Consider the following 115,343-nt stretch of genomic DNA (forward strand, 5'->3'; position numbering starts at 1 on the left):
ATCTTCGAATACGCGATCTTCGATCAATTTAGCAGCAACTTTCAAGCCTTTTGCGTAAGTATCCATACCAGCGATGTGTGCCAAGAACAGATCTTGTGGCTCGAAGGAAGGACGACGTACTTTAGCGTCGAAGTTAATTCCGCCTTTGCCAAGACCGTCATTCTTCAATACTTCATAAAGAGTAAGTGTTGCATCGTAGATGTTTACTGGGAATTCATCAGTATCCCAACCAAGCAGTGTATCCCCTTGGTTAGCGTCAAGTGATCCAAGCATGCCATTAATACGAGCTACACGAAGTTCATGTTCAAAAGTATGACCTGCAAGCGTAGCGTGGTTAGCTTCAAGGTTCAGCTTGAAGTGCTTGTCGAGGTTGTATTTTTGTAAGAACGAAATTGTTGTTGCTGCATCGAAATCATATTGATGTTTAGTAGGCTCTTTTGGTTTAGGTTCGATCAGGAATTGACCATCAAAACCAATTTCCTTAGCGTAATCTACAGCCATGCTGAACAGACGTGCAATGTTATCTTGTTCAAGACCCATATCTGTATTCAGCAATTCTTCGTAACCTTCACGGCCGCCCCAGAATACATAGTTGCTTGCGCCCAGACGTTTACCAACTTCCAGACCTTTCTTCACTTGTGCTGCTGCATGTGCGAAAACATCAGCGTTAGGTGTAGAACCTGCACCGTGCATATAACGCGGGTTAGTGAACATATTAGCTGTATTCCACAGCAATTTCTTGCCGGAAGTCTTCATGCCTTGTTCAAGGATATCAACAATAGTGTCGATGTTGCTGTAGAACTCACGCAAAGATGCGCCTTCTGGTGCGATATCTACATCATGGAAGCAGAAGTAAGGCAGATCCATCTTGTCCATAAATTCGAATGCTGCTTCAGCGCGAGCTTTAGCTTTATCAAGACCACTCAATTTGTCCCAGCTGCGAATTGCAGTTTCAGCGCCAAACGGATCAGAACCGCCAGCAGTTAATGTATGCCAATAAGCCATTGCAAATTTCAGATGTTCCTCCATAGTTTTGCCGGCTACGACTTCTTTAGGATTGTAGAATTTAAATGCATAAGGGTTGGTGGAACGGCTTCCCTCGTAAGAGATTTTGTTCACTGTCTCAAAATAAGCCATTGTGTAATCCTCCTCATATTGTGCTACGCTAGCAAGCGTTTACAGCATCATCTTAACACATCTTTTTGACTTTGTATATTGGTTAAACAAAGTTTTTTTATAAAATTTCCGCCTCTTTAAGTCTCCCTTGCCTATCCGTTTAATATTCAAAAAATCCAACAAACATAGATTTCCTCTTTTCTGCCGATGTATTGCAATTTCCAGCACATCACTCTAGACTAAGTGGCATACAACAAAAGGGAACTATGCTAAAAAGGATGTGTGATTCGTGAAGGTTACCGGAGATCAGGCGCTGGTCAAAAAAATCAATAAATCGATCGTACTACATACTATTCGAAGGAACTCTCCGCTCTCGCGCGCCAAGGTTTCAGAGATGACCGGACTGAATAAAGCTACCGTATCCAATCTGGTGGCTGAGCTATGCGCTCAAGAATTAGTGACTGAAGTTGGACCAGGTCAATCCAGTGGCGGACGTAAGCCGCTAATGCTGCATTTTAACAGCATGGCTGGCAGTGTAATCGGTATAGAGCTACGGGTGAAGCAACTGACAGCCGTCTTATGTGATTTAAGTGGTGGCATTCTTTTCGAAAGCGATTTCTCCCTGGACAATCATGCTCTGCCTTATGTACTGGAACGGATGAAAAAAACAATTTCAGACTTGATTGATAAAGCACCTGAATCCCCGTACGGTATCGTCGGCATCGGAGTAGGTGTCCCCGGGATGGTGGATGAGAACGGGGTTGTTCTTTTTGCTCCCAACCTTGGCTGGGAAATGGTCGACCTGCGGGGTATTTTGGAGGCGGAATTCGCGGTTCCAGTCACTATTGATAACGAAGCTAACGCAGGTGCACAAGGTGAACTGAACTTTGGGGCGGCAAAAGATGTTAGACATCTGCTCTATATCAGTGCGGGTTCAGGGATCGGATCCGGTATTATTATTGGCGGAGAGCTGTACAAAGGTGCAAGAGGATATGCCGGCGAGACCGGACATATGACGATTGAAGCACAAGGCAAGCCGTGCAGTTGTGGGAGCCGTGGCTGTTGGGAGCTATATGCCTCGGAGAAAACCTATGACCATTCCGAGTTCTCCCTCCCTGCTCATACCACACAAGAACTGGTCCGTTATGCAGCCGCTGGACAAGAAGACGCCTTGCGCCACTTCTCATCTATGGGTGAATATCTCGGCATCGGAGTAACGAATCTAATCAATAGCTTTAATCCAGAGCTGATTGTCATCGGTGGAGCCTTATCCGAAGCAGAAGCCTGGTTAGGGGAGCCCCTTCGCCGGGTTGTAGCCGAGCGTACACTTCCTTATCATAAGCAGCAGCTCGAGATTACCTTCTCCAAGCTGGGCAGCCGAGGCACGATGATAGGCGCGGGGTTCTCTGCAGTTATGCATTTTCTAGGCGATATTCGGGTGACCGTTTAATGTAGTCTAATGGACAACGTTTTGCGGGACAGTTTCACGGGTGAAATTCAAGAGCGGATAGAATTGACGTAAAATTGCCGCATTTAGGTGGATCAAAAGTGCAGTAAAAGCAACTTAAATCCTATATAATAAAGGATAAGTTAGTGTGACATTTATCACTACAACCCCTTTTTTGAAATGGAGAGCGAGTCCATGACCTATGTTGATACGTCTGATATCTCGGCACAGATGTTCATCACTGTGTTGCTTTTTCTGCTCATTATTGCCCCTTTGATCAGTCTCGGTGTGCTCCGTTTTTTTCAAGCCAAAAAGAAATCAGGATTCATTCTGATCGGCAGCGGTGTTGCTGTATACGTCCTATTTCAGATCATTACCTCTTTCACTCAAGCTTAAATTGAACTTTGCGATTTACATCATAAAAAATAGCCTGCGCATATTAGCGTCAGGCTATTTTTGTATACTTAGACCACAAAAAGATCACCTCCAAAATGGAAGCGACCTTTTGCAATTTCCTCACAGAAATATATTTAATTAAACAGTCGCCAATGCTTTGTCGAACTGAGTTTTATTCATCCCCACGATTTTGTGCTCACCAATTACAGTTACAGGAACAGCTCTCATTCCCATATCCCAAACCTGCTGCGCGTAATCATCATTCTGCTCAATATTACGCTCTTCATAGGCTACGCCTTTTTCACTCAAAAAGCTCTTCACCTGACGGCAATGTGGACAATTTGTTGATGTATATACAATTACATTTTCCATCATTAGACCTCCTATGGAAGATTACAGTTATGTTACAGAATAACCGCGCTATGTTCCAGACTTTCAATGTATTTCTCAGCATCCATAGCTGCCATACATCCACTGCCTGCTGCCGTAATTGCTTGTCTATAACGGGTATCCTGCACATCACCACAAGCGAATACGCCTGGGATATTAGTTTCAGAAGTACCTGGGTTAGTCATGATATAACCTTCAGTATTAGTTGTGATTTGTCCACCCAAAAATGCAGTGTTAGGATGGTGGCCAATCGCCACAAACACTCCGCTTGCTTCAATGATTTCTTCTTGTCCGGTCTCATTGTTCAGCACTTTTAGTCCACTCACGCCTTTGTCTCCAGAAGTTACTTCCAGAGGAGTACGATTCAGGCTCCAAGCTACTTTAACATTATCGCGAACGCGATCCTGCATGATCTTGGAAGCACGTAGCTCTTCACGACGGTGTACCAGCGTTACTTTGGAGGCAAAACGAGTCAAGAAACCCGCTTCCTCAAGCGCAGAATCTCCACCGCCAACAACCACGATCTCTTTATTACGGAAGAAGAATCCATCACAGGTAGCACAGGTGCTTACACCGCGTCCCACATTATCCTGCTCGCCTGGGATACCGAGGTATTTTGCCGTAGCGCCAGTCGAAATGATCAGGGTATCCGTCGTAAGAACACCCAATCCTTCAACATTAAGCTTAAAAGGACGCTCTCCAAGTTCTACACTGTTCACCCAACCCGTACGGAATTCCGCACCAAAACGTTCAGCTTGTTTACGCATATTATCCATTAAGTCTGGACCCATAATTCCATCAGGAAATCCCGGGAAATTCTCCACTTCTGTAGTGGTGGTCAATTGTCCGCCAGGTTGAGGTCCTTCGATTACTAGTGGGTTCAAATTGGCACGAGCCAAGTAGATAGCAGCAGTCAACCCCGCCGGTCCGGTTCCAACAATTATTGATTTATACATATCTATATCCTCCTTGAGTTAGACGGCAGTGACGTCGCTTCTTATTTAAAATAATTATAATGTAGTCTTAATTATGCTAACTGAAAGCAAAAATGTCAATAAGCCAGACTCCCTCAGGGAAAAATCATTTGTGAACAATTTAATTTTTGACAATAAATAATACACAGTAACATCACTGAACTCTTACCGCAACAATCGCAGCCCATTAAGAATAACCAATATCGTACTGCCTTCATGACCGATCACGCCAAAAGGAAGGGCGATGCCCTGCACAAAGTTACTGATCATCAGAACCGCGATTACTGTTACAGCAAAAATCATATTTTGCTTCACAATACGCTGTGAGCGCCGTGCCAATGAAATGGTCGAGGCGATCTCTTCAATATTATCATTCATAAGCACTACATCGGCGATCTCAAGCGCTGCACCACTGCCTTTCATGCCCATTCCCATACCAACAGTCGCTGTAGCCAGAGCAGGCGCATCATTCACACCGTCACCCACCATCACAACATTACCGTGCTCTTCACGAAGCGCCTTAATATGCTTTACTTTATCCTCTGGTAAAAGGTCGGCAAATACTAAATCTACTCCGGTTGAAGCCGCAATAACTTTTGCTGTAGCTTCCCGGTCACCCGTAAGCATAGCCACTTTAATCCCCAGCTCCTGCAGCTTCCGCACTGCGGCTTCTGCTTGTGGGCGAACTGTATCCTGCAATGCAATCATACCTGCGATATGCTCACCGTCCAAAATAATGGAGACAGTCTTCCCCTCTTCCGCCAACTGCTGCCGTTTAGTTCTCCAGAATGCAAGCTCAGAACTTATCGCAGACGAAGTCAGCTCATCCAGTAAATTGGACTTTCCAATTTTCCAGAGATGCCCGTCAACTTGACCTTCAATTCCCCAGCCAGTGATGGTTTTACTTTCCTGCACTCCCCACAGCTCCAGATATTCTTCCTCAGCTTTACGCACAATGGCTTCCGCCAATGGATGGCGTGACATATGCTCAATGGATGCGCTAATCGCCAGTAATTCTTCCCGGTTGTAGCCTTCAGCTGCAATAAAGTCTGTCACCTGCGGAGTTCCCTCTGTAAGGGTTCCTGTCTTATCAAAAGCTACAACAGAGGTCCGGGCCATATTTTCGAGGTGGACCCCGCCTTTAAATAAAATCCCTTTTCGTGCACTTTTGGAAATGGCCGACAGCATCGCAGGCATAATCGATGAGACCAACGCACAAGGCGAGGCTACTACAAGAAAAACCATCGCTTTATAAAAGGTTGCGCTCCAGCTCCAGTCCAGCAAAAAGGGTGGAAGGAAAATAAGAGCCACAGTCGAGGCAACGACTACCCGTGCATAGATGGCTTCCAGTCTTTTAATGAATCGCTGTGAGTTTGGAACATCCGACTCTGCTTCTTCTACCATCTTAATGATCTTGGAAAAAAGTGTGTTCTCTGCTGATTTCGTTACTTCAATATAAAGCGGACCTTCTCCATTGACCGTACCTGCGAATACTTCGCTGCCGGCACATTTTTCAACAGGCACTGACTCTCCTGTAATGGAAGCCTGATCTACTGCCGATTCTCCTCTGTACACCTTGCCATCTGCAGGAATAAGATCCCCTGGACGTACAAGCAACAGATCTCCAATTACTAACTGATCAATAGCTACCTCGTTCATGCTTCCTTTTTCAATCCGCATGGCTGTGGCAGGTTTCAAGGCCATAAGTGAGGAAATATCCTTCTTACTCCGTTCCATCGTATAGCTCTCTAAAGCTCCACTAAGCGCAAAAATAAAGATGAGCATAGCACCTTCATTCCAGTACCCAATGGTAGCTGCGCCTAGTGCGGCCGCAATCATCAGCAGGTTCACATCGAGATCACGTTCTTTGACGAGCGTCTCAATGCCTTCTTTGGCTTTGTTCCAGCCACCAATGGTATACGAAATAACATAAAGTACTATAGAGAAAACTTCTGACCAGCTGCCCATAGCCCAAGCAAAAAGCATAAGTACTCCGCTGCCAAGCGCAGCCTGCATCTCGGAGTTGCTGAGCATGGCTCTCAGATCGAACCGGCGTTTTGGAGCGCCTGGTTTCTTCATGCTGCCGGAGATTGAGGTTTGCTGGGGTAAATGTTTTGATGTTGCTTGCATAATAATCACCATCCTGAAAGTTTTGTGTAGGATTACTTCATTGACTTCTCTTCGCAACAAAACTTGCTTCGGGAGCATACGTTTTGTTTTGTCTAAATGATAATGAGAGCCATTCTTAAGACCCCTAAAATGACACATGCTGCCCCGGCTTAGCCGGGACAGCATGAATGATAACTATGAGTAGTGAGAATGATAATCATTGTTGCAACAGTACAACTATATTTCCTTAGTGCAACTTATATTTTAATAATACCACCTTGAACGAAAAAGTAAACCCTACCTTCTAGGCTATTTGTCATAAATTTAAACTAACGTTTTCCTCTCTTAGCTGCGTATTTTATTTAAAAGCTCGGATAGGAATTGCTCTTCGACTGGCGTCGAATAAGCTCCACCTTCAAAAGACTTCATCGCTCCAATTCCAGCTTGGAACACAAACCGTATACGCCCTTTGCGAACCTTTTTATCCGTATACATCTTATCAATCAGCATTCTATTTGTAATGGTTGCTGGTATTTCAGTCGGAAGTCCCGCCTTCTTCAACAAAGCAATCACACGCTGAGTTTGGTCAGCCGTTACATACCCCAACTGCTCTGCCAGCTGCACCTGAACGGCGAGTCCAATCGCAATAGCCTCACCATGTAATAATTCATAACCACTTAATGCCTCTAACGCCCGGCCAGCAGTATGCCCCAGATTTAGAATTTGGCGCAGGTTGCTCTCCAGTTCATCCTTTTCCACCACGCTATACTTGATCTCACAATTATGAAAAGCAATCCGTTCGCAAACCTCTCGATCTAATACAAGTTCGCCTTCTGAGGAGACCACTCGCTCCATATTCTGTTCAAGAAACTCAAAAAAATCAGCATCCGCGATGCAGGCATGTTTGATTGTTTCAGCCAACCCACTACGAAGCTCACGTACCGGAAGCGTTCTCCAAGTGGCTAGGTCAATGTAGACCTTTTTAGGCTGATGAAAAACACCAATTAGATTGGTTGCAACCGGTGTATTCACGCCCGTTTTACCACCAATAGAAGCATCCGCTGCTGCTAAAAGGGTAGTTGCATAGTTCAAACTTGGCACTCCCCGACCAAATGTTCCAGCCAAAAAACCTGCCAAATCCGTTACCGCTCCACCTCCTATGGCAAGGATACAGCAATCTCGTCCGTAAGAACGGCTTAATAGCCGGTCCTCCAGCTGTGCCTTCGTTTCTCGGGTTTTAGACTTCTCTCCAGCAGGGAAAGAAAATAACTCCGCTTGAAAATCATTCTGATGCAGTTGTTCCAGCAAGGCTTGTCCATACAGGGCTTCAACTTTTGAATCTGTAATAATCGCGAATTTGCTTACATTCTCGACAATTCCATGTTTCAAATCCTCGATCAGAGCGCCAAAAAGACCTTCCCCAATCTCAATATCGTAAGAATGATCTACGACCTTTTGCAGGCCAACTCTAAAATTTGTAGACATCTACAGCACCCCTATTCAGCAAGATGCTAATAAAATTCGAGCCTTCACTGTCATTATCCTGTTTATGTAAAATGTAAGGAGAAGCTGGGAACGTATGTGGATGTCCTAAAACTAATGTTGTCTGTAGCTACTGGTGATAGTAGAAAGGATCGGTGCAGATTAGTTTGAGTGCGGGGGTTGAGTACGGAGGTTGAGCGCAAAGTATGAATACGACACGAGTGATGAACGTATGATGCAAGTTGCTCGCGTATGTTGCTACTATCGGACTCAGCTGACCCTAATCGCTGATTTTAAACACATTTGGTATTCTAACGGACTCCATTGCAGCTATTGACCTGAAAAGCACCAAATATGTACCTCTTCCTAACGAATAGTGTCTCTGGTGTCCGAAACCATGCTTAAAAAGCTAAAATCAGGCAAATAGCGTCATCTGGGTCCTTAAGCATCGGGGGGCGGAGGAGTGCGGAGGTTAGTGCCTAGTTTGAGTGTTGATTAGTCTAAGTGCAGAGGTGCACGATTAGTTTAAGTGCGGAGGTTGAGCGCAGGGTATTAGTACGGTGGTTGGGCACAGGGTGGGAGTTCGGAGGTTGAGTTCGGAGGTTGCATCCAAAGCATGAGTGCAGATTAGTTTAAGTACGGAGGTTAGGCACAGGGTGGGAGTACGGAGGTTGAGTGTGTAGGTTGAGCGCAAAGTATGATTACGACACGATTGATGGACGTATGATGCAAGTTGCTCGCGTATGTAGCTACTATCGGACTCAGCTGACCCTAATCGCTGGTTTTAAACACATTTGGTAATCTAACGGACCTCATTGCAGCTATTGACCTGAAAAGCACCAAATATGTACCTCTTCCTAACGAATAGCGTCTCTCGTGTCCGAAACCATGCTAAAAAAGCTAAAATCAGGCAAATAGCGTCATCTGGGTCCTTAAGCATCGGGGGTTGAGGTGTGCGGAGGTTAGTGCCGAGTTTGAGTGCTGATTAGTTTAAGTGCGGAGGTGCACGATTAGTTTAAGTGCGGAGTTGAGTGCAGTGTTTGGGCACATGGTATGAGTACGGCGTTTAAATGCAAGCATGAGTGAAGATTAGTTTAAGCGCTGAGGTTGAGCACAGGTAGGAGCACGGCGTTTAAATACAAAGCATGAGTGCAGATTAGTTTAAGTACGGAGGTTGAGTACAGTATTGAGCACGGAGGTTGAGTGTAGCGATTGAGTAAAGGGATATATGTACGCTGTGGAGCAGGCAGCTAACGACCAAAAAAACAGAGCAACGATTCCCCGATAACCGGATAATCGCTGCTCTGAAGTCTTTTTACGATTCTTATATGAACTGCACCGTATCGTTCATCAGAAAAAGCTTACTGCCTTCCACCGGCGGCAGTATCCAGCGTTTCTCGCTGCCTGGCGATCCAGATCAGGCAGGCCGCTCTCAGCAGCGCTTCGGTCCGCTGACCGGCGCTGCAAAAGATCCCGCTGAGCCCGATCTGATACAGATCGGCCAAAGCCGACGCCGCCGGTGTCCCCGCGGCGAGCACCACCGCCGCCGGCTTCACGCTCGTCACGGCGGCAAAGATCTTCCCCGCCGTCAGGGCGAAGTCCTCCGCGGCGGTCTCTTCCGGCGCGTGTTCGCCCGCCGCGCCGTCCAGCACTAGGAAATCGGCGATACGCGCGATTTCCGCAGCGGCGGCAGGCTCCACATCGGGCGCGATCAGCACCCCGATGCGGCATGCCGCCGCATAAGCGTGGCCGAGTGTCTGATCGGCCACGTCTTCGATGAATTCGCGCTTCGCGGCGAATTCGGCTGCGCTTGCGGTGTAGGCGACCAGCAGGTCCAGGCGGCAATCGCCGCCTTGCCGCTGGCTCTCCGCCACCGCAGCGAACAGCGCTTCGAGCTGCGCGTCCTGAAGCGCGGCAAGCTTGGTGGGCTGCGCCACCGCAAGCGACTCTGGATGCAGCAGGGTGACCGCTGCCCATTCGCCATCCGGCGATTCGAGCAGTTCGGCAGCAGCTGCGCGCAGACGATAAGAGATTCGCTGCAGAATCCGTGCTGCTTGCAGTTCATCCTCGCTAGATAACCAGTTCTCATAAAGACAGAACAGCTCTGGTTCCAGCAGCCATTCCTCACTCCGTATCAAACAAGGGCCCGCTTGAGCAGTCCTTGTTCCTTCCCGTCCAGCAAGACGTTCTTCTCTTCCTTCACGCAGCACTAGGAATGTCGATGGTTCCCCCGGCCGCTTAAAATAAGACCGCTTCAAAGGCTCAATGACATCCCTCTGCTCTACTCCAGCGATAAATTCTGCGGCAGCCGAGGCTACGGACCCAGCTTGGCTCATTTCCATTCCCACAGTCCGATCACCAGCCTTATACATGAACTTGAACGGGCGCTCTTCACTACTCCGCAAACCATCCTGCTGACGTTCACCCTTCATCCTCGCACCCACCCTTTATCTTTGGATTGCTGCCGGTATGCCAAGCTATATAACATAAGCGACCGACATTTCATTACCTCACTTATAAATACGGGAGCCACACCTGAAATATGCAAGCGTTGCCAAATCCGATGAATATTCCAACTTTTTTACGCAACAAAAAAAGCATCACCGCAGAGCGGTAATGCTTTTCGAAATATAAACTTCTATTGTTGACTGGCTGCAATAGCTTGCTCCAGATCATAGATAATATCATCAATGGATTCCGTCCCGATCGACAAACGCAGCAATTCCGGCGTTACTCCGGCTGTGATTTGCTCTTCATCCGACAGTTGTGCATGTGTTGTGCTTGCTGGGTGGATGATCAATGACTTGGAATCACCCACATTCGCTAAATGAGAGAACAGCTTCACATTCTCAATCAATTTACGTCCCGCAGCACTTCCACCTTTAATACCGAAAGTTAGGATCGCTCCTTGGCCTTTAGGCAAATACTTTTGCGCTAATTCATGAGATGGATGCGTAGGAAGTCCCGAATAACTTACCCATTCCACATCGGAGTGTGCCTCCAAATATTGTGCTACCTTCAGCGCATTCTGGCTATGACGTTCCATCCGCAAATGAAGAGTCTCCAGACCTTGCAGCAGCATCCAAGAGTTGAACGGAGAAATTGCCGCCCCTAAATCGCGAAGCAATTGAACGCGGGCTTTAATAATATAAGCAATCGGGCCCACCGCTTCCGTATAAACCACTCCATGATAGCTTGGATCTGGCTCCGTAAGACCTGGGAATTTACCGCTTGCCTTCCAATCAAATTTACCACCGTCAACAATAATCCCACCAATGGATGTACCATGTCCACCGATGAATTTGGTTGCTGAATGGACAACAATGTCCGCGCCATGCTCAATCGGACGCAATAAATATGGACTTGGGAACGTATTGTCTACGATGAGAGGAATCCCATGTTCATGGGCAATCGCTGCAACTGCCGCAATATCCAGAACATTTCCCTGTGGATTGCCGATTGTTTCTGCATACAAAGCTTTGGTCTTATCCGTAATCGCAGCACGGAAGTTCTCAGGATTATCCGAATCTACGAAATGAACCTTAATACCAAGCTTAGGCAGTGTTGTCGAGAAAAGATTATAAGTTCCGCCATACAGGCTTGCAGCAGATACAATTTCATCCCCAGCGCCCGCAATATTTAGAATGGAAAAGGAAATAGCCGCTGCCCCGGAAGCTGTAGCAAGCGCACCTGCCCCACCTTCAAGTGCCGCCACGCGCTGTTCAAATACATCCGTAGTTGGGTTCATCAGCCGAGTATAAATATTACCGAATTCTTTTAGCGCGAACAGATCCGCTGCATGATTAGCATCACGGAACCCGTAGGAAGTGGTCTGATAAAGCGGAACAGCACGTGAGAAAGTAGTTGGATCAATTTCCTGGCCTGCATGGACAGCCAAAGTTTCAAACGACAGCTTGCGATCTTCTGACATAGGTATTTCCTCCCCTATAATTAAGTATAGAAATGATTAACAATTTTGAATTGTACTCATTCTCTCACAAACCACATCATTTGAAAAGAAAAAAATCTCATTATTCCGGTGTGAATTATTGTACTTTGGTCAAATGCTTCTGCTAGTGTCCTCTATCTACTGGATAACGCTTTCAATATAAATTAATAAAAACCTCAACCTTATGTATAAAACACAATTCCTAATCAAACTGATCGGTTAATAGCTTGAATCAGGACAGCGGCGATTGAGCTTGTCCTCCTCACTCGCCGCTTCCGATTCAGCCCCTCGGCTTAGTAATTGCTTTGGCTTGTTTCGCCTTTAGCAATCGCTACACCACCACTAGTTCCAATACGGCTTGCACCTGCTTGTACCATTACATGTGCATCTTCTGCACTACGTACACCACCGGAAGCTTTTACACCGATATTAGGTCCAACTGTAGCACGCATAAGCGCGATATCTTCTTTCGTTGCCCCGCCTGTAGAGAATCCAGTGGATGTTTTTACGTAATCTGCTCCAGCCTCAACAGATAGCTTGCAGGCACGAACTTTTTCTTCTTCCGTTAACAGACAAGCCTCAATGATGACTTTTGTCAGGGCTTTGCCACGAGCTGCATCTACAACGGCTGCAATATCACGTTTAACCAGCTCATCGTTGCCATCTTTTAATGCTCCGATATTGATGACCATGTCCACCTCGCCAGCACCTTTAGCGATAGCATCGGTAGTCTCGAATGCTTTGCTCTCTGTTGTCGATGATCCCAGCGGGAAGCCGATAACTGTACATACTTTAACCTCAGGCGTATCTTTCAGCACTTCATGGGCAGTAGCTACCCAAGCAGGGTTTACGCAGACAGAAGCAAACTTATAAGTTTTAGCTTCCTCCGCCAATTTAATAATGTCTTCTTTCCGTGCATCTGCTTTAAGCAGTGTATGATCAATAATCCCCGATAGTGTAATTTCGCTCATTTTATTATTCCTCCATGATTTGGATAGTAGTTTTTTTCATCTCTGTAATCATACCAATAGAACTCTGCTTTGCAAAGCAAACAGGGTGAGCATGCCTACCTCAAACCTTAATTTGTGCAGATTTTATGGATTTTAAGTAGTTTATCATTCCCTAAATTATCTTTTTAAAAAAATAAAGGTTTAACCCCCTAAACTTTCCCAATTAAAAATACGATAATAGTCTTAGATAAATAGGTTTTTTTATCCTATTCATCAAAATTTTTCTTAGATAATACTTAGGAGGAGATTAATCAAAAATGGGAAACTTCAATTTCGCCACAAATGCTGCAGATCAAAAACTGAATGTACAAGTCGAAGGAACTATGTCGCCAGAAGATGCAGGACGTTTCATTAATGAGTACAACCAAATCATAAGTGCATTCGACCCGAAACAATATGAGATCATCCTAGATTGCAAGACATTGAATGTATCCTCAAAGGACACACTTCCCATGCTTGAGCAATGCTACATACTGTATAAACAATCCGGATTTAAAAAAGTAACCTTTATTATTGCCAAAAGCCCTGTCCTAAAAATGCAGCTAAGCCGAGTGGCACGGGCTACGAAATTAGAAAATTACGAAATTATTGAAGCATAGGAGGCGCCACTTGGGACATATAACGATTCGCCAAGCTGCTTATTACCACCCAGAGCATATCGTAGATAACGAATATTATCTGAAGCATTTTCAGAGTATGGGCAAGGACATCAAACGATTCCTAGAAGTCATGGGTCGCGACCGGAGATACATCGTAAAAGAACAGGGTGAAAATGCCCTGACGATGGGATTAAAGGCTGCCCAAAAAGTGCTTAGCGAAGCGAATTTGCAAGGTGAGGATATGGACATGATCATGTTCGCTTCACAGACGCCAGAGTACACCTATCCTACCAATGCACTTCTACTACACCGTATGCTTCAAGGTAAACAACGGACCATTACGCAGGATTCCAATGCTAACTGCGCAGGAATGGTATCTGCCGTGGAGCAGACAAGTCGTTATATGCAAGCCAATCCCAGCATCAGGTACGCACTCGTCGTAGGAAGCGACTACAGTTCAGTGAACTGCAATACAGATGATGAAATTACTTACCCTAACTTTGGGGACGCCGCAGCAGCAGTGATTCTGGAGCGCAGCAACGAGCATGCAGGCTTCATAGATTCCCTTTATTACACCGATTCTGAGGGCTCCGAGAATATTATGTTCCCGGCCTGCGGCCTGTCGAATATTTATCAAGAGGGTATGACCCCAGAGCAGATTCGGATACGGTGGACCCCTTTTGACGGTACAGTGTGTGTAGACGCAGCTATAGCGGATATGAAAGAGCTTCTCTCACGCAACGGCCTGACTACGGACGATATCTCTGCATTCTGTCTTTCACAATTCTCACTGAAAAATATCGAGCTCATCCAAATCGGACTCGGACTAACCGCAGAGAAGTTCATTTATGTAGGCGACGAGTTCGGCTATACAGCCACAAGCAGTCCTTTTATCGCCTTTCAACGCGGAGTCGAGGACGGACGAATCAAACGTGGCGATTATGTCTTCTTTTGGTCAGTTGGCGCTGGCTGGCAAATTCCTACGATGCTTTATCAATATTAATAGTATAAAAAGCCCTACTTCTATAGAAGTAGGGCTTTCCTATCAGAGGAAATAAATCAGAACCCAATAATGAATTATTTAGTCAGGGATTGAACATCCACAAAAGGTGTGGCTCCCCCTGTTACAGATGGCAGCACGCCGTTCCATTTTTCCAGCGCTTTCTCCTGAACCTCAATTTGCTTCAGCTGCACCAGCTCAGGTGTAACCTCTTGCTTCTTAAGTCTTAAAGATTCAGCCTCTGCTTGCGCCTGGGCGATTTTTTGCTTCGCTTCAATTTCAATCCGCCGGAGATCATTTTCGGCCTTCAATGCCTGCTGCTGGGCGACCTGCTTTGCTTCAATCGACTGGTTAAATGCCTCCGAGAATTTAAAGTTAACGATGTTAATATCGTTGACGATCAGGTCATATTTTGCCAGCCTAGCGGTTAAGTGCTCACTAATCTCACTCGACACTACATCACGACGCGTAATCAAATCCTCTGCTGGATATTTGGCTGTCACTTCTTTAACGATTTCTTGAATGGCCGGATTGATAATTACACTATCAAAATTACCTCCGATATTGTTCATCAGATTAAAGGCGGAAGCCTTATTTACGGAATAGTTCACCGCCACATGTGTGGACACGGGCTGAAGATCCTTTGAAGAGGCTGAAGTATCGGTCTCCGCCTTCGTTACCTGTGTATTGACCTGAATCACCGTTTGGATAAACGGAATTTTAAAATGAATGCCGGGTGACAATGTATTGTCATTTAATTTACCAAAGGTTTTGTACAAACCTACATGCCCATATTCCACTGATACGAAAGAATTCGCGCCAATCAACAATACAATGAGCACCGCTGCAATCCCGCTGACTATTTTTCCCGGGCGCAGCTGTTTCAATTTCGGATTCATTTGCATATTCATCCAATACCCCTCCTAGATTATGGATAATCATTCAAGCTTAACCGTCTATACGGAGGTTTGGGGTAAATGGTCGCAGGAAATATTTCAACAGCAGTGGTCATGGCGTTACCGCTCTGAGATCAGTCCTTCTACGGTCAACCGAAATCTTCTGCTCTGCTTGTCCCCGATATTAGAAGCTTCATATATTCCTTCATCCGTTAGCACCACGGAGTCTGCCTTTAAAGCATCATTAACGTATGTTACCTCAGCGTGATCAATATTCCAGCGATAAATATAGGCACTCATCGGACTTCCATGTGCGGCTACCCCTTCAAAAGATCCATCCTGATCAACATCCAGTTCTTTGGAATGTCCGGTATCTATTTGCAGCAAACCCGAGGGGTTACCGCTCTCGTCGATTAAATAATAGTTACTGAGCGAGTTATTTGCTCCTAGTCCTCCGGTGATTTTCAGCACCTTTTCGCTAAACAACCGCACTACTTCTACCTTGATATCCTCCGGTTGACGATAATTATAAGTTCCTATCGCCCCTAGACTGTATTGTCCTTTGGAAGTAGAAGTTCTGGCATACACATAGTCTTCGTCACTAGCCATCGTATACACACTCACTTTGACTCCTCCGAAATCATCCAGCTTCTTCTCTGCAATCAAAGTAGCGCCTGTGGGTGGAGCACTTAGTTGAGAGACTATGGGCATTGTATCCACCAGCCTCCACTCCAGCTTAATGAGGTTAGCAGCGGTGTCTGTTGGCTTCGGTCTTGAGGTGTGGTAGTAGTCACCCGATTGAAGGGGGGATGGGTCCACCTGATGTTGGCAACCTGCAAGCAGATTCATTAGAAGCAAGGCTGTCAGCGTAATGGATTTATGTAAAGGAAACATCTCTTGATCACTTCCTAGCCTCTTTTTATAATTTAATCTTTCATTAATCATAGATGAAGTTAGGCATTCAAATGTTACTTTTAGGAGGCGGTAGGGTTAATTTATTGTCTTTTGAGGGTATGCATCGATCAAAAAGCTAAATTGGCATACAAAAAACCCGCATGAAATGCGGGTTAAGGTTAGCTATCAAGAATCAAGAGCCTAGCAGTTCACGCGCCAGTAGTCGGTAAACCTCTAGCCGTTTCTCCTGCGAATGTGGGATGCTGCATATCATTGCTTCTTGGAATCCATATTGTGCTTGTTCTTCTTGCAAACGTACGGCGATGTCTTTAACCGCACCAACCAAATGAATCTTGCGCCCTTCCTTGATTGACATCCGGTCAATTTCCGATAACGAAATGTTCTGAGCTTCTTCTGGTGTCAGCACCTGAGTAATCCGGCCCTTACTCATCATCAACCGAAAAATATCCTGCGGTAACGCTTCATACTCAGCTTCTTCCTTCGTTTCTGCTGTGGTCACCATATAGGATACACTGATCTCTGGTTTGTCCATAAAGATAGAAGGCTGGTAGTTATTCCGGTAATGGTCCAAGATCTCATTACTCATCGCACCATTAAAAAATTGTGCGAAGGAGTATCCGACTCCCATTTGTGCAGCTTTTCGCGCACTATTGCCGCTCGAGCCTAACAACCATACTTCAGGGAGCGCCACCTTCGTTGGAGCAGCGAGATTTTTGGCATATAGCTCATCTTCCGGAATCTGATCACTAAGCAGTTGCATGGTAATGCCAAGCTTGTCATACATATTATGCAGCATTAACTCACGGCCTTCAGATAAAGCGTACATGGCGCTTGTATCGCCACCAGGAGCTCGTCCCACACCGAAATCAATTCTCCCCGGGGAAAAAGCACTTAACGTTTTAAATACTTCCGCCAGCTTAAGAGGAGAATAATGCATCATCATTACACCGCCGGTGCCGATTCGAATACGGTTGGTCTTGGCGGCTAAACGGGCAGCCGTTACTTCCGGAGCTGAGCTAGCAAAAGTATTTCCGCCATGGTGCTCTGCCATCCACATTCTGCTATATCCCAGCTCATCTGCTAAAATAGCCAGTTCTTCTGCTTTATTCAGGGCACCTTCCGCTGTGTTACCGCTTGTCACGGGTGCCTGATCCAATACGCTTAATCTCATGCGAATACATCCCTTCTTTGGTTAGATGACCATTTTATTGCTGACCCATTCCTCTAAGACTGCAATCTTATCTTTAAAGCGTTCAGCACGCATTTCCTCCGACAACGAAGCAATAGTCTCTCGCTTTAATACAGCTTTCCAAGAGGATTCAGCTTCTTCCATCAGATTCGATAACAGGCAGCAGCTGTCTTCTTTTTCTAAATCCAACATGTCTACCAGAATCCCATTCGATGAATACAGCGACTGCTGGCCTTCCACCGCGAGGTAAACGTCATATACACGAATATCTTCAGGGCTTTTCTTTAATTTAAAACCGCCTTTAATGCCAGGAACAGACGTGATGATGTCTGCGGTTACCAGCTTTCTTAACAGTTTCTGAAAATAGGTCGCCGATGCTCCGAGCTGCTGGCTAATCGCTTCCCCAGATAGCACCGCCTTATCCGGCAGCATGTTGAGTAGAACCAGTGCATATACCGACTGTTCTACCCCTGTTTTCATATGCATGTACAGCACCTCGATTTACGTAAATAGCTTGATTCAAACTGTATATAATACCGTCCGCGTATAAAGCGGATAAATATTATCCACTTTATACTTTATATTATTTTAAACCCAAAGTAAAACCTTGCTGGCCTTTTCTTTCAGAAAATATCTGCTATAAAAAAAAGATCACGCACATAGCGCAATCTTTTTTGAGGGTATCCGTTATTTTTTTGTATGTCCTACTGTAATGATAATCCCACCCGCTGAACCAGCTGTGAGCTCTGGTCATTAAGTCCTGTAATGGTGACTTTTTTGCCATGCTCGGCGTATTTGCTCATCGTCTTCGCTATGGCATGGACAGCGGATTGGTCCCACACATGGGAGTGTGAAAAATCGATAATAATATGATCCGGATCGCTTTCGTAGGCGAATTCATGAATGAAGTGGCTTGTCGTGCCGAAGAACAGCTGGCCGGAAACCGCATATGTCTTGGAAGAGGTTGCTTCCTGAACAGTTAGGCGGATCGAAGCTATTTTCCAAGCAAACGTTAAAGCACTTAGCAGAACCCCAAACAAAACCCCAATAGAAAGGTTGTCTGTAACCACCACGGTGACCACCGTCACAATCATAACCAGCGCATCGCTTAGCGGAACACGGGTTAAAGTTTTGAGTGAGCCCCATTCAAAGGTGCTGATACAGACCATTATCATTACGCCGACGAGCGCGCCCATCGGGATCTGCTTCACCACATCGCCAAGTACGATAATTAGGAATAATAAAAAGATTCCTGACACAAACGTGGACAGACGCGTGCGTCCTCCTGACTTCATGTTAACCATCGATTGGCCAATCATCGCACAGCCTGCCATCCCTCCGAAAAAACCAGTGACTACATTTGCAAGCCCCTGTCCCTTCGCCTCTCTGTTCTTATCACTACCTGTGCCCGTAATATCGTCTATTAAGGTGGCAGTCATCAGGGATTCCAATAGCCCAACTACGGCCAGTGAAAGTGAATATGGCAAAATAATAAGCAGAGTATCCAGCGTGAACGGGATTTGCGGGAGATGGAATAGTGGCAAAGTTGCTGTAATATTCCCCATATCGCCTACGGTTCTTACGTCCAGATGAAGAGCGATGCTAAGAACAGAAACGATAACGATCGCTACAAGTGCTGAAGGTACGGCTTTGGTAAACCGAGGAACCATGTAGATAATAAGCAAGGTCAGAGCTACCAGTCCGTACATCACCCAGCCTTGTCCTTTAAAATGGGTAAGCTGTGCCATAAAAATCAGTATCGCCAGCGCGTTGACAAACCCTGTCATGACCGGCTGTGGCAAAAACGTGATAAACCGCCCCAGCTTTAGCATCCCCATCAATATCTGAAACACACCAGCCAGTACAGTTGCCGCGAACAGATACTCTATTCCGTGTTCTAGTACGAGACTTCCGACTAACAGAGCCATAGCTCCCGTAGCCGCCGAGATCATTCCGGGTCTGCCCCCGGCAAGTGCCGTTACAATCGCAATACAAAAAGAGGCATATAAACCAACCATCGGACTTACTCCCGCCAGGATCGAAAAAGCGATCGCTTCAGGAATCAGCGCAACGGCTACGGTCATCCCCGATAAAATATCGGTTCGAGTGTTAGAAAACCACCCATTATTTAAGGTAAGCTGCTTCAAAATCTATTTTCCTCCTGTGACTATTAAAATGTGTGGATCTTTTGTCAGAAAAGACCCGGGGCCGGTGCAACGCTAATGTTGCTTATTGTACTCGACCCACCTTCACCTTCACAAAAAGATTAGTTAGACTTGTAAGCGCTTATACACCTCATTTTCTAGCGAATCCTTAAAATATCATGCAAATTCTATATTTCTAGATTACCGGTACAATCCGGAAGCTTTCACTTCATTAAAGAAGGTGTTGAATTCATCAATGTTCAGCTGCTGAGCGGCATCAGACAATGCGGTTGCAGGATCAGGATGCACTTCCACCATAATGCCGTCAGCTCCAGCTGCGAGTGCGGCTTTCGCACATGGAATAAGGATGTCTTTGCGGCCTGTCGAGTGAGTTACATCAACCAATACTGGCAAATGGCATTCCTGTTTGAGAATTGGCACTGCTGAGATATCAAGCGTGTTGCGGGTCGCTTTTTCATAGGTGCGAATTCCACGTTCAATCAGCATGATCTGTGTATTTCCACGAGACATGATGTATTCCGCTGCATGGATGAATTCATCGAGTGTGGCAGCCAATCCACGTTTCAGCAGCACCGGCTTGTCGACTTCTCCCACCGCTTTTAGCAGCTCGAAATTATGCATATTACGTGCACCAATCTGGATGATATCCACATAATCAAGCGACTCTTCAATATGTCTTGCATCTACAATTTCGCTGATGGTCAGCAGTCCATATTCATTTGCTGCTTCTCGTAATATTCTTAAACCGTCCATTCCCAGCCCTTGGAAATCATAAGGTGAAGTCCGAGGCTTGAAGGCACCGCCACGCATTACACGTACTCCGGCTTTTTGCAGGGCGGCAGCTACGGTGCGAGTCTGCAGTTCACTTTCCACGGAGCAAGGACCGGCTACCATCAGTGAAGAAGCACCGCCAACCGTTACATCTCCCGGCAGAACAATCACTGTATCCTCTTTGTGGCTCTTGCGGGCTACCAGTAAAGTTTTTTTATGATCATCTGTTTGTAAGTCCAGAGAAGCTGAGAAAATTTGTTTGAAGAGGCTACGGATCGTCCCGTTAGTGAAAGGGCCTTTGTTGCTCGCTACGAGCTTATCCAGCATCTGTTTTTCCCGTTCTGGATCAAATTTAGGGACACCTTGTTTTTCTTTAACAACTCCAATCTCCTGAACAATCTTAGCCCGCTCGGAGATCAGCTCCAGCAATTGCCCATTAATTTCATCCAGACGACCTCTAAGAACATCCAATTCCACGTTACTCATTACCCTTCCACTCCCTCTTTTTGTTATAATTTGGAACGCAAAAAGGCCCCCCGTCGCAAGGGACGAGGAGCCGTGGTACCACCCTTATTTAGAATTAACCCGAATACTAGCACAAAGGAATAGAATCTCATGTTCCCCTGACTAAGAATTAATTCTGTCTTTCACCCGGTAACGCGGGGCGCGGGCCTCCCTACTCATACCTGCCACAACCTGTGACAAACTACTTCAGGGGCCGACTCGGAAGTGAACTTCGGCATTAATCGTCTCATGAGGGTGCTCTCAGTCTCCGGCACGCCTTCCCTGTTAAGATCCGCTATAATGCTTACTCTCTTCGTCATAGTCCTTATCTATGTCAGCGCGGCTTTTGCGCTGGTTTCTGCTATCTTAATCAAAAAACGTTCCCGATGCAAGATAATAATGGAACGCAGAGTAGCTTTAACGCAATAAATTTGTTTGACTGATCCATACCCATTATCTATCCTATTCCAACCTGGCAATTACGGTTCCAATTCCTTCAAGCTGTATTGTTTGACAGCGATAATTGAATTGTTTACAATTTAATTATTATAAATATTTCCTGTTCTTTTTCAAAAAGCATAGATAACTGAAGGGATGTAGCAGCCATGAGCATTTATCAATATTCAGCACGCAGTATTCGGGGAAAAGATATCGAGCTAGAGCAATACAAAGGTAAAGTACTACTGATAGTGAACACAGCAAGTAAGTGCGGATTTACCCACCAATATTCAGATCTGCAAAAGCTTTATGAGCGGTACGAGGAACGTGGCCTCCAAATTCTCGGCTTTCCTTCCAATCAATTTGGAGAGCAAGAACCCGGCAGCAATGAAGAGGTTAATGTATTTTGCCAAATTAATTACGGGGTAACCTTCCCACTCTTTGAAAAGGTTGACGTAAAAGGCGAAGCTAAACACCCTCTTTTCACCTACCTAACAGAACAGGCTGGATTTGAAGGGTTCGATATCAACCATTCTTCAGGAAAGCTGCTGCAAAGCATGCTTGAAGACAAAGATCCAGAGGCTCTGAACAATGACGAAATCAAGTGGAACTTCACTAAATTCCTGATTGATCGCGAAGGCAATGTTGTCACTAGATTCGAATCTACGGTGGACCCGCTGGATATTGAACCAGCTATCGAGGCCCTGCTGTAAGTTTCTAATATATGAAAAATCCGCCCAGCTTTCGGGCGGATTTTTTGGGTTTAAGCCTCTGCTTATTCATGTACGGTACTGCTCCGTAAACACTTCAAAATAAGGAGTCGTATCCCTCTCCGCCATCGAGCCATTCGCACCTGGTCCCCAGCCAATTTCAGCACGCCAGCTTCCCAACACACCTGACTGAATCAGCGCCTCCTCATTTACACCGATCAGCTGATCCGCCTGTGGTGCCACGTATAAAGCATCTACAGGACAATAAGCTTCACACATGAAACAGGTCTGGCAATCTTCCTGACGGGCAATGACCGGAATCTTCCCCTGCATTTCGAATACGTTCGTCGGACATACTTTCGTACACAGCTTACAACCAACACAACGCTCCAAGCTGATTAATTCGATCATATCGCTTGCCCCTCCTTCAGCGCATTCAGTTCATGAGCATGGGGCACAGCCTCTGTACTGATGCTTATATGTTGAATACCGGATAAGATCAGCCGGTGAGTCTGGCGCGGATCAAGCTCCGGATATTCCGCTAGCTTTTGCAGTCCGCGGGTCTCTTTCCGGGCGAGTGCCGCGGTGTACATCCACCTGCCGACCGCGAGCATAGCCGCGGCTTCACGCGATTGCACGATGCCCTGAACGCTGGCAGGAGCCTGCCCGTTCAAATAGGGCATCAAGGCATTCAGCCGCTTCAAGGCTGAAGAAATGCCTAGCTCGCTGCGGAAATAATTGATCTGCAGCGGCAAGATTTCACGCTGGATTGCCGCGATTAGCGGCTTCACCTCCAGCGTTTCCGAGGCATCGGCGCCAGCCTCCAGCCCGTAGCGTCCCGCTGCGGTCAGCTTGCGGCTGTTCGCCTGTCCTCGGCAGGACAGCGCATGCTGCGCGGCTCCCTGTCCAGCCCAGCTTCCGCTGCACATGGCCCAGGAAGCGTTATAAGCCCCGCCGCCGGAGATGGCGCCGGTCACTTTCTCGCGAGATGCGGCATCTCCGGCCGCATAGAGTCCGGGCACGGTCGTCTGGCAATCCGTGCCGCTCAAGCGCAGACCCCCAGTGCCGCGCATCGTGCCCTCATAGCGCAGGGTGAGCGGGAATTTCTGCTTAAACGCATCAATTCCCGCCCGCTCCAGCGGCATAAAGAAAATCGGATGCGCTTTGCGCAGAAAATCCTGTTTCTCCGCGGTGTCTGCCAGATCCAGCGAAGCGTAAACCGGACCCTTCAGCATCAGCTCAGGAATGCTGCCAAAGGTCCGATCCCCTCTATGCAACGGATGACCGTCCGCATCATAAAGGGTGGCCCAAGCCAGCATGCGGCCACGTGTTACGGTTCCGTCCGCAAAGCTTGGCGCATATTGGCGGCTGAATTCCATGCCCGAAAGATCAGCTCCCACCTCTGCGGACATCAACAATCCTTCCCCTGTCAGCACGTTGCAACCAAGGCCTTTGCTGAGAAAAGCACAACCTCCGGTAGCCATCACAACGGCATTTGCCTTCACTTCCCAGGACTCTCCTGTCAGGCGGTTGATCCCACGCGCTCCACCAACACCGTGTTCATCGTGAAGAAGTTCCAGCGCTGGTGACTGATCAAGAATTGTGACCCCTGCTTTGCGCACAACTTTTCGCATAATCCGCATATATTCTGGTCCATGGAGATGGGTACGCAGTGAGTTTCCTTCTTCATCCTTCGGAAACGGATACCCCCACTGCTCCACTTGAGCCAGGTTCTGCTCTACCTGATCCAGCACCCGGTGAATCCAAGCATTCTCCGATAAATATCCGCCGGCCTTAAGTCTGGCTTGCACTGCCTGCTCCCGCAGCTCGGCAATGGGAGGGATCACGAGCAACGTTGTTCCACCCGGTGCAGTTGCGCCACTTGTGCCCAAGTAGCCCTTATCCGCCAGGACTACCTTTGCACCTTGCGAGGCTGCACTCCATGCCGACCACGCCCCAGCAGGACCTCCGCCAAGCACGAGGACATCCACTGTCATTTCCTTCTTAAGCTGCGACATCTTTTTTCCTCCTACACCATTAGCTGAGTTAGTTGAACTTAAAAATCACTAAAGGGAGGAGTGGCGGAGAGGCGGCCGAAAATCCAAACATTCACCGCAGTCACTCAATTACCTTTATAGAAGAATCTTAAGTTCAATTAAAGCAGCCTTTAAGCAACTTTATTTCAACTGCCAATCGCTAATATTGAAGTCTTTTTTCGCTAACTTCTCTTCGACGAGGAAGTTTTTGGTACCTTCCAGCAGCTTTATTCCTTCATCAGTGAACGCAGTATCCTTGATATCACTAATCGGATTCACTTGCTTCGCCAGCTCAGGCGTTGTATCTCCGATTTCAGCCAGAAATTGATAATACTCATCCTCATGCTGCTTCAAGTCTGCCAAGGCCTTCTCTCTAGCTTCGTTCCATGCCTTCGGAAAATCAGGGAATTTCGCCAGATAATCCTCAGACACAACTGTTGCGCTAGAACCAAGCAGATTCGGGTGCTTCGAGGCATCATCCAAGTGAGTGTATCCTTGGTCAATCAGCTTCAGCGCAGGAACGCCTAGATTTGTTGTAGCATCTACATCTCCACGGGCTAAAGCTGCGGTAGCATCAGGAATGAGCATATGCACGAGTTTGTAGTCGGTTACTCCTTCTTCCTGTAGTAATCCAACAACATAGCGGTGCATGAAGGAGCCCTTTTGAATTGCGATAGTCTTACCTTGCAAATCTTTCACCGTCTTGGGCCCATCCTTCTTGCCGATCAAATAACCGATCGTGTTCGCGGAAGATTGTGAAATCAGACGGGTCTTGGCTCCAGAAGCGTAGGCAATAATAGCAGGTGTATCTCCAAGGCTGCCGATATCCAGCCGACCACTAATCAAGGATTCTGTCTGATCCGGACCGTTTGGAAAGCCAGTAAGCTTCACTTCAGTAATGCCGTATTTCTTCAACTCTTCTTGAATAATCCCTTTATAAAAGCCCCAACCCTCTGCGCCGCCAGGCACATTCAATTTGTTGGAACCGATAAACCCAAAGTTCAATACCGCTGGAACATTGCTCGTGGCCTCTTCTCCCGCCTTCTCCGTATTTGATCCCCCGGAGGCAGATGCTCCATTGCCGCCCGTATTATTTCCGCAAGCCTGAAGCACCAGCATGGCCATCATAATTGTAGTTAAAAGTGCAAACCGAATCTTCCTTGAACGTTTCCCTTGAATCTCTCTGTACGCTTGTTTCATTGTTTCTCCCCCTAGGTTTATGCTATTTATTTAAATCTTAATCAAGCTCAGAACCCTGCCCTCGACGCCAATTTATACATAAAGTCATGGCTTGCCACCGGCTGCCTGCCCTTACCCCAGCCTACTTTTTCACGATAACCGCCAAGGAGTCCCTGCTCCTGAAGTTCCGCTTCTGTCACACCAATAATATTCTCTGAGTCTGGTGCAACGTAGAGAGCATCGACAGGACAATACAGCTCACACATAAAGCAAGTCTGGCAATCGCTCTGCCGGGCAATAACAGGAATGCCATCCTCTACCCGTTCGAAAACATTAGTCGGGCAGACAGATACACATTGGTTGCACTCTACACATCTGGCAGCGCTGATCACCTCAATCACGATAGAACACCCTCCTTAGCCACTGCTTCCGTCTTCACCCATACCTGATCTAATCCGCCACTGATCAAGCGATGATGCTGGCCATGATCTGTATCCTTGAAATCCTCACGCTTATGCATGCCTCTCGTCTCTGTACGAGCAAGTGCAGAATTGTACATCCAGCGGGCTGTTGCGGTCATGGCTTCGGCTTCACGTGCCTTGACCCCTTCTGGTGTGCGTTGAATTTCGCGGCTTCGTTGCTCTTTCCACAATCCATCCAGACGATCTAGTGCAGAAGTCAGCCCTTGTTCTGTCCGGAACAAATTGATGTCATACGGCTTCACCTCAGCCTGTACAGCAGACACATACTCTGCCGTTTGGGCCGCCACTCCCGGCTTCACTTCCTGATGCACCAGTGGTGATGATGATAAGCCGACTGGACTACGCTGCGCAGCGTGCGACCCCAGACTCTGTGCATAGACAGCAGCTCCTTCACCAGCAAAAGAACCTGAAGACATCGCCCACGCCGCATTATGGCTGCCTCCGCCAGTAAAACCTCCGCAAATCAGCTCGCGGGTAGCAGCATCTCCTGCCGCGTAAAGTCCGGGAACACCTGTGCCGCAGCTTTCATCTGTAATATGGATGCCACCCGTCCCCCGAACCGTGCCTTCGAGCCGCAAAGTAACCGGAAACGCATCCTTGAACGGATCAATTCCCTGGCGGTCAAAAGGAAGGAAAAAGTTCGTCTGCGCCACCCGCAGCAGCGGTCTTAAATCCTCTGGTGCCCCATCCAGCTTGGCGTACACCTGATTACCTGCCAACAGATTCCGGGCAATTACAGAACGGCCTTTCTTGGAACCGGCTCCCTCCACAATGCTTCCATCCTCATAATAAAAGCTGGCATAGCTGTAATACGCCGTCTTGGTCACCGAAGAGAACGTAGGGCAGATCGCATAGGCATTGGAGAATTCCATGCCGGACAGATTCGCCCCAGCCTCAGCAGCGAAGAGATAGCCATCTCCGGTCAACACGTTGCAGCCAAGTGCCTTGCTTAGGAAGGCGCAGCCTCCGGTAGCAATGACGACTGCTCCTGCCTGAACAGTCCAGGTTTCTCCACTCTGAGTATGAACTCCAGCCGCTCCAGCTACGCCATGCTCATCCGCCAGGAGTTCCAAAGCTGGGCTGTGATCTAGAATTTTAACGCCTGCCTTTTTCACCAGCCTACGCATTAATTTCATATATTCCGGTCCTTGCAGACTTCTTCGGAATTGATTGCCCTGCTCATCTACAGGGAATGGATAACCGGAAACACCCAGCTTGTTCATATTGGCATAGGTTTGATCCAGCACCCGGTCCATCCAGCGAGATTCAGCCAGCTGACCGCCAAGCGCATAACGACTTGCTTTTGCCTCTTTCCGGAGCTTCTCATCCGGTTTCACATACCAGACCCCCGTTCCCGACGGTGCCGTTGCCCCACTTGAACCGCAGTACCCTTTATCTGCAAGGATTACTTTGGCCCCCTTCGCCGATGCAGTAAGGGCTGCCCACGTTCCTGCCGGACCTCCTCCGATAACGAGCACGTCTGCCACCAAATTCACCGATCCTTTTTTCACCGATCCACTCATATGTTCAAGACCTCCTCAGTTTGTTTATCCTTCGTAACTATCGCGCCAGAACAGGAACTTTCGTTCAATAATCCGGAACAAGGAATCGATCAGCTTACCGACAATTGCGAAAATAATAATGCCTACGAATACAACCTCTGTATTAGAGTTCTGCTTCGCTTCATTGATAAGAAACCCAATACCTGACTGTGATCCAATAAGCTCTGCTACAACCAAACCAATCCAAGCTACAGCCAGCGACAACCTTAGCCCTAACAAAATTCCAGGCAGCGCCGCCGGGAGTATAAGCCTGCGCAGCTTCTGATATGGACTGAATCCCAATACACGAGCTACTTCGAACAATTTATTGTCCACATTGCGGATGCCCATAAACGTATTAATATAGAGCGGAAAAAATGAGCCTGTCATAATGATCACAACTTTAGATATCTCTCCAAACCCGAACCAGAGAATAATGAGCGGCGCTATAGCCAAATGGGGAACAAGCCTAAGCACTTGTACGCTAGGATCGAGTACATATTCCACACTGCGGAACAAGCCAGTCAGTACGCCGAATAGAAGACCCAACACACCTCCAATAAGAAATCCGATGCCCGCCCTACCCATGCTGACACCCAGATGATGAGTTAACTCTCCAGTAACCAACAAGTCGGTAAAAGCTCTTGCAATCGAAAGCGGAGTCGGCAAAAAGGTTGCTGTGACCAGCCCCGTACTCCCTGCCAGCTGCCAAAGGACTAACGTCACCACCGGGATAATTGCACCCATTCCCCAATCAGAGAGCAAGGGTTTCCATGCAACTTGTATTGTGGGTTTCTTCGGTGTCTTCTTGGATAAAGGAGCTGTGCCGCTGCTATCCAGCGTTTCTCTGGCTCTTTTAGTATTTTTGATAATAGCTTCTACTCCATCGCTCATGGTGCATCCCCCTTTTGTTTAATGAGCGTTCAAGGTTATCCGCGATAACTGTCTTGCCATCTCAACAACCGTCGTTCAATGTAACGGACAATGGAATCACTCAACAATCCAGCTACGGCAAAAATAATAATTCCCACGAACACCACTGGTGTGTCCGCGAATTGACGCGCATCGGACATCATGTATCCAATGCCTGAGGTAGATGCAATAAGCTCTGCCACTACTAACCCCAGCCAAGAAAGCCCTAGAGAGAGACGAACTCCAAGAATAATGTTCGGCAGCGCTGCTGGAAGTACTAACCTGCCAATCTGCTTCAACCGGCTGAAGCCAAGTACCCGGGAAACTTCAAATAGCTTGTTATCCACGCCGCGAATTCCCATGAACGTATTAATATAAAGTGGGAAAAAAGCTCCCTTAGCAATCAATAGCACCTTCGACTCCTCACCGATCCCGAACCATAAAATGAACAGCGGTACTACCGCCAGACTGGGAATCATGCGGATCATTTGCAGGAAAGGATCTAACAGCTTCTCCGATCTGCGGAACAGGCCTACGAGAAGTCCTAACAGCAGACCCAGTCCACCACCTAGCAGGAATCCAGAAAAGGCTCTGACCAAGCTGATCCTAAAGTTCGGCCACAAATCGCCTGAAGCCGCTAAAGTTACAAAAGATTCCGCAATCGTATACGGCGTAGGGAACAGCATCTCCGAGATCATTCCATAATGCCCGAGCGTCTGCCACAGAATCAGCACACTGCCCGGCAGCAAAAGACCAAGTCCTAGTGTTGCCACCTTTCCGGGGCGTCCGGAAGTTCTTATGGCTACAGCCCGATTTGTCATACTTTGAACCCACCTTTTTTCAGCTTTACGATCACTTTAAATAAACAGAAAGAGACCCTCGAATAGTAATACCTTCGAAAGTCTCCATGGGTATGGTCGACCTATTTTATATTCCGGCTCCGTCTGTAAGCTCTAGCTCATCTACCTTTTCAAAATAATTCAACACCTTCAAACGCAGCTCTTGAAAGGAGGTCGTTGTTTTTTTCCGTGGATACGGTAAATCTATCGGTACAATTTTACGTATTTTCCCGGGACGCGGCTCTAGGATCACTACCCGATTCCCCAAGAACACAGCCTCATCAATATCATGCGTCACAAAAATCATGGTTGTTTGGTTAGCCCGCCAAATGTCCAGCAATACCGTCTGCATATGGGCACGAGTGAATGCATCCAGTGCACCAAACGGTTCGTCCAGCAGCAGTATTTTCGGATTGCGCAGAAGTGCACGAGCTATTGCTACCCGCTGGGCCATCCCTCCCGACAACTCGCGGGGATAAGATTTCTCAAATCCATTTAGCTTCACCAGATCAATCAATTCATCGACCTTCCGCCTAACCTCCTTGTTCCCTAGCGGTAAATCAGAGGCAATATTCTTCTCAACGGTAAGCCAGGGAAAGAGGCGATGCTCCTGAAAAATAAAACCCTTATCGATCCCAGGACCCCCAATCTCCGCCCCTTCCAGGGTGACGCTGCCAGTGTACCCGCTATCCAGACCGGCTACGATGCGTAATAGTGTACTTTTTCCACAGCCGCTGGGGCCGATGACTGTAATAAATTCGCCCTCCTGTACATGGAGATCTACATTATGGAGTGCTTGAACATGACCACCGGCAGACTCAAAACGTTTATTTAGGTTCGAAATAGACAGCAACGCTTCTCCCACCTTGACCCCTCCTTTAATCTGTATGGACAAAAAAACAGAGGCATTGCGTTTTTACATTCGCAATACCTCTGTAGGAACAGTCGGCAATCATTATTCAAAGTAAATCAATTGGAATTATAATATTTAAAATATCATCGATTTTATAAGCTGTCAACAAAAAACAAGCCCTTTTATGGAACAGAAGTGGAGTTATTTCTAGTTCATAAGTTAGAAAAGCAATGAATTAAATCACTTTCAGTAGGATGAAAGTATTAAAAAACCTCACTTTTGCGTCGATATAATGAAGTAAGCTTATGACAAATTGGTTCTAAGGAAGGGGCTTTTGCTTGAAAAGCATATCATTAAAATGGGGAGCAACACTTGTTGCCCTTAACACCTTGTTCGGTGGTACCCTCTACGCATCTGCAGCTGAAATCACTCCACCGTTCTCTGATTTAACCGAAATACAACAGACGAAAAGTGCCGCAATCCTCGAGGCTGCTCGTCTAGGCTTGCTTAAAGGCGATCCCAACGGACAATTCAGACCCACTGCGACAATGACTCGCCAAGAGCTGGCAGCCATTTTAGCGAAGACCTTAAAGCTAGATTCCTCAGTGAACTCCGCCTCTACCTTTAGAGACGTATCTGATTCCAGTTGGAGTGTGTCCGCTATTGAGGCTGTTAAAAAGGCAGGATTTATGGAGGGTGATCTTACAGGTAATTTTAATCCATCCAGACCTGTAACTAGAGAAGAGCTTGCAGTTATATTTGTACGTGCCATCCGCGGAACTGGAGCGCAAGGTGGACAAGCCAACAAGGTTAATGACGAATCCACAATCAGCAATTGGGCAAAAGAGTATACCGACGTCGCATTACGTCTTAAACTTATAGACTCTCCCGAAGATATGTTCAGCCCCAAAGGTACTGTTCAGCGGCAGGATATGGCTTCTTTTCTGCTGAATATTTTTAAAGAAGAACAACAAACTGCAACGATCGACAATATAGATGGAGATTTCGTAACGATCAATGGCACGCCTTACCTCATTGAAGGTAAACTCAAAGAATTAATGGGTGATAACAACCATGATGCTTTAAGAGGAGCTGTCCTTAAGTTCAATTCTTTGAATCGTCATGTGGACGGTTTGCAGGAGCTTGAAATTGTACAAAAAGGGGTTCAACTAAATACCTCCGGCTTACCCTCCGGTTCTTTGCTCAATATTTCTGGAAATGATGTTATTATTAAAGGCAATGTTACCGGTGATTTGAAGATTAAAAATGGCGTTTCGAGTATAACTTTTCAGGGCCAAATTGGGCAGATCATTGTGGATTCTATAACTCCAGTTACTATTCATGGTAGCGGTTCCCTGCAAACCTTAAAAATAGTTGAAGGCGGCGCTAAGATCACCATCGATCCCTCCTTGTCTATTCAAAATCTGCAGTTGCCTGGCAACAGTCTGCCTTCACATTTCATAACAAATTACACAGCCATTCAAGATAATATCCAAACGGTTCAAAATACATCTGGAGCCGTTGCTCCTGCGTATACTTCGTCCACGTCTGCTAACGCCGCCGTGAGCGATCCGACTCCTGAGCCTACTCCGATAGCGACTCCTAGTCCTACTCCGGTCGCGACTCCTGAGCCTACTCCGGCACCGACTCCTAGTCCTACTCCGGTGCTGACTCCGAGCCCTACTCCGGTCGCGACTCCTGAGCCTACTCCCGTAGCGACTCCTAGTCCTACTCCGGTAGCGACTCCTAGTCCTACTCCGGTAGCCACTCCTGAGCCTACTCCCGTAGCGACTCCTAGTCCTACTCCGGTAGCCACTCCGAGCCCTACTCCGGTGACGACTCCGAGCCCTACTCCGGTAGCCACTCCTAGTCCTACTCCGGCGCCTACTCCGAGCCCTACTCCGGCAGTGACTCCTGAGCCTACTCCAGTCGCGACTCCGAGCCCTACTCCGGTCGCGACTCCTGAGCCTACTCCGATAGCGACTCCTAGTCCTACTCCGGTGCTGACTCCTGAGCCTACTCCGGTGCCTACTCCTGAGCCTACTCCGGTCGCGACTCCTAGTCCTACTCCGGTGGCGACTCCTGAGCCTACTCCCGTTGCGACTCCTAGTCCTACTCCGGTAGTGACTCCTAGTCCTACTCCGGTGCTGACTCCTGAGCCTACTCCGGCGCCGACTCCGGTGAACCATGCACCAGTCGCGCAAAATAATATTGATCCAATATCTGCTCTGATCACAAACGGTGTCCAAAACGTCGACATCAGTAATGTGTTCATTGATCCGGACGGCGACCCGCTTACATTCGCAGCTGCATCCTCTGACGCTAGCGTTGCCACTGTATCTGTAAATGGGAATCATCTCAACCTTGTGCCGGTCAATTCAGGTACGGCCATGATTACAATAACAGCAATGGACGGCCAAGGTGGCGTTAACACTTCTACTTTTGTATTCACTGTAACGTCTAATCAGCCACCAATTGCGATATCTGGAATCACTACTCAACTCTTAACACCAGGTATCACGGCACCACGTATATTTGATCTGGCCCAGCTTTTTCAAGATCCAGACAATGACATGCTTACTTATTCAGCTTCTATAGATAACGTAAATGCTGGTACACTTAGCCTTAATGGCAACACTCTGACGGTAACTCCGGCAGCTAATAGTTCAGCTAGTGGTTTAGTGACCCTCACAGCAATGGATAATAAAGGAGGTTCAACCACCTCAACTTTCACCTTGATTACAGCCCAGCTTGTAAACAACGGCTTTGTGCCAATAACCACCAAGCAAGGTGTGTCCAATATTTCCTTCGATATTTCCAAGCTGATTCCTAATCAGAGTCAATTTAAAGTGTATACAGAAAGCAGCACAGGTTCATTGAGCGGACCTGCAACTCTGAATGGAGCTATATGGAATGGTCCTACAAGTCCAGGAACGGTATGGATAGTAGGTTCTGATGGCAAAGCGGTTGTATTATCTATAAGTGTGGCTTCACAGGGTACCTCCGAGCTATTCTTCTCAGAGTATCTGGACGGCGGTGACGGCAGAATCGCAGTTGAGCTGTACTATAAAGGAAATGGTAATCCCGCAGGAAAAGCAGAAGGTTACACCCTTGAAGTCCACCAATTTATGAAAGCCACTCAAACCAAACAGGTTTATTCCCGGCCATTATTTCCTGTATCTGTAGCAATGCCTTATATGTTTATAGATTCTACTTTTGGGGACGCATTTGATTTAATGAATATCTCCTATTACAATGATGAGCTGAGTCTATATAATCCAAAAACATATAATATTACAGCATTAGTACTGAAGAAAAACGGCCAAATCGTAGATGTTCTCGGTGACCCTACCTCTAATCAGCAATTCCTCTCCACAGGTGGAACTATTGTCCGTAAATCTGGTATATACACTGGATCACAGCAGTATTCACTTGAGGGCGAGTGGAATCAATATCCCAAAGGAAGTTACCAGTATTTTGGAAGTCATACTCCTTAAGCAGCCCTTTCTAATGTAAAAAACAAGCAGGCAGTGAGCCTCCAGATATTGGAGAATCACTGCCTGCTTGATTATCTGCATTGCGTAGCGTTAAGTCGACTTTGGGTAAACCTCGGAATAACTCCTCCGGATCCCCCCGTATATTTTATATCGCCGAATCTAGATCAAATCTTTGATTTAGTTGCATTCTGTACACTTATTTCGTATAAAAAAGGGGGTGTCCTGAATATAACTGTATTCTATACAATTAAAATCCAGAAAAATCACCTTTAGCTGAGGAAATCATGAAAATAAGTGTACTGAATACAGCTATTTTTTGGGGACAATTTATTCGATGAGTTATAACTGTACAAAATACACTTATATGCTCCCACCGTCACTTCAACATATGTTCACCGCTTCAACATCTGCATTTTGCCTCCACTTGTTACTTATACTCCTGCATCTTCTTCCACTTCTTCCACTTCTTCCACTACTTCCTCTACTCCTTCTACTTCCTCTACTTCCTCTACTTCCTCTACTTCCTCTACTTCCTCTACTTCCTCTACTTCCACTACTCCTTCTACTTCCTCCACAACTTCTACCTGCCGTTTCAAAATATCACTTCAAGCATATTACTCCCTGGCTCTTAGTAACGCTGCTTACATCAGATATCTTAAATATAAATACACGCTGGAGATCACAATGGACAACAGCATCAAAGGAAAACCGACCTTCAAATACTTCATGAACGTAATCGGGTACCCCTCTTTACCTGCCAAACCCGCTACGATCAAATTAGCACTCGCACCAATCAATGTGCCATTGCCACCCAGACAAGCCCCTAAGGCCAAACTCCACCATAACGGCTCCAAATTGCTGATCCCCATATTGCCCATCTCCTGAATCAGAGGGATCATAGTTGCTACAAAAGGAATGTTATCCAGAAATGCTGAGGTAATGGCGCTGACCCATAAAATCATCATTGAGCTCATCAGCACATCACCATTCGTTATTTCAATCGCTTTTGCTGCCAGCTCTGCAATCACACCTGTCTCTACAAGCCCTGACACCAACACGAACAGTCCGATAAAAAAGAAGATCGTAATCCACTCCACGCTGTGAAAAGCTTTTTCCAGCATATGTTCCCCTCCGGTCAGCAGCAGCAGTAAAAATGCACCGGCCAGTGCAACTGTAGCGGACTCCAAATGTAACGCCTGATGTAAAAAGAACCCGGCAATCGTAATTGCCAATACGATCAGACATTTTCGCAGCAGCTTATGATCCGTAATCATAACCTTCTCATCCATATCCATGATGCTCTGCTGCAATTCAGGTGTAGTTTTAATTTGTTTACCGAACATCAATAACAGCAGCGGGATATACGCCAAAACAATGATGATAATCACAGGTGTCAGATTGCTAATAAAAGCCATGAAGGTCAGCTCCTTAACAGCACTGCCAATCATGATATTAGGCGGGTCTCCGATCAAGGTTGCCGTTCCGCCTACATTAGATGCGATAATTTGTGACATTAAAAAAGGCAGCGGATGTATGCGCAGTTGTCTTGTAATACTGAAGGTGACTGGCACCATAAGCAGCACTGTCGTCACATTATCCAAAAAGGCTGAAGCCACTGCGGTAATCACAAACAAAGCAATCAGTATTCTTTTCGGCTTCCCCTTCGCCAACTTAGCTGATTTCACAGCTGCGTATTTAAAGAGCCCCGTCTCTGCGGTAATCCCTACAATCATCATCATCCCTACAAGCAGTCCTATAGTATTAAAATCGATGTGCTGCAGTGCCGTCTCCTGATCCACAATGCCCATCGCTATCATGACGATAGCTCCTAACATCGCCAGAATGGTACGGTGAATCTTTTCGGAAATAATAAGTCCATAAATCAGCAGAAAAATGCCTATCGCCCAAACCGCTTGCTGTTCCATAATATCCCTCGGTCCTTCTATGTAATTTCGTTAACTTACAGTCTACTCATCATATAACCTTATTATCATAAAATAGATTTGTATTTTTCGCACGGGGATTGTGGAATCATTCCACTAAAAAACGACTCTGCCGGATGTTTATCGGAGAGCCGTTGTAGATTCGATTATTTCATTTTTAGAGCCTGAGGCTCCTTGAAAGCAGTTAACGTCCCTTTAATCTGCACAATTATCATACCGTTTAGATCAATAGCAACCAATTTCCTATCGGTCTGGGCTACATACATGCCATGTCCCAGGCACCAAACTCCTCCTCATATAAGTAACTGCCTCATTTGGATAGATTCTTAAAATCAAATATAATAACATCAGACGAGCAGGATATAACCCTTATGGATTATTATTCCATTTTGTCAAAAACAACAGAAGAAATCAAAACATTTACTCACAAACTTACATTTTGTAAGTCATTGTGTTATAATAATCACATTCCTCCATACACGGACAGGCTTTAGCAAATATATGAATAACAAGGGGTTTGTGAGCATGAGTAACGAAACAACCGCAGCACCAGCATCCGATTTTGAATTTGGTATCTATACCTTAGGAGACATCGTTGCGGATTGTCATACAGGGAACAAGATCAGTCCAAAACAACGTCTCGACGAAGTCGTGGCTGCAGCTAAGCTGGCAGATGAGGCGGGACTTGATGTATTTGGTGTAGGTGAGCATCATCGTCTTGATTTTGTAATTTCTTCGGTGCCAGTCGTACTGGCTGCCATTTCTCAGGTTACTAACAGAATTAAACTAACGAGCGCAACAACCGTATTAAGCACCATTGATCCTGTGCGGGTGTTCGAGGATTTCGCCACACTTGATTTGCTGTCGAATGGACGTGCAGAGATTATTGCGGGGCGTGGTGCGTTTGTGGAGTCTTTTCCGCTCTTCGGGTATGAGCTTGAAGATTATCACCGTCTATTCTCCGAGAATATCAATTTACTCTTGGAGCTTAACAAACATGAAGTTATGAACTGGGAGGGCTCCTTCCGTTCATCGCTGAAGGATTCGGAGATTGCTCCACGTCCATTACAGGAGAATCTTCCACTCTGGATTGGTGTAGGCGGTTCTCCAGAAAGCGCGGAGAAGGCCGGGATGCTCGGGACCGGAATGGCTATCGCCATCCTAAGCGGCAGTCCAGAGCCTTTTCAAGAGCTTGCCGCAACCTATCGGCGTTCCGGAATTCAAGCAGGACATGCACCGGAGGATCTAAAGATTGCGATCACTAGCCACGGCTACATTGCTGAAACCTCACAGCAGGCGTTGGACGAATATTACCCTTACTACTATAGTTACCGTAACTCTATCCGTCCAAAACCGGGTCAAGAGTACAAGGTGTCTCGTGATGACTTTGGGCAATATGTATCTGCTGATAACACGATGGCTGTGGGCAGCCCGCAGCAAATTATCGAAAAAATTCTCTATCAGCATGAGCTGTTCGGTCATAGCCGCTTTATGACTCAGCTCGATATCGGCGGCCTTCCTTACGCTAAGGTAGCCAAAGCCATTGAGCTTTTGGCAACAGAGGTTGCACCTGTCGTACGGCGTGAGATCGCCAAGAAGAACAACCGTTAGAATGGAATACCAAAAAGGGGCCCTCAAGCCAATGGCTGAGGCCCCCTTTTTATAAAAAAATCACGCAAAGGATGGTTTATTATTATCTACTTTTCCGCTGATAAGCTTCTTATACTCGTCGTCTCCGCCGTCCAAAGAAGGTGCAGTATAAATCTGAGCTGAAGCTGGCTGCTGAGCAGAATGACTCGAGCCTGCTTTTCTTTTGGTGCTTTTGTCATCGCCGCCTGCACTCCTGCTCCCACCACTCGCAGATCGGAGAACAGCATCAGATAAGCTGTTAATACCTTTTATTCTCTTCATGCTGAATCCTCTCCTACTAAATGATTGATGGTACGGAATAAATCCTGATTATTCCCAACTACCGCCTTAAGATCATCTGCAGATAATCCATCACTTCCTGAGAAATGAACGGAAAGAACATACTTCTTACCTAGAGGATAGCATAGGATATATACCTCTGCAACTTCCGTGCGTTGAAAAAAAGTCCATTTACTCGATAAAAATGCATCTACCACACTAGGCTGCTTCTCATTCCCTTTCGTTACAGACAAGGGATAGGAGTGACCGCGTCCGACATTCCCCCCCACCTGAACTAGTTGTTCCTTCGCTTGTGCCTGCCAGATAGCTGCACCGATTACACGACAATGCTTCGGAGGTAAAAAGGAATTGCGTATCGCCTCACTAAGTGCGTGATACTTCTCTCCATTCTCGGAGATGGTCACATTACTATTATATTGCCAAAAAAAATGAAGGATACTTTCCTTGCGCCTTAAATCCATCTTTAGCTGCTCTAAATCTTTAAGCGGGTCACGGAATCTTCCACGCTCTTGAATACTATCAATAATCTTACCACAGCTCACATCCACAGCAGCCGTAGGATTATCGTGATGCACTTCATACTCTAACGATGTAATTCCTGCTAAATCAGATAGCAGATGATATTCTTCTACATTTTCTCCAGGGATCAGATCATCACGCGCAGTTACCTGATCAGGTACTAGACAAAAAACACGGCTGCGCCGCAATCTAGCCCAAAACAAACCCATTTCAAACCCCGTATTATCGCGGGTCACATAATAATATTTACCACGGATTTTGGCGACATCATCTGGCGAGAACACAAATACGGCAAAATCGCTCTCATCCAAATTTCTCTCCAACGCCTCCATGGTGTATTCATTCGCACGAAAAGCGTTGGCATACCAAGGATGCACTTCAGCATCCCTCTTCAGCTGCTCATGAATCGCTCTTGCATAACGTATAGACTCCCTGGAAGATCCAATGAATAGCTTTGGTTTAGTCACGGCAATGCTCCTTCATCCTCTTTCCCGATATGTAATAATTATACAAGTCTTTAGACCACCAGAAAAGAGGCCTTATTCTCAAAAAATATTATTCTAAACCTCGTAAATTGGGTAAGGAATTACGACTACTCTCAAAAAGCGAGGATACTATGAACAAAATGATAGGTGTCACCCTGCTCACAGCTTGCCTTTTGGGTATAGCAGCGCCACAGTCTGCTGAAGCAAAGACAGCAGCAGGAAGTTATACCGCACAGGTATATGCGAGTTCTTTAAATGTACGCGATGAACCGGCTAAGAATGCAACTGTTGTAGGATCAATTAAGAATGGGGCTCGGGTTACTGTGACTGATGAGCAGCACGGATGGTTAAAGGTTAAGGCGGGGAGCACCTCTGGCTGGGTAGCGGGTTATTACCTAAAAAAGGTGAACAGCAACTCCCTGCAATCCAGCGCTTCTGGAACGTCTATTGCTACTAAAACCAATACTGCCTCGTCAACATCAGCCAATGCTTTTAGTAGAACTTCAAAGGCTACAGTCACGGCTGATTCTCTACGCATCCGAAGTGGCCCAGGAACACAATATAAGGTGCTCGGTTCTTTAAAAGCCAAGGATACAGTCACTCTCCTTCTTCATCAGAACGGCTGGGCTCGAATTCGCACAGCCAGCGGTGAAACTGGTTGGGTGGCAGAGCAATATATCCGAAGCGGAAGCACACCAAGCAGTACAAGCAGCATAAGCACCGTCCAGCATAAAGGCGGACTACGAGGAAAGCTGATCGTCATCGATCCTGGTCATGGCGGCAGTGATCCGGGCATGCTCGGCACTACATATAACACCATGGAAAAGGATTTGAATCTGCACACTGCACTTTATGTCCGGGATGCTCTTGTTGCTAAAGGAGCACGGGTAGAGATGACTCGCACCCGAGACGATCAAAAGCCCACGTTAGCACGTCGTGTTCAGATGAGCCAAGCCCTGCGTGCTGACGCTTTTGTAAGCGTTCATTATAATTCTTCACCTAAAAATGTGTCCGGAACGTTGACCTTCTTTTATTCAGAAGCGGATGATTTGAAGCTCGCGCGGGCGATTGAAACCCGGCTGGGGCAAGGCATCGGTCTGAAGAGCAACGGGTTGTCCTTTGGCGATTATCACATCCTAAGGGAGAATCGGATTCCAGCTACCTTGGTCGAGCTTGGATTCCTTACCAATCCTATAGACGAGTCCATTGTCCGCAAGACCTCCTATCAGAAAAAAGCGGCTAAAGCCATCGCCGAAGGCGTAGCAGATTATTTTAAATAACTGGCTGGAACAACCCTCCAAAAAAAAAGCCCGACCCATGTATCTCTCAGGTATGATCTGAGGAGATTTGTGGGTCGGGCTCTTTTGACTGCTTCCTTATACGAGCATTTGATAGACCAAGAACAAGTTCAACGATACAACCAGACCGGAGATAATCCAGCCCAGAGTGGCTGTCATTTTGCGGTTCACTAACCCGCCCATAATCTGGCGGTTGCTTGTAAACACAACCAGTGGAATCAACGCGAACGCAATCCCAAAGGACAAAATCACTTGACTTATTACGAGTGCCTTCGTTGGATTCACACCAAAACCAATGATCGCTAGTGGGGGAATGATGGTAATCGCACGGCGCAAGTACAGGTTAATTCTTTTGTTGATGAAGCCTTGCATAACCACATCACCAGCCATAGTTCCTACGGAGGAACTCGACAGTCCCGCAATGAGGAGTCCTAACCCAAACGAGATTGCCGTTACTGGTCCAGCTAAGTGACCAAATTGTTGAAACGCGACATCCAGATCCTCAACCACGAGACCATTTTTGAAAAACAATGCCGCAGAGACAATAACCATAGCCATATTTACTGCACCTGCGATAATCATCGCAATTATAATATCTATAAATTCCAGTTTGAAAATCTGTTTTTTCTCCGATTCATTCACCCCGACGATACGGTTCTGTGTAAGTGATGAATGCAGGTAAATCGCATGTGGCATCACTGTTGCACCTAGTATTCCTGCGGCCAACAGGATGCTGTCCACCCCTTCAAACTTCGGTGTAAACATGCCTACAGCAACAGCTCCCATATCTGGTTTAGCTACAATAACTTGAAAAGCGAAGGCTAATACGACTATAAGAATCATTGCGGCAATCCCTGCCTCAAGGGAGCGGTATCCCCGGCGTTGCAGCTCTAAGATAGCAAATGAACCCACCGCAGTAATCAGTGCTGCTGGCAGCATGGGAATATCAAATAAGAGATATAATCCTAATGCCGCCCCGATAAACTCTGCCAGATCCGTAGCTATAATCACCAGTTCACTTTGAATCCATAAGAAGATAGATACACTCTTCGGAAAACGATCATGAGCGATCTCAGGCAAGTTCTTGCCTGTCGCAATCCCCAGCTTGGCGGATAACGCTTGGATTAATACAGCCATTAGATTCGAGGCTACGATCACCCACAATAAAAGATATCCATATTTGGAGCCTGCCGTAATATTGGTGGCAAAATTACCCGGATCCAGATAAGCAACTGCAGCGATAAAAGCTGGGCCTAGGAAAGGAAGTAATCGTTTAATCCCTTTGATCTCCCCGTTAAGTACGGCTTGTGCTGAAACAGAGTTCTTATGTTGTTTTATATGTGGTTGTTCTACTAAAGTTTGTTCGAGCATTTCAATTCCTCCTCTTGCCCTGAAAAAGTTGTCTATATACACGAAAGTTTCCCCTGTGCAACTTATATTTAAAGTATATGCTTATTTCTGAAAAATGTAAATATGTTTCATATGGAATTTTCATTTGCTTATAATACTTATGACCAATAACAAAAAAAGCTAGACGATGATCAGAAATCACCCGATCTTCGCCTAGCTTAAGCTGCTTATGAATTTTTCTTCCATGTGTCCTTCAGCGGTACTATCCGATTCAGCACCAGCTTATCTGCCGTGGTGTACTTCGTATCCACACAGAAAAATCCATGCCGGATCAATTGAAATTTATCTTCTGGCGTTGCGTTGCCCATCGATGGCTCCAGCAAACAATCCTTCAGGATCGTCAAGGAATCCGGATTAAGATACGCGTCCCAGCGCTCACCGTCTTCTTTAGGACCGTCGTTATCTTTCAGCAGCCGCTCATATAGATGAACATCAGCTTTGATAGCATGATCTGCCGATACCCAGTGAATGGTTGCCTTAACCTTCCGTTCATTAAACCCGCTTCCGCTCTTCGTTCTCGGATCATAGGTGCAGCGAAGCTCTAGGATTTCTCCGGTAACTTCGTCCTTGATTACTTCGTTGCATTTAATGAAATAAGCACCCTTTAGCCTTACCTCGTTCCCCATAGTCAGCCTGTGATAACCTTTTGGCGGCTCCTCCATGAAATCTTCTTGTTCAATATAAAGGGTTCGTGAAAAAGGAACCTCTCTTTCCCCAAGTGACTTATCTTCACTGTTATTCTCAATCGTCAGCCCTTCATTATGATCCTCAGGATAATTAGTAATGACCACTTTTAAAGGCTTAAGAACAGCCATCACACTTGGAACCTTTGCCTTCAAATCTTGTCTAAGCGCATGCTCTAACATGGCAATATCCACAATGGTGCTATTTCTGACAAATCCAATTTCCTTCACAAAATTCCGGATACTCTCCGGTGTAAAACCTCTTCTGCGTAAACCGCGAAGCGTAGGAAGTCTTGGGTCATCCCAACCGTCCACATAATGGCCTGTAACCAGCTGTCTGATATACCGTTTACTCGTCACAACTCCGGTGATGTTCACCCGTCCAAACTCTCTTTGCTTGGGAGCCTCAGGGGTATCCAGCTCATTCAGTACCCACTCATAGAGCGGCCGATGATCCTTAAATTCAATCGAGCATAAGGAATACGTAATCCCTTCGATAGCATCTTGTATAGGATGGGCAAAATCATACATCGGATAGATACACCATTCGTTACCCGTTCTATAATGCTCCGCATGAATGATTCTGTAAATCACCGGATCACGTAAGTTGATATTAGGTGAGCTCATATCTATTTTAGCCCGCAACACTCTGGCTCCCGTCGGATAATCTCCAGCTTTCATCTCCGTAAATAACCGCAAATTCTCTTCTACAGAACGCTCCCGGAACGGGCTGTTTTTTCCCGGCTCCGTAAGCGTCCCTCTATAGGCTGTCACCTCTTCAGGTGATAAATCACAGACATAAGCCTTTCCTTTTCGGATTAACGTAACTGCGCTATTGTATATTTTCTCAGAATAATCTGATCCATAAAAAATATGGTCCGGTGGATAGCCCATCCATTGAATATCTTCGATGATGGCATTTACATACTCCAGATCCTCTTTTAAAGGATTGGTGTCATCAAAGCGCAAATGGAACTTCCCGCCATACTTTTTCGCAGTCGTATAGTTCGTGTGAATAGCATACGCACTGCCAATATGCAGATACCCGTTAGGCTCAGGTGGAAATCTCGTGCAAATATCTCTACTGTAAGTCCCTGCTCCCAGCTCTTCTTGAATCAATCTGTCGATGTAACTCTCTGCTAATACTTCCGGTTCCTCGTTCATTGGTGTTACCTCCTGTTTATAAGTGATATCCGCCTGCTTAATCTGCAAAATAAAAAGAACCTCACCTCCAAGACTTATGGTCTTGGGGACGAAATTCTCGCGGTACCACCCCAGGTTCATTAATATGTCACCATATTAATCTCATCAAGTACGGCAAAACATTTTACGCAGTGCTTATACTCTAGCTCTATAACAGGAGCTCCCGTCATACCATCCCCTTAGTCCGGTTCCGATATGCCGCTCAGAGGCTTGTTTCGATAAAATCCCCCTTACCCTGTTCTCATCATCCAGGGCTCTCTGTGAAGGAATGATTTCATGTACTCTTCTCGTCATCGCGTTTGATTATTTTGTATAGGATACCAAAAAGATAACCCTATGTAAATGTGCTTATTCCTCGCTCAGCGCCGTTAGAAGCTCCAATACTACTTCATTGTCAGGCTCTGCAGCCAAAGCTCTACGCGCGTATTCCAATGCAGCAGCTTCAGCTCCTAGCTCGTAGTTACAAATTGCCATGCTATAAAGCACTGATGCTAATGGTTCTTCCGTATTGGCATGCATAGAGCGTTCTAAGTAAACCAATGCTTCCGCGAATTTATCCATTTCATACAGCAGTAACCCAGCATCTAGCGACAGGTCATAACTCTGTTCCAACGGATAATAGCCAGTCCACATCAACTGTATTCCTCGCTGTAAATCCAGCATTTCTTCATCACTGGCACTTGGCAGTAGCTCCGAAATCTGTTCAGCACTATGGATAAACCATTCAGCATCATACCCACCCAAACGCCAAAAGGTCAAAATTTGCTGCAGCCCCATCGTATCTAATTGCTGATCCATCCATTCCTTCATACTAAAGAAATCATCGGGACCAAAACGTTCTATAAACCGCTTGTAACCCAGCCGAGTGTTTGTATAGCTCAACGGAGTTGGAAGCATAAGAATACAGCCGATGTTCAGGTTTTTATAGTGATGACTGGTGAATATTGAATGCGCCCCTTTTTGTTTCAGCACATGTTCTATCGCATGATAATTCGCAGTCAAAGAGAAGCTTCCGTGATGAATCAGCAATGGAGGTTCTGCAAATTCCCAGTTCTCTAAGCGATGGTCTCCCTTATCCGCTGTAAGCAGCACGAATCCCTCTGTAGAGAGCCGCGCAAGCCGCTCCAGACAAGTGAGCCCCACCACCGGAAAGAGTATATGTGAATCCTCCAGCTTCTGCTGATAAAGCGCTATAACGTCATGATAGGGATAAGTCTCCTCTTCATAACTAGCCGCACGCCGATAATGGTACTGCGGGATGATTTTGCCGAGCGCATCGGAGGGGTTATCCGGATCAACTTCCGCCGAATACTGGATCGAAACCTCACATTCATATATTTTTCCTTCATCCACATAAATTAATTCTTGCGGAATGCTGTCAAAAAAATAATTTGCCACAATCACCAATGGCTGCTGTAAATCACCCGGCCGAATGCTGAGCTTAGCGTGTACTAAATGTAGTTCTACATCCTGCACAGCATCAAAACGTGCGAAGTCCAAAATACCCTGCTTCACGTAAGGAAGTAGGCTCGGGTGCTGCTGCCAACTGGATATATTTTTGGAAGGCAAATCGCTCATCACATAACGAAAAGGAGGTAGAGGAATATCTGCGTAGTCTACGATTTCACACAACTTTTTAAGCACATGGAACGCTAACCGGCCTGCTCCCGCTCCAAGTTCTAGAATCGTAACGGTCTCTGAGAGATGCCCTTGTCCAGCCCGGTCTTGCAGGAATCCAAAGATCATCTCTGCGTATGCTGTTGCAATCATAGGGTTACTCGTGATGTACTGCGGGACCTGATCATTATTCCAAGCCTTTAATCCCTGCTCTTCATAATATGTTCGTTGCAATTCCCAAATCGGTGCTTCGCTGAAGCGATATTGCTGTTCTTTGTTACCTGTCATCTGTTTCTTTACCCGCTCTCTGTCTAGCTTGTTTGAATAATCTATAGCAATTGCCTTATTGCGCTCTAAATGTGCGTGACCTGAAAATGACGTATTCAGCCTCTGTTGGAATGGAAACGGAAAATGATAATAATGCCGCCTTAGAGGTTAACGAATCAGGTCCTCTCAACGTTTGATAAAAAGAATTTCCTTTACTGTCCACACTCACCAGCTCTAATTCCGCGTTTCCTTTAGGGATGATGAATCCGGAGGTATTTTGCACGCCTAAGGTTAATCTATATTCTTTCCCGGATTGAGCCTGCGTTAGCATAGTAGGATATAAAGGATACGGATGTGCTGTCGTTTCGAGTGGATAAGGAGCAAGGGCAAGATCTGCCTCAGGCTTCACCCATTCCTCCCCTTTTCTGGCTCCAATGCCAAGGGTTAATTTATTCACATTATTAAATTGCACTTCCCAGCGAAAAGACTTAAGCCCTTCTAAAATAGGGGAAGCCGGAACAAACAGAGCGCCATCCTTTACCTCTGGAGCAACGCCTAATGATTCTACGGTCTCCCCATTAAAATCTGCCTCTAGCTGCCCTGCTTTAATATTTCCTACAGATCGGTCCAACAGTGAAACAGTAACACTCTTGCTCAGAGCGTCATAGAGCAAATCTGCGCCAATCGCATTGGAGAAGGCTCGAATCGGCACCATTAATTTACCTGCTTTGAAATAAGGGGCGAGTTTACCTGGAAAAAGCACGTAATATCCCCCGTATGACAGTGGCATTACCTGTGTCCCTAACTGGACAGCTGCTGACACCGATGTAGGTGTAACCGCAGATCCCACGGCGAACATAATCACTAAAAGACCTATTACATAAGCTTTTATTTTCCCTAATCGTTGTAAGGACTCCTTGATGTGAATCATCACAAACCCCTCTCCAGTTCATCTAGAACCTTAGCCTCTATTAGTAATAATCAATGATGACCCTACACATGTCAACTTGTACCACTTCTGCTATCCATCATAAAAGACAGCATTCCGCATATATTTTCATTGAACGCTTAAGGAACAAGAAAGGAGAACATCTTATGACTTCTGCTGGACAGGATTCGGCAAAAAAAACAAACATCCCCCAGCCCATCCGAAGCGATGGCACAGGGGGATTAGATAAAGGCCCTCGCGATGTTATGCGGGATCTTGAGAATCCGGATATGTTCGTTCCTCCGGTGACTGATGCGGGCCTGGTTCCCAATTTGAAATTTTCTTTCTCCGATGCGCATATGCAGCTTAATCATGGTGGCTGGTCCAGAGAAGTAACCGTCAGAGAACTCCCTATCGCAACTACACTGGCAGGTGTGAATATGAGCCTGACCCCCGGTGGAGTACGAGAGCTTCACTGGCATCAGCAAGCGGAATGGTCTTATATGCTGTTAGGCCGCGCTCGGATTACTGCTGTGGACCAGAATGGGCGGAACTTTATAGCAGATGTAGGACCTGGTGATCTATGGTATTTTCCGCCGGGTATTCCTCACTCTATACAAGGTCTTGAAGAAGGCTGCGAATTCCTCCTAGTCTTTGACGACGGGAGCTTCTCCGATCTGAATACCTTGTCTATTTCCGATTGGTTCGCCCATACGCCCAAAGAGGTTCTTTCAGCTAACTTTGGAATACCTGCCGAGACCTTTGACTCCATCCCCACTGAACAGGTTTACATTTATCAGGATCAAGTTCCCGGCTCATTACAAAGCCAAAAGGTGCAGTCGCCTTACGGAGAAATTCCACAGAGTTTCAAACATTCGCTATTGGCACAGCCTCCATTGAAGACTCCTGGCGGGAGCGTCAGAATCGTTGATTCCAGCAACTTTCCGATCTCCAAGACCGTGGCTGCTGCACTGGTAGAGATTGAACCTGGAGGAATGAGAGAACTCCACTGGCACCCCAACAACGATGAGTGGCAATATTATCTTACCGGAAAAGGACGGATGACTGTGTTTGCCGGAAACGGTGCGGCACGTACCTTTAATTACAGGGCTGGCGATGTTGGGTATGTTCCTTTTGCATTTGGACATTATATTCAGAATACAGGAGAAGAATCGTTGTGGTTCCTCGAAATGTTCAAAAGTGACCGTTTTGCCGACGTCTCTCTGAACCAATGGATGGCTCTCACTCCCCATGAATTGGTTCAAAGTAATTTGAACGTTGGGCCCGAAGTGACCGATGCCTTACGGAAAGTGAAATGGCCAGTGGTGAAATACCCTAAGTTAAAAGAATAGGTTACTTCCTCCCTTTGCTTATTCACCAGTCTCCGCAAAATGTTTGATTCTATCTCCAATCTGGTCACGCACACGCTGGAACACTGCCCACTTCTCTTCATCCGTCCCTTGCGCTTTTGCCGGATCATCGAAGCCCCAGTGTTCCCGTTTGACCTTCGGAGGGGTCATTGGACATTTATCCGCAGCATCTCCACATAAGGTAATGACTAGATCCGCGTTGTTCAGCAGATTAGCATCAATAATATCCGAGGTCTGGCCCGTGATATCTATGCCTACTTCGCTCATGGCTTGTACAGCTTTTGGATTTAGACCGTGAGCTTCAATACCTGCACTGTACACGCTCCATTCTTTTCCTAGATATTGCTTAGCCCAGCCTTCAGCCATCTGACTTCTGCAGGAATTCCCTGTACATAAAAAATAAATTGTTTTCTTGTTCATCTTGATCTTCCCCTATTCAAATTAGTTAATTAACAACCACATATAAAGACCTAAAAGCGTAATAAATAACGTTGGAATGGTTAAAATAATACCTGTCTTAAAATACGTTCCCCAAGAAATCTTCACGCCTTTAGCCGAAAGTACATGTAGCCACAGCAGTGTGGCGAGTGAGCCAATCGGAGTGATCTTCGGTCCTAAGTCCGAACCTATAACATTCGCATATATTAAAGCCTCTCTAATGATTCCAGTGGTATGCGTCGCATCAATGGCAAGCGCGTCAATCAGAACGGTAGGCAGATTATTCATCAGCGATGAGATCAATGCAGCTATGAAGCCCATACCCATCGTTGCGGCAAATAAGCCCTGATCAGCAATAGACCCAATCATCTTAGCAAGTAAATCCGTCAGCCCAACATTTCGAAGTCCATATACTACGACATACATTCCAATGGAAAAGAACACAATCGCCCAAGGCGCTCCTGTAATCACTTCTTTCACCTTGACGTAAGGGCTTCTTCTCGCGAGAAGCAGGAACAAAATAGCTATGATCCCCGCAACCACAGATACCGGAATACCCAAAAATTCGCTGACAAAATACCCTACCAAAAGAACAACCAATACAATCCATGACAGCTGGAACATTTTTTTGTCTTTAATCGCCTCATGCGGATCTTTTAGCTGTGAATCGTTAAAGTGCTTGGGAATACTTTTGCGAAAAAAGAAATAGAGCACCACGATGCTCGCCACAAGTGAGAACAGCGTAGGTATGATCATCTTGCCTGCATACTCCATAAACGTAATCCCGAAAAAATCCGCCGATACGATATTGACCAGATTGCTGACCACGAGCGGCAGTGAGGTGGTATCGGCAATAAAACCGCTGGCGATAATAAACGGAAATACTTTTTTCTCATCAAAATGCAGCGCCCTTACCATCGCAAGCACAATAGGCGTAAGAATCAGAGCCGCTCCATCATTCGCAAAAAATGCAGACACTAATGCGCCAAGAACGATGACATACACAAACATTCGTCTGCCATTCCCGCGGGCAGCCCGCGCCATATGTAAAGCAGCCCATTCAAAAAATCCGATTCGATCCAGAATTAAAGAAATCAGAATAATAGCCACAAACGCTAAAGTAGCATTCCATACGATCTGCGTTACATCCAGAACATCATTAAAGCTGACTACCCCAGCTAGCAAAGCTATGATCGCGCCACCGCAGGCTGACCATCCAATCGATAAATTCCGGGGCTGCCAGATTACAAGGATTAAAGTTACTAAAAATATAAGGATAGCTACAATAGCCAAAGTGCCATCCCCCTTTTACTGCCAATCCACATCTTTTTCAACACTCCTATATAAGCATGTGACTTCAATCCAACATCATTATATAACTATATGGTTATATATAAATCAAAAAAATCCTTACCTGAAATTTAGTCGCAGCATGGCTCTTTAGCCTCTTTATTCAGTTCAGCCAATATCGATTTGGTACTAGGCATCTGTTGAAGAACAGCCTTAAGATGTGGTTTATCCTCGACATTTAACGAATAATGTACCCACTGTCCCCGCTTGCTTTCCCTAACGATTCCTCTACTTTTCAATTTCCGTAAATGCTGGCTAATCGCCGGCTGGGAAATGTCAAAGATATCAACGAATTCACACACGCACCATTCCCGCTCTTTCAGAAGAGAAAGCATTGCCAATCGGGTCTTATCTCCGAATAGCTTCAAGTCTTCAGCAATTTCCGTTAGTGTCTGCATTCCTTCTCTCCTCCTTTCGAAAGTATATAAGCTAATACTTATATTCTAGTGAACTTACCAGTGGGAAGCAAGAGTTAATTTTTAGCGGGCTACCGTCCACTCATGCTCCAACATACTGAACATCAAAGAATCCCGCCACCCATCTTTAATAAGTAAAGCATCCCTTAATCTTCCTTCATAGGTCATACCTATCTTGGTGAGCACCTTGGATGATCCACTATTCCTAGGGTCACAGGTCGCGTATATTCGATGTAGTTGCAGTTCTTCAAAACCGAACTTTAACATCCGTTTGGCCGCTGCTGTAGCGACTCCCTGTCCCCAGGCATCAGGATGGACAATATAGCCGATTTCGCCGCTTCTGTCCGTATGGCTTCTAATGTTTAATTCAATCATGCCGATCAAATGTTCAGTTCCTACTGCAACTATGGCTTGCGCGAACCGAGTTCTGGGAACTTTTTGAGAGTCTTCTAGTGCTTGGTTTACAAATGAAAGGGGCAGCGTTAGCCTTAAGCTTCAGCTCATTAACTATTCATAGGGTTGAGAGATAGGGATCGAGACGATAAACTGGGTTCCTACCCCAACCCTGCTCTCCACTTCTATTTTACAATCATGCATTTTTAGAATTTTTAAAACAATGGATAATCCAAGTCCATTCCCTTTATGAACGCTGCTCCGCGCTTTATCCACCATATAAAAACGATCAAAAATGCGGGGCAATGCTTCCTCTGGTATGCCTTGACCAGAATCTTTAATAGAAACCTTCACAAACGCAATAGAACGCTCGATTTCGACATGAATGATACCCTCTTGGCTTGTATATTTTATAGCATTATTGATTAGGTTTTGCCAGACTTGATCAAGCAAATCCTTATCCACCATAATTTCGCAGGGCAATAAATCTAATTCTATCTGAATGTTTTTCTGTGCCCATTGTGGCTCCGCCCGAACGATCGCTCTTCTTAACTGTTCATCCAGCTGAAAAGTGGTGAGATTAACCGGATGATGTTCTGAATCCAGCGAGGCTAATCTAAGCAGATTGTCACTTAGGCGGGATAAGCGCAGCGTTTCCTGATAAATAATATCCAGATGCTCTTTTTGCTCTTCTACTGGAACGACACCATCTTGCAGCGCTCTAGTAAACCCTCTAATCGACGTAAGTGGAGACTGCATTTCATGAGAGACATTGCTGACAAAATCATCACGAACTGAATCTATCTTTTGCAGCTCACTAGCCATATGATTAAAGCTTTCCATCAGTTCCCCGAACTCATCTTGATTTTTATGCGTCAATCGTACAGATAAATCGCCTGATGCCATTTTCTTAGCAGCTTCCGTCAGACGTTTGATAGGCTTCACAATGAAACCGGACATCAAGAGAATCAGTAAACTTCCGATGACTAAAACCGTTAGAAGTGTAAAAAATACGTTACGTCTGAATGTGATCAAGCTCGACGAAAAATCAATTTTAATGATGAGCGCAGCTTTCTCCTTATCTACGATGGGAATGCCAACAATAGCAACACCAGACTTATCACTAAGCATCACCGCGTCTGAGGAATCTGGCTTAAATAGAGCGGCAACCTTCTCCTTATCCACTGAAAAAACAGCATCACTCCACTCATTCACTCTCACTTTCGCAATATCGACACCATATTTATTGAGTAGTTTAGTAAATGCCTGTGCTTTTTCCGGATCATCGATTAGGTTAAGCACTTTTGCTACGTCTCCAGCTACTCTAATGAAGATATGGTTTGGGGTCACATTATTTTCGGAAAACCGTACATTTAGCAAAAAAGAGATCATTAAGCTGACGATCACAATCCCAATGAACGTAATGACAATACGCAGACGCAGACTTTTTTTCAACATTTAGGCCAACTCCAGACGGTATCCAAGTCCTCTTACCGTAGAAATAATTAGCTCGGGAATCGATTCCAATCTTTCTCTCAGACGTTTGATATGCACATCTACCGTACGCTCGTCGCCTTCATAATCGACACCCCAAATATTTTCTATGAGCTGAGAACGCGTGAATATTTGCCCTGGCGAACCCGCCAGAGCAAATAACAACTCACATTCCTTTTTCTTCAACTCCACCGTTCTCTGAGCCGCAACAACGGTCAAATTCCCCAGATCAATCATCACTGCGCCTAATTGAATCACACTCGAGGAGGTTAAATGATATCTTTTTAATAGTGATTTTACCCGCAGGACCAATTCTATGGGATCAAACGGTTTGACTAAATAATCATCTGATCCGGCATTAAATCCTCTGACTTTGTCCTTAGATTCTCCTCTAGCTGTAACCATCAGAATTGGAATATCGATATAAGATCGGATATCTTCGGTCAATTCAATACCATCTACATTCGGCATCATTACATCTACAATCGCCAAATCGATCTTTGTATGCGCTAGAATGTCTAATGCCTCTTGACCGTCTGCTGCTTCCACTACGGAAAATTGGTTTTTTCAAGATATAATCGTATTAATCTACGGATATGAGAATCATCATCCGCCACTAGAATCGTGTTCATCTCTCAATTATCCTCTCCGCTAACCTATTTATTCATATCGTAGAGATTCCATTGGATCCAGTTTGGCAGCCTTAGAGGATGGCATCAAACCGGCGATAATACTAATCAGGGTACTCACAACGATCCCAAATAACACATAATAACCGGATAGATTAATAAGTTTCACTCCAAAAGCATTGTCCAAGAAAATATTTAACACATAACTAATGACAATAGCAAAGAGTACCGCAAAGATACCGCTGAATACACCTAATAAAGCTGATTCAGAAAAGAATATACGCTTAATATCTTTTTTCCTTGCGCCAATTGCCCGAAGAATCCCGATTTCCTTAGTCCGTTCCACTACACTGATATATAGCACAACCAATATCATGATCCCTGATACGAGAAGTGAAATCCCGGCAATACCAGAGAGAACTATAGTAGCCATATTCACATAAGTTGTGATTCGCTCCATGATTTTTGCCGATTGAGAACCTGAGAACCCAGCATCAACAGCGGCTGCATTAATATCATTCACATATTTCATATCGGTTGCAAAAGCATTAACTTGAATTGGACCTATTGTAATCCCCTTGTCAGCATACATTTGCTCCAAAGTCTGCGCTGGAAGATAACCCGTGGGTTGCATTTGCGCTCTTGGATCAGTGCTTTCATAAATACCAGAGATAGTGACTTCTTGTTCCAATGTGACCGGTTTATGCTTAGCATCCATTTCATTAATATATAGATGAATCGACTTCCCTACCAAAGACTCTGGACTGTCGTTTCCGCTTAATTTACTTGCCGTTTTCACGGGTAATAATATCTCTTTGTCCTCTGGAAAAGCCCCTGCGGTAATCGTCTCTTTATCAAAAGCATCCGTTAAGGTAGTTAATTGTGTAAGACTAACCGTCTGATCTGCATAAACCATAGTAGATTTGCCCGAAATGGAAGTGATGGTTTCTACATAATCAACATTTGGAATATTTCGAATGGTTTCAATATCGGCAGCCGTAAACGTTTCGCCCGGCAACATCATTGCCTCTGGACCTTGCATGCCTTTAGCTTCTTCACTGGGTTTAGTTATATCCACGAGTAAAGGATCCATACTTGAATTAATTTCGTCATTCATATAGTTCGTAATTCCATTCCCTAAGGAAAGCATCAACAGTACGCTTAAAATACCAATAGACCCACCCAAAGCTACCAATACATTACGTTTGGCGTTGAGCTTCATATTCTGCAGAGCCATTTTAAAAGATGCAAATAAACTGAGATTCCGGGATGACCCCTCTCCTCCATCGTAACTAATCAAGGAGCGGTCCTTTAACTGAATATCATCTTTAATCCGTCCTTCTTCCACCTTTACGATACGGGTACCAGAGTCGGCTACTTTCTGTGAGTGGGTCACGGTAATGACCAATATCCCTCTTTTGGCTATGCTGTCCAATAAGGCTAAAATTTGATCGCCGGTATCCTTGTCCAAGGCCCCTGTAGGTTCATCTGCCAAAATAATATCAGGATTATTCGCTAGCGCGCGGGCAATGGACACTCTTTGCTTCTGTCCACCGGACAGCTGATTGGGACGTTTTTTCAGGTGCTCTTTCAAGCCTACCTCAGTCAAAATATCTATAGCACGTTTATTGCGGTCCTTCTCACTGGTATCCGTCATCTGCATCGCCACTGTAACATTCTCCAAAACTGACAGATGCGGGATCAGATTGAAATTTTGAAAAACGAAGCCAATATTGTTCTTGCGATAATCATCCATTTCCTTTTCGGTCATCGTGCTTAAATTCTTTCCGCGGACAAGGACCTCGCCCTCATAATCGGAGTCCATTCCCCCAATGATGTTCATCAGTGTGGACTTTCCGCAGCCAGACTCACCTAGAATAGAGACGAATTCACCTGTCTCAAAGCTTAGATTCACATCATGGAGTACTGGCACCTTTTCTTTACCGTACAAAGTATATGATTTCTTTACATGTTTAACTTCTAATATTTTCATTTGTTTCTCTTCCTCTCCTGGTCATGCTCTATATCTCTTTTGATGTTTCATATCCTAACAAATTTGTGTGAACTGATAATGAACTGGATAGCCACATGGAAGAGTCAGAGCTACAGCAGATATTTAGGTTAAGCAATATAAAAAGGCGAATTCACACTCAAAATGAGTGGAACTCGCCTTTTCTATTCGGCTGATTTTCAAAAGAAATTAGTGCATGAGGTAATAAGCTAATCCTCCAACTTGTTTGCCGGCGTAATAAACGATGTCTATAATCACCACTGTTAATACAAATTTCGAGAGCAGCGGATATTTCTTAAATAAAGGCTTTATATTTTTCTCTATGTACTCCATTCGCGCGCTTCCTTTCTTAAGCTAGTGCTCTTTTTCGGATCAGCCTAATCTGGCCTCTATGATTGATTTCATCCTCAAAAACGTGAAACCACATAAAATAGTAGTTCGCAGGTTTGTTATGCCAGAATTCCTCTTCAGTATATAACCAATTATCATCGACGGTTGCGAATAATTCATAAGTCTTTTGTCTAACTTCATTTAGGCGATCTAAATAATAGCTTAGGTCATTCCCCTTAATATTCGCTCGTCCTTCGTCGCCTAAATTTAATGCTGGTCCCCATCTCGTTAGCTCTTCTTCAGACAAATCTCTTTGCTCAAACGTTGCCACTTGATATGCAAATTCTACAGCAGCGTAGTGCAATAATAACGCTCCAATAGAGTTACTCTGAGCATCCAATAAATAATCCAGTTGTTCCGCAGTTAGACCCTTAACGGCTTCTAATGTTGTATATCTTGCATAGTTCATCATGGATAAAAGTCGGCTGATTTGCGGGGAGTAACCTGGGATATCTGTAATCAAAAATATTTGGTTCATGTCAATCATATGGATGTTCCTCCTTGATTTCTTCAGAATAATACTCTAAATACCTGAATGGTTCAGAATTATGAATTACAGGTAATGACGATCAAGATGCAAAAGTGAGGTGCTTAACACATGAATAAAACTAACAAAACTATGTATTGGGTTGTATGGGCTTCAACTTAGAAAGTCTCCATCCTAACAAGACCTAGTCGCTTCCCTTCCACTATAGCTTCGGATCTGGAATGTACACTAAGCTTCTCAAAGATTCTCGTCAGGTTATACTCTACAGTCCTTTGTGACATTAAAAGCTTGCTGGCTATGTCTTTATTGCTTTTTCCACTAGCTACTTCTTGGAGTATTTCCTGTTCTCTTTGATTAATGGACACTTCTTCAAGCAGCCGATTATCCCGGTGATTAGAAATCTTGATATCATTTCTTCGTAGCTGTTTAAGTAAAGACACCGGAATGACCGCCTCATTCCTTAGTGCACAACGAATGGTATTTAACAACTGTTCTCGGGAAGCTGTTTTAGAGATAAATCCTGTGACCCCTGACTCCATCAAAAGATTATAATGAGCACTGATCTCATATCCGGTATAAATCACCACTTTAGATTCAGGATCACGTTGAACGGCTCTTTTGGCGAATTCAAGTCCGCTGATCGTAGGCATGTTGAGGTCGCATAAGATCACATCAAATTCTTGTTGCTCAAGCCTATCCAAAGCTTCCAACGCTGACAAAACAAAAGTAACCTCCATATCCGCGTCCTGCTCAATCATAGTTTTGGTTCCTTCTCCGACTGAAGGATGATCATCAACCAACAAGATACGTATCATCGTCATCGCCTCCTCTGTGCTTTTCTTCTACAAAAGCCATTGTCGGTAAATAAATAATAACCTCCAGTCCCTTCCCTTTCTCCGAGGTAAAAGTGCACTCCCCCTCTAAGCTAGCAACACGTTCTTTGATTCCAGACAGGCCCATATGCTGAAAAGATTCCCTGATATCAACTATATTCATGCCAATCCCATCATCCTTATATCGAAAATAGAGGTGCTCTTGCTGGTCCAACTCAATTTCAATCTGATTCGCCTTGGCATGTTTCCCGGCATTCCGCAGGAGCTCCTGTACTATTCGATACAACGCAATCACCAGGTCTTCACTTAGCTCACCAATCGGACTGGATGTAAAGGTGATAATGTAGTTGGACTGCAGCTGGGCATACTCAAACAATAGTTCCAGTGCCTTCACAATTCCGGTCTCTCTTAGCAGCGGTGGACGTAGTTCATTGCAGGTCTCCCTAATCTGATATATCACATCCAGAAGTCCCTCTTTAATCTGAAGCAGCTCTGGCAAAATATCCGCCTCAATATCATGATCGGAGATCAGTGTTTCCAGCCTGCGAAGCCAAATGAGCTGATCCTGAAGAGCAGAATCATGTAAATCCGCCGCCAGCTTTCTGCGTTCTTTCTCTGATAAGTTAAAGATCAGGCGTAGAACCCATGGTGCTGCATGTAGCTCTTTTTTCATCTCTGCTTCAAGGTCTTCAATCAAGCCTTCAATAAGATATAAATTCTCATAGACAATACTCGCATAATTTGCGAGGGTATTTAACCAGTTAAGCTCATCCGAATTAAGCTTTGTATGGTTCTTCTTATGATCAATCCAGAGGAGATGAAATTTTTTTTGGTGACGTCCGATTACGAGTAAGATCCCCTGTTTGAGTTGAACTACTTCTCCTACCTTAAAAACTGGAGATTTCGATACAAATTCTATGTTGATCTCTTGGCCCGAATTGTCGACTATTTGTTCGAGGTTACTCATATCCTCATCTCTCTCAAAAAAAGCAGACCGACTAACCGGTAAAATCTCATTGATTTCCTTGTAAATTGCAGCCTCCAAATCAGACCGCATCATAACCTTGGAGATTTGCTTCGAGAATCGCTCCAGACTACCTTGATAATGATAAAGCTCACGGAACAGTTTAGGCCGGAAATAATAATCTATTTTCTCCTTAAAGAATAAAAAGATTGTAATAGATAAATATACAACCAAAAACATCTGAATCCATTTGATCCAATCATACTCTTGCCTGCTCTGAATGATCGCAAGTACGGCTACAATCATTAGCGCCGGAAAAAAAGCAATTAATAAATAATATTTAAACCGATTAAAAGCGAAATCAATATCAAATAGTTGCCTAGCCGTCAGCAGATAAAAATAAGTAACTGGCATCAAAAACAAAAAGATCGTAGTAATTTCGTAAGGAATCAAGTTGACCCCAACAGCAATGGGTGCAGCTGAGAAGAGAACAAAAGGTGTAAACGCAAGGATTTGTCCGGTAAGCATAATTTTAAACATCGATTTAAGCGCTGTGCTTCGATAAGTAATGTATAAATATAGCAGCTTAAATATGCTGTAAAAAATCCCGCAAACAAAGAACCCAATAATAATTAACCTTATAAAGGAATACAAGGATCTATCCCATGAGTAAACCATTAGACTGGAGGTAGAAAATAGGCTTAATAAAATAACCAGGCCGTAGTATATTTTGATTACAGTAGTAGATAAAACTAATACATCAAATCGTTTCAGATATACTTGGAGAAAGTGAATAAAAACCAGTGGAATTAAAGGCAACACGCAACCCATCGCGATTCTACCTATAAGATCAGATCTACTTGAGGCATATCCCGCAAAGTAAGTTATTCCGACTAATAAAAAGAATAAAATCAGCAGCTCTGCTGAGCGCTCCCCGCTTCTCCTGCGGTATAATAGAAGGCTTAACACTGCCAAAAAAACAAATGTCGCTCCAGGGACTACAAGCTGGGTAAACGTATGATATATGGAGGATTTATTCTCAATATCATAATGCAAAGCAAGTGGAGCACCCCCCTTGGAGTTACGAAGAAGGTCAACGGATTGAACCTGAGTTAAGCTTCCATATCTAACAGCTTCATCCACTTTGTCAATCGGTTTCCCATTAACCCGTAATAAGATATCCCCTTCCCTTAAATTCTGTTTATACCCTTCGCTAAAAACGTCTGCCTCAGCAATATAATATTGCCCTCGTTCATTCTGCTCCAGACCAACGCCAAGCAAGATATTAGAGTGAATGACCCCCACAAAATGAATAATAAGAAAAGCAAAAATGCAAAGTAACCCTGATATGAATAACTGGCGGAGTTTTACTGTCATTTCAAATCCCCCGAACGAACAAAATTATACATATCTCTATTCTTAGTTGGTATTCCCCTACCATTTTATATGAATCACACAGGAAATTATATACTTTTATGCATGATATTCCTTCCCTTCTAAATGTCCGCATTGAATTATAGCTCTATTCTGTCTTTTTGCTGTTTCACTCTGTGGTTTCGATTCAGAATCCATATAGCTGCGCAGCCATATAAAATCACTGGAACCCAACCGCTTTCCCCGGCCACATACTCCAACATAGGTGAAGAACTGACAGTTATATTGTGCAAAACATTATCTACAGCATTATTAGTTCCGTGTAAAAGCACTGCCGGCCAAATACTACCGGAGGACAGACGCAGTTCATTTATAATGATGCCCGCAAACATAACAGATAAGGTAAAGAGCACCACCACGAGCCAGCGGCTTCCAGAGGAATGATAAGCACGCGGCCCAAGAATCCCCGGATAATGCCATATAGCCCAGATTAAGCCCATTGTTACACTAGAACTTACTCTTCCCATCCATTGAAAACGCGGGAGCAGCCAACCCCTCCAACCGATCTCTTCCCCCAAAGCAGATAACGAACCAAGGACAATGTAAACGAGCAAATATATAACAATCTCGATCCATGAATCTGGAGGAATTAAGCTTGAAGTCCATTCCATCCAATAGACAGCATAACCCGCTCCCAGTGAACCTAAGGGAATAACTAAAGCCAATATGTATTCTTTGCCTCCCCTAAATTTGAAGCCCAACCTTCTCCATCCCTCAGCACTGTATCCATCTCTCACAATCAGAAACATCATGATACATACTGTGAAAAAAGGAGTAAATCCATACAGACCTTGCGCCGATTCCGGAAGCAGCAACATCCCTAACGCCATTGCCCATACGATAATAATAAATAGTAGAGATTGTTTCTTGTCTGAGAGCAATATTATCACCTGACTTTTTTAGATATAAGGAACTACATTTTCCTATTTAATCCAATTGTATATAAACTGGCAGGACGTTTCACCGAAAACAACGTTCGCTAAAACCACAATTCTTTTGCGGTACTGCTTATCTGTATGCCGCAAAGTCTTCAGAAAGGTTGTCCCAAAAATAGGGAAATGGTGTGCGATGTGCGATGTGCAGCGTAAGTGTAAACTGATTAGGGAAATACTCCCTGAAAATAGCCGATATTCGCTCTAAAAGGACAAAATCAGGGAATTCCTCCCTAATAATCAGGGAGATTTCTTTATTAGTTACTGAATCGGCCAAAATTTAGGGAAGTTTTCCCTAATTATATGTCTGATGAACAGAAATCTCTGAATTTCAGGGAGAAATTCCCTGCTATGAACGAATTAGTCAATTCCCCTGTTTTCCCCTTTAACTAGAGGGTTTTCAATCCCTTGGGCACAGAGACAAAATGCGAGTCGTCGGCTGGCAATCTGCTATCCGTGGGTTGGTTACCACATATTATGCCTACGTCGAAGGAGCTTCCGTAAACTAATTTCGCACGTTAGATCAGGGATCCTGTGCACAGGGAATTCACGGATTCTCCTCGAACCTTTCTCTTTGTCTCCATGCCCCAAGGATTCAAATCTTTTGGGTATGTTTTTATTTTTTTTCGTTTCACCTACGCCATTTTTCGTTCTGCCTCTACCGCAATCGACCAGATAAATCCAATTAACTCACGACCCACTGCTGCCATGGTTAAATTTCGGTGTTTCCCGCGTCTGACTAATTTTAAATACTTGCTGTGTAACCGTTCTTGGGCTTTCCACGACGTTTCATGGACATGAATACTCTGGCCCTCAAGACGCACTGCTAAATCTCCCTTGACGGCAGGGCGGTGACGGTAACTCCATGCGGACTCCACCAGTGCGCGCCGCACTCCGGAATTTCCGACTTTTGTAAGACTCCCTCTTTTGGTACTTGCTCCCGAGGAATATTCCCGTGGCACGAGTCCCAGGTAACTCATGAGCTGAGCCGGTGAACGAAAACGTTCGAAATTTCCAATCTCGACAACTAAAGTCATAGCTGTCAGCAGGGCGATTCCCCTCAGGCCTTGCAACGCTTGAATGACAGGTGCGTAAGGGCAGATCTGTGCTTCTTCTCGCATTGCGGCTTCAAGTCGCTTGATTCGCTCCTCCACTTCCCGGAGCTGTTGCAGGGATTCGGTAAATACCCGTTCTTGAGCTACATTATTAAACTTCAGCATAGAGAGCCATTCCCGGTACCTTTTGGTCCAGCGTTTTTTCATACCCTCTGGCTTGTGAATTTGGTGGCGCAATAGAAAATGAATGAGCCGTTGCCGAGCCCGATGTAGGTCTTGCCTAGCATCTTCTCGTGCACGAATGAGATCTCGTAAAGCTTCGAGTTCTGGCGTTGGCACATAGATCGCAGTCAATTCTCCAGCCCGGTGTAACTGAGCCAGTTTTTCTGCATCCCGTCGGTCGGTTTTTATGGCATCTCCGGGACGCTGTGGCATACGCGAAGGTGCAATTACCACACAGGAAATTCCCATCTTCGTCAACCAGCGGTATAAGTCGTACCCCGTAGGCCCGGCTTCATAGCAGACCTCCAGTGTAATCCCTGAACCTTTGAGTTTCCGAATCATTCGAGCCACTGCATCTGGGGTATGGGGGATGGCTCCATAATATCGTGCGGGTTCCCGACCCTCATCTGCAATCGCCACCGCAATTTTTTCTTTAGACACATCCAAACCGACGTATTTTATGGTATTCTTCATAGTAACAGCTCCTTTCGCATGTAGCTCTGTAATGGTTGTCCTTTTAACTTCCATTTTAACCTACGGTGTGCGAAACAGGGGCTGCCTTTCGTTCATCATAACTAATTGCTGTATAAGTGCTTCGCTTATTGCATCATTTGGAGCATCACTAGGTACGCCCCTTGATTCAATTGGTTATCAAATAAAGGATGCTCCGCCGTACGCCGAATGATGAAACCGCAAAGTGTATTTGGATAACCGAAGAACAAACGAAGATTGCGGGGATCTCGGGGATTCCAGTGATTTCTGCTTTGCGGCACAAAAAAGTGACGTTAGAGATCGGGTGGCTTTCACTTGCCCATAATTTACTGAAGCAAGCTGCAGTTGACCAAAAATGCAGAACAGCGATTCTCCAATATTAGGAGAATCGCTGTTCTGTTTGGCTTTTATGGTTTTGGGCATGAACGTTTTGGGGACAGCCTTTTTCTACCTAAATATTCTCTTAATAGGTCCACCAGTTGCCAGACATAACGATCATCGAAAACAGCTTGATGCTGTCTTCATAGTAATCTTCTGCAGCACTGCTTGCTGTGTGGCTCCAGAGAGAATTCAACCAGCTTTGGTAAGTTGATGAGGTCATCGCACTGACCCCAAATGGAGCATAGAAGGCACCGCTGTTGTAACTTCCAAATACGGTTCCGTTTAGCTTGTACCCATCTTTTATACTACCAGGTGTACTGCTTACTTTAGTCTTAATCCAGCTATTCATCTTATTAAGCTGCGTAAGCGCCCTGCTGTCTCCAGTAATCAAATAGTCTGTTGCAATACGCCATGGGGTACGACAAGAATTGTAATTGTAATTCCCGTCATTGGCATCTTCAAGGAAATTCGCCGCAGCAGGTTTATACACACCCCCAGAGTAAACTACGAAATCAGGCAAGAGTCCAGTGCTAGAACTATAACCCGTATTAAAGCTATTTATAATCGTGTACGTTTTATCGATAACATTCGTCCAGCGGGTATCTCCTGTAGCCTGTTGGAATGCTTTTAAATGATTTAGCATGAAATCCGAAGGTCTAGTTGCTGTATTATACGAGCCACTATTCGCCCAGTCACCTAGACGGATCGTCCACTGTGTCTGGTTAATCTCATTGTCCATAATCGCATTGATGATATCTTTTGCAGCTTGTAAATAATTGATCGTACCACTACTTCCCCACTGCTTGTCCGCAAGCAGCAATGAGAAAGCTATATCCATATCTCCATCTGTAGCCGAATCCTCTCCTTCAATGTTTTGAAAGCTGCTATTTTGCTTCCAGGACATCAAATAAGGGTTAATTGTACTTGGATGAGCCTTGTAATAATTATATAAGCCGTCAAAATAAGTCTGAGCATTACTGTCATAACCAGCCATCAAAACTGTGAACAACATCCCGTAACCATGTGCTTCAGATACCGTTTCTCCATCTGAATTATACTTAACGTAATATTTGCCAGTGCCAGCTGGTTTGAGATAGGCCGTTTTCCACGCATCCCATTTGGTCTTCACTGAATTATCCATACTGGTCTGGGTTACATTGTTCGGCTTGATAGATCCACTCGTGTAGGTGGTGTGTTGCGGAAAAGGTTTGTTCACTGCTGCAAACGCGGAACCGGCAGGAAGAATACTAATTATCAAACATACGACAATAAGGCTTCTCCAACTCAACCTAAGCTTTGCATTCTTCTTCATCATTCATTGCCTCCTCTTCAATTGTGGTAATTTGAAAGAAAACAGCAAGCTAATTCGTATTCGTCATCATTGTAATACAGAATATGGAATTAATATATAATAAATCCCATTAATAGATCATTAGTACTATATATCTGAGACTTAGATTTGTTCTCACTCCTCAACTAAAAAAGGATGATCCCACAACCAACTTCATTCATGGCTGTGCAAACATCCTTTAGATAAAAATTCATTCGCTATTCTCGTAATTTATTTAATTTAAGTCGATACGCAATGTATGGAAGACCCGGAAAGACCAACATACAAAGTGTGACCACTACTAACACTAGGCTGATATTCCTCACCATCTCAGGTAACCATCCATTAACGCCCAAGATCGCTAGGAAGATAAAAACAATCAAAGCTATAAGCAATGGCAAGGCTGCTTTGCTCATCGTTTTCTTTTCACGTTCATATTTGTCAATGAGGGTCCCAGTGTCTGAGTAGATAGGCGCCGTACCTGCAGCTGCCCGAAAGATATGAAACCCATTTCCGGCAGAACAGACATAGGTCCATCCGGCATCTTCAAAAATCAAATAATACTCCTCATCCACATTCGTGTGATAATCTACACTGTACTCAAAAGTCTGGGGATCTCCCTTTCTTAACTTATAACCAAATGGTGCAAAGCTTTCCAGGAGCCAGCCCCTTTTGGCATACTTACTCAATTTCTGCATATCACCTTTTTCAGTAAAAGCTAAGCCCCCGCTGGTCACATATTTTGTATTCTTCATGCCTATTCCCCACCTTTTATTTGAGAATTTGTTCTGCATGTCTAATCATTTCTTTTCGGCGCTCTACTTCTTTTCTTAGCAATCCAATCCCTTTTTCTGTTGCAATATACGTTTTTCGTTTGTCATCCTCTTCTTCTTTATACAGCTCAATAAATTCAGCCGCTAACAGCTTCTTAATGGTTGTATACATGGAAGCAGGCCCAATTGAAAATTGATTGTTCGTCATCGTTTCGATCGATTTCATAATTAGATATCCGTGTTTGGCTTCGACTAAAGATAAGAGAATATAAAATGCAGTGTCTGTGAGCTCTCCCATTTCCAATGAGTCCGTTCTTGACACTTAATCACCTCCTCATATGTATCATTAAAAGATATATCATTAAATGAACTATATCTTTTAATGATACACTTGTCAACTGCTGGCATAAAATTCAAACTACCTTCTCATACTAGGTGAAGAATATGGAGGTGAATGTCATGCCCAAAAATAGTGCCAATCCCAAAGAAGCTCCAGGTAAACATCAACCAAGTAAGAAAAACAATGCGGAGAATAACAACAATTTCAATGAAGCCGCTCAGATGGTGAACATCGATAAGGCTGCTGATTATGTGCCCAGCTTAAACGGTGTCTCCAAAACTGATGTCTAAGCTAGACCGCTAATAACTTCTTATATTTCAAACAAAAAAACACTCCTCAGAATTTTCTGAAGGAGTGTTTCAATCCGTGGCAGCTTCATTTCAAGCTCTCTAACTCAGCAGTCACTTTTTCAATTAAGTTCACGAAGGAAGCCAGCTCTTGAGAGCTTTTGACTTGATCCTTGGAATACATTGAGTTATGTTCCGATTCTTTTTTCACCTTGGAAAGGGTGGCATTGATATTGTCTAGTTTCTGGTCAATGGTTACCAATGAATCCTTTGAGCGGCGGGCTAGCTTACGAACCTCATTAGCCACAACTTCAAACCCTCTTCCAAACTCCCCAGCTCTGGCGGCTTCGATAGCCGCATTTAAGCCTAAAAGATGCGTATGATCAGCCACTTCTCTAATCATCGTACCCACTTGATGAATAGACTCCACCTCTTTGTCTAAATATAATACCGTTTGATGCGTTTTCTCTTGATAATCAGCATTTTTACTAGCTAAACTTTCTATCGATTCACTGCTATCCTTTAATTGAACCATCAAAGATACCAGCTCCTGAACGGCTGAACTCACTCCTGTAAGCAGGTGATTTTGCTTCTCCAGCAAGTTTTCAATTTTTGCTTTTTCATCCACTTCATAGGCTTCAAGAACGAGCTGTGAATCGAGATTAAACATCTTGGTTAAGGCATGAATAACAGGCTTCCACTCGTTTGGTAATATCCGTTCAAAATAAGCAGTAGCCAGATCCAGATATAATATGTACGTCCCCAAATACCAATTCGTTGTTAATCCAATACGAGAATGGATTTTCCCGATAAGCAAACGTCTTTCAATAAATGCTTCATCGATCACACCAGAGGCCATGGATAAAAAATACCACTGCTGTGTTTCTTTTAATCGATCCAGTGTACTGTGCTGCTCAATGATGTGGAGCAATTCTGGCTCCATCGTCATCTGTTTATACAGTTCCTCAACCAATGAGCTAACGATTAATTTGAATTCTTTCTCCTTGCTTTTTAATAATTCTAAATCAGCTTCAGTAATCCCTATGTAGCTAACTTGCTGGAGTCGTTCTGGACTAAGATTGATCATAACGTTGTTAACATCCCCCTCATTCTGTTTATTTTTCTCAGCCATCCCCTATGGCATCTATATCTCTTGATTATAAAGGTATTATTTCAATAAATTTTAACACTATATTTACCTATATTGCTTAATAATTTTACAAAACCTCACTAGTTGCCCTTAGATTTGGCTTCCTATTCATGAATAAAGGACTGCCGCGGCAGCCCTTTCAGTTTCAAGCTTTAATTTATGCCGCCATTTCACGGCAAACTCTTGCACAAGCAAAACAAGCTTCTGCACATTGCTGGCAATGTTCATGATCATGCTTTTGGCATTCGTTGCCGCAGGCTTCACAAGCTTCTGCACAAGCCAGACAAATTTCTTTTGCATATTTACTGTTCATCGACATCGCATGAGCTGCGAACTCGCATATATCAGCACATTCACGATCCAGGCGAATGCACTCCTTCATCATCCCCACATGATCCTCATCCAAACAAGCTGAGTAACAGTGATTACAAGCTACCATACATTTCAAACACTCTTCAATACACACTTTGTAGTTTTGATGTGCCATAACACATACTCCTCTCGAAATCATAAATTAGGATAGTCCCCTACTCTATATATACCCAATTTGAGCAAATAAAAAAGGATTCCAAGGAATCCTTCCGATTGATCAATTATCTAATTAATTTATTGATGGTAACTAATAGCTCATCCAGTACCTCGTTCTCACCATCCTGGATACGTTCCACTACACAACTTTTCATATGCTGCTCCAGCAAAAGCTTGCCCACGCCGTTCAATGCAGATTGGACCGAGGAGATTTGATGCAGCACATCATCACAATAGGTGTCTTTTTCAATTAACCCTTTTAGCCCTCTAACTTGACCTTCAATTCTATTGAGCCGGCTAATCAAATTCTTTTTAGTTTTATCTGAGTGATGACTTTTCCGCTCATCCGTACTGCATGATTCATGCTCGTGAGTCAGATTATCCATGCACCGATCACCCCTTTCCTCGTATTTTTATTATACTATAGCCCCCCTATTCTATTCAAAAAATAAATCATTGATTAGATTTTCAATTCTTCATGAACTATAGCGGAAGTTTCAACCTGAATGGTTGTATGTTGAATTTTGAAATGATCGGCAATTAACCGAATCGCTTGCTGCAAAATGCGTTGGTCATCTGCTTCCTCTTCAATTAAGATATGACAGCTGAGTGAATCTAAGCCCGAAGTTATGGTCCAGATATGCAGGTCATGAATATTTCTAACCCCCTCAATGCTTTCGAGGATTTCCTTTACTTCAGCTGGATTAATTGTAATCGGTGTGCCTTCCATAAGGACATGAACGGTATGTTTGATAATTCCCCATGCCCCTCTAAGAATCAATAGAGCAACCAGAACGCTTATGATAGGATCTGCAACATACCAGCCAAAAATCATCATAATTAAACCGGCAATAATCGCCCCTACCGAACCTAAAGCATCACCAAGCACATGGAGATAAGCACTACGGAGATTAATATTATTTTTCACATCCCCTTTTCTCATAAGCGACCATGCACTAGCTACATTGGCTAAAAGACCAATACTTGCGATCAGCATCATAGAACCACTGGCAACCGTCGGCGGATCAAAAAATCGCCCATAAGCTTCTACAATGATAAATCCAGCAACTACAAATAAAGTAACTCCGTTTAAAAGTGCCGCTAAAATTTCAAATCGATGAAATCCGTACGTTTTGTTCGGAGAAGCAGGTTTGGTTGCGAACCAGACCGCTACTAGGCTTAATGCTAGAGAGCTTGCATCGTTTAGCATATGCCCACTGTCCGATAACAGGGCTAAGCTGTTGGTAATTAACCCTCCAAAAAACTCCAAAAACATAATTCCAACCGTAATGATTAACGCAATCATAAGCCCTTTTTTATTTCCACTTGGATCAAAATGATGATGCCCGTGAGCGCCATGCGAGTGATTGTGTCCTTCATGAGAGTGACTGTGTCCTTCATGAGCGTGGTCGTGGTTACTGTGATCGTGATTGGCCTGTTGCCTGTGTGCATTCTCGACCTGATGATTGTGTCTTTTCTTCTTGTTCATCATGCTTAACCTCCTATTACCTTCAGCTAGATAGTATTCGTAGCCCTGCGTAGTTACATTCAAAAGCTCCAGTTAATAATAACATATGAGCATGTGTTCATATGTTATTATTAACTGGATTTTTCTTCTTGTCAATAAAAAAGCAACAAATGATTGTCTCTGACCTAATAAAATAAAGAGGACCCTCCGCAGCTCTTCCTGCATGAAGGATCCTCTCGAATCAGTACCGTGTATTAAATCAAATCTGATTGTTGCAGCAATCTTTGGATGATAGCCGCAACTTCTGCTCTCGTAATGAAGGCTTGTGGGGCAAGTACATTTCCGCTTCTGCCCGTGATGATTCCTGCTTGCAGGCTGTCTGCAATGCCACTCTTCGCCCAGCCTGATGCTTCATTCGCATCCGTGTAAATGCTCAGCAGCTCGCTTGCTTCTTTGGCAGGAAGTTTTGTCTTCAAATCGGTAATCACCATAGCTTTAGCAATAATACTCATCGCCTGTTCCCGAGTAATCTTGTCTGTAGGATGGAACGCTCCATCCTCAAAACCGTTGATTAGCTTATAGGAGTAAGCTGTCTGCACCGCATCATTATACCAATCTGAGACCTTCACATCCGTAAAGGATGTTGTTCCGCTCTCCAATTTCAATCCCAATCCACGTACGATAATCGCCGCAAATTCTGCACGTGTAATCTCCTGATTAGGGTTAAACAAATCGTCACCGACTCCATTAATAACCTTACGGGAAGCCATCTCATTGACAATGTCCTTAGCCCAGTGGGTGACGACATCCTTGAAGTTCTGTGGATCTTGAACTACAAAATACGTACTGTTCGTTAAACTGTGTATTTTCGCAAAGTTTTTGCCATCAATGGCAACAATCTGTGTGGGTACATGGCGGATCGTCCCCCCTGCTTCAAGCACTAGCCCAGTCGTAATCTTCTTAAGGTCTACACCATCCGCAAGAGGAATAGTTCTTTCCACATAGGTATTAAACTTAGTGAGTTCAACAGTTTTCCCAGCGTAAGTAACTTTCACCGTGAAATCTAATGGCTGAGCTACCAGCGTTAGCTTTTCATTGGCTGCCAGCATTTCTATTCTTTTCAGTACATCCGCAGTCGGAACAGAAATTGAAATTTGCACCTTCACATCTTGTAGAGCAATGTCTGTGCCAAACTGTTTTGAAATTGCACTGATATCAATCTGTGCTGCTGATATTGTATAAGTACCCTTTGGAGTACGAATGATTAACAGCGCCTGCTTCTGCTCCATATCTTTGATGATTTGACCATTAAGCTCGCCAATAATCACATCTGAAGTCGCAGTCACAGGGATAGTTATAATTGCATTCTGGTCTTCCTTTTCGATGCGTTGCTCTATTTTTGCCTGATCTACAACAATCGTGGTAACCGTCTGCCCGTTATGCTCAGATATCGTTGCTGTTCCGGCATTTTCAACCTTACCGTTCACCAATACCTCAACCATGCTGCTAGATGGTGTAGCTGTAGCTGTAGCAGTGGATCCTGCTGTTGCAGGTGGTGCAGTTGTTGCAGGTGGTGCAGTCGGTGTTGATGTCGGTGATTCTGTTGGTGTTGGTGTTGGTGTTGGCGGTGTAGGTGTAACCTCAACCTCCGTTGATGACTTTGGTGTCACGGAGTTCGAAACTTCAGAAGCTACACTACTACCAGCGCTATTAATCGCTTTAGCTGTAAACGAATAAGTTGTTCCATTCGCTAGACCTGTTACCGTTATTGGACTTGTTGCCCCAACTGTTACGATATTACCCGGAGAAGCAGTAACCTCATAATTCGTAATTGGAGTTCCCCCGTTCGAATCAGGAACTGCAAATGTCACAGTCGCCTCGCCATCTCCCGCTACTGCTATTAAGCCCGTAGGTGCAGATGGTGATGTTCTTGGTTTCGTGCTGACTTCGTTAGAAGCTGCACTCTCCCCGCCCGGATTAGATGCCTTAACTACGAAATAATAAGATTGGCCATTAGTTAACCCTGTCACATCATAGTTGTAGACGGACTCGCTTACTGTAGCCACTTGTGTCTCATAGATTCCGGAAGTGATACCTTGATATATAGTGTATCCAATCGCACCCTTCACCGGATCCCATGTTAAGCCGATGATGCCATTACTTGCCACAGGTGAATGAAGTATTGGCGCGCCCGGCGCTGGAACCTGAGGCGTTCTAGTTACTTCATTGGAAGCCGCACTGATACCATCAGGATTAACAGCTTTAACAATAAAATAATAAGCAGTTCCATTAATTAATCCTACAGCATCGTAACTGTTCTCAGAGCCACTTATAGTAGCTACCTCAGCTCCATAAACACCTGAAGCTGTAGACTGATATACAGCGTAACTATCGGTACCATATACGGGACTCCAAGTAATTCGAATATGTCCGTTTCCTGCCGTTACAGACTCAATACTTGGCGCAGCAAGTTCAGGCCAGGTAAGGTCAATAACTGCACTAGTGATCTCTGCAAGACCTGTCGCATCAAATGCCAGTTGGGCTCCTGTGATTCCAGCTGCATTCGTAGCTCCCAGATCCGTAAAGGTAATGACACCCGCTACTGCCGTCAACGTCACATTCCCCGTCAACGTCCAGCTTCCTGCATCCTTCTTCGACACAGTAACAACCGTACTGCTGTCGCCAATGTTTACATTCCCAAACTGATCCAGCAAAGTAATTACTGGCTGCTGCGCGAAGCTACCGCCATTGGCTTGCGGAGCACTTACGCCTGTGGTCAGCTTCATTGTCGCTGTGCTGCCTGCGACAGGTGCAATGTTCAGCGCCATTGCCGCTGGCGAGGCTACGCCTGCTTGGCTGAACACAACAGCCTGTGCTCCCGCTTTGTTCAGCTTCAGATCCACCTGAGCTACACCCGCAACGAAATTAACGTTGATCTTGCTCGGTGAAGCTACCAAAGCGGTGCTTTCTAAGCTTCCGTACGTTCCGTCCGGCGCAACATCATAACCCGCTACCGTCACTTCTTTTGTTCCGGTAAACAGAGTGTCCGTGTCGCCCAGCGAATTCTTCACGGTCAGCGTAATCCCATTATCTACACCTACGACAGGTGTCAAAGTCGCCGCTGAGGCGGTAATGCTTTGTGCTCCCTGTGGTTGTGGAAGATTCACGGTAGCGCTAGTGATCTGTGGAAGTCCTGTCGCATCAAATGCCAGTTGGGCTCCTGTGATTCCAGCTGCATTCGTGGCTCCCAGATCCGTAAAGGAAATGACGCCCGCTACTGCCGTCAATGTCGTATTTCCCGTCAACATCCAGCTTCCTGCATCCTTCTTCGACACAGTAACAACCGTACTGTTGTCGCCAATGTTTACATTCCCAAACTGATCCAGCAAAGTAATTACTGGCTGCTGCGCGAAGCTACCGCCATTGGCTTGCGGAGCACTTACGCCTGTGGTCAGCTTCATTGTCGCTGTGCTACCTGCGACAGGTGCAATGTTCAGCGCCATTGCCGCTGGCGAGGCTACACCTGCTTGGCTGAACATAACCGCTTGCGCGCCAGCTTTGTTCAGCTTCAGATCCACCTGAGCTACGCCCTCAACGAAATCAACGTTGATCTTGTTTGGTGAAGCTGCCAAAGCGGTACTTCCTAAGCTTCCGTACGTTCCGTCCGGCGCAACATCATAACCCGCTACCGTCACTTCTTTTGTTCCGGTAAACAGAGTGTCCGTGTCGCCCAGCGAATTCTTCACGGTCAGCGTAATGCCATTATCTACACCTACGACAGGTGTCAACGTCGCCGCTGAGGCAGTGATGCTTTGCGCTCCCTGTGGTTGTGGAAGATTCAACGCTACACTAGTGATCTGTGGAAGTCCTGTCGCATCAAATGCCAGTTGGGCTCCGGTGATTCCAGCTGCATTCGTGGCTCCCAGATCCGTAAAGGAAATGACGCCCGCTACTGCCGTCAATGTCGTATTTCCCGTCAATGTCCAGCTCCCTGCGTCCTTCTTCGAAACAGTAACAATCGTACTGTTGTCGCCAATGTTTACATTTCCAAACTGATCCAGCAGTGTTATCACTGGCTGCTGCGCAAAGCTGCCGCCATTGGCCTGCGGCGCACTTACGCCTGTGGTCAGTTTCATTGTCGCTGTACTACCTGCGACAGGTGCAATGTTCAGCGCCGTTGCCGCTGGCGTGGCTACGCCTGCTTGGCTGAACACAACAGCTTGTGCTCCCGCTTTGTTCAGCTTCAGGTTCACCTGTGCTACACCCGCAACGAAATCAACGTTGATCTTGCTCGGTGAAGCTGCCAAAGCGGTGCTTCCTAAGCTTCCGTACGTTCCGTCCGGTGCAACACCATAACCCGTTACCGTCACTTCTTTTGTTCCGGTAAACAGAGTGTCCGTATCGCCCAGCGAATTCTTCACGGTCAGCGTAATCCCATTATCTACACCTACGACAGGCGTCAAGGTCGCCGCTGAGGCGGTGATGTTATATGCAAGAGTAGGTCCTAGGTTCAAGGTCATTTTAGTGAAATAATCCCCCACGACCTTAAAGTTAGTACCATCGTAAATAATGCCATTAAGATTAGAAGTAAGATCTGATGTTTCCTGAGTCCACGTGGATCCGTCTGCCGAAGAGAATAACTCCCCCTTCAATCCAACAGCCAGAAAACTTCCATTACCAAAGCTGATATTATTTAGTGCGCTAGCTGATATTGTAACCTTCGTAAAAGTTACCAAATCCTCAGTGGTTAGAATTACTGCCTGCTGGCTAATTGTATCTTCTCCAACCAGAATATAAGCTCTGCCATCATAGGCAATTCCCTTTAAAGAAGTATTGGGGAACCCAATCTCTAGGGGCACATTCCACTGTATTCCATCCGATGATTTTGCGATAACAACGCTCTCTTGCTCATAAGTAGTACTATTGTATTTCATCCCAAGAGCTACAAATTGATTATTCAAGTAAGCTACTGTATTAAATGCAAAATCCCCATTTTTAAATCTCTCTGTCCATGAGGTTCCGTTAACTGAAGAATAAATTCCGCCATAATCGGAAACTGCAATATACTGATTTGTGCCAAAAGCAATACCTGTCAGATTGTCCTGCACTCCGGTATCTGTCGTAGTCCAAGTGTCACCGTTGGTCGAGGTCACCACTTTGGCGTTAAGATTGTAGTTTTCTTTATCTGTAACTGCAATAAACTTCCCTGCTCCATAAGTGACCGCATTCATTCCCGGCAGCTTAGAGGGTGTGACATCGTTCCATACTGCGGAGCTAGTAGATTTGTAAATAGAGCCATATTCCCCGGATGAGACGGCAACATAATTGCCATTACCATCCTTAGCAATACTTTTCAGATTACCGCTGACATTACTCCACGCCGAGAGGTCAGAAGAAACCAGCAAGCCGCTGCCCCCTGAGGCAACATATTTGCCATTTCCGTAAACCATATTGTTCACCATCATTGTTGTATGGGTATCCGAAGATGTCCACTGGCTGCTGTCCAGCGGAGCCGCAGGAGATTTATAAATTACGCCCTGCCCAAACAACAAATAGCTCCCATTTAAAGAACCTCCCCCATAAAATTGCTTATTATCCCATGAGGCATCAACGGTCCAGTTAACACCGTCTGTAGAGGTGAATACTTTTTTAGCATAAGGAGTCACGATATAACTAAAGAAACGATTATTTAAATAGATTACATTCGTAACATAAGGCCAGCTAGAATTATAGTGGTTGATCACAAGATCGGTTAAGGTAACCGTTGTCCAATTGATCAGATTCGTTGAGGTATAATAGACAGCATTGTTAGCAGAGACCACATATTTGTTGTCGCCATAAGCAATATCCGTTAAGCTTTGCATTCCGAATATTGCATTGGTAGAAGTGATTCCTGTGTCTGTCCAGTTAATGCCATCCGAGGATTGTAGAAGAGTTACATTATAAGAAGGTGGATTGGTGCCAGGTATATATACTGACTGCCATACAAAAAACTTTCCATTGACCGCTTTCAACCTTTCCGGAGTGATAGCTAACGTTTTTTTTGTCCAATTTTCACCATCGAGTGAATTGTATACTGCCTTTTCGCTACCATCAATAGCTAAGAACAGCCCATTAGCGAACACAATAGAAGTTAGTTTGGGGTTCCCCGCCTTATTGGAGATAGACCAATCTACGCCATTTGATGATGTAGATATCCCTCCTTGGCCCACCGCTACAAAAACATTGTTACCAAATGCAACACTGCTCAAATTTCCAGCTGATGTGGAGCTTTGATCTATGATATTGCTATTGCTGGGTGCTGCATAAATTACTGCAGGCATAAACAGAGAACTGACGATAGAGAATACTAAACTTATTGCTAATAAAAGATTGCCACTCCGCTTAATCACAATTTTCCCCCTTTGGCATTACACCAAAATATAAATACTTCCACCATATGGAGATTAGATGTCTTTTCTAAGATTTGTAGCCATTTGGTTTGATTTTTATATCGGTATAATCCGAGAGAAATATTACGAATTTAACATTAAATTTTGATTAAAAACAACAATAATTTACACGCTTCACCTATCCATTTCCACAACCTTACAAATGAGAAAAAAACCTATTAAATATCAGGACTTAATCCTGAATTTAATAGGCTTTCAAGCTTTTTCTCGTAGAACTTTTTAAGCTGCTTAATCTTTTTTATTAAATAGAAATCGCTGCTTCTAAAGCTACTTCCATCATGCCGTTGAAAGAATTTTGTCTTTCTTCTGCCGTGGTTACAGCATGAGTAACTAACGAATCGGAAATGGTAAGAATACATGCAGCTTGTTTACCTAACACTTTCGCATTATGGAACAACGCATAACTCTCCATTTCTACACAAACACAGCCATGTTCATTGTAAAATTCATTAACTCCAGGCACATTGTCTTCATGATAGAATACATCGCTGGAATGAATTCTCGCCGTCAGAACTGGCTTGTTAATACGTGTAGCCGCTGCTTCAATGACTTCGTTCAATTCTTTACTTGGCAGCTGGATATCTCCTTCTACACCGCTTTGCACATAGGCATATGTAGATTCACTCCACGCGCTATCCGCCAACACCACGTCAAATAAATTCAATTTATCAGTATATGCTCCAGCACTACCGATACGAATGATGTTTTCCACACCATAGTTTTTGTATAGTTCATAAGAATAAATACCGATACTTGGCATTCCCATTCCCGAACCCATTACCGAAACCTCTTTGCCTTTATAAGTTCCTGTATATCCAAACATATTACGTACCGTATTAAATTGGGTTGGGTTCTCCAAATAGGTTTCTGCAATATACTTCGCTCTCAAAGGATCTCCTGGCATTAATACTGTTTTGGCGATTTCACCATTTTGTGCTGCATTGTGCGGCGTTGACATAATTTATTCCTCCTATGTTGATTACTCATTACTATCTTACTATACCATTCATGATTTTAAATATACGTTTAAAATTTTCTTTTATTGCGACAAAAATACTGCTACTGAATCTCTTTTTATAATTTATTAGCAAACTCATTAAGTTTTTGGGACATTATCTTTATTTCCTCAATAAATGTAGAAGTATGCTGAACAGATGCCGCCTGTTCTTGGCCGATAGCTGCTATCTTCTCTATCGAATTAGCCATTTGATTCGTAATTCCCTTAATCTGTAACATGGTTTTATTTATGTTTTGCGTCGAGGCGACGGTTTCCCTTGAAAATTTCCGGATTTCCTTGGCTACGACTTCAAAACTTCTACCTTTCTCACCTGCATGCGCTGCTTCTATTGCAGCATTCAGCCCAAGTAAATTCGTTTGATCAGCAACCCTGTTTATAATGGATAGGACTTCTGTTGTATTCTCCACATCTTTTCCAGCCTGCTGAGATTGAATGAGTAGTTCCTGAGAGTGATCGGAAAGTGAACTTACACCATAGGAAATATTATTAATTTGCTCATTGGCTTGGGATAATGATTCCGAGATTTGTTCTACAATAGCTTTTAATTCACTTTGTCTTCGAATCTGAACTGCAATCCCGCCAATGACTTGTCCCGTTTGATCGTGAAGAGGTGTTGCTGTACCTGTAAACTCAAATCCATAAAAGTGGGCTGGAACATCGGACTTCAAGGTACGATTCTCTTGTATCGCTAAGTAAAGCGGTTCTTCTTTGTGTAAAGGTTGTCCTTCGTTAATGTTTAAATTTATGGTGTCGCCAGGAAAATAAGCAACGAACCGTTCCAAATCACATATCGCTATTGATAAATCAGCGGGGATAGATAATTTTATAATTGGTATAAGTGAGATAAATTTGTCTAAAGATTCAATGTTGTTAATCACAGAAATATAGTCTCCATTCCAGCAAAACGTTATTTATAGCGCACCAAGTCTAACCAGATTATGCCTTGCAGACATGCATTTAATCTAAATCCTTAATTTTGCTTAATTCATATTTTAGATATGTATTCGCGAAAATCTTCATAAAATCCTCCAAAAAAGTTTATAAACACCCATTTCTCTCTCACAAAAGATAAAAAAAACCCCCACTTTGTGAAAAGTGAGGGCTTTCGTTCTCTTGCTGTTACTAATAATATCGATTAGTTACGGATCAGATAATCAAATGCTCCTAGCGCTGCAGTTGCACCGGATCCCATCGAGATAATGATTTGTTTATAAGCACTATTAGTGCAGTCACCAGCAGCAAATACTCCTGGTAAGCTAGTAGCACCATGGCTATCTACAACAATCTCACCTACGCGAGTACGTTCAACTGTGTCACCTAGCCATTCTGTATTTGGAACCAGACCAATCTGTACAAATACACCCTGCAATTCAACATGGTGAGTCTCTTCTGTCGCACGATCAACATAAGAAATACCATTTACCTTATCAGTTCCGGTAATCTCTTTAGTTTGCACGTTTTTATGAACAGTAACGTTAGGAAGGCTATAGAGACGATCTTGCAGTACAGCATCAGCTTTGAGCTCTGGAGCAAATTCCAGAACCGTTACATGCTTCACTATACCTGCAAGGTCAATAGCTGCCTCAATACCTGAGTTACCGCCGCCAACAACTGCAACATCTTTGCCTGCAAACAAAGGACCATCACAGTGTGGGCAGTAGGCTACACCTTTGTTCTTGAATTCAGCTTCACCAGGCACGCCCATATTCCGCCAACGAGCACCTGTAGACAGAATGACCGTCTTACTCTTTAGAACAGCACCGTTCTCGAGTTCAACTTCAATTAAGTCATTTTTGTCTAGACGTCTGACACGCTGCAATTTCATCACATCAATGCCATACTCTTTTACTTGCTCTTCAAGTTTAGCTACGAGTTGAGGACCTTCAGTGTACTTCACACTAATAAAGTTCTCGATACCAAGCGTGTCGTTAACCTGTCCGCCAAAGCGTTCAGCAACAATACCTGTACGAATACCTTTACGTGCCGCGTAAATGGCTGCACTTGCACCAGCTGGGCCGCTGCCGACAACAAGCACATCATATGGAGCTTTATTGTCAAACTCTGATGCGTCCACACTGCTGCCCATTTTAGCTAAAATTTCTTCAACCGTCATACGACCACTTTCGAAAAATTCACCATTAAGGTAGACGCTTGGAACAGACATAATTTCTTTGCTTTCTACCTCTTCTTTGAATACTCCACCGTCAATCATCGTATGGGTAATGCCCGGATTAAAGATACTCATAAGATTCAGTGCTTGTACAACATCAGGGCAATTATGACAGCTCAGGCTAACATAAGTTTCAAACTTATATTCACCACTAATGCCTTTGATCTGATCAATTACACTTTGCTCAACCTTAGGAGCTCTTCCGCTAACCTGCAACAGAGCCAATACTAATGAAGTAAATTCGTGTCCAAGCGGAGTTCCGGCAAAGGTTACGCCCGTATCTTCACCCACACGATTTACACTAAAGCTTGGGGTTCTAGACAGTTCGGTTCTTTCCACCGTAATCCTAGGTGACATTTTGGCAATTTCATCAACTAGTTCGGTCATCTCTTGTGATGCCTCGTCAGCGCCTGCACTGAGTTTCAGTACTACATCGCCTTCCAAGAGTTCAAGGTATTGCGCTAGTTGAGCTTTTATTTCTTGATCTAGTTTCATTTAGCTTTCGCTCCTTAAATCTTACCTACAAGATCGAGACTTGGTTTAAGAGTTTCTGCACCTTCCGACCATTTCGCTGGGCAAACTTCACCTGGATGATTGCGTACATATTGCGCTGCTTTAATTTTGTTAACAAGAGCGCTAGCATCGCGACCGATACCACCAGCATTAATCTCAACAGTTTGAATAACACCGTCTGGATCAATGATGAATGTACCACGATCTGCAAGACCGTCAGCTTCGATCAATACATCAAAGTTGCGGGAAACCACATGGGAAGGATCGCCGATCATAATGTACTTCACCTTGCCAATTGCTGCGGAGCTTTCATGCCATGCTTTATGTGTAAAGTGTGTGTCAGTAGAAACGGAATATACTTCAACACCTAGTTGTTTGAGGGTTTCATATTGGTTCTGCAAATCTTCTAGTTCAGTTGGGCATACGAATGTGAAGTCAGCTGGGTAAAAGCAAACTACACTCCATTTACCTTTGAAGTTTTCTTCTGTAACATCGATAAATTTCCCATCTTGAAATGCGCTTGCTTTGAATGGTAGTACTTCTGTTCCGATTAATGACATATTGTTTAATCTCCTTTGGGTTTAATTTATGAATAGAGTGGATACTATTTATAATTATTATAATTAACCAAATTAAGGCCTGTCAAGTTATTTATAATAATTCTAATATGATAATCGTTGTCAGTCGCTAAATGTTCATACAAATTCCTTTCTTTCGGATTTAAATACAACACTTTATCATCTGACTGATGCTCATTCGTGCTTATTGACTATTATGGTTTAGTTTACATGTTTTATGTAGTTCAATTTCTACAATTCGATGTCTTCTACTATTAGATTGATAATATTCAAGGATTCTTCCGCTACTGTTGGGTTAGAATAATATCGATTTCCATTATAGGTGATCAGTGCTTTCCATAAAGCCCACCCTCTTGCTCTATTCCACGTTTGTGCATCCATGTTTAATACCTTTTTAAAGATCCTTCTACTAGCCTGATCAAAAAAAGTCCACGCCATTGCAGCATCACAAGCAGGATCACCCACCCCTAATATGCCAAAATCAATGACTGCACAAAGCTGTCCGTCTTTGACTAATATATTTCCAGGTGCGACATCACCATGAACCCAAACTGGTTCTGACTCCCATTCAGAGTCTAATGCCAGTTCCCAGATCTTTTTCAATAGACCTTCATTAAAAATATCTTTATTATGCTCAATCGCATTTCTAGATTCCTCATCATATACAGCTAAGGACCCACCTCTATAAAAATTATGCTCTCCGGCTAAAGGTCCCCCACTAGCATCAATAGACTGTAATTCAATTAAAAAGCTTCCCAAGTCTCTCGCAAATTGATTGAGATCATTAATGTTCTCATGGGATAAAGTCTCTCCCTTTAGCCAATTATTAATAGACCAAGGCCAGGGATATTCTTTGGTAGGTGTCCCTTTCGCTAATGGTGTTGAAATAGGTAACGTCAGTCCTTTCTTTAAAAAAGGTAACCATTGTTGTTCTTTCTCCACTTGAGGAACATAAGCGACTGCACTTGGTAATCGCACACTCATCTGTTCACCTAAATGAAAAGTCCGATTATCATGCCCACTGAATTTCACAGGTCTGATCTCTAAATCGGACCATTCAGGAAATTGTTCATATATTAATCTTGCTACTAAATCGACGTCTATAGTATGCATAAATATCTCCAATCATGATTTACAAGCATTATTTGGTTGTCTTAAATATTTTCTTGTGACATATGGTATGTGTAAGCTTTATATATTAGTTATAAAGTACAAAGAGAATATACTTTTTTATAGCTCGATATATATCAGAAGGAGATCTTTGTATATGGAATATGATAGCCTTATCAATGAAATTAAACACTCCTATCAAATAAATATAGAGAATATCAACCTTCATCGTGAGATGATCGGTAGGGTGTATTTTTTGCAGAACCAAGAGAAAAAGTATATGTTCAAAATATTTCGTAGCTTTAAAACGGATGATGCTCTGCAGACGGTTCGCATCCTCGATTATTTAAAAGCTAACTCATATCCAGCAGTTTCTGTGATTAGAACTGTACAGAATGATAGCCACATTATACTCAGTAGTCAGGCTGGCAGCTGCGTTGGAATACTATACGATTATGTCGAGGGAGCAACACCCGATGGTAGAATCGAGGCGAAGAGCATCGGGACACAGATCGGGAAACTCCATAACTTAATGGAGCGATACCCCGAGAAGCTTATCCGTAGAACAAAATTCGATTACATCGATGGTTATATCTCCAATATGCAAGATCTCCAATTTGACCCAGGAAAAATCCTTGAACTAAATCATTACGGCAATGAATTATGGGAACGTATCACAAGGCTTCCCAAAAGCTTTTGTCACGGTGACCTTCACACAGGAAATATGCTCAGAAATGAGTGCGGTGAATATATTCTTTTGGACTTCGATGATGCTTCGGGTGATTATCCGAGTATGGATGTTGCATACATGTGTGATGCTACCGATTTTAATCACTCAAATGAATCGATGTATGATCAAACCATGCGTTTGTACGAACGTTTTTATTCGGGTTATAGTACAACACGTACAATAAGCAGTAATGAGTTTAAGGCTCTTTTCGATTTTATTGCGATCAGACATTTTCAAATCATCTCAAGAATAGTGCAGTGTCAAGGATTGCAAAGTATATCCAATGAATTCTGCGATGAACAATATAGTTGGCTTATGAAATGGCAAGAACTTTGCATTAAACACGGGTAAAAATACTGACGTTTCAATCTGTACTATATAAAATCAACCTCAGTACGGGTTCATCCCGAACTGAGGCTATTTTTGATAACTTATATAGGTTCTACTTCAAATAGGTTCCTGACTCTCCGATTCCACCACTACCGTTCAATACATACACTCGCGCATTTCCTTTACCGGAGCAGTTGATTGTGATCACACCGTTGGTAACGGTTTTGGTATCACCAGTCACTGCATCCACATAAGTTCCGTTAGGAATTCCAGTGAATGTTGCATTTCCTGAGATCGTAACCAAAGCAAAGCTATCGATTCCTTTGCTACTATCAGTGTATCTTCTTTTAAATGCCAAATCACCTGATACATTTTCTGTAGAATATTGGCCTTTTTGCAAAGCAGGAACAGCTCTTCTAATTAAATTAAGTTGTCTGATATGTTTCGCCAGAGGATAATTTAACGAGTCTGCAAGTGTGCCAGTAGCATTGGTATATTTACCGTAATCTTGAACAGTAACACTACCCTCAATATGATCGCCAAAGTAAGCACGGCCTGTTGTACTTAACGGCGCATTTGGACCTACATCGATGACTGATCCTTTTTTGAACTCAATTTCAGAACCATAATAGATCGCAGGTATTCCTCGGAAGGTGAACATCAGCGCGAGATTCTCAGCCCAAGTGTCCTGTGTGCCAGCAAATCTTTGATTTTCTGGTGCTTGGTCAGGTGCATAGTCATGAGAGTCAATATAAGTTACATTCCAGGTAGCATCATTATAGAATTGATCACCGCTTCTCATACTGAATGCTTCCTGAGCAGTCTTGAAGGCCCAGTGCATTGGAAAATCAATAACATCCATACCCGATTTCTTCGAATAATCAGGCGTATGATAAGTATTTCCTGTTAAAAAAGCATTGTTCGAGGTAGGTTGTCCTGCTGTAGTAGAGTTATCTGCCCACTCTTGTTCCACCGATAGCTTATTGGAAGCGTAGTCATTTTGACCGTCACCTGGATAGGGTTTTGAGCTTTTCCAAGTATAAAATGGTGTTGATATCGCCGGAATTCCACTGTTCCACACATCTCTGTACCGAGTAGCCACTTCCCCAAAGACAAAGAAGTCTGAGCCCCCTCTTGTTTTCCATGCCGGCACAAAATATTTGTTAAAAATATACCGGCTTACATGCTTTACAGTATCGACCCGGAAAGCATCCACACCCATATCAATATATTGATTATAGCTGTCGATTAGATACTGATTCACTAGAGGATTCTCTGTGTTTAAGTCCACACAGTCTCCCGCAATCTGTCCTGTCTGGACGGTGTAAGACTCCCAAGAAAGACTTTTTTCCGTATGGTAAATATTATTGTTAGTCTCCGCAGTCTTCATTAAGGCAAGTCTTGCCTGATATTGCTGATCCGGGGTCATGGAATCATAGTTAGCTGGCAGCTTATCCGTAATTTTGAGCATGTTACTCACGGTGTCCGCCGCCGTTGGATCTTTTTTGAACATCGGGAACAGATTTTCTTCTCCAAAATTACCGGTATGATTGACGACAATATCTTGAATAACCTTTATCCCTCTAGCGTGTGCTGCATTGATCAAATCCTGATAAGATGCCCCTGCGGATTCATATCTTGGATCTACTTTTGCAAAATTTATTGCATGGTACCCATGATAATCATAACCGCTGGCATTCTGCACCACAGGTGTAATCCAGATGGCACTGAATCCTAAGGCTTTAATGTAATCGAGCTTTTGAATCAGTCCTTTGAAATCCCCTCGCCAAGCTGGATCCGAGTCCGGATTTCCTGCCTTGGCATCCTCCCATGCATGCTCGTTGTTACTCGGATCACCGTCATAGAACCGGGAAGTGATTACAAAATAAATCGTATCTTCTCGAAAATCACCCTTATTACCAATGTTATAAACAAAACTCTGTTTGGTTTCATTTCCGGCACCATCGATCACAAGGAATTTTAAGGTTGTCGTCTTGTTAATCAAGATAGACGGTCCCGCAAGAGATGTTAGTGCATTGCCTGAAATATAGACTTTTGAACTCGTTGTTGGTTCCGTACCATTATCTGTGTAATATGCTGTGGTTGTTGCCGCCTTGTTGTCTTTTATATTAAAAGATACGGAAACCGCTGAGCTCGAATTCCCAACAGGCAGATTCGCAGTGATAATCGGAGCTTGCAAATCGGCATTCAGATCAATCACATAAGCAAAAGAGCCTACATTACCCGCTTGCCCTATAGAGTTAACGCCGAATGCTTTGATAGTCAAAGAAGAAGGTACTTGGATTGGAGTCGTATACAACGTTGAGGTTGTCGTAGGTGTTGATCCGTCGGTCGTATAATAAATTTTATCGCCGCTATTTGTACTGGATAGGGTCACCGTTTGGGCAGAATCATAGGTTTTGGGCACAGGCGAGACGGATATCACCGGAACCTTAGGAACGTCTGGATTGGCATCATACCATACGTTATCTGAGTTATACCAGCCCTCTTTTACGCTGCGAGATAAGTCAGCCGTCTGTTTGCCATTGCCGTCATTAAAGATCAGGCTTGCCCCTGTAGCATTTGGAACAGTATAGCTATACCAATCGTTCCCGTCCGATTTCATCAGTATCCCCGGCCATGCTCCACTAGTCGGAACGGTTGCCGGATTCAGATTCCAGTAATGGATGCGGATCGCTGCATTCCAGCTTGCTGGTTTCTTAAAGTGAACGGTTAGCCCCGCTGAAGTAGGTGTAGGTGTTGGCGTCACTGTTGGCGTTGGTGTGGGTGTTATGGTAGGTGTTGGCGTCACTGTTGGTGTAGGAGTTACCGTAGGTGTAGGAGTTACCGTAGGTGTTGGCGTCACTGTTGGGGTAGGAGTTACCGTAGGTGTTGGTGTCACTGTTGGGGTAGGAGTTATCGTTGGTGTTGGTGTAGCTCCGGCCGAAAGGGTCACATAGTCGATATTAATATTCCCGCTATCATCCGAGTCATATTTATAAGCAAGCGTGTTATTTCCTGCCTGTAAAGAGAGTGTTTCTGTTTGGTCTGCCCATGTATCCCAGTTGGTCAGGTTGGCTAATGTTGTCTGTGTAACCTTTATTCCATTGACATAAATGGACACTTTTTTAGCACTGCCGGATGCATTAGCATAGTGAAGCGTGGCATTATAGGACCCTGCTGCGGAAGCCTGGACGTTAAAAGTGGTGGCTGCTCCTGTAGTTGTATATCCATCAACAAAACCAGTGCCCGAATATCCGGTGTGATTCGTATTTACTTTTGCACCACCAGACAGGGATGCACTCTCTGCTTCGTATTTCCCGGCGACCGGAATAACAACCGTCCAGTTCTTCCCGCCGTTATTGTCCCAACTATCCGTTGGAGCCGTGATGTGATAACAATAAATTAGGGTGGCGCCTTCCTGAACATTGAGGTTGGCGATGAACGTGGTTCCATTTTTGGTCATCACCGTGTCCGTAGTATTAGCCCAGTTATTCGTAGTCCAATGTAAGGTCACAGCTGCCGCTGTAGGATTGGTATAGGTGACTGTATGATCCGTATTGCTGGCCGATGCTCCACCCGATAAACCAAATAAACTAAAAATGAGTGAAAAAATAATTAACCACGAAATATAACGCCTGGATTGTTTGGATACCAAGTAAATAACCTCCTCATAATTTTAAGTGCAGCTTACGATTTTAAGCGCTATCGCGGTGTGCAAACGTTTGCAAAAATGAGAAAAAAGAAATACTTAATAGTTTTAATCTCCTCCTTCAATGATTAATAAGGAAAAAACTCATTGTATGCGTTTACAAACGGTTCAATATCTGATGAATTTTCCTTGTTAAGATTATAGGCGCCAAACTTTTGCTGGTCAATGCATCTTTTAGGCTATAATTCAATCGTTTTCACTATAAGTTCCCTAAGATAGCAGGTAAAATGTTCAGGTTCTTAGCCAGCCAATTCATTTCTTTTGCAAAACGTTTTGGAGGTACACTATGTTTGTCCATCGCGGCATTAATCCACCACGGGCTTTCCATATACCACAACAACTGCAATGATTTTGTTAAATACCCCTGCTCCACCGTTCGTTCCTCACGATATCCGTCAATAAATGCTGAAGCTAGTGCTCCATCTAAATCTTCATCTAAAGCAGATGACATCACTGCTCGCGCTACATCAAGCTGCGGATAATCATATTTGAACCGATCAAAATCTAGAATTGCAGACAATTGGCTATCTTGAAATAAAAGATTATCAACCCATAAATCACGATGTGCCCATCCAGCTACAAGTCCTTCGAATATTTCCGGATCTATTTCTTCAGTCGCTCTCAGTTGTATCTCTAGGTCAGTGATGAGTGAAGTTTTGCCCATTTCCTTTGATTGTTGTAGGAGTACATTCCAATGTTCTAAACGTTCCTCAGGGCTTTGGGGAATAAATTGTGGGGTTCTTTTCAAACTAAGGGTCCCATCATTTAATAAACGATGCATTTTACCTGTGGCACGACCCAAATCAAACATTTGAAGGATGTTAATTTTGCCCGGCTCTATGACACGCCCTTCACAATATTCCATAACCATAAACGTCTCTCCCATATCTGATTCCAATAAAACTTTATGGTTATAAGCCAACAATTCGGGACATGGGAGCCCCTGTAGATACAGTCTTTTCTGTTGAGAAAAAGCAAAGTTCAGCTCTTCTGGGTTATACAATTTATATCTTTTTTTGTTGTATTGTTTAAGTAGAAATGGTCCTGAATCCGTTATGATTTTCCATTTAAGATTTAACCAGCCACGTTTTATTGGGGTAGCATGAAGGACTTTCAATCCAAAAAAATGATAGAAACTATTACTTAAATCCTCTAAAATGGCTTCCTCTGAGCGAATCGCTTCCATTTCATCAACTCCTATCTATTCAAAGTATAAAAGAAGAAGCCGCCAATGACGACTTCTTTTAGATATTTCTTTTTAGCAGAAAAAGTTATCTATAAATGAGGCTCCCGCCTTGGAGAAACTCTTGCGCCTTCTCTTGCATTCCTGATTCAATTCTCGTCGTATTACGGATATTATGAGAGATCTTCATACTGCAAAATTTCGGCCCGCACATGGAACAAAAATGAGCTGTTTTAGCGCCTTCCGCAGGCAATGTCTCATCATGATATTCTAGCGCTCGCTCAGGATCTAACGATAAATGAAATTGATCACGCCAACGAAATTCAAAACGGGCTTTCGAAAGAGCATTATCCCGGTCTTGTGCTCCTTTATGCCCTTTCGCCAAATCTGCGGCATGAGCCGCTATTTTATAAGTAATGACCCCTACACGTACATCTTCCTTATTAGGCAGGCCAAGATGCTCCTTCGGAGTTACGTAACACAACATTGCTGTACCGAACCAACCAATCATCGCTGCACCTATAGCAGAGGTAATATGATCATAACCAGGCGCAATATCTGTAGTCAGTGGACCTAATGTATAAAAAGGGGCTTCGTTACAGGTTTCAAGTTGCTTATCCATATTCTCTTTAATCAAGTGCATCGGCACATGTCCTGGACCCTCTACCATCACCTGTACATCATGACTCCAAGCTATAGCTGTTAATTCACCTAACGTCTCTAACTCGGCAAATTGTGCTTCATCATTCGCATCAGCAATCGAACCCGGACGTAATCCATCGCCTAGGGAAAAAGAAACATCGTACAGCTTCATGATTTCACATATCTCTTCAAAATGTGTATATAAAAAGTTCTCTTGATGATGCGCAAGACACCATGCCGCCATAATGGAACCACCTCTTGAAACAATGCCAGTCATACGTTGTGCCGTCAACGGGATATAACGAAGCAGAACCCCCGCATGAATGGTAAAATAATCAACCCCTTGCTCCGCTTGCTCAATGAGCGTATCACGGTACACTTCCCACGTTAAATCTTCCGCTTTCCCATTCACTTTTTCCAACGCTTGATAGATAGGCACCGTGCCAATAGGAACAGGAGAATTACGGATGATCCACTCGCGTGTCGTATGGATGTTTTTACCTGTGGAGAGATCCATTATATTATCTGCACCCCAGCGGGTGGCCCATCTCATCTTCTCTACCTCTTCCTCTATGGAGGAGGATACTGCGGAATTTCCTATATTGGCATTGATCTTCACTAAAAAATTGCGTCCAATAATCATCGGTTCACTCTCTGGATGATTGATATTCGATGGGATGATGGCGCGGCCGCGGGCTACTTCATCTCTTACAAATTCCGGTGCCACATTCTCACGAATCGCAACGTATTCCATTTCCGAAGTAATAATCCCTTTGCGTGCATAATGCATTTGAGAGACATTACGCCCCTTTTTCGCTCGCAAAGGTTTTCTATGGAGCGCTGGAAACACTTCCGCCACAGCTTTTCCCGTTGCATTCCCGTTATCTTCAGGCTTCACGGTTCTTCCTTCGTACGCTTCCGCATCCCCTCGTTCCTCAATCCAGCTTAGACGATTGGGCTCTAACCCCTGACGAATATCAGTATGAATATTAGCATCCGTGTAAGCCCCGCTTGTGTCATAGACATGAATTGGGGCATTCTCCTCTTCGCCGTCTATGCCCGCAGTTGGACTAAGTGAGATCTCCCGCATAGGCACCTGTATATCAGGCCGTGAACCCTTTACATACACTTTTTGACTTGCTGGAAAAGCTGATAGATTGATTGGATCGTTGTTCAATTCGCTTGTCATCTCAATTCCTCCTATAAGGTGATTTGATCAAGCGGAGACGGTCTACTCCCCACACATAGAAAAGGCCACATCTGTATAAGATGCGGCCTTAGAGTAGACAAATAGAAATAGAGCTCCATTTCCTCCGCTGGCATTATCCAGATCAGGTTTGACGGTCGATAGTTATAACTATCCTCTCAGCCTGGTCCCACCAAGCTCCCGTGACTATATAATTGCTACTTCAAAGTATAACCGAAAAGAGAGAATTATCCAAATCTACTCAAATGTGAGATCAATGTATACGTTAGTTTAACACCAATACCCCAAATCCTTCCAGAAGCACCTCGCCCGACAATGTTGTGCCGCTCAGTAAATCTGTTTTGGTCTCACGAAGATGGATCGTGACAGGAGTCTCACTATAATTAAGCAAAAAAGCATAACTGGAAGAAGCTCCGGTACGGACTTGCAGCTCTACCTCTTCTGGGAGCTCCAGCCAATCTGCTGGCGATTGTAGATCAATTAAATTTATGATCTCAGCCGCTGCCTGTTCATTAAATACGGCTCCGTAATACCAAACCTCACCCTTGCCGCGACGATTTTTAGTTACCGCCGGTTTTCCCGCATAATAATCAGAGGCGTAAACCGCCATCACTTCAACCGAAGCTTCCTCTATTTTGAGAATATCATTAAAGTCATCTGCTCCTGTAACGACTTCGGTCACGCCCGACCAGCTAATTGTTGTTGGCTGACGACTGCCCTTAACCATTGTGAATTCTTCAACTGTGATCCCGCATTGATCCTTAGCAGTACCTGGGAAAGGACGCATATAACATTGACCGCGCTCATCCTTATAGCCAGTTCTACAGCCGAAGATCAGTTTGCCGCCTTGTTGAACATATTCATCCAGCAGAGACGCTGTCTCATCTGTCATAATCGCTGGGTGAGGATAGATAAGCACGTCGTACCTTGCAAGCTCCTCCAGCGTTGTTTTTTTGCGCAAATAGAGCACGTCATTCGGGATATGCTTCCGCTGAAGAGCCTTGTACCACTCCTTATTGCTCTTCCACATAAACGGGCCATGCCAAACATCGTATTCTCCATCCCACTCATTGTCATAATCACGAACAATAGCAACGTTAGCCTGATTATGAGTACCGATAAACGCTTGACCTGCTGCTGCCAGCTCCTGACCGATCTGCCCCGCTTCCCGCACTCTCCGGTTAGGCTGATTATGATAGTCATTGATTCCATGCCAATAAATTTCATTGCCCATCGTAGCTGTCCGCCAGCGGAAATATAACACCATATCTGCCCCATGAGCGATCGACTGATAAGTCCATAACCGCATCTGCCCGGGCTTTGGAGAAGGCATATCCATCCGGTTCACCCAGCCACCCGGGCCCGACTGCTGCTCCATAATGCAGAAATTCGGGGATATCGAACGAACAACAGATAACGACAGTCCCCAGCCTCTATCATTCAGCGGATTCCGCTCATTCGGGTCATAAAAAATAGTAGAGAACTGAGGATAGGAATCATAGCTGAAGAAATCCAGCAGTTCATCCGTCATTTCATGGCTATCGAGATGACCGAACAGACCGTTCGTGGTTACCCATTGCTTAGGGGCAAGTTTACGAATGATATCCGCTTGGTTTTTGGCAAAAGAAATTGTATTGTCCGAAATAAACCGTTTTTCATCCAATGCCTGATGAGGATTGGGTTGCTTCGGTACTGGAGTCGGACGTGGAAGATAGACCTGAGACCAGTCACTATAGCTTTGATTCCAAAAAACAGCTCCCCATGCCTCGTTCAAATGCTCAAGCGTAACATATTTCTGCTGTAGCCATTCCCGGAAGGCCTTATGGTCACTCTCCGAATAAAATTCACTGATCTCACAGTTGAGCTCATTATCAATTTGCCAGCCAACTACACCCGGATGATTGCCGTAATGTTCAGCCATTTGTTCTGCAATACGTGCACACAGTTCCCGGTATTTAGGACTGCTGTAATTATAATGGCGGCGCATGCCATGCTGAAGTGTAACACCTTCGTAGGTTACATTTAATACTTCTGGATATTTATCAGTCAACCAAGCTGGAGGCGTTGCCGTCGGAGTACCAAGTACAACCTGAAGACCATATTTATGTGCTAGATCAATCGCCCGATCAAAGAGCCCGAACTGAAACTCCCCTTCTGTGGGTTCAAAAATAGACCAAGCAAACTCCCCCATCCGAATGATCGTAAAGCCGAGTTCACGCATCCGGCGATAATCGTCCTCCCACATGTTTTCTGGCCAGTGCTCCGGATAATAACAAACGCCAAGCTCGAATTTTTCAGTTGCGACAGGTTTCTTCATCATTACCTCCAAAGTATTAAAAATATGCTTTCAATATTTTATAATTCTATTGTAGTATCAATGATAAGAGGTCTTATATAACAAAATATTGCTATCATATAACAATCTTGCGTTTATTGCCTTAATCCAACTTGCGCTCTGTTGCGCTACAGAAATGGGTGCTGCCAAACATGAAGAAACAATGGTATTTGCCGACACCGGCTTTTTCAAAATATGTCTGTTATCCTGAATTTTTGGGACATTACACTCACTTTTCCACAACATACAGAGAGAAGAAGCGAAGGGTTTCTGGGGAGTTATAACCTGCATTTGATCTTTGGTGGGGAGGGTTATGTATTCCATGAGGGCGAACGTATTCCGATGAGTAGAGGACGAGGTTTTCTGTACCCAAAAGGGGCTTATCAGCAATACGGCTCTGACCCAGGCGAGCCTTGGGATGTCCGATGGGTTCATTTTAATATTGAAATCGTCCTCCCCTTATTAGAGGAAGTGGACCAGTCCCGTGCATACCTGTTCACTTTTGATTTGGATGCTAAGCTGGACGAGCTATTCGAGGAAATGTACCTACTGAGCGCTTCCTACGTGACCCGTAGCGAGCCAAGACTATCTGCTCTGCTGTATGAGCTTCTAGTTAAATTGCTGCAGAACTCCGAGCCGCTTCACGGCTCAGTACCGCACGAGGTTAGACAGTCCATCCGGAGTGCTGCAGATATCATTCATGTCGAATGTGCCAGCCCTTGGTCTCTGGAATCGATGGCAAGATTGACCGGGTACAGCAGCTATCATTTTCTAAGGCTGTTCCGGGTGGTTATGGGCAAAACTCCAAACCGTTATTTAACCGATTGTCGGCTGGCTAAAGCCAAGCTTTTACTGGTTTCCACAGGACTCTCCATTGCTCAGGTTGCGACTCAGTCCGGTTTTGCCCAATCCAGCTATTTTATTAAAGTGTTCAGAAGGTTTGAAGGCATGTCTCCTGTGAAATACCGGCAGGCTTTTGGGGCGTAGACGATCTTCCTTCAGTCCGTAGAGATTCAATCTTAGTCTCTTGGACTTATCACCCTTAAAGATCATCCTTAAGAGAAATTTCACTCTCAATATCTAAACTTATTGTTTCGGAATGAATCTCCCCTTCATTATCATTCCATGTAATAGATAAAGTGGTGTTTTCATAATTTTGTCTATTTTTATTTAATTCGTCATACGAATACGGACCTGTTATAGACCCGATATCAGTGTTACTTAATATTGAAACGGGTCCATCCGTTGACCTAGCTTCATTTACAAGAACTGTTTCATCCTTATTATTAGTGTTTTTTTCATTGACTTCATACTTATAATAGCTACTATTCACTAAAGCGCTTGGGTCTCCCTTGAACACTAACTTCCCATGTCCCCGTAAAATTTTGCTAGATGAAATTATTATTTTGTAATCTAAAACATCCCATGTATCCCCTGTACCCTTAAGCGTATATACTTGAACACCAGTGTTTAAATTTGTTTCGAACTCTTTATTGAAATATAAATAACTCCATATCGCATTCGAAATAATAACCACAGCTACAAGCACTAGGATTAGTTTTTTCATATCTGCTCCTTTATAAATACTCCCCAGCCATTATTTATATCTTAAATTCCATTCTTTTGACCAATTCGGAAATGCTTCTCCGGTCAATTCTTCGAGTGTTTTTCCATCAATGGTGTAAACCCAGCCCATATGTAATTCATCGAAATCAGGAAAACTATAGCCTCCTATCACTTCATCGTCTGCTTCTAGCAGAAAAATCAGGGTTTGTTTTTTTGTATTATCCTTCTCATTATCTAAGGGGTGGTTTTTAACGATTAACTTACTTGTAGTTATTTCCTTACCTATATAATCGATTGGATCAACACTTTGAACACTCCAATATTGTATGTATGGCATTTCCGTCAGCAGTTTTTTATCTAATAAATATTCAGAAACAATTCCTTCATTACTAATGATCAGATAGCCCATATCGGTAATAAATTGTTCAGCTTTGCTATATTCTTTTTTTGAATTATCGCTAATTTCCTCATCACTACATCCCAATAAAAAGATTAAGAATAACGGAATTATGATTCTCCTTAATTTTTTCATAGGTTCTCTCCTTGCATTGTTTATTATCTCCGCGCTCAATTTATAGATTAATCTTATTGTATGAATTTAGTATCATCAAACTCTTTAGCGTCTTATAGGCTCTCCATTCCAACCTCGCTGTTTCACCGGGAGGCTCCCATTTTATCTGCCATCCTCCATCATCCTCCTGTTGGTATTCTAATACTTTTAAATGATCAAGAATGGTTTCATCAGAAAATATGCTGCTACAGTAAGAAGTTGGTGATGGCGAAAATTCTAGAGGAGAGAGTCCATAACTGTGGGATGCGGCATCCAAGCAAAAAAAGTTGGCAGTAATAAGCTCCTTAGATAATTTTTGAAATAATCCTTTGATAAAATCGGATTGAGGTAAGCTTTCCAATAAATAAAATGCAGTTAAAATTGTATGCGCATCATCATAGGCTTGTGAGTGAATATCTTCCAAACAAATTTCTGTCGCTTTATCAAGCCAGGAATGTTCTATCCCTTGCCATTTAAGAAGCCCGACAAGACCAGTAAGTCTGCTAAATGATGGCTCTGGAGAAAGAGGGTTATTCCAATGTTCTGCTCTTGGATAGTTCGATGATGAAGGAAATATTGTTGGAATCCCTTTTTTTAAGTCAGCATGCTTTGAAATATAATCACATGCTTTTTGAGAGAGTTCTTCGTCTTTTATGTTACAGTCATATAAGAAACGTAGTGCAAATTCCATGAAAAGTGGCTGACTACTGGGTGCCCGTAAATCTGGCTCTATTGCATTTCCAAACCCACCATCTTCGTTCTGGTAGGCTATTAGAGAAGTCACAACATTGCTTATTGATCCACCGTGGAAAATATATTCAAAAACCCTTCTTTCTAATAATCTGCCATGTGTCCAAATGAAATGGGCTGCTTTTTCAAAATCCATCTGTTCCCCTCCTCAAAATTTACGCTAAGCATTTAAGTATTCAATGACACTTTTAATATAGGATTCAATCGGTTCCTTTGTATTAACAATATGTATTCTGACATTAGAGGGCTTTTTAGCATTTTCAATAGTTTTAAGTAATGTCTCTTCAGAAGGCACTCTTTCAATCTGGCTAATCATTCTTTTTCTATTTCGCAGTCTATTATTGAGCTCGTCATAGTCATTTAATAAACATTCTACATATTTATATTCCGCATTATATTTCTGGGTCAGATTCAATCCTCTCTCTATCATCTCAGAGTATAAACAAGGGCTATCGAGTATAACATTATGACCTTGAGATAAGTAAAAATCTATCAAGGCCCATTCAATATCATACGAAATTTCCCCAACTTCCTTGAACCCAAAGTTTGCTCCAAGTGATTCCATAAGAGAAGACTTTACAATGTCGTGATCAAGAATAACAGCAGAAGTATGCTGCGCTATTACTCTGGCTAATGAAGACTTCCCTGATCCGGGGTATCCAGACATCTGAAGAAAAAACAACGAGGGCCACTTCCTTTCAGCATAGTCTTGGGTCTTCCACAGACATAAATGAGCTCATAGCGTGAATTCTATGTTAGCTGATATGTATTCTTCTTCGAAAATCTATTCGAGTATTATCTCTTCTGCTTTATTGTTCCATGTTAGCATTAACTTTATTGTCTGTTTATTTAAATCCAATTCATTTGAAAATTCAGTCATTTTCATTTTCAAACCACCCTCTGTCTTACTCTTACCGAAACCTCCCTTAGTATTAAAATACTCACTTGAATACTCAAATATAAAAATCTTTATGGTAGGTTCAGTCCCTATATAATTGATTTCGTAATTTATCTCACCTGTTGATTCATTATGCTCAATAATTGTTTCCCAATAATCACCTTTTCCGTACTTCTGAACCCAATGGCTATTGCACCCGGTGACTAAAGTTATACACAGAACGAATAGAATAACTAAAGATATCTTTGTATGTTTTATTATATTCACCTCTATTCTAACAACAGAATTCCAACTATCTTTTAAGTTCAGGCTATATTTCGACGAGATTCTTATAGGCGTTTATCGACTTCCATATAAGCTCCTCATCCTTAATTCCTTCATGGACAAATAACTTTATTGGAAAAAAGATTCCTTCCATAATCGATAATCTAACGTCCTCCACAAATTGTGTGTACGTGTATGCGTTCCTGATTTTATTGTTAATTGAATGAAAATACAGATCAAAAATACGTGTAGTCTCGGCACTGCCATGAAACAAATCGTGGATAAATAACATAACGAGATCCTCCGTACAAAGCCCAACCTTCACTGCTTCAAGATCAATGATGCACGGCCTTGAACTGCTGAACTTCGGATATAATAAATTGCCAACATTTAGATCACCATGGATGCATGTTGTATTTTGATATCTGGATATACGACTAATATGTTTCTGGGCATTTTCACGCAAGCTAAGTAAACTCTTCTCGTAAATACTAAACTGTTCTTCCCCAAGGTTATAAGTCTGTTGCTTTCTAAAAGCCAGATAGTCTCTCTCCAAATACGAAATATGCTTTAAATAATGCTCTATACTTTTCAAATGCTCGGGATGAGCTAACTCGCTTGTCCCCCAAGAAGCAGAATGAAACTGTACGATCACATCAATAATGTTTGCTAATTTATCAGAATCAATAGGTACTTCCCAGTCAGCTAAATTGGTATGTGTCGGGGTCAGATCTTCCATCAACAATATCCCCTCTTGTCCGACTGTATCATATTTATTAAAAAAGACTCTCGGAATAGATACATCCTTGGTATAGTAATGATTATAAATCATATTTTCATATGGAATATGATCTGACTTTGTGATTTTCTCTAATAACGACAAAACCTTATTGTCTTTCGTATACACTTCTATTTTATTGAGTGCTGCTCGATTGCGTATTTCTTGTTTTGTTCTTTTAATCTCAAGAATCTCAGGAACACCCTGACCTCTTAATAGCTCTAATAGTTGATCATCGTTTAGTAGCATTTTCATCCTCCAATCTGAATTGGCTCTCGCCTACAGTAGCCATTTGTCTCACTTCCATTTTTCAGCATTCATCAGGTTGAACTAACGTGTATAAATTCGCTTTCAACATTCCATCCACCTTCCAAAATATTGAATATTTCACGCTGAGAATTTAAATAAAAAAGACAAATCACGTATTAAAGTGACTTGTCCTCCGGTGCTTCCACATATAAATTTGCTTAAAATGAATTGAACGCTAAATAATACGTTTTATTTCCGCCAAAAAGTTGAACAGTCTGCCTTATCCAAAATATTAAACTCGATCATTTTTTCAAGTAATGAGAAATCAACTGGACTTTCCCATCGGATGCGTAATAACTGCTTGGTATGATCATAACCTGCCTGCACAATTTCATCAGAAAAACGATTAATTCCTGCAATTTCAGGGGCAACCGCCAAATGATGTTTGGATACACTGAAGCCAATAATAAAAGTCTCGTGATCGGTAAACATAGGCTGATTCCACGCAACTTTTGGCTTTAAATCAGTAAATTTTCCAGCTACCCAAGCCAAAACTTCTTCCATTCTTTCCCGATGTTGCGGGTTATCAATCTGCGCTAAATATTCTGCAAATACTTCCATGTCATTCTCTCCTAAAAAAATATTTTCGAATAGTCTATTTGATGTTACGTCATATCAACTACATTCTCTTAGCATAATAATTAAACAGGAAGATTCCTAAGGAGATTTGAAAAATAAAAACACCACATAACACAGTGACTACAGTTTGATCTACTCCCATTAAACTAAATACAACAGTTAGAGCCATTAGGATGTAAAAGTTAACAATATTAGTTTTCCAACCGGCTTTTTCTCTTATTCTTATTTTCCGTTCATCATTAGCCTCAATTTTACTCATTCTAACTTTCTCATCATTTTTTACTTTGTTCTGAGGCTTATTAAGCCATAACGAATACACCATATTTCCTACTCCAAGCACTGCAAGGACTGAACCCACACCAATGAGCAAACCGGAAATTCCTTTTAGCTTCTCGTCGATTAAAATAAATCCACCCATATAAACCATAATAGCACCTGCAATTGTTAAGAGCACCCATTTACTTGCCGTTTTCATTACCCAGCTCCTCCTCGTAAATGAAAATATCTTCAATACTCATTTCAAAAAATCGCGCAATTTTAAATGCAAGAATGATGGATGGATTATACCGGCCATTTTCAAGTGAACCAATCGTTTGCCTAGATACTTCCAATTTATCCGCTAGTTCTTCTTGTTTAATACCTTTTTCTTTTCTAATCTCTTCAAGCCTGTTTTTCAATATCTTACCCCCTGAAGCAATTATGGAAAGTTAACTTTCCGTAAGAATAACACATTGGAATGTGTATGTAAAGCTAACTTTCCATTAACTGAAATTGATTGCAATTTAACCCGTGATCTTTATAGGTGTAATAATTTAGGGCACGCCTTGTTGATACTACATCTGTAGAATTGGGCATGAAAAAACGCCACCCGTTAACTCCCTTATAGGAGTACGGGGTGACGCTGAGTGTTTCACGGGCGACAACTTATGAAAGAAAAGTTCAGTTAGCTTAGCCTGTTTCAAGAATATCCCATCCGAAAGTTTGCCTTTTGGATAAAAAAGTCCCGATGATTATTCACATCATCGGGACTAACCGTATCATTGTCAGCAGAAAATAAAGTCTTAGACTTAGCAGACCAAGGAGAGCGGCGTAGATATGATTTAGTAATCTGCCGGCAGCTTCTTCGACTATACATTCAAATTCTTCTCTTACTGACTATGATTTATTAAATGTGCAATTTCTTTAACTCTCCCCATTGTAATTCCTTCTCTTTGTTCAACTGCAAGTGGATGATTCGTTTGTTCTAATTCTATTAACGGAACAGCACCAACCTCTTGTGTATGTACCATTGTCTTTAACGATAATGTAGTTATTGGATATATTGAAAGTTCAGTCGATAACCAACCAAAATAAGGTTCTTCCGTCTCCCTTCCTTCTACGTGCAATAATTCATTAGACTTCAGAAAGTTTTCTTCACTAAGAGAAACCCAAACACTCCATATAAATTTCTCTTTGCTATCAATTATTGGTATTTCAATATGGCCTCTAATAAAGAAATGCTGTTCATCAATTACACAAAAATCTCTAATTAATTCTGTTCTCTTCTCTTCTGGTACAGTGTAAAAGTAATATGGTGCTTCACTTCCGTAACATAAAGGAAGTTCACTTAATTCGTTGTCACAATGAGGGCATTTCATGTTTTCTGCTCCTTATAGTTTCTCGCCGATTTCTTATAACGTCTTATTCGGGAACTTTGTGATAATTCCATCTTTTGAATATTCGCGAAATTACTGAGTTATCCTGCCCTTTACTTCTATAAAAAGGGCAACTCTGATCGGCTGAAAAACTGTCCAAGAATCCCTGTCACATTTTTGGGTGTCTGAAGCGTTATATATATATTAATGCAATCAGGATGTAGGGAGACTTAAACATTGAAACTAAACAAACTAAAACTAAAAAAATATTATATCCTCGTAATTTTATCGCTAATGGTCTGCTTGTCTGCTCTTCTTACGTATAAAACTATGTCTAAGCTGGAATCACCAGTGTTGACGGATACAAGATCACAACAGATGCCTATGTTCTGAATCCGGATCATGAATTTATGCTTGCTAAAGACGTAGCTGAGCAGGTTCTTAATGCCCGTATCGGCTGGGAGAAGCAGACTCCACTTCCCGAGGGCATTTACTACAAAGATCAGGTGGCGGTACTCATGTACCATCATCTCACAGAAGAATCGTTATCGCTTTATCCCGGTGTATTATCCGCAGAACAGTTTGATGAACAAATGCGGCTGCTGAAGCAGGAGGGCTTTCAGGTCATTACGATGGAGCAATACCGGCAGTTTATGCTGGAGAATGCTCCGGTTCCCGATAATGCAGTTCTGCTGACTTTTGATGATGGTTATGAGAGCTTTTATAAGCTGGCGTTTCCTATTCTGCAAAAGCATGGTTACACCGCAATTAACTTCATCATTGTTTCTGATGTTGATAACCCGGATGGGCGGAAGGTACCAAAACTGACCTGGGAGCAGATGAGGGAGATGAAACGTGCCGGAATGGGCTTCTATAATCATACGTACAATCTGCATTATTATGGCATTGTCGATGCAGAAGGAGGTACCCGTCCGTCGGCGAGTGCCTTGCTGTACATTGATGATGAGAACCGCAATGAGCTAAATGAAGAATACTACAGAAGGGTAACCGGGGACCTGGCTCTGGCGGAACGCAGGCTAAAGGAAGAGCTAGGCAATACGGATTCAGCTATTGCTTTTCCCTACGGTTCCTATAATGAAAAGCTGCTGGATGCAAGCGATTCGCTCGGAATCAAATTGAAATTCAATACCCGGGAGGGTTTAAGCTCCAGAACGAATCTGAACGCACCGCGGATTAACGAAGGGGACGAAACCCTCACCGCGGCTTTATCCATAGAACAGCTGAAGCATACTGAGCCGCTGATGGAGTTGACTGTGAATTCCAGAAAGGTCCCTCTTATCGGGACTCAGCCGCAGTTGAGGAATGGAAAATTGATGGTTCCGTTAGGCCCGCTAAGCAGATCACTGGGGATAGAGATGCATTACGACCACCGCAGCCGGACATTGAAACTGACACACAGCAGCTTGAACAAGGCTTGAGTGATAACTCAAATTTTGTACCATAGATATCAGAGGGAATACGAACGGTATCAAGCGAGTGATAATCGGACGCATGGAGGACTCTTTTACCCACGTGGCTGAAATCGTCAGATCCATAAAAAATAAGTATTAGACTGCCGCTGTTATTGTTCAATTATCGTGACCCGTTAGAATTCCTGTAAACTGAATAATTTGGAGTTTGAACAAAAACGAGCGCCTCGGTAACATGGGAGTTGGATACGGGTCTACAGCCCTTTTAATCTCACCATTTAGGAGGTCGCTCTACTATGAAGTTTAAAGCTCAAGACAAGCAAAATCAACTCATTGAAAACATTACCGTTCATCATTTGGTCATTGGCGTAGACATCGCCCAAGAAGTCCATGTGGCCCGCGCGGTCAGCTTTCGTGGGATTGCTTTGGGAACTCCGCTCGAATTCGGTAACCATCGTGAAGGGTTCGATCTGTTCGAACGCTGGATCCAAGATCTACTCAAATCCTACAAACTTAGCAGCGTCATAGTTGGTATGGAACCCACTGGCCACTACTGGTTTAGCCTGGCACGTTGGCTCCTCGATCAAGGCATGGAGCCCGTTCTGGTTAATCCTCATCTCGTCAAAAAGAACAAGGAAAACCGAGATAATACACCGTCTAAAAGTGACCATAAAGATGCGCTTGTCATAGCAGACATGGTCAAAAACGGGTACTACTCCCCTGTTCGTTTTCATCCCGAAGATTACGAGGAACTACGTATTCTAATGGCGAACCGAGAGACGGTTACCAAGCGCCTCAACGCTGCGGTTAATCAGATTCATCGCTGGGTAGACATTGTTTTCCCTGAACTTCGTCAGGTTTTTAAAATCCTCACTTGCACCAGTGCAATCGCAACACTCCGACTCTTCCCCTTGCCAAAAGAGATCCGTCTGTTAAATACGGAACAGGTCCTTGCCGGTTGGAAGCAATATGTAAAGCGTCATGCTGGAGTTAAACGTGCTGAGCTACTCATTTCACTTGCGAAATCCAGTGTGGGTGCCACTCAGGCACTCCACGCATACAAGCTCCATCTTGGGCAATTGCTCGAAGAATATGACCTGGCCCAGCGCCAGCTTGAACAAATTGAGCATGAGCTCCGCCTCATTCTTAAGCGTATTCCTTATGCACAGAAGCTCCTTGAAATACGAGGCATCTATGTTACGAATCTAGCTGGTGTACTCGGTGAGGCTGGTGATCTAAGCGGATATACGCACGGAAATGCTTTACTGCGTCATGCTGGGTTAAATCTAGCTGAAGCTAGCTCCGGGAAATGGCGAGGAAAGATGGTGCTCAGCAAACGAGGCCGGCCACGTTTACGTCATTTTCTTTATCTCATGACAATGAGTATGGTTATGACAAATCCGGAGATACGAGCGGCACATCGTTATAATGTAGAGGAAAAGAAACTGAAGAAGATGAAATCCATTATGAAATTAATCGGTAAAGTAGCGAGAATGCTAGTCGCATTGGCTAAAAGCAGTACCGCTTACGAACCGATCAAGGTATTCCCACAAGCAGCATAAAACCAATTAATCCTCATCGACTCATGCATTCGCAGGATAACAAGAAGCACGGAGTATCGGGAGACGTTACGCAAAAGGGCTCGGACCCGTTCCGTTAGAAAGACCGACCTCCACCCCTTAGTTAGATGTGACGAAGGAATGAAAGGGCTATGACCCGTTGAGACATGGGAGTGAGAATCGCTAGGGCGAAGTGGAGACGTGCATATAATGGAACAATATGGGTGATCCTTATTCACCCTTATTTACGCATGCCCAATTCCCCATCTCCCAGCCACCGGCTCCTTCATCATCCTCTTCATCACTTTAACTACAGGATGAAATCCTGCGAATTCATGAGTCTGAGTGAGGAAACTGAATCATTTCGAGGGAGTTTAATCATATCAACTCTGAGATAAACATTGGTGTAGCTCCATCCTCTGTATTAAAGCCAAATTTATTATAGAAATCCACTGCATGCGGATAAGAAATTAATACTTTGGTTTTACACCCTTTATATCTATCAAGCATTATATTCATCATTTCCTTTCCTATACCTATACTCTGATAACTCGGATTAATAAGCATGTAATGAAAATATACCGTTAAAACACCATCTGACAAAGCATTTATTAAACCGACAAGCTTTCCTCCTTCCCAAGCGGTAACAATTGAATGAGGCCCTCCGATTGCTTGTAAAAGCTCGTTTGGATACTTGCCAGACTCCCATTCTACCGAAAGAAATAACTCTTGGAGTGCATCCTTAGTGATATCCTCTTAGCTTGGAGCGTAATAAATACTCACCCCTATACCTTCCTTTCATAAAACTAACTACGGCACAGCATCTGTTTTAAACTCCCATATTTCGATGGTTTTGCAATCCTTACGAAGCCATAAAATAATACCAACAAAGAAATTTCGGATTTATCAAAGTGAATAATCACTTTATTTACCTCAATATACTATTAAAAATATGTATAGAAAATGGATTAACTGAAGTGGAATTTGTATTTATTCACATTAGAGAATTCATGATAATACTTTTTTCACTTAAGCATACAAATCCTAAGAGGCATATAGCGTTAATCTGCCAGTTAGCTAAATAGATAACATTGAACAATAGTTAAATATTTAGCTAATCGGCGAAGTATAACGTTCTTGTCCTCAGCCTGGGGCAAGAAACGTGATTGCTTAATCAAAAAAAAGCCGCTAAATTAGCGACTTTTAATCTAACATGTGCTTTTCTTAATGAACAGTTGTATCTGATAATCCCACTGCAATATTCCAGTCACAATAATGTTATGAAGAACAAAATCTGGACACACATCGTATTCCGTCTTTGCCCTTTCAAGTAAATTTTGTAATACAGCATTCTTATTCTCTTCGGTACAGTTTGCACACAGATAGTCCCCTTCTGGTAGCACAGTTAACCCCTCTAAAGACGGATATTTCAAGCAAACAGCAAATAACCGTGTTATTCCTTCAGTCGTAAACATTCCCGCCATATCTTCAAACAGAAATTGTGAATGCAGAGAAGTCTCAATTTGTTGATAGAAATGTCTGTGATAGTCCCATAAATTCTTAAGTGTGGGGCTTTCCATTTTATTCGAAAACATAATTACCCTTTCCTCTATGTGTCTGACAAAGTAATTTTCACTTTGACTATAATCGTTGTGGAACTTATTTTCATAATGTAGATAGGCACGTTTAATTTTCGATTTTGCATACTGCAGACGAGCAATTTTATCGTCTGCTCTTTTTTCTGCCTGTTTTAGAAAATCAATTACTTTAGTGAGATCATTCTGCTGCAATATATCTTTAATATCCATTAAAGTAAGATCCATTGCTTTGAGCAGTTCAATGGTTTGCAGCTTTACGAGCTCCTGCTCGGAATAGTATCGATATCCCGACAATTCATCTTTATGGCATGGCTTGACTAATCCAATACGATCATAGTGCCGCAAGGTCTCACTGGTCATCTCTACGATTTCTGCTGCTTGCTTAATTGTAAAATAGTTGTTCATATCTACCCTCTTGACCTTTTTGTAACACAAAAGTTTATGATGATTAAAACATATGCGACTGATAAACGCAACGAAATACAAAAATGATCCGATCCAACTCTTGCAACATATTTGGGTAGACTTTTTCAAGATCATTATGTTCAACTCTAATGCTTAGTTGCATATCGCAATTTTTTTTGCAGAGCAGCTTAGGATTGGTATTCGTAGGACTGGCTATATTAAAAAGAAAAATGATTTAACAAAGGAGCATTTTATAATGAAAAGTACTGCAAAAAAATTACTAACTACTATAGGCATATTGGTGACACTATTGATATCATTGGCAGGATGCTCCTCCCACTCCACTTCCATGGAGGAAAAAAATTACATCATCCCTGCCCAAAAGATTGATACCTTAACAATTGATGTAAAGGACAAAAAAATAACTATCCTCCAATCTAAAGATGAACAAATTCATATTGTTTACTATGAAAGTGAGAAAGATTTTTACAAGATTGATCTATCTGATGATAAAGAACTATCAATGGTAAGTGACAGTAATAAGGAATGGAACGACTATATCGGAGGAAAAGGCTCGCAAGTAACCAGAACTATTCAGGTATGGATACCTGACGCAACTTTAAAAAATTTGACTTTAAAAACATCAAATGAAAGTATTGTATTACCAACAATCGCGTTTTTGGGGACAGTGGAAGTAAACATAAATAACGGAAATATCCAATTGGACAAATTGAATGCAGGGGCGGCTATAACCCTTGAAACAAAAAACGGAAATATTAGCGGTTCAATTCTAGGGTCATATGATGATTTCGCGATCTTAAGCAAGGTAAAGAAAGGAGATAGCAATTTGCCTGCCAATAAAGAGAATGGTTCAAAAAAATTATCTGCTTATACAAATAACGGAAATATTAACTTGCAATTTTCTGAGTAGCCAGTAGTTAAATATTAGCTCGTATGAAGTCAGATACAATATTGAAAGGGATAACCCCTGTTTCACTTTTGAAACTTCTGGCCTACCTCTTCGACTATTCCACCGGCCTATGACCGATACAATATCCCTCCCTCTTGTAATGGAAAATCACCTTGATAAAGTTGTTAATCCGACCCGTAAATCGATTATCTTATGATGTACCCGAGGGCCAAAATTAAGCTTGATCGTGAATTCCATCAAAATAAGGTATAAGCCGCATTACAGCGGCTTATACCTTCATGATTTTGTTTGACTGTTTTGAACCATCCTTTGGAACTGAATGTATCCGATGCATATAAAAAGTACTACTATCGATATAATTAAAATAATACCGTATATTGAATATTTAAACTTTCCTGCCAGTTAGCTTAATGAAGCATCGTCAGTCTAATACTTTATTTTCTTTTGACAACTGTTCAGATACATTAATGTTGTGAAGTGAAAAAACCTTGTATATCAAGGTTTTTTCTTGTTTCTTTAAATTTATAAACTACATTAAAGTTATGAAGTGACAATGGGTTAAAATTATTAATGACATTATAGTTGTGAAGTAATACGTTTCTTTATAATTATATCTTGAAACGATAGCCAAAATGGTTAACGAGTTCAAGAAACTCATTATATATCCCAACTACCTTTTCACTAAATCGTTATAAACCAGCTTTAATAAAATATTTAAAGCAAGCTTTGGTCCTCTTTTGCCCCAAATCAAGTAGAATTTGTTAACCAGATAGATATGCATTATTTGCAAAATAATGTTACTAACTCCTCAATGATTTCCTTTACTCAAAGTATTGATTTAATTATTCACCATACTTATTCATTTCTTTTCTTCGTTAAACTATGTAACCGTTCTGAGGTACATGGCAACTTCTCCAACTTTGTACGTAACATTGTTGAGCGATGAAGGAGTCTTCCCACCTCATTTCTTGATAAAGATCTATCACTGGATTCTCTGATCTTATTAGCTACCCGATCAATCTCTTGTACAAATTCTGTATCACGTAATGTCCAATCCACCCTTATGTATTTTTTGTTTGTTCTCCTTTTCGTGTGTTCTTTCGCTTTCCGCTCTACAGGTTTAATAAGTATCTTCAGTTCGTCGTAGACTACTGTACGCCCCAGCTTTAGTTTCTCATTTTGGTTTTTTATTGTTCTAGGATCAACACCAAGTCTTCTAGCCTTCTCACATAATCCAAGAGTCCCATTATTCAGCTCCTCTAGCTTATTGACCCAGACAGAGCCAAACTGTTTAATACGCCCAATGCGGAATTCATCATTTTTATCGCTATCTGGTCCACGCCTTGAATAAACAAATCCGCAACCGCAACTAAACGTCCCCACCGGCTTTCCGGTATCAGAACATCTCGATACAACAACGTCAGCGATTATCTTTTCTCGAAAATGAGTAGCTGCCTTATTTAAACAAGGCCATGGCCCATCTCCAAATGGAGATAGAATAGTAGTGCTCCCTCCTTCTATAATGTCCTTCATTTCTATCTCTAAAAATATTTGCAGCAGAATATGTCTTAGAGGATGTGTAAGATGACGCGGTTTTCGAAGCATTTTATGTAACCAAGTAAATTGACTATCTTCATCTATAGAGCAACCAAGTTTGTCTAGATATGCCATACCATAAAAAGTAATGAAGTCAGGAAGTAATTCCTTAAATCTGATATTTCCCTTTGCTGTGAGCATCCCCCGTTGAGCTAATCTCCGCAAATATATATTTCTTATTCCTTCTTGAATTAAAGGCTGGCTATTCATCTTCAATATTTGCGCTGAGCGTGTAGCAATCAAAAATTCTTTATCTTCACCACGGAAGGAAACCAAATTTTGTTCATCTCTTAAGACAGACTCGAGCATAACAAACTCATGCTTATTCTTTCGCTGAGAGAACAAAATAGAAGAGTCGCTAAGGGTGGCATTATGTAATGGACAAACTGAGACACCAGTCAATTGATGAACTCGATGCCAATACGCTATGCCATATTTTTCGCGATCAGATCCTATACATGCTGGACAGTATCGCAGATATGCTGGTTTGCAGACACCACTTGCTGGGAATCCCATTTTCATATTTATTGACTGCCCATCTCCATAAAGCATTTCTTCATAAACCCAGTTGTAGCGCTCTATAGAGATAAATGGTTTAAAATAAGGCAGCAAGGTAAGCTTATCTAACAATTTGTCTACTGAAATTGCTTTACCAGGGATCAGCGAATATAACTGCATGAGGTGGCTCGGAAGATCTGTTACTGCACACACAGTTTGCTTATTAAATATATCCATCATCGTTTTTTTTGTGCTTTCATTACCAGACCTAGCATGATAACGGGCTAAAACACTGTACAATAGTTCGTCAGGTAGTGGAGGTGGAAAATAAATCATCGATAACCCCATTCTCTCTAATAATTATTTGTAGTATTTAAGTGCCTCATTTTCTGCCCACTCTAATGCTTTCGGAGAACATTTTTTATAAACATGACTAAGATGCTGTAGTCGTTTTTTTGTTAATCTCCTATAACTCGAACCCATAAACTTCTCTAATATATATGGAAATATTCTAATTGCGCATTCATCTATTGTTTCTACATTGGATTCCATTAGCTCTGTTGTGCGATGCAAATATTTACGAAAGTGGTAATATCGAATTTTCAGTGTTTTAGGTATAGCACGTAAAAAACACTCTTTAGTAAATTGATTTGTTGATGGGTATGCTTTTACCTGCTTAATAGCTTTATTGATAATTTGGAACATTTCCTCATCTACCGTGTCTAAATTAAACTTCTGGTTACCTTGTTTTGGGGGCAAAATCCCATCTATCCATTCCCGATCATTCTTCATAAGCCAGTCATAACGGCGAGTACTGTACTTACGAATTTGCAAACGCGAAGCAGCAGGACCTGAAACCTCTATGGCATCCTTCACCGTATTCCGATACTCCTCTATTTTAAGCGATGTACTTGCAGCAGTTTCGTGATAACCCATTTTCAAAATCGCTGCTTGTTCAAGCTTGTCTTGATATGACCTATCACGTTTTAAATTTCTATACGGTTTTAGATATTTCCTTAAAGTCCTTCGATTCGTTAAAAGTTGCGCTGCAATTTTATCCATTATCAAGCCTTCTTCAAAAAGTTGGATTGCACGATTCATAAATAATGCTCCCATTGTTTCTATCGTATATTGCTTTTCATCTTCCGGGTGCGGAAGTCCCCCTCTAGTATAGATCATTCCACAATAAGGACAGATAAATCGACCAGTGATCCAAGCATGAGCTGTGCGTTTAACATTAGGGATAGCTCTTTGATTATATTTCGGACAGATTGCATTGATACAAAGCCATGGTCCATTACCAAAAGGTACAGGTAAAGAATAATTTTGATCTATATATATAAAATCTTCTAAGTTACCTGCAAGGAACCTTATAACTAACAAATATAAAATTATTCTCTCCTTAAGGTTATCCTTCTGAAGAAAACACATTATACTTCTTGAACCTAAAAGATGAATCGAATCAAGTCCGATTGTAGATAGGTAAGAATTATCATAAAACTTTATCACATCAGTAAGTAATTTTTTCTTATATATATGTTCTCCCCGAAAGTGAATGTAGCCTTTGACTCCAAGATAAGAAATTAATTTTATATATATAATTTCCAGATTGATACTCTTTAGCTGAAATAAAGTATTAAAATCTGAAAGTAACTGTTTATTTTCTAAGCTATCTTGTACCCCATTATTATTGTCTATTAGTATTTCATGTCCATTTGGACATTTTGGCTCAATAAGCATTTGACTTCCTTTTTCATCAGTTAATGATGTATTACAAATAGGACACACGTCAATTAAACCACTACCATGTATATGGCACATTTTAAGAAAGGAAAATTGGTGTGTACGATGCAAGTAAACAATCCCGTATTTAGAGAAATCATCGTATATGCAAATAGGACAATAATGAGAGGTATTATGGAGTAGAGATTGGGTCAATCTCTGAAGCATAAATCGATCACTTAATTCATAATTTTTCGAATACATAACCTCCCATAGTTTTATTTGTTTATCAACAGTTAGAAATGATCTAAAGAAAGGAAGGTAGGTGTGATTTTCGATTATTCTTTGCGCAAACTCAATAGTTAGTCCAAATTCATCAGTAATTCGAGAAAGGTTAAGTGGAATTATATTTGCTTTTTTCCTAGCACCTTTTTCTCCAAACAATTCAATATTACTCATCGTGAAAGTCAATGGAGATCGAAGGTAATATCGATGCACAATGCTCCGAAAATCTTCGTCAGGATACGTTGAAGGAAAAGCCACTATATTTCCCATAAGTACCTCCTATCTACTCTCTATAAGAACTCGTCATATTCCCCAACTAACCCTGCTTTCCGAAGTGCCTCATCAACACTTAATTTATCTGTTCTCCCTTGTGAAACAATAAAACGAATATCACATTCGTCTAAATCAAGCTTTGTGGACTTATTCCTTCCCCTTTTCCGTGTAATTCCAACAACTTCTGAAGTATTATAATTTGGGCTATCAGATTTACCTTCAAAAACAAGTTTAGCTATCTCTAAATATAATAATTCCATATCATGGCCAGCTTCCCGGTTATGGAGTTCGACCTTTTCGGCATAGCACAATGCAATTTCTTCAGCACAACCCATTTTCATCGCAAATGTAACAAGCTGCTCAATTAATACTTTTCTATTATGCTGCAGCATAATAAGCTTATGTTCCTCTGAGAGGTGCCCATCTATAGTAATGCGATGCTGCGAATCCTTCAGATATTCTTTAAAGGTGATCCAATCCGGCTTTAAATCCTCATATTCACTAGGATCAATGTCTACACCTCTCCTTATAAGTTCGAAGATCGGCTGAACAAGTCGAAAGGTTCTGTTTGCTACTTTTTCAATCAATTCAGTAGTAATAATTTCATTATCTTCATATAAAATTGCCCGGCATTGAACATGCATGAATAATTTCACGGCAAAGTCGGGTATGCCCAGTGTATGATAATACATTATCGCCTTTAGCTCCGGAGTAAGTGGTGTAAACTTATTCGTGTATTGTAGTTCCCAAATTCCTTCTAAAAAAATATCCCATTCTAGATCATCCTTCATCCGATCCGTAATATTCTCCGCGTATCCGTCTGGAATTCCGCGCCGAGTATTAGCAAGAGAGGTTTTAAATAAGTAAAGAGCTTTAAACGTACCAATTAGCACAATTGGTATACCAAGTGAATTTGTAAGTTCAGTTATGAAATCGATCATTTTCTCTTCGCCACCTGAGTGCCCTTTGTGAATCCTTTGTATTTCATCAATGAATAAGCCACCTAAACTGATATTTCCGGCAACCTTTGCCATTCTTTTGGCCAGAACTTCAGCACGACCATCTTTTTCGGCTAATTCTTCATAATAGTTGCTTCCTAATAACTGATCAACAGCCCAATAAAAATTTCGGCAAAGTGCACCTACCGATTTATTACTAGGACACTCAATGTGAAGCCAAACAACTTGTTTTACCGGGAAGGGCTCTCCATCGTACGCCACATGGTGGATAACTTGTGGAAAAAGCCTTAGCAGTCTTTCATAAGATTTCGTTTTCCCCATGCCACTAAGTCCAATATCCGCCATCATTTGAGCCGTTTGAATATTTCCAGCTAAATTTCTACCCTCTTCATCTGTGCCATGGGATAAAATTTCATCTAAACCTATTGCCATTTCTCTTTGGTAAATGGCGCTTAATGGGTTTCGAGATTGATATCCAATTTTTATCATGTTGTATATATTTCGATATCTCTCGAAATGAGTTATTAATGGCTTCCAATATCCCGGCTTGATTTGTTGAATAAGTTCTAAGCGCTCTTCCAGATCCAGCTGATTTAGATCTCCAGAAAAGCGAGGGGCTGAATCCAGCATCTGATACAATTGATCTTGATTTAGCCTAGGCGGTATTGCTTCTATGAATGGATTTCCCTGATAGGCCTCAACAATCTGTTTATGATATGATGCTTTAATTTGTCTGCCCTTTAGATAAATATAACGTTCTTGTTCACCCACCATTATTGGATGACCTCCTTTCCTGATTTTTTCCTAAAAGAAATATCTGCATCTTATTCAACTTCTGGGGTTCTTCCATAGAAGAAATCATTGGAGCCCGGTTCTCATGTTTAGCATTTTCAGATATAACCTGCGACTTCTGAGATTCGGTAGTAGCTGTCCAAGCATTTGCACTGGATTCAATTCTCTTCTCAAGCTTCCTAACACTCCGTTTATTTTTAAATTTAGCTGATCTGGGCTTGCCTTTTTGGGCTTCTTTTATTTTCGCTACTTCTACTTGAGTCAGGTTTTTGGCCACTGTATCTAGCTCTGCTTCAATTTGATTTCTATCTGCCTTCACCTTCATTAACTGTTTTTTCTTGAATTTCATAATTGAATTTACATCTTCAAAATAAAGACCCTCATACTCCTTAAACCTTTCAGTTAGAAAGAGTTGCTCCTCTTTTCCGTTTTTGAGCATGATAAATACACTGCTGCAATTTCGAGGATCATAACTAACGGTTATCTCACTTTTACCTTCAATCATCTCGTCCTCAAACCAACCGTCTTCTTCACCACGTTGGCAGAAGTATCCCAGTTTTTTTAAAATCACACCACTTCGGGTAATCTTGCACTTTTCTTTAGGAAGAAGTGCGTGTCGAATTAAACTGCGTGGTTGCTCCTGTAGAAGATTATGTTCCATCCCCCAATTCCACATTGATAGAGGAGTCAACTCCACATTATCAACGAACATTTCCTTTGAAACTAAAAATTCATCACTTAATGCCTTTCGGTTATATTCCAGGACGAATAAAATAACTAGTTTTGTGAATGCTTCAAATGTATACGCAGCCTTCTCTTCGGGATTTTTATCCCCCCTAACTCTATGTTCCTTATCCACTCCTCCAGGCATGACCTCTCTCATCCGCATGCAAAAACTTCTGAATTGCTGTTCTATATAGGGTTTTAAATCCGCACGATAGGAAGGAGGATTACCTATACGTACATTGAGAAGTGCCAGGTTGTTAGAATTTTTGCTTTTCATTTCTCCTCGGTCACCAACAATATATCTAGGTAAATGTTTAGCTGGCCAATCTTCTTCATTTATTGCTATCCCAAACTGTGCGCAATATGCGACCTTATCAGTTGCGGCATTTTCAAGTGCTACCATTTCTTCTTCCCAAGAAGGGGTTTTACACACGTGTACCCCTGCAATCAATCTGTTTAGGGCATCTTTTACAAAATAAACATGTGGCCTTCCGATAACAGTTCTATGATCGATCGAGACTAATATAACATCAGCAGGTGTTGAATCCGTTTCGTATAGTGCTCCAGGTCCTTGGAGGTCACCATTTGCAGATTTAAGATGAGATCTTGCAATCATTTCAGCTTTTCGCGGGCCAAATTTAGCAGCAGTTTTTCTCTTTTTATTAAACTCCTTATTATACCAATACATAAACTGCCTCAATGAAGGGCCAGCAACTATTGGAATTAACTCGTTATATTTTCTATAATGTCCATCAGAGTATTCTTCCTCACACATATGTTTGTGCGTCGCTCTAAGATTCATTCCTTGGTCCGTATGGAATTTCTTAATTGCTTTTTTAAACTTGTCTTTGTCCTCCTTGGTTATAATGAAACTTTTACCATTCTCAGGTTTCGGGCCTGTATTTATATTTCTTTTTAATGGGCTAGTTGAAACCCCAACGTCAAAATAATCATTTAAAAGACCATTCACTTTCTTTCCATAGAACCAGTACTTCTTCAATAAACTATAGACCCAATTCACTTGTTTCTTGAATTGATCTGCTACCTCACTAACTAGCTTTCCTCTTTTTTCAGGTATGTAAATATTGGGTTCTTTACATACAATATTCTCAATAATCGCGAATTTTTCATCTCTTCTTTTGGAGTATTTATTTAGATATTTTTCATCAGGAGCGATCAAACGCATGTCGGGGTCGATAGGTTCTATTTGGGCATTACCGCATTCCAGGTCAAATAATAAATCTTTATAATCTCGGAAATAAGGAAATGGTATTTTCTTTTTATCATCAATGTTAATGAGGACAACTTGAGATCGATCAGGAGCGATCCACAATACACGTTCAAAAGTTCGTTTTTTATTAAGACCAACATCAAGGAAACAGATAATAGAATTTTGATAAATCATTTTTTCACCACCTCTATTTTATAGGTTTCTCTATCACCAAAGGAGCGCTTTCACGTATTAATACGTTCATATCTGTTATCCAACGCTTATTAGCGAGCATATGTTTAACCATAAACATTGACGTTCCTGGTTCTAGACCAATATTCTGATCGCACTTTAAACAACTCTTGCTTATTGATAAGCGTTGATCATTTTTAATCAATAATTCAAATAAAGGTTCAGCAATCATATTTACCATTTCGTTATCCAATCCTGGACGTACATCTGGCCGCTTTGCATCGTGCAACCAGTCAATATTTTTTATGAAATTAATAGGTCTTCCTACATCAAATACAACTTTCCACTGAAGGCCGATTTCTTTATAATAACGCCTTTCAATTTCAAATAACTCAAGCGTCCTTTTGGTCAATTTATTAGTTGGCTTAAACGTTCTGGCTACATCCTTTACTCCATTCTCACCATTTGGAACTGTTAACATAAAATCAGAAGTCTGAACTACATCTTGTCCCTTTAGATTCGCATGAATTATATTTAACTTCTTCGCTATTCGTTGTGTTTCTTCAATTGGAAGGGGATATTGCTCTCTGATATCTATAACTTGATCTGTCCAATCCTGTACAAGCAGGTATTGATACTCATATTTGGACAGTGTATGATGTATTCGATTTGAATGCCACCCTGGAGTACGGGTTAACCATCCCTCTGATGCCACTTTATTATCGTTCGCTTGAATAAAAGGAATGTAGTCTGCCCCTCTGCCTTGCCCTCTTCCATCCTTAAGTCGATTTACATGAGTTCTATATACGGTGTTTGTCATCAAGCTAACCTCCTCTTAAAACATAAAGACGCATAACTAATTTGTTATGCGTCTCTGGCTGCAGTATATGTACCCCATTAACCTCAGTATCCTATTCTTAAACAAGTAATAATGAGGATATATATTGTCAGAAATTCAAGAAAATAATTTCAATATTTATCATATTTTTATAGAGTTTCTCTTCGTACATGAAAAATAATTATCTGCACAATAATTAACGAGATCTTCACGAGTCTTCTCATGAATTTTTAGCAGTTGATTTAAAACAAAAATTCGTTGGATATAATCTTCAGCAAACGTGAACAATTTCCTTTTGTATTAATCTATTTGATTTTGTTGTTTCCGAGTTATTACATATAAACTCAGTAAATTGATGCAACTTATAAACGTCATCTTTAATTCATCGCTAAGCACCTCACTGGGGCTCTATCTCTATTATCTCCACCTCACATTAATTAAAACGCTCTAAGAGAAAACTATCTAAATAAATACTTGAATGAACTCGAATAAAGGACACCCATCGGGTGCCCTTTATTCGAGTCACGTCTCAGATACTTAACTTAAACTTCTATTCTAGATTATTTCCGGTAAGTACTCATTAAGCTCTATCGGTTTCTTATTTTTCATAAAAATACTGATAGAAACAGAATACCTTTTTCGAGGGTTTCCTCCAATGATAAGTAATATGGGTTCTGGACAGTTCATTGACTTATTATTAGAAATTGAGTTCATTTGCTTGGAATCAATTAAGCTCATTTTACTTGATGCAAAAGGATGAAAATGCCATTCCCCCACATAATAGGCCTTGTCTAACTTCCATAAGGTATTAAGCCAATCTTTGAGACCTTGTACTCCTCTATAAAATCTAGTTCTTGTTTGTTTTGAATCGATAGGGGCAGGGCTGCTCTTTATAATAACTGCCCTATTCAACGCATCATCATAGTATCCGGCCAGAATACCACCTGTTTCTAATTCTCCGCTTAAGGTACATTGAGCTAACATAAATGTTAATACATCGTCACTAAATTCAATCTCAAGATTGCCTTCAATATCTCTGTATCTATGAACAAGCATTAAAACACCTCTCGTTGCTTTAGTAAAACACCTGCGGATAATCCATCTATATGTTGTTGTTCATAAACAGCAAAGATGTTGGGACCAAATGGTTTAAGCCACCATGCCTCGATTTCTTTTATTGCTAGACCTGCCATCATCCAAATGTCATCTGCGCGAGCAGGAAATAGAGGATGATAACATCCTATACCATCCCTAGGCAAGATGATGTCTTTATTCTCTTCTCGCTCCAATTCAATCCACGGCTTGAGGAAGTTGTAGAAAGACTGGCGAGGAAAGGGATGCTTATTGGACAAAAAGATAAACATTCTTTTTGCTCCAAATCCTAGTGATACTGAAACGAATCTTTTCGGAATCGTCCAGTCAAAGGAATATAAATGATCAATAACTGCATCACTTCCTGTAGTATCTATAATGATATCTTGACTCTCCAGTACCTCCACTTCATCGTCGCTTAAATTGGGAAAAGCACTATTGATGGCTACAGACCAAGTGTGTACATTATTGTAATTGATTCTATATGATAATGCCTCAGCCTTTTTCATGGATAAGTGATTAATACCTAGCGTATGTCGAGATAAATTACCAACTTTTAAAATATCTTTGTCACAAACAATTATTTTAGAAATACCTATACGAGAAAGTAGTTCCCCGATGGCTGAGCCAAGAGCACCCGCACCGATTAAAAATACACCATCATGATGTGTTTTCTCATTTATACTCCCTCGGCTAAGCACGGATTCTTTACTCCAGTTCTCTGTGCGAACATACCTTAAGCTCTTATCTGGATGTAACAGATTTATGCGATCTCGTTGAAAATAGAAGTCATTTGCTCTTCTGAATCCGGTAATCTTGTTTACCTTTTTGGCTAACTTCCCAATTTCTATACTTATCCAATGAACAATTACATTCTGCTCTCCGACTAATTGAGGAATTTGAAATCCAAGCAATAGGTAATTGTGTTGTTCCTGTTCTCTAAAGATATACATGTGCCTGTATATTTCTCGCCATAAGTCAAAATGATGTTTCTTGCAAATAGCTTCTAATTCCTTTATTGTTTTAGGATAATACCAAGGTTCCAATATAGGCTGAAATGGAAGTAGCAGCCATACCCCATTATGATGTTTAGATTCTACACCAGCATGAACAAGTTTCCCCCACTCATATTCATGTATTACATTCGACTTATTATCCAAAAACGCAGACACGAATAAGATATTTTGATATTCTGATATTTCTTTAAGGGATACCCACCCAGATCTGTTTCTCATTCCATTCCAATAACTAATATTCTTTTGCTCTTCAGCAAAAACGATTTGCAACTCAGTACTAAAGTGTACGTGTGGTAATTCGAAAAAATCTCCTGGTCTTGCTAACGAATGATTTGAGGCATTGAGTAACCAATTTTTTAATCGCTCTACATGCCACGAAATACGCTGATCTGCATCCATCTGTTCTTCAGTATCTGATAATAATTCAAGTAAACCATTATCCCAATCAGTACAAATCTTACCTAATCGCCAAGGAATTTCATTTACTTCTTTATTCTCATTCATATGCTGATAGGTTTGAGTAATACTATTGACTTTGTCCGGATATATACCAATAGATCCTCTCGGATAAAGAGGATCTATTAACATATACCAATTCGTAGTGTGGGGAATAGATTGTCCATCTACCCCTGATACATTTATACTAAACTGGAGAATCCAATTCTTAAAATCCCCATACCAATAAAGGTCTTGGAGTTGCTGATATCCTTCAACAGTTTCTAATTGGGTACACCCGATTAATATACTTTCCGGTATTGAAGGATTATCCAAACCGTCCACCCACAATATCAGAGCTAATTGGGCTTTCTCTTTTTGAAAAAACTAGAGAACTACTCTGGTTATTAGCTGTTGTAGCTTCAGATGTCGGAAATTTCGAACCAAAGAGTTTATTCCATTCTTCGGCACTTTCTTTAACAGTGGTGGCATCTGATGCTTTTCTAGCAATTTCTGCAGCTTTTTTAACCAGCTCATAAAACTCTCCGTATTCTTCTTCAGTAATTCTGCCCATTACATCATGCTCTGGTACGCCGTGATCTGACATAACCGGCTTTGTTGAATAGTTATTCACTATAGCCTCCAAAACCTCGGTTACACCTTGACCAACACTTTGTATTCCATCTGGGCAACATAAACCAATGAGATGCTCCAGCGGATATCCTTTTGGATGTTTTGGCACATTGTTTATTCTTCTCCACCACTTTAGAGCCTTAACTACGTTGACGTAATGCCGGTTACATGATTTATTTTTTTCTTGTGTCCATTTAATTTGTGCCAGGGGATCTGTTTGTTTCCATTCCTCAGCGTCCCTATCTGGAATCCAAAGAGGAACTGTTTTCCACTCTGGTTCATTAGCATTCGAATAAGTCTTAAAAATAGAGCTTGTTTCTATTGTTTCATTCAGAACTTCCCATGACCCCTTCAATGACCACGTTTCAATATCTTCCAGTGCACGCATATCAGTAACGCTAGCTGACTCCAAAATACCTTCTTCGCTCTCTGAGGGTGCGGCTGTTATGACAACATCTAAATCTACATAACTTAAGGAAATTCCTATAGAACGACCTTGAATTTGATATTTTCCTGCGTAATGTTTTTCCATAAATGGTTTTAATACATTGATAGCATCTTCTGGATTACTGTATTCCTCCATACTCAATTTAGTCACCAAAATTACATCTACATCTGAACGGCTATCTCCCTTTGGACGAACAGCAGTAGATCTCCGATAACTTCCTTGCAGGAATGTACTTACAATAATTTTAGACATATCTTCATCTTCTTTTAATCTTTTTCTTAACGTAGTATGTCCTTTGATTAAATCATTGACTTGATTTTCAGTTAAACGAATTTCTTTAAGAAATCTAGCAAAGTAAGTAGGAATATTCACAATAACACCTCCGAGTGTTTAAACAGGTAGTATAAGTGAAGGGGAATATGATCCATCCCCAGTAAAATTATGTTCGTATAAAATGATCTCCGGGATATTTGCAGCTTGTTGAGCAAGAAAGAAAACAAAACCACCAGGAGCAGCAATGAAAAAATGAACCTTACCTTTTCTCTGTTT

96 protein-coding genes, 1 pseudogene, 1 riboswitch and 1 other annotated feature (2 of these 99 cut by a window edge) are annotated in these 115,343 nt (G+C 42.9%); of the genes and pseudogenes, 16 read left to right on the forward strand and 81 right to left on the reverse strand.

Annotation, left to right across the window (positions count from 1 at the left end; all coding sequences use genetic code 11):
- Positions 1–1,137 carry the 5' portion of a xylose isomerase gene (gene xylA / locus MHH86_RS27425; RefSeq protein WP_076128712.1) on the reverse strand. 180 nt of this gene lie to the left of the window's left edge, so only the first 1,137 of its 1,317 coding nucleotides appear in the window; it begins with the start codon at positions 1,135–1,137; its stop codon lies off the left edge, out of view.
- Between the two features lie 268 nt (positions 1,138–1,405).
- Between xylA and MHH86_RS27430 the strand changes: the two genes are divergently transcribed.
- Positions 1,406–2,566, forward strand: coding sequence for an ROK family transcriptional regulator (locus MHH86_RS27430; protein ID WP_076179356.1), 1,161 nt, complete (start codon positions 1,406–1,408; stop codon positions 2,564–2,566).
- Between the two features lie 192 nt (positions 2,567–2,758).
- Positions 2,759–2,959 carry a hypothetical protein gene (locus tag MHH86_RS27435; RefSeq protein ID WP_036680251.1) on the forward strand — a complete coding sequence of 67 codons (201 nt, stop codon included), beginning with the start codon at positions 2,759–2,761 and terminating at the stop codon, positions 2,957–2,959.
- A gap of 138 nt (positions 2,960–3,097) precedes the next feature.
- Here MHH86_RS27435 and MHH86_RS27440 read toward each other — a convergent pair whose 3' ends face one another.
- From MHH86_RS27440 to deoC, 7 genes are all read right to left on the reverse strand, one after another.
- Positions 3,098–3,331, reverse strand: a complete 234-nt coding sequence (locus MHH86_RS27440) for a glutaredoxin family protein (protein WP_076128716.1) — start codon at positions 3,329–3,331, stop codon at positions 3,098–3,100.
- A gap of 32 nt (positions 3,332–3,363) precedes the next feature.
- On the reverse strand, positions 3,364–4,305 hold the full coding sequence (trxB, locus tag MHH86_RS27445; protein WP_076128718.1) for a thioredoxin-disulfide reductase: 942 nt from the start codon (positions 4,303–4,305) through the stop codon (positions 3,364–3,366).
- 183 nt (positions 4,306–4,488) lie between these two features.
- Entirely contained in the window at positions 4,489–6,453 is a 1,965-nt protein-coding gene (locus MHH86_RS27450) for a heavy metal translocating P-type ATPase (RefSeq protein WP_076179357.1), read from the reverse strand.
- Positions 6,454–6,777: 324 nt separating this feature from the next.
- Positions 6,778–7,917, reverse strand: a complete 1,140-nt coding sequence (aroB, locus tag MHH86_RS27455; protein WP_339824541.1) for a 3-dehydroquinate synthase — start codon at positions 7,915–7,917, stop codon at positions 6,778–6,780.
- Between the two features lie 1,358 nt (positions 7,918–9,275).
- Positions 9,276–10,346, reverse strand: coding sequence for a hypothetical protein (locus MHH86_RS27460; RefSeq protein WP_076316835.1), 1,071 nt, complete (start codon positions 10,344–10,346; stop codon positions 9,276–9,278).
- 206 nt (positions 10,347–10,552) lie between these two features.
- Positions 10,553–11,845 (reverse strand): homocysteine synthase, encoded by a 1,293-nt coding sequence (locus MHH86_RS27465; RefSeq protein WP_076146315.1) that lies wholly within the window; start codon positions 11,843–11,845, stop codon positions 10,553–10,555.
- A gap of 311 nt (positions 11,846–12,156) precedes the next feature.
- Complete coding sequence (deoC, locus tag MHH86_RS27470) at positions 12,157–12,834, reverse strand: deoxyribose-phosphate aldolase (protein ID WP_036680262.1); 678 nt, start codon at positions 12,832–12,834, stop codon at positions 12,157–12,159.
- Between the two features lie 296 nt (positions 12,835–13,130).
- Here deoC and MHH86_RS27475 point away from each other — a divergent pair, with 296 nt between their 5' ends.
- Together MHH86_RS27475 and MHH86_RS27480 are read left to right on the forward strand one after the other, a co-directional pair.
- Positions 13,131–13,472 (forward strand): hypothetical protein, encoded by a 342-nt coding sequence (locus MHH86_RS27475; RefSeq protein WP_076099934.1) that lies wholly within the window; start codon positions 13,131–13,133, stop codon positions 13,470–13,472.
- Positions 13,473–13,482: 10 nt separating this feature from the next.
- A complete protein-coding gene (locus tag MHH86_RS27480) occupies positions 13,483–14,475 on the forward strand; it encodes a 3-oxoacyl-ACP synthase III family protein (protein WP_076146312.1) in 993 nt (330 codons plus the stop codon).
- 74 nt (positions 14,476–14,549) lie between these two features.
- Here the strand turns inward: MHH86_RS27480 and MHH86_RS27485 are convergent, their stop codons facing one another.
- From MHH86_RS27485 to MHH86_RS27510, 6 genes are all read right to left on the reverse strand, one after another.
- Positions 14,550–15,383, reverse strand: coding sequence for a prohibitin family protein (locus MHH86_RS27485; RefSeq protein ID WP_036680268.1), 834 nt, complete (start codon positions 15,381–15,383; stop codon positions 14,550–14,552).
- Positions 15,384–15,488: 105 nt separating this feature from the next.
- Entirely contained in the window at positions 15,489–16,262 is a 774-nt protein-coding gene (locus MHH86_RS27490) for a hypothetical protein (protein WP_076099935.1), read from the reverse strand.
- 193 nt (positions 16,263–16,455) lie between these two features.
- Positions 16,456–17,454, reverse strand: a complete 999-nt coding sequence (locus tag MHH86_RS27495; protein ID WP_038573362.1) for an LLM class flavin-dependent oxidoreductase — start codon at positions 17,452–17,454, stop codon at positions 16,456–16,458.
- 21 nt (positions 17,455–17,475) lie between these two features.
- Positions 17,476–17,958 (reverse strand): Rrf2 family transcriptional regulator, encoded by a 483-nt coding sequence (locus MHH86_RS27500; RefSeq protein WP_038573363.1) that lies wholly within the window; start codon positions 17,956–17,958, stop codon positions 17,476–17,478.
- 218 nt (positions 17,959–18,176) lie between these two features.
- Positions 18,177–19,556 carry a SulP family inorganic anion transporter gene (locus MHH86_RS27505; RefSeq protein ID WP_256715447.1) on the reverse strand — a complete coding sequence of 460 codons (1,380 nt, stop codon included), beginning with the start codon at positions 19,554–19,556 and terminating at the stop codon, positions 18,177–18,179.
- A 261-nt stretch (positions 19,557–19,817) separates the two neighbouring features.
- Positions 19,818–20,894 (reverse strand): bifunctional 3-deoxy-7-phosphoheptulonate synthase/chorismate mutase, encoded by a 1,077-nt coding sequence (locus MHH86_RS27510; RefSeq protein WP_076099939.1) that lies wholly within the window; start codon positions 20,892–20,894, stop codon positions 19,818–19,820.
- A gap of 623 nt (positions 20,895–21,517) precedes the next feature.
- Between MHH86_RS27510 and MHH86_RS27515 the strand changes: the two genes are divergently transcribed.
- A complete protein-coding gene (locus tag MHH86_RS27515) occupies positions 21,518–22,063 on the forward strand; it encodes a glutathione peroxidase (RefSeq protein ID WP_038573366.1) in 546 nt (181 codons plus the stop codon).
- Between the two features lie 66 nt (positions 22,064–22,129).
- On the opposite strand, the gene MHH86_RS27520 is transcribed toward MHH86_RS27515, so the two are convergent.
- The 8 genes from MHH86_RS27520 to MHH86_RS27555 form a co-directional block, all read right to left on the reverse strand.
- Positions 22,130–22,471, reverse strand: a complete 342-nt coding sequence (locus MHH86_RS27520) for a 4Fe-4S binding protein (protein WP_076099941.1) — start codon at positions 22,469–22,471, stop codon at positions 22,130–22,132.
- Entirely contained in the window at positions 22,468–24,078 is a 1,611-nt protein-coding gene (locus tag MHH86_RS27525) for an FAD-binding protein (RefSeq protein WP_076316834.1), read from the reverse strand. Before MHH86_RS27525 ends, MHH86_RS27520 begins: the two co-directional genes overlap by 4 nt.
- A gap of 159 nt (positions 24,079–24,237) precedes the next feature.
- The gene (locus MHH86_RS27530; protein WP_076104183.1) at positions 24,238–25,296 is read right to left on the reverse strand and encodes an ABC transporter substrate-binding protein; all 1,059 of its coding nucleotides are present in this window, start codon (positions 25,294–25,296) and stop codon (positions 24,238–24,240) included.
- Between the two features lie 47 nt (positions 25,297–25,343).
- The gene (locus MHH86_RS27535) at positions 25,344–25,676 is read right to left on the reverse strand and encodes a ferredoxin family protein (RefSeq protein WP_036680289.1); all 333 of its coding nucleotides are present in this window, start codon (positions 25,674–25,676) and stop codon (positions 25,344–25,346) included.
- Complete coding sequence (locus MHH86_RS27540) at positions 25,673–27,280, reverse strand: FAD-binding protein (protein ID WP_076146304.1); 1,608 nt, start codon at positions 27,278–27,280, stop codon at positions 25,673–25,675. The genes MHH86_RS27535 and MHH86_RS27540 overlap by 4 nt, the downstream gene beginning before the upstream one ends.
- 24 nt (positions 27,281–27,304) lie before the next feature.
- Positions 27,305–28,192 (reverse strand): ABC transporter permease, encoded by an 888-nt coding sequence (locus MHH86_RS27545; protein WP_076142217.1) that lies wholly within the window; start codon positions 28,190–28,192, stop codon positions 27,305–27,307.
- A 35-nt stretch (positions 28,193–28,227) separates the two neighbouring features.
- On the reverse strand, positions 28,228–29,031 hold the full coding sequence (locus MHH86_RS27550) for an ABC transporter permease (RefSeq protein ID WP_076316833.1): 804 nt from the start codon (positions 29,029–29,031) through the stop codon (positions 28,228–28,230).
- A 106-nt stretch (positions 29,032–29,137) separates the two neighbouring features.
- Positions 29,138–29,914, reverse strand: coding sequence for an ABC transporter ATP-binding protein (locus MHH86_RS27555; protein ID WP_036680296.1), 777 nt, complete (start codon positions 29,912–29,914; stop codon positions 29,138–29,140).
- Positions 29,915–30,240: 326 nt separating this feature from the next.
- On the opposite strand from MHH86_RS27555, the gene MHH86_RS27560 reads away from it, so the two are divergent.
- Positions 30,241–33,399, forward strand: coding sequence for an S-layer homology domain-containing protein (locus tag MHH86_RS27560; protein WP_081384403.1), 3,159 nt, complete (start codon positions 30,241–30,243; stop codon positions 33,397–33,399).
- A 431-nt stretch (positions 33,400–33,830) separates the two neighbouring features.
- On the opposite strand, the gene MHH86_RS27565 is transcribed toward MHH86_RS27560, so the two are convergent.
- Together MHH86_RS27565 and MHH86_RS27570 are read right to left on the reverse strand one after the other, a co-directional pair.
- Positions 33,831–33,995 (reverse strand): hypothetical protein, encoded by a 165-nt coding sequence (locus MHH86_RS27565; protein WP_179088421.1) that lies wholly within the window; start codon positions 33,993–33,995, stop codon positions 33,831–33,833.
- Positions 33,996–34,040: 45 nt separating this feature from the next.
- Positions 34,041–35,324, reverse strand: a complete 1,284-nt coding sequence (locus tag MHH86_RS27570) for an ArsB/NhaD family transporter (protein ID WP_036680299.1) — start codon at positions 35,322–35,324, stop codon at positions 34,041–34,043.
- Positions 35,325–35,867: 543 nt separating this feature from the next.
- Between MHH86_RS27570 and MHH86_RS27575 the strand changes: the two genes are divergently transcribed.
- Positions 35,868–36,953, forward strand: a complete 1,086-nt coding sequence (locus tag MHH86_RS27575) for an LLM class flavin-dependent oxidoreductase (RefSeq protein WP_036680301.1) — start codon at positions 35,868–35,870, stop codon at positions 36,951–36,953.
- Between the two features lie 60 nt (positions 36,954–37,013).
- Here the strand turns inward: MHH86_RS27575 and MHH86_RS27580 are convergent, their stop codons facing one another.
- On the reverse strand, positions 37,014–37,253 hold the full coding sequence (locus tag MHH86_RS27580; RefSeq protein ID WP_036680302.1) for a hypothetical protein: 240 nt from the start codon (positions 37,251–37,253) through the stop codon (positions 37,014–37,016).
- A complete protein-coding gene (locus tag MHH86_RS27585; protein WP_170914300.1) occupies positions 37,250–38,257 on the reverse strand; it encodes a TIR domain-containing protein in 1,008 nt (335 codons plus the stop codon). The genes MHH86_RS27580 and MHH86_RS27585 overlap by 4 nt, the downstream gene beginning before the upstream one ends.
- Positions 38,258–38,406: 149 nt before the next feature.
- Here MHH86_RS27585 and MHH86_RS27590 point away from each other — a divergent pair, with 149 nt between their 5' ends.
- Positions 38,407–39,555: an N-acetylmuramoyl-L-alanine amidase gene (locus MHH86_RS27590; protein ID WP_036680306.1), complete on the forward strand. Its 1,149-nt coding sequence runs from the start codon at positions 38,407–38,409 to the stop codon at positions 39,553–39,555.
- Positions 39,556–39,651: 96 nt separating this feature from the next.
- Here MHH86_RS27590 and MHH86_RS27595 read toward each other — a convergent pair whose 3' ends face one another.
- The 4 genes from MHH86_RS27595 to MHH86_RS27610 all read right to left on the reverse strand — a co-directional run bounded on the left by MHH86_RS27595 (position 39,652) and on the right by MHH86_RS27610 (position 45,684).
- Positions 39,652–40,944 (reverse strand): Nramp family divalent metal transporter, encoded by a 1,293-nt coding sequence (locus tag MHH86_RS27595; protein WP_051491117.1) that lies wholly within the window; start codon positions 40,942–40,944, stop codon positions 39,652–39,654.
- A gap of 206 nt (positions 40,945–41,150) precedes the next feature.
- Positions 41,151–42,830 (reverse strand): glutamine--tRNA ligase/YqeY domain fusion protein, encoded by a 1,680-nt coding sequence (locus tag MHH86_RS27600; RefSeq protein ID WP_036680356.1) that lies wholly within the window; start codon positions 42,828–42,830, stop codon positions 41,151–41,153.
- Positions 42,831–42,911: 81 nt separating this feature from the next.
- Positions 42,912–43,172, reverse strand: a binding site (T-box leader).
- A gap of 45 nt (positions 43,173–43,217) precedes the next feature.
- Positions 43,218–44,774 (reverse strand): SAM-dependent methyltransferase, encoded by a 1,557-nt coding sequence (locus MHH86_RS27605; RefSeq protein WP_076316832.1) that lies wholly within the window; start codon positions 44,772–44,774, stop codon positions 43,218–43,220.
- Between the two features lie 55 nt (positions 44,775–44,829).
- Complete coding sequence (locus MHH86_RS27610) at positions 44,830–45,684, reverse strand: copper amine oxidase N-terminal domain-containing protein (protein ID WP_076316831.1); 855 nt, start codon at positions 45,682–45,684, stop codon at positions 44,830–44,832.
- Between the two features lie 164 nt (positions 45,685–45,848).
- On the opposite strand from MHH86_RS27610, the gene MHH86_RS27615 reads away from it, so the two are divergent.
- Entirely contained in the window at positions 45,849–47,033 is a 1,185-nt protein-coding gene (locus tag MHH86_RS27615) for an oxalate decarboxylase family bicupin (protein WP_036680311.1), read from the forward strand.
- Between the two features lie 18 nt (positions 47,034–47,051).
- Here the strand turns inward: MHH86_RS27615 and arsC are convergent, their stop codons facing one another.
- The 13 genes and pseudogenes from arsC to MHH86_RS27680 form a co-directional block, all read right to left on the reverse strand.
- The gene (arsC, locus tag MHH86_RS27620) at positions 47,052–47,471 is read right to left on the reverse strand and encodes an arsenate reductase (thioredoxin) (RefSeq protein ID WP_036680313.1); all 420 of its coding nucleotides are present in this window, start codon (positions 47,469–47,471) and stop codon (positions 47,052–47,054) included.
- A gap of 21 nt (positions 47,472–47,492) precedes the next feature.
- Positions 47,493–48,782 (reverse strand): arsenic transporter, encoded by a 1,290-nt coding sequence (locus MHH86_RS27625; RefSeq protein WP_036680316.1) that lies wholly within the window; start codon positions 48,780–48,782, stop codon positions 47,493–47,495.
- Between the two features lie 128 nt (positions 48,783–48,910).
- The gene (locus tag MHH86_RS27630; RefSeq protein ID WP_036680319.1) at positions 48,911–49,237 is read right to left on the reverse strand and encodes a metalloregulator ArsR/SmtB family transcription factor; all 327 of its coding nucleotides are present in this window, start codon (positions 49,235–49,237) and stop codon (positions 48,911–48,913) included.
- 81 nt (positions 49,238–49,318) lie between these two features.
- The gene (locus MHH86_RS27635; RefSeq protein WP_081383647.1) at positions 49,319–49,735 is read right to left on the reverse strand and encodes a GNAT family protein; all 417 of its coding nucleotides are present in this window, start codon (positions 49,733–49,735) and stop codon (positions 49,319–49,321) included.
- 27 nt (positions 49,736–49,762) lie between these two features.
- Complete coding sequence (locus MHH86_RS27640; protein ID WP_081384401.1) at positions 49,763–51,106, reverse strand: HAMP domain-containing sensor histidine kinase; 1,344 nt, start codon at positions 51,104–51,106, stop codon at positions 49,763–49,765.
- A pseudogene (locus MHH86_RS27645) lies at positions 51,107–51,774 on the reverse strand (response regulator transcription factor). It abuts the gene before it with no gap.
- A 28-nt stretch (positions 51,775–51,802) separates the two neighbouring features.
- Complete coding sequence (locus MHH86_RS27650; protein WP_076273495.1) at positions 51,803–53,764, reverse strand: ABC transporter ATP-binding protein/permease; 1,962 nt, start codon at positions 53,762–53,764, stop codon at positions 51,803–51,805.
- Positions 53,765–53,971: 207 nt separating this feature from the next.
- Positions 53,972–54,115 (reverse strand): hypothetical protein, encoded by a 144-nt coding sequence (locus tag MHH86_RS27655; protein ID WP_162636847.1) that lies wholly within the window; start codon positions 54,113–54,115, stop codon positions 53,972–53,974.
- A 16-nt stretch (positions 54,116–54,131) separates the two neighbouring features.
- Positions 54,132–54,650: a DinB family protein gene (locus MHH86_RS27660; RefSeq protein WP_036680360.1), complete on the reverse strand. Its 519-nt coding sequence runs from the start codon at positions 54,648–54,650 to the stop codon at positions 54,132–54,134.
- A 167-nt stretch (positions 54,651–54,817) separates the two neighbouring features.
- Positions 54,818–55,474 (reverse strand): response regulator transcription factor, encoded by a 657-nt coding sequence (locus MHH86_RS27665; RefSeq protein ID WP_036680324.1) that lies wholly within the window; start codon positions 55,472–55,474, stop codon positions 54,818–54,820.
- A complete protein-coding gene (locus MHH86_RS27670; protein WP_342479556.1) occupies positions 55,452–57,833 on the reverse strand; it encodes an ATP-binding protein in 2,382 nt (793 codons plus the stop codon). The genes MHH86_RS27665 and MHH86_RS27670 overlap by 23 nt, the downstream gene beginning before the upstream one ends.
- A 137-nt stretch (positions 57,834–57,970) precedes the next feature.
- A complete protein-coding gene (locus MHH86_RS27675) occupies positions 57,971–58,780 on the reverse strand; it encodes a CPBP family intramembrane glutamic endopeptidase (RefSeq protein WP_342479557.1) in 810 nt (269 codons plus the stop codon).
- Positions 58,781–59,457: 677 nt separating this feature from the next.
- Positions 59,458–60,573, reverse strand: a complete 1,116-nt coding sequence (locus tag MHH86_RS27680) for an IS110 family transposase (RefSeq protein ID WP_036683961.1) — start codon at positions 60,571–60,573, stop codon at positions 59,458–59,460.
- A 188-nt stretch (positions 60,574–60,761) separates the two neighbouring features.
- Here MHH86_RS27680 and MHH86_RS27685 point away from each other — a divergent pair, with 188 nt between their 5' ends.
- Positions 60,762–60,974 carry a hypothetical protein gene (locus tag MHH86_RS27685; RefSeq protein WP_249267771.1) on the forward strand — a complete coding sequence of 71 codons (213 nt, stop codon included), beginning with the start codon at positions 60,762–60,764 and terminating at the stop codon, positions 60,972–60,974.
- An 80-nt stretch (positions 60,975–61,054) separates the two neighbouring features.
- Here MHH86_RS27685 and MHH86_RS27690 read toward each other — a convergent pair whose 3' ends face one another.
- From MHH86_RS27690 to MHH86_RS27700, 3 genes are all read right to left on the reverse strand, one after another.
- Positions 61,055–62,287 (reverse strand): glycosyl hydrolase family 8, encoded by a 1,233-nt coding sequence (locus MHH86_RS27690; RefSeq protein ID WP_342479558.1) that lies wholly within the window; start codon positions 62,285–62,287, stop codon positions 61,055–61,057.
- Between the two features lie 233 nt (positions 62,288–62,520).
- Positions 62,521–63,057 (reverse strand): DUF2812 domain-containing protein, encoded by a 537-nt coding sequence (locus tag MHH86_RS27695; RefSeq protein ID WP_036681393.1) that lies wholly within the window; start codon positions 63,055–63,057, stop codon positions 62,521–62,523.
- A gap of 16 nt (positions 63,058–63,073) precedes the next feature.
- On the reverse strand, positions 63,074–63,397 hold the full coding sequence (locus MHH86_RS27700) for a PadR family transcriptional regulator (protein WP_036681391.1): 324 nt from the start codon (positions 63,395–63,397) through the stop codon (positions 63,074–63,076).
- A gap of 137 nt (positions 63,398–63,534) precedes the next feature.
- On the opposite strand from MHH86_RS27700, the gene MHH86_RS27705 reads away from it, so the two are divergent.
- Complete coding sequence (locus MHH86_RS27705) at positions 63,535–63,705, forward strand: hypothetical protein (protein WP_155288200.1); 171 nt, start codon at positions 63,535–63,537, stop codon at positions 63,703–63,705.
- Between the two features lie 85 nt (positions 63,706–63,790).
- On the opposite strand, the gene MHH86_RS27710 is transcribed toward MHH86_RS27705, so the two are convergent.
- The 10 genes from MHH86_RS27710 to MHH86_RS27755 form a co-directional block, all read right to left on the reverse strand.
- Positions 63,791–64,834: a globin-coupled sensor protein gene (locus MHH86_RS27710; RefSeq protein WP_305953526.1), complete on the reverse strand. Its 1,044-nt coding sequence runs from the start codon at positions 64,832–64,834 to the stop codon at positions 63,791–63,793.
- 175 nt (positions 64,835–65,009) lie between these two features.
- Complete coding sequence (locus MHH86_RS27715; protein WP_076099969.1) at positions 65,010–65,339, reverse strand: four-helix bundle copper-binding protein; 330 nt, start codon at positions 65,337–65,339, stop codon at positions 65,010–65,012.
- 106 nt (positions 65,340–65,445) lie between these two features.
- Entirely contained in the window at positions 65,446–65,766 is a 321-nt protein-coding gene (locus MHH86_RS27720) for a metal-sensitive transcriptional regulator (protein WP_076099971.1), read from the reverse strand.
- Between the two features lie 74 nt (positions 65,767–65,840).
- Positions 65,841–66,872 (reverse strand): cation diffusion facilitator family transporter, encoded by a 1,032-nt coding sequence (locus MHH86_RS27725; protein ID WP_305953527.1) that lies wholly within the window; start codon positions 66,870–66,872, stop codon positions 65,841–65,843.
- A 230-nt stretch (positions 66,873–67,102) separates the two neighbouring features.
- The gene (locus tag MHH86_RS27730) at positions 67,103–73,240 is read right to left on the reverse strand and encodes an S-layer homology domain-containing protein (RefSeq protein ID WP_342479559.1); all 6,138 of its coding nucleotides are present in this window, start codon (positions 73,238–73,240) and stop codon (positions 67,103–67,105) included.
- Positions 73,241–73,541: 301 nt separating this feature from the next.
- Positions 73,542–74,258 carry a purine-nucleoside phosphorylase gene (gene deoD, locus MHH86_RS27735; protein ID WP_036681380.1) on the reverse strand — a complete coding sequence of 239 codons (717 nt, stop codon included), beginning with the start codon at positions 74,256–74,258 and terminating at the stop codon, positions 73,542–73,544.
- Positions 74,259–74,374: 116 nt separating this feature from the next.
- Complete coding sequence (locus MHH86_RS27740) at positions 74,375–75,196, reverse strand: methyl-accepting chemotaxis protein (RefSeq protein ID WP_076129804.1); 822 nt, start codon at positions 75,194–75,196, stop codon at positions 74,375–74,377.
- 257 nt (positions 75,197–75,453) lie between these two features.
- Entirely contained in the window at positions 75,454–76,983 is a 1,530-nt protein-coding gene (ahpF, locus tag MHH86_RS27745; protein ID WP_076194054.1) for an alkyl hydroperoxide reductase subunit F, read from the reverse strand.
- A 14-nt stretch (positions 76,984–76,997) separates the two neighbouring features.
- Positions 76,998–77,561, reverse strand: a complete 564-nt coding sequence (gene ahpC / locus MHH86_RS27750) for an alkyl hydroperoxide reductase subunit C (protein WP_036681373.1) — start codon at positions 77,559–77,561, stop codon at positions 76,998–77,000.
- A gap of 249 nt (positions 77,562–77,810) precedes the next feature.
- Complete coding sequence (locus MHH86_RS27755) at positions 77,811–78,692, reverse strand: aminoglycoside phosphotransferase family protein (protein ID WP_340892938.1); 882 nt, start codon at positions 78,690–78,692, stop codon at positions 77,811–77,813.
- Between the two features lie 154 nt (positions 78,693–78,846).
- Here MHH86_RS27755 and MHH86_RS27760 point away from each other — a divergent pair, with 154 nt between their 5' ends.
- Positions 78,847–79,770 carry a phosphotransferase gene (locus tag MHH86_RS27760; RefSeq protein WP_340892939.1) on the forward strand — a complete coding sequence of 308 codons (924 nt, stop codon included), beginning with the start codon at positions 78,847–78,849 and terminating at the stop codon, positions 79,768–79,770.
- Positions 79,771–79,861: 91 nt separating this feature from the next.
- Here MHH86_RS27760 and MHH86_RS27765 read toward each other — a convergent pair whose 3' ends face one another.
- From MHH86_RS27765 to MHH86_RS27780, 4 genes are all read right to left on the reverse strand, one after another.
- On the reverse strand, positions 79,862–83,407 hold the full coding sequence (locus MHH86_RS27765) for an alpha-amylase family glycosyl hydrolase (protein WP_340952417.1): 3,546 nt from the start codon (positions 83,405–83,407) through the stop codon (positions 79,862–79,864).
- 253 nt (positions 83,408–83,660) lie between these two features.
- Positions 83,661–84,647: a phosphotransferase gene (locus tag MHH86_RS27770; RefSeq protein WP_339824492.1), complete on the reverse strand. Its 987-nt coding sequence runs from the start codon at positions 84,645–84,647 to the stop codon at positions 83,661–83,663.
- A gap of 85 nt (positions 84,648–84,732) precedes the next feature.
- Positions 84,733–86,475: a phosphomethylpyrimidine synthase ThiC gene (gene thiC / locus MHH86_RS27775; RefSeq protein ID WP_076129801.1), complete on the reverse strand. Its 1,743-nt coding sequence runs from the start codon at positions 86,473–86,475 to the stop codon at positions 84,733–84,735.
- A gap of 103 nt (positions 86,476–86,578) precedes the next feature.
- Positions 86,579–86,687: riboswitch (TPP riboswitch) on the reverse strand.
- Positions 86,688–86,758: 71 nt separating this feature from the next.
- Positions 86,759–88,810, reverse strand: coding sequence for a beta-galactosidase (locus tag MHH86_RS27780; protein WP_036681365.1), 2,052 nt, complete (start codon positions 88,808–88,810; stop codon positions 86,759–86,761).
- Positions 88,811–89,023: 213 nt separating this feature from the next.
- On the opposite strand from MHH86_RS27780, the gene MHH86_RS27785 reads away from it, so the two are divergent.
- Entirely contained in the window at positions 89,024–89,815 is a 792-nt protein-coding gene (locus MHH86_RS27785; RefSeq protein ID WP_076179432.1) for an AraC family transcriptional regulator, read from the forward strand.
- 55 nt (positions 89,816–89,870) lie between these two features.
- Here MHH86_RS27785 and MHH86_RS27790 read toward each other — a convergent pair whose 3' ends face one another.
- The 10 genes from MHH86_RS27790 to MHH86_RS27835 all read right to left on the reverse strand — a co-directional run bounded on the left by MHH86_RS27790 (position 89,871) and on the right by MHH86_RS27835 (position 96,159).
- The gene (locus tag MHH86_RS27790; RefSeq protein WP_076141929.1) at positions 89,871–90,395 is read right to left on the reverse strand and encodes a hypothetical protein; all 525 of its coding nucleotides are present in this window, start codon (positions 90,393–90,395) and stop codon (positions 89,871–89,873) included.
- A gap of 30 nt (positions 90,396–90,425) precedes the next feature.
- Positions 90,426–90,926, reverse strand: a complete 501-nt coding sequence (locus tag MHH86_RS27795) for a hypothetical protein (protein ID WP_076141928.1) — start codon at positions 90,924–90,926, stop codon at positions 90,426–90,428.
- A 40-nt stretch (positions 90,927–90,966) separates the two neighbouring features.
- Complete coding sequence (locus MHH86_RS27800; protein ID WP_051491190.1) at positions 90,967–91,830, reverse strand: hypothetical protein; 864 nt, start codon at positions 91,828–91,830, stop codon at positions 90,967–90,969.
- 24 nt (positions 91,831–91,854) lie between these two features.
- Positions 91,855–92,376, reverse strand: coding sequence for an AAA family ATPase (locus tag MHH86_RS27805; protein WP_036681361.1), 522 nt, complete (start codon positions 92,374–92,376; stop codon positions 91,855–91,857).
- A 102-nt stretch (positions 92,377–92,478) separates the two neighbouring features.
- The gene (locus MHH86_RS27810; RefSeq protein WP_036681359.1) at positions 92,479–92,859 is read right to left on the reverse strand and encodes a hypothetical protein; all 381 of its coding nucleotides are present in this window, start codon (positions 92,857–92,859) and stop codon (positions 92,479–92,481) included.
- A 43-nt stretch (positions 92,860–92,902) separates the two neighbouring features.
- Positions 92,903–93,883 (reverse strand): phosphotransferase, encoded by a 981-nt coding sequence (locus MHH86_RS27815; RefSeq protein ID WP_036681357.1) that lies wholly within the window; start codon positions 93,881–93,883, stop codon positions 92,903–92,905.
- 249 nt (positions 93,884–94,132) lie between these two features.
- Positions 94,133–94,504 (reverse strand): iron chaperone, encoded by a 372-nt coding sequence (locus MHH86_RS27820; protein WP_036681355.1) that lies wholly within the window; start codon positions 94,502–94,504, stop codon positions 94,133–94,135.
- Positions 94,505–94,562: 58 nt separating this feature from the next.
- Positions 94,563–94,997 (reverse strand): hypothetical protein, encoded by a 435-nt coding sequence (locus tag MHH86_RS27825; RefSeq protein ID WP_036681354.1) that lies wholly within the window; start codon positions 94,995–94,997, stop codon positions 94,563–94,565.
- Positions 94,981–95,199, reverse strand: a complete 219-nt coding sequence (locus MHH86_RS27830) for a helix-turn-helix transcriptional regulator (RefSeq protein WP_036681352.1) — start codon at positions 95,197–95,199, stop codon at positions 94,981–94,983. Before MHH86_RS27830 ends, MHH86_RS27825 begins: the two co-directional genes overlap by 17 nt.
- Positions 95,200–95,670: 471 nt before the next feature.
- The gene (locus MHH86_RS27835) at positions 95,671–96,159 is read right to left on the reverse strand and encodes a DUF2199 domain-containing protein (RefSeq protein WP_036681350.1); all 489 of its coding nucleotides are present in this window, start codon (positions 96,157–96,159) and stop codon (positions 95,671–95,673) included.
- Positions 96,160–96,566: 407 nt separating this feature from the next.
- Between MHH86_RS27835 and MHH86_RS27840 the strand changes: the two genes are divergently transcribed.
- Together MHH86_RS27840 and MHH86_RS27845 are read left to right on the forward strand one after the other, a co-directional pair.
- On the forward strand, positions 96,567–97,595 hold the full coding sequence (locus MHH86_RS27840; RefSeq protein WP_051491189.1) for a polysaccharide deacetylase family protein: 1,029 nt from the start codon (positions 96,567–96,569) through the stop codon (positions 97,593–97,595).
- A 287-nt stretch (positions 97,596–97,882) separates the two neighbouring features.
- Positions 97,883–99,148: an IS110 family transposase gene (locus MHH86_RS27845; protein ID WP_036684113.1), complete on the forward strand. Its 1,266-nt coding sequence runs from the start codon at positions 97,883–97,885 to the stop codon at positions 99,146–99,148.
- A gap of 375 nt (positions 99,149–99,523) precedes the next feature.
- On the opposite strand, the gene MHH86_RS27850 is transcribed toward MHH86_RS27845, so the two are convergent.
- Together MHH86_RS27850 and MHH86_RS27855 are read right to left on the reverse strand one after the other, a co-directional pair.
- Positions 99,524–99,895: a GNAT family N-acetyltransferase gene (locus MHH86_RS27850; RefSeq protein WP_036681348.1), complete on the reverse strand. Its 372-nt coding sequence runs from the start codon at positions 99,893–99,895 to the stop codon at positions 99,524–99,526.
- 458 nt (positions 99,896–100,353) lie between these two features.
- Positions 100,354–101,148 (reverse strand): MerR family transcriptional regulator, encoded by a 795-nt coding sequence (locus tag MHH86_RS27855; RefSeq protein WP_051491188.1) that lies wholly within the window; start codon positions 101,146–101,148, stop codon positions 100,354–100,356.
- Between the two features lie 157 nt (positions 101,149–101,305).
- Between MHH86_RS27855 and MHH86_RS27860 the strand changes: the two genes are divergently transcribed.
- Entirely contained in the window at positions 101,306–102,079 is a 774-nt protein-coding gene (locus tag MHH86_RS27860; protein ID WP_179086923.1) for a DUF4097 family beta strand repeat-containing protein, read from the forward strand.
- Positions 102,080–102,934: 855 nt separating this feature from the next.
- On the opposite strand, the gene MHH86_RS27865 is transcribed toward MHH86_RS27860, so the two are convergent.
- The 9 genes from MHH86_RS27865 to MHH86_RS27905 form a co-directional block, all read right to left on the reverse strand.
- Positions 102,935–104,509 (reverse strand): TnsD family Tn7-like transposition protein, encoded by a 1,575-nt coding sequence (locus MHH86_RS27865; RefSeq protein WP_051491187.1) that lies wholly within the window; start codon positions 104,507–104,509, stop codon positions 102,935–102,937.
- A gap of 24 nt (positions 104,510–104,533) precedes the next feature.
- Entirely contained in the window at positions 104,534–106,450 is a 1,917-nt protein-coding gene (locus tag MHH86_RS27870; protein WP_036681344.1) for a TnsD family Tn7-like transposition protein, read from the reverse strand.
- A gap of 20 nt (positions 106,451–106,470) precedes the next feature.
- Positions 106,471–108,186 carry an AAA family ATPase gene (locus MHH86_RS27875; RefSeq protein WP_036681342.1) on the reverse strand — a complete coding sequence of 572 codons (1,716 nt, stop codon included), beginning with the start codon at positions 108,184–108,186 and terminating at the stop codon, positions 106,471–106,473.
- Entirely contained in the window at positions 108,176–110,335 is a 2,160-nt protein-coding gene (locus MHH86_RS27880; RefSeq protein WP_342479560.1) for a Mu transposase C-terminal domain-containing protein, read from the reverse strand. Before MHH86_RS27880 ends, MHH86_RS27875 begins: the two co-directional genes overlap by 11 nt.
- Positions 110,336–110,348: 13 nt before the next feature.
- The gene (locus MHH86_RS27885; protein WP_036681337.1) at positions 110,349–111,152 is read right to left on the reverse strand and encodes a heteromeric transposase endonuclease subunit TnsA; all 804 of its coding nucleotides are present in this window, start codon (positions 111,150–111,152) and stop codon (positions 110,349–110,351) included.
- 573 nt (positions 111,153–111,725) lie between these two features.
- Complete coding sequence (locus MHH86_RS27890; RefSeq protein ID WP_051491186.1) at positions 111,726–112,226, reverse strand: Mov34/MPN/PAD-1 family protein; 501 nt, start codon at positions 112,224–112,226, stop codon at positions 111,726–111,728.
- Positions 112,226–114,049 carry a ThiF family adenylyltransferase gene (locus MHH86_RS27895; protein ID WP_036681335.1) on the reverse strand — a complete coding sequence of 608 codons (1,824 nt, stop codon included), beginning with the start codon at positions 114,047–114,049 and terminating at the stop codon, positions 112,226–112,228. The genes MHH86_RS27890 and MHH86_RS27895 overlap by 1 nt, the downstream gene beginning before the upstream one ends.
- A complete protein-coding gene (locus tag MHH86_RS27900; RefSeq protein WP_036681332.1) occupies positions 114,042–115,166 on the reverse strand; it encodes a hypothetical protein in 1,125 nt (374 codons plus the stop codon). Before MHH86_RS27900 ends, MHH86_RS27895 begins: the two co-directional genes overlap by 8 nt.
- A gap of 18 nt (positions 115,167–115,184) precedes the next feature.
- A protein-coding gene (locus MHH86_RS27905) for an SAVED domain-containing protein (RefSeq protein WP_342479561.1) crosses the window boundary here: on the reverse strand, positions 115,185–115,343 show its 3' portion. 399 nt of this gene lie beyond the right edge of the window; only the last 159 of its 558 coding nucleotides appear in the window; its start codon lies beyond the right edge, outside the window; the stop codon is at positions 115,185–115,187.

It is taken from the genome of Paenibacillus sp. FSL F4-0097 (assembly GCF_038593125.1).
Classification (GTDB): domain Bacteria; phylum Bacillota; class Bacilli; order Paenibacillales; family Paenibacillaceae; genus Paenibacillus_AQ; species Paenibacillus_AQ odorifer.

What these genes read in the sequence shown, in the direction of transcription:
- MHH86_RS27435 (WP_036680251.1), top strand. Translation starts at nt 2,759, where the DNA reads ATGACCTATGTTGATACGTCTGATATCTCGGCACAGATGTTCATCACT.
- MHH86_RS27440 (WP_076128716.1), bottom strand. Translation starts at nt 3,331, where the DNA reads ATGGAAAATGTAATTGTATATACATCAACAAATTGTCCACATTGCCGT.
- trxB (WP_076128718.1), bottom strand. Translation starts at nt 4,305, where the DNA reads ATGTATAAATCAATAATTGTTGGAACCGGACCGGCGGGGTTGACTGCT.
- MHH86_RS27450 (WP_076179357.1), bottom strand. Translation starts at nt 6,453, where the DNA reads ATGCAAGCAACATCAAAACATTTACCCCAGCAAACCTCAATCTCCGGC.
- aroB (WP_339824541.1), bottom strand. Translation starts at nt 7,917, where the DNA reads ATGTCTACAAATTTTAGAGTTGGCCTGCAAAAGGTCGTAGATCATTCT.
- MHH86_RS27460 (WP_076316835.1), bottom strand. Translation starts at nt 10,346, where the DNA reads ATGAAGGGTGAACGTCAGCAGGATGGTTTGCGGAGTAGTGAAGAGCGC.
- MHH86_RS27465 (WP_076146315.1), bottom strand. Translation starts at nt 11,845, where the DNA reads ATGTCAGAAGATCGCAAGCTGTCGTTTGAAACTTTGGCTGTCCATGCA.
- deoC (WP_036680262.1), bottom strand. Translation starts at nt 12,834, where the DNA reads ATGAGCGAAATTACACTATCGGGGATTATTGATCATACACTGCTTAAA.
- MHH86_RS27475 (WP_076099934.1), top strand. Translation starts at nt 13,131, where the DNA reads ATGGGAAACTTCAATTTCGCCACAAATGCTGCAGATCAAAAACTGAAT.
- MHH86_RS27485 (WP_036680268.1), bottom strand. Translation starts at nt 15,383, where the DNA reads ATGAATATGCAAATGAATCCGAAATTGAAACAGCTGCGCCCGGGAAAA.
- MHH86_RS27490 (WP_076099935.1), bottom strand. Translation starts at nt 16,262, where the DNA reads ATGTTTCCTTTACATAAATCCATTACGCTGACAGCCTTGCTTCTAATG.
- MHH86_RS27495 (WP_038573362.1), bottom strand. Translation starts at nt 17,454, where the DNA reads ATGAGATTAAGCGTATTGGATCAGGCACCCGTGACAAGCGGTAACACA.
- MHH86_RS27500 (WP_038573363.1), bottom strand. Translation starts at nt 17,958, where the DNA reads ATGCATATGAAAACAGGGGTAGAACAGTCGGTATATGCACTGGTTCTA.
- MHH86_RS27505 (WP_256715447.1), bottom strand. Translation starts at nt 19,556, where the DNA reads ATGACCGTAGCCGTTGCGCTGATTCCTGAAGCGATCGCTTTTTCGATC.
- MHH86_RS27510 (WP_076099939.1), bottom strand. Translation starts at nt 20,894, where the DNA reads ATGAGTAACGTGGAATTGGATGTTCTTAGAGGTCGTCTGGATGAAATT.
- MHH86_RS27515 (WP_038573366.1), top strand. Translation starts at nt 21,518, where the DNA reads ATGAGCATTTATCAATATTCAGCACGCAGTATTCGGGGAAAAGATATC.
- MHH86_RS27520 (WP_076099941.1), bottom strand. Translation starts at nt 22,471, where the DNA reads ATGATCGAATTAATCAGCTTGGAGCGTTGTGTTGGTTGTAAGCTGTGT.
- MHH86_RS27525 (WP_076316834.1), bottom strand. Translation starts at nt 24,078, where the DNA reads ATGTCGCAGCTTAAGAAGGAAATGACAGTGGATGTCCTCGTGCTTGGC.
- MHH86_RS27530 (WP_076104183.1), bottom strand. Translation starts at nt 25,296, where the DNA reads ATGAAACAAGCGTACAGAGAGATTCAAGGGAAACGTTCAAGGAAGATT.
- MHH86_RS27540 (WP_076146304.1), bottom strand. Translation starts at nt 27,280, where the DNA reads ATGAGTGGATCGGTGAAAAAAGGATCGGTGAATTTGGTGGCAGACGTG.
- MHH86_RS27545 (WP_076142217.1), bottom strand. Translation starts at nt 28,192, where the DNA reads ATGAGCGATGGAGTAGAAGCTATTATCAAAAATACTAAAAGAGCCAGA.
- MHH86_RS27550 (WP_076316833.1), bottom strand. Translation starts at nt 29,031, where the DNA reads ATGACAAATCGGGCTGTAGCCATAAGAACTTCCGGACGCCCCGGAAAG.
- MHH86_RS27570 (WP_036680299.1), bottom strand. Translation starts at nt 35,324, where the DNA reads ATGGAACAGCAAGCGGTTTGGGCGATAGGCATTTTTCTGCTGATTTAT.
- MHH86_RS27575 (WP_036680301.1), top strand. Translation starts at nt 35,868, where the DNA reads ATGAGTAACGAAACAACCGCAGCACCAGCATCCGATTTTGAATTTGGT.
- MHH86_RS27580 (WP_036680302.1), bottom strand. Translation starts at nt 37,253, where the DNA reads ATGAAGAGAATAAAAGGTATTAACAGCTTATCTGATGCTGTTCTCCGA.
- MHH86_RS27590 (WP_036680306.1), top strand. Translation starts at nt 38,407, where the DNA reads ATGAACAAAATGATAGGTGTCACCCTGCTCACAGCTTGCCTTTTGGGT.
- MHH86_RS27595 (WP_051491117.1), bottom strand. Translation starts at nt 40,944, where the DNA reads ATGCTCGAACAAACTTTAGTAGAACAACCACATATAAAACAACATAAG.
- MHH86_RS27600 (WP_036680356.1), bottom strand. Translation starts at nt 42,830, where the DNA reads ATGAACGAGGAACCGGAAGTATTAGCAGAGAGTTACATCGACAGATTG.
- MHH86_RS27605 (WP_076316832.1), bottom strand. Translation starts at nt 44,774, where the DNA reads ATGACAGGTAACAAAGAACAGCAATATCGCTTCAGCGAAGCACCGATT.
- MHH86_RS27610 (WP_076316831.1), bottom strand. Translation starts at nt 45,684, where the DNA reads ATGATTCACATCAAGGAGTCCTTACAACGATTAGGGAAAATAAAAGCT.
- MHH86_RS27615 (WP_036680311.1), top strand. Translation starts at nt 45,849, where the DNA reads ATGACTTCTGCTGGACAGGATTCGGCAAAAAAAACAAACATCCCCCAG.
- arsC (WP_036680313.1), bottom strand. Translation starts at nt 47,471, where the DNA reads ATGAACAAGAAAACAATTTATTTTTTATGTACAGGGAATTCCTGCAGA.
- MHH86_RS27630 (WP_036680319.1), bottom strand. Translation starts at nt 49,237, where the DNA reads ATGCAGACACTAACGGAAATTGCTGAAGACTTGAAGCTATTCGGAGAT.
- MHH86_RS27640 (WP_081384401.1), bottom strand. Translation starts at nt 51,106, where the DNA reads ATGTTGAAAAAAAGTCTGCGTCTGCGTATTGTCATTACGTTCATTGGG.
- MHH86_RS27650 (WP_076273495.1), bottom strand. Translation starts at nt 53,764, where the DNA reads ATGAAAATATTAGAAGTTAAACATGTAAAGAAATCATATACTTTGTAC.
- MHH86_RS27655 (WP_162636847.1), bottom strand. Translation starts at nt 54,115, where the DNA reads ATGGAGTACATAGAGAAAAATATAAAGCCTTTATTTAAGAAATATCCG.
- MHH86_RS27660 (WP_036680360.1), bottom strand. Translation starts at nt 54,650, where the DNA reads ATGAACCAAATATTTTTGATTACAGATATCCCAGGTTACTCCCCGCAA.
- MHH86_RS27665 (WP_036680324.1), bottom strand. Translation starts at nt 55,474, where the DNA reads ATGATACGTATCTTGTTGGTTGATGATCATCCTTCAGTCGGAGAAGGA.
- MHH86_RS27670 (WP_342479556.1), bottom strand. Translation starts at nt 57,833, where the DNA reads ATGACAGTAAAACTCCGCCAGTTATTCATATCAGGGTTACTTTGCATT.
- MHH86_RS27680 (WP_036683961.1), bottom strand. Translation starts at nt 60,573, where the DNA reads ATGAAGAATACCATAAAATACGTCGGTTTGGATGTGTCTAAAGAAAAA.
- MHH86_RS27685 (WP_249267771.1), top strand. Translation starts at nt 60,762, where the DNA reads ATGCTCCGCCGTACGCCGAATGATGAAACCGCAAAGTGTATTTGGATA.
- MHH86_RS27690 (WP_342479558.1), bottom strand. Translation starts at nt 62,287, where the DNA reads ATGATGAAGAAGAATGCAAAGCTTAGGTTGAGTTGGAGAAGCCTTATT.
- MHH86_RS27695 (WP_036681393.1), bottom strand. Translation starts at nt 63,057, where the DNA reads ATGAAGAATACAAAATATGTGACCAGCGGGGGCTTAGCTTTTACTGAA.
- MHH86_RS27705 (WP_155288200.1), top strand. Translation starts at nt 63,535, where the DNA reads ATGCCCAAAAATAGTGCCAATCCCAAAGAAGCTCCAGGTAAACATCAA.
- MHH86_RS27710 (WP_305953526.1), bottom strand. Translation starts at nt 64,834, where the DNA reads ATGGCTGAGAAAAATAAACAGAATGAGGGGGATGTTAACAACGTTATG.
- MHH86_RS27715 (WP_076099969.1), bottom strand. Translation starts at nt 65,339, where the DNA reads ATGGCACATCAAAACTACAAAGTGTGTATTGAAGAGTGTTTGAAATGT.
- MHH86_RS27720 (WP_076099971.1), bottom strand. Translation starts at nt 65,766, where the DNA reads ATGGATAATCTGACTCACGAGCATGAATCATGCAGTACGGATGAGCGG.
- MHH86_RS27725 (WP_305953527.1), bottom strand. Translation starts at nt 66,872, where the DNA reads ATGATGAACAAGAAGAAAAGACACAATCATCAGGTCGAGAATGCACAC.
- deoD (WP_036681380.1), bottom strand. Translation starts at nt 74,258, where the DNA reads ATGTCAACGCCGCACAATGCAGCACAAAATGGTGAAATCGCCAAAACA.
- ahpF (WP_076194054.1), bottom strand. Translation starts at nt 76,983, where the DNA reads ATGAAACTAGATCAAGAAATAAAAGCTCAACTAGCGCAATACCTTGAA.
- ahpC (WP_036681373.1), bottom strand. Translation starts at nt 77,561, where the DNA reads ATGTCATTAATCGGAACAGAAGTACTACCATTCAAAGCAAGCGCATTT.
- MHH86_RS27755 (WP_340892938.1), bottom strand. Translation starts at nt 78,692, where the DNA reads ATGCATACTATAGACGTCGATTTAGTAGCAAGATTAATATATGAACAA.
- MHH86_RS27760 (WP_340892939.1), top strand. Translation starts at nt 78,847, where the DNA reads ATGGAATATGATAGCCTTATCAATGAAATTAAACACTCCTATCAAATA.
- MHH86_RS27770 (WP_339824492.1), bottom strand. Translation starts at nt 84,647, where the DNA reads ATGGAAGCGATTCGCTCAGAGGAAGCCATTTTAGAGGATTTAAGTAAT.
- thiC (WP_076129801.1), bottom strand. Translation starts at nt 86,475, where the DNA reads ATGACAAGCGAATTGAACAACGATCCAATCAATCTATCAGCTTTTCCA.
- MHH86_RS27780 (WP_036681365.1), bottom strand. Translation starts at nt 88,810, where the DNA reads ATGAAGAAACCTGTCGCAACTGAAAAATTCGAGCTTGGCGTTTGTTAT.
- MHH86_RS27785 (WP_076179432.1), top strand. Translation starts at nt 89,024, where the DNA reads ATGTCTGTTATCCTGAATTTTTGGGACATTACACTCACTTTTCCACAA.
- MHH86_RS27790 (WP_076141929.1), bottom strand. Translation starts at nt 90,395, where the DNA reads ATGAAAAAACTAATCCTAGTGCTTGTAGCTGTGGTTATTATTTCGAAT.
- MHH86_RS27795 (WP_076141928.1), bottom strand. Translation starts at nt 90,926, where the DNA reads ATGAAAAAATTAAGGAGAATCATAATTCCGTTATTCTTAATCTTTTTA.
- MHH86_RS27800 (WP_051491190.1), bottom strand. Translation starts at nt 91,830, where the DNA reads ATGGATTTTGAAAAAGCAGCCCATTTCATTTGGACACATGGCAGATTA.
- MHH86_RS27815 (WP_036681357.1), bottom strand. Translation starts at nt 93,883, where the DNA reads ATGCTACTAAACGATGATCAACTATTAGAGCTATTAAGAGGTCAGGGT.
- MHH86_RS27820 (WP_036681355.1), bottom strand. Translation starts at nt 94,504, where the DNA reads ATGGAAGTATTTGCAGAATATTTAGCGCAGATTGATAACCCGCAACAT.
- MHH86_RS27825 (WP_036681354.1), bottom strand. Translation starts at nt 94,997, where the DNA reads ATGAAAACGGCAAGTAAATGGGTGCTCTTAACAATTGCAGGTGCTATT.
- MHH86_RS27835 (WP_036681350.1), bottom strand. Translation starts at nt 96,159, where the DNA reads ATGAAATGCCCTCATTGTGACAACGAATTAAGTGAACTTCCTTTATGT.
- MHH86_RS27840 (WP_051491189.1), top strand. Translation starts at nt 96,567, where the DNA reads ATGCTTGCTAAAGACGTAGCTGAGCAGGTTCTTAATGCCCGTATCGGC.
- MHH86_RS27845 (WP_036684113.1), top strand. Translation starts at nt 97,883, where the DNA reads ATGAAGTTTAAAGCTCAAGACAAGCAAAATCAACTCATTGAAAACATT.
- MHH86_RS27855 (WP_051491188.1), bottom strand. Translation starts at nt 101,148, where the DNA reads ATGAACAACTATTTTACAATTAAGCAAGCAGCAGAAATCGTAGAGATG.
- MHH86_RS27865 (WP_051491187.1), bottom strand. Translation starts at nt 104,509, where the DNA reads ATGATTTATTTTCCACCTCCACTACCTGACGAACTATTGTACAGTGTT.
- MHH86_RS27870 (WP_036681344.1), bottom strand. Translation starts at nt 106,450, where the DNA reads ATGGGAAATATAGTGGCTTTTCCTTCAACGTATCCTGACGAAGATTTT.
- MHH86_RS27875 (WP_036681342.1), bottom strand. Translation starts at nt 108,186, where the DNA reads ATGGTGGGTGAACAAGAACGTTATATTTATCTAAAGGGCAGACAAATT.
- MHH86_RS27880 (WP_342479560.1), bottom strand. Translation starts at nt 110,335, where the DNA reads ATGATTTATCAAAATTCTATTATCTGTTTCCTTGATGTTGGTCTTAAT.
- MHH86_RS27885 (WP_036681337.1), bottom strand. Translation starts at nt 111,152, where the DNA reads ATGACAAACACCGTATATAGAACTCATGTAAATCGACTTAAGGATGGA.
- MHH86_RS27890 (WP_051491186.1), bottom strand. Translation starts at nt 112,226, where the DNA reads ATGCTTGTTCATAGATACAGAGATATTGAAGGCAATCTTGAGATTGAA.